At 69.8% G+C, this 111,545-nt stretch carries 114 protein-coding genes, 3 tRNA genes, 1 pseudogene and 1 riboswitch (2 of these 119 only partly in view); of the genes and pseudogenes, 53 read left to right on the top strand and 65 right to left on the bottom strand.

From position 1 onward, the window contains the following. On the top strand, positions 1–280 hold the final stretch of the coding sequence (gene nagB, locus FS532_RS09215; RefSeq protein WP_144753081.1) for a glucosamine-6-phosphate deaminase. Its footprint begins 506 nt before the window's first position; only the last 280 of its 786 coding nucleotides appear in the window; the start codon falls outside the window, past its left edge; it ends in the stop codon at positions 278–280. A gap of 19 nt (positions 281–299) precedes the next feature. On the opposite strand, the gene FS532_RS09210 is transcribed toward nagB, so the two are convergent. From FS532_RS09210 to clpS, 10 genes are all read right to left on the bottom strand, one after another. After that, positions 300–1,487: a MalY/PatB family protein gene (locus FS532_RS09210; RefSeq protein ID WP_144753078.1), complete on the bottom strand. Its 1,188-nt coding sequence runs from the start codon at positions 1,485–1,487 to the stop codon at positions 300–302. 55 nt (positions 1,488–1,542) lie between these two features. After that, positions 1,543–2,451, bottom strand: a complete 909-nt coding sequence (locus tag FS532_RS09205) for an alpha/beta hydrolase family protein (RefSeq protein ID WP_144753075.1) — start codon at positions 2,449–2,451, stop codon at positions 1,543–1,545. Continuing rightward, the gene (locus tag FS532_RS09200) at positions 2,448–2,666 is read right to left on the bottom strand and encodes a hypothetical protein (RefSeq protein WP_144753072.1); all 219 of its coding nucleotides are present in this window, start codon (positions 2,664–2,666) and stop codon (positions 2,448–2,450) included. The genes FS532_RS09205 and FS532_RS09200 overlap by 4 nt, the downstream gene beginning before the upstream one ends. A 53-nt stretch (positions 2,667–2,719) precedes the next feature. After that, complete coding sequence (gene nagA, locus FS532_RS09195; RefSeq protein WP_144753069.1) at positions 2,720–3,901, bottom strand: N-acetylglucosamine-6-phosphate deacetylase; 1,182 nt, start codon at positions 3,899–3,901, stop codon at positions 2,720–2,722. Next, a complete protein-coding gene (locus FS532_RS09190) occupies positions 3,898–4,296 on the bottom strand; it encodes a YrdB family protein (protein ID WP_144753066.1) in 399 nt (132 codons plus the stop codon). The genes nagA and FS532_RS09190 overlap by 4 nt, the downstream gene beginning before the upstream one ends. An 8-nt stretch (positions 4,297–4,304) precedes the next feature. Beyond that, a complete protein-coding gene (gene purU / locus FS532_RS09185) occupies positions 4,305–5,183 on the bottom strand; it encodes a formyltetrahydrofolate deformylase (protein WP_144753063.1) in 879 nt (292 codons plus the stop codon). 72 nt (positions 5,184–5,255) lie between these two features. Next, entirely contained in the window at positions 5,256–6,569 is a 1,314-nt protein-coding gene (locus FS532_RS09180) for an MFS transporter (RefSeq protein WP_260852658.1), read from the bottom strand. A gap of 112 nt (positions 6,570–6,681) precedes the next feature. Beyond that, positions 6,682–7,107, bottom strand: coding sequence for a MarR family winged helix-turn-helix transcriptional regulator (locus tag FS532_RS09175; RefSeq protein WP_144753057.1), 426 nt, complete (start codon positions 7,105–7,107; stop codon positions 6,682–6,684). Between the two features lie 109 nt (positions 7,108–7,216). After that, the gene (locus tag FS532_RS09170) at positions 7,217–7,687 is read right to left on the bottom strand and encodes a DUF2017 family protein (RefSeq protein ID WP_144753054.1); all 471 of its coding nucleotides are present in this window, start codon (positions 7,685–7,687) and stop codon (positions 7,217–7,219) included. Then, positions 7,684–7,983, bottom strand: coding sequence for an ATP-dependent Clp protease adapter ClpS (gene clpS, locus FS532_RS09165; RefSeq protein WP_144753051.1), 300 nt, complete (start codon positions 7,981–7,983; stop codon positions 7,684–7,686). The genes FS532_RS09170 and clpS overlap by 4 nt, the downstream gene beginning before the upstream one ends. 37 nt (positions 7,984–8,020) lie before the next feature. Next, positions 8,021–8,106: riboswitch (ZMP/ZTP riboswitch) on the top strand. A gap of 56 nt (positions 8,107–8,162) precedes the next feature. Here clpS and glyA point away from each other — a divergent pair. The 4 genes from glyA (at position 8,163) to FS532_RS09145 (ending at position 11,549) form a co-directional block, all read left to right on the top strand. Next, a complete protein-coding gene (glyA, locus tag FS532_RS09160; protein WP_313957238.1) occupies positions 8,163–9,446 on the top strand; it encodes a serine hydroxymethyltransferase in 1,284 nt (427 codons plus the stop codon). A gap of 17 nt (positions 9,447–9,463) precedes the next feature. Next, positions 9,464–10,375: a tetrahydrofolate dehydrogenase/cyclohydrolase catalytic domain-containing protein gene (locus FS532_RS09155; protein WP_144754238.1), complete on the top strand. Its 912-nt coding sequence runs from the start codon at positions 9,464–9,466 to the stop codon at positions 10,373–10,375. A 242-nt stretch (positions 10,376–10,617) separates the two neighbouring features. Next, a complete protein-coding gene (locus FS532_RS09150) occupies positions 10,618–11,070 on the top strand; it encodes a hypothetical protein (RefSeq protein ID WP_144753048.1) in 453 nt (150 codons plus the stop codon). After that, positions 11,067–11,549 (top strand): hypothetical protein, encoded by a 483-nt coding sequence (locus FS532_RS09145; RefSeq protein ID WP_144753045.1) that lies wholly within the window; start codon positions 11,067–11,069, stop codon positions 11,547–11,549. The genes FS532_RS09150 and FS532_RS09145 overlap by 4 nt, the downstream gene beginning before the upstream one ends. Positions 11,550–11,560: 11 nt before the next feature. Here the strand turns inward: FS532_RS09145 and galK are convergent, their stop codons facing one another. Both galK and galT read right to left on the bottom strand, forming a co-directional pair. Further along, positions 11,561–12,700, bottom strand: a complete 1,140-nt coding sequence (gene galK, locus FS532_RS09140; protein WP_144753042.1) for a galactokinase — start codon at positions 12,698–12,700, stop codon at positions 11,561–11,563. Continuing rightward, positions 12,697–13,794 (bottom strand): galactose-1-phosphate uridylyltransferase, encoded by a 1,098-nt coding sequence (gene galT / locus FS532_RS09135; RefSeq protein WP_144753039.1) that lies wholly within the window; start codon positions 13,792–13,794, stop codon positions 12,697–12,699. The genes galK and galT overlap by 4 nt, the downstream gene beginning before the upstream one ends. 64 nt (positions 13,795–13,858) lie before the next feature. Between galT and FS532_RS09130 the strand changes: the two genes are divergently transcribed. After that, a complete protein-coding gene (locus FS532_RS09130; RefSeq protein ID WP_144753036.1) occupies positions 13,859–14,728 on the top strand; it encodes a DeoR/GlpR family DNA-binding transcription regulator in 870 nt (289 codons plus the stop codon). Beyond that, positions 14,725–15,657, top strand: coding sequence for an aldose 1-epimerase family protein (locus FS532_RS09125; RefSeq protein ID WP_144753033.1), 933 nt, complete (start codon positions 14,725–14,727; stop codon positions 15,655–15,657). The genes FS532_RS09130 and FS532_RS09125 overlap by 4 nt, the downstream gene beginning before the upstream one ends. A 236-nt stretch (positions 15,658–15,893) precedes the next feature. Here the strand turns inward: FS532_RS09125 and FS532_RS09120 are convergent, their stop codons facing one another. The 4 genes from FS532_RS09120 to FS532_RS09105 form a co-directional block, all read right to left on the bottom strand. Continuing rightward, a complete protein-coding gene (locus tag FS532_RS09120) occupies positions 15,894–16,214 on the bottom strand; it encodes a hypothetical protein (RefSeq protein ID WP_144753031.1) in 321 nt (106 codons plus the stop codon). 164 nt (positions 16,215–16,378) lie between these two features. Continuing rightward, positions 16,379–17,191 carry an SGNH/GDSL hydrolase family protein gene (locus tag FS532_RS09115; protein ID WP_144753029.1) on the bottom strand — a complete coding sequence of 271 codons (813 nt, stop codon included), beginning with the start codon at positions 17,189–17,191 and terminating at the stop codon, positions 16,379–16,381. A 66-nt stretch (positions 17,192–17,257) separates the two neighbouring features. After that, a tRNA-Lys gene (locus FS532_RS09110) sits at positions 17,258–17,330 on the bottom strand. A gap of 54 nt (positions 17,331–17,384) precedes the next feature. Next, positions 17,385–17,546 (bottom strand): DUF2207 domain-containing protein, encoded by a 162-nt coding sequence (locus tag FS532_RS09105; RefSeq protein ID WP_144753026.1) that lies wholly within the window; start codon positions 17,544–17,546, stop codon positions 17,385–17,387. Positions 17,547–17,672: 126 nt separating this feature from the next. Here FS532_RS09105 and FS532_RS09100 point away from each other — a divergent pair, with 126 nt between their 5' ends. From FS532_RS09100 to FS532_RS09090, 3 genes are all read left to right on the top strand, one after another. Next, positions 17,673–18,302: a DNA-directed RNA polymerase subunit beta gene (locus FS532_RS09100; protein WP_144753022.1), complete on the top strand. Its 630-nt coding sequence runs from the start codon at positions 17,673–17,675 to the stop codon at positions 18,300–18,302. Between the two features lie 475 nt (positions 18,303–18,777). Further along, positions 18,778–19,377 (top strand): ECF RNA polymerase sigma factor SigK, encoded by a 600-nt coding sequence (sigK, locus tag FS532_RS09095; RefSeq protein WP_144753019.1) that lies wholly within the window; start codon positions 18,778–18,780, stop codon positions 19,375–19,377. Further along, complete coding sequence (locus FS532_RS09090) at positions 19,374–20,285, top strand: anti-sigma factor (RefSeq protein WP_144753016.1); 912 nt, start codon at positions 19,374–19,376, stop codon at positions 20,283–20,285. The genes sigK and FS532_RS09090 overlap by 4 nt, the downstream gene beginning before the upstream one ends. A 305-nt stretch (positions 20,286–20,590) precedes the next feature. Here FS532_RS09090 and pstB read toward each other — a convergent pair whose 3' ends face one another. The 8 genes from pstB to FS532_RS09050 form a co-directional block, all read right to left on the bottom strand. Continuing rightward, on the bottom strand, positions 20,591–21,370 hold the full coding sequence (gene pstB, locus FS532_RS09085; RefSeq protein ID WP_144753013.1) for a phosphate ABC transporter ATP-binding protein PstB: 780 nt from the start codon (positions 21,368–21,370) through the stop codon (positions 20,591–20,593). Positions 21,371–21,416: 46 nt separating this feature from the next. Beyond that, positions 21,417–22,502, bottom strand: a complete 1,086-nt coding sequence (pstA, locus tag FS532_RS09080) for a phosphate ABC transporter permease PstA (RefSeq protein WP_144753009.1) — start codon at positions 22,500–22,502, stop codon at positions 21,417–21,419. A 13-nt stretch (positions 22,503–22,515) separates the two neighbouring features. Continuing rightward, on the bottom strand, positions 22,516–23,463 hold the full coding sequence (gene pstC, locus FS532_RS09075; protein WP_079237267.1) for a phosphate ABC transporter permease subunit PstC: 948 nt from the start codon (positions 23,461–23,463) through the stop codon (positions 22,516–22,518). A 143-nt stretch (positions 23,464–23,606) separates the two neighbouring features. Beyond that, the gene (locus FS532_RS09070) at positions 23,607–24,716 is read right to left on the bottom strand and encodes a phosphate ABC transporter substrate-binding protein PstS (RefSeq protein ID WP_144753006.1); all 1,110 of its coding nucleotides are present in this window, start codon (positions 24,714–24,716) and stop codon (positions 23,607–23,609) included. 265 nt (positions 24,717–24,981) lie between these two features. Continuing rightward, positions 24,982–25,929, bottom strand: a complete 948-nt coding sequence (locus FS532_RS09065; protein WP_144753003.1) for an NUDIX hydrolase — start codon at positions 25,927–25,929, stop codon at positions 24,982–24,984. Next, the gene (locus tag FS532_RS09060; RefSeq protein WP_079237264.1) at positions 25,926–28,091 is read right to left on the bottom strand and encodes an RNA degradosome polyphosphate kinase; all 2,166 of its coding nucleotides are present in this window, start codon (positions 28,089–28,091) and stop codon (positions 25,926–25,928) included. The genes FS532_RS09065 and FS532_RS09060 overlap by 4 nt, the downstream gene beginning before the upstream one ends. Before the next feature lie 95 nt (positions 28,092–28,186). Further along, positions 28,187–29,008: a mycothiol synthase gene (gene mshD, locus FS532_RS09055; RefSeq protein ID WP_144753000.1), complete on the bottom strand. Its 822-nt coding sequence runs from the start codon at positions 29,006–29,008 to the stop codon at positions 28,187–28,189. Beyond that, complete coding sequence (locus FS532_RS09050; RefSeq protein ID WP_079237260.1) at positions 29,008–29,691, bottom strand: response regulator transcription factor; 684 nt, start codon at positions 29,689–29,691, stop codon at positions 29,008–29,010. Before FS532_RS09050 ends, mshD begins: the two co-directional genes overlap by 1 nt. Positions 29,692–29,854: 163 nt before the next feature. Here FS532_RS09050 and FS532_RS09045 point away from each other — a divergent pair, with 163 nt between their 5' ends. The 3 genes from FS532_RS09045 (at position 29,855) to ygfZ (ending at position 32,023) form a co-directional block, all read left to right on the top strand. After that, positions 29,855–30,136 (top strand): hypothetical protein, encoded by a 282-nt coding sequence (locus tag FS532_RS09045; RefSeq protein WP_144752996.1) that lies wholly within the window; start codon positions 29,855–29,857, stop codon positions 30,134–30,136. Between the two features lie 217 nt (positions 30,137–30,353). Continuing rightward, positions 30,354–30,956 carry an FABP family protein gene (locus FS532_RS09040; protein ID WP_079237258.1) on the top strand — a complete coding sequence of 201 codons (603 nt, stop codon included), beginning with the start codon at positions 30,354–30,356 and terminating at the stop codon, positions 30,954–30,956. Then, entirely contained in the window at positions 30,956–32,023 is a 1,068-nt protein-coding gene (gene ygfZ, locus FS532_RS09035; RefSeq protein WP_144752994.1) for a CAF17-like 4Fe-4S cluster assembly/insertion protein YgfZ, read from the top strand. The genes FS532_RS09040 and ygfZ overlap by 1 nt, the downstream gene beginning before the upstream one ends. A 163-nt stretch (positions 32,024–32,186) precedes the next feature. On the opposite strand, the gene FS532_RS09030 is transcribed toward ygfZ, so the two are convergent. Further along, a complete protein-coding gene (locus tag FS532_RS09030; RefSeq protein ID WP_144752990.1) occupies positions 32,187–32,960 on the bottom strand; it encodes a class I SAM-dependent methyltransferase in 774 nt (257 codons plus the stop codon). A gap of 56 nt (positions 32,961–33,016) precedes the next feature. Between FS532_RS09030 and FS532_RS09025 the strand changes: the two genes are divergently transcribed. After that, entirely contained in the window at positions 33,017–33,763 is a 747-nt protein-coding gene (locus tag FS532_RS09025; RefSeq protein ID WP_144752987.1) for a phosphoglyceromutase, read from the top strand. Between the two features lie 186 nt (positions 33,764–33,949). Here FS532_RS09025 and FS532_RS09020 read toward each other — a convergent pair whose 3' ends face one another. Next, on the bottom strand, positions 33,950–34,498 hold the full coding sequence (locus FS532_RS09020; RefSeq protein ID WP_144752984.1) for an AAA family ATPase: 549 nt from the start codon (positions 34,496–34,498) through the stop codon (positions 33,950–33,952). A 46-nt stretch (positions 34,499–34,544) separates the two neighbouring features. Then, positions 34,545–35,213 carry a phosphate signaling complex protein PhoU gene (gene phoU / locus FS532_RS09015; protein WP_097181155.1) on the bottom strand — a complete coding sequence of 223 codons (669 nt, stop codon included), beginning with the start codon at positions 35,211–35,213 and terminating at the stop codon, positions 34,545–34,547. Between the two features lie 156 nt (positions 35,214–35,369). Between phoU and FS532_RS09010 the strand changes: the two genes are divergently transcribed. Next, positions 35,370–36,536, top strand: a complete 1,167-nt coding sequence (locus tag FS532_RS09010; protein ID WP_144752981.1) for a sensor histidine kinase — start codon at positions 35,370–35,372, stop codon at positions 36,534–36,536. Beyond that, positions 36,533–37,213: a response regulator transcription factor gene (locus tag FS532_RS09005; RefSeq protein WP_022906624.1), complete on the top strand. Its 681-nt coding sequence runs from the start codon at positions 36,533–36,535 to the stop codon at positions 37,211–37,213. The genes FS532_RS09010 and FS532_RS09005 overlap by 4 nt, the downstream gene beginning before the upstream one ends. A gap of 129 nt (positions 37,214–37,342) precedes the next feature. On the opposite strand, the gene FS532_RS09000 is transcribed toward FS532_RS09005, so the two are convergent. Next, on the bottom strand, positions 37,343–37,852 hold the full coding sequence (locus tag FS532_RS09000) for a DNA modification methylase (protein ID WP_144752978.1): 510 nt from the start codon (positions 37,850–37,852) through the stop codon (positions 37,343–37,345). A gap of 158 nt (positions 37,853–38,010) precedes the next feature. On the opposite strand from FS532_RS09000, the gene FS532_RS08995 reads away from it, so the two are divergent. From FS532_RS08995 to rlmB, 4 genes are read left to right on the top strand one after another with little or no spacing between them, the layout of a single operon-like run. Next, positions 38,011–38,493 carry a CarD family transcriptional regulator gene (locus FS532_RS08995; protein WP_017888066.1) on the top strand — a complete coding sequence of 161 codons (483 nt, stop codon included), beginning with the start codon at positions 38,011–38,013 and terminating at the stop codon, positions 38,491–38,493. Positions 38,494–38,542: 49 nt separating this feature from the next. Next, entirely contained in the window at positions 38,543–39,724 is a 1,182-nt protein-coding gene (gene ispF / locus FS532_RS08990; RefSeq protein WP_144752975.1) for a 2-C-methyl-D-erythritol 2,4-cyclodiphosphate synthase, read from the top strand. A gap of 17 nt (positions 39,725–39,741) precedes the next feature. Continuing rightward, a complete protein-coding gene (cysS, locus tag FS532_RS08985; protein WP_144752972.1) occupies positions 39,742–41,151 on the top strand; it encodes a cysteine--tRNA ligase in 1,410 nt (469 codons plus the stop codon). 28 nt (positions 41,152–41,179) lie between these two features. Then, positions 41,180–42,190, top strand: a complete 1,011-nt coding sequence (rlmB, locus tag FS532_RS08980) for a 23S rRNA (guanosine(2251)-2'-O)-methyltransferase RlmB (RefSeq protein ID WP_144752969.1) — start codon at positions 41,180–41,182, stop codon at positions 42,188–42,190. 309 nt (positions 42,191–42,499) lie between these two features. Here rlmB and FS532_RS08975 read toward each other — a convergent pair whose 3' ends face one another. Together FS532_RS08975 and FS532_RS08970 are read right to left on the bottom strand one after the other, a co-directional pair. After that, on the bottom strand, positions 42,500–43,807 hold the full coding sequence (locus FS532_RS08975) for a DUF4032 domain-containing protein (protein ID WP_144752966.1): 1,308 nt from the start codon (positions 43,805–43,807) through the stop codon (positions 42,500–42,502). Positions 43,808–43,898: 91 nt separating this feature from the next. After that, positions 43,899–44,999: an ABC transporter ATP-binding protein gene (locus tag FS532_RS08970; protein ID WP_097181149.1), complete on the bottom strand. Its 1,101-nt coding sequence runs from the start codon at positions 44,997–44,999 to the stop codon at positions 43,899–43,901. 240 nt (positions 45,000–45,239) lie between these two features. Between FS532_RS08970 and FS532_RS08965 the strand changes: the two genes are divergently transcribed. Beyond that, on the top strand, positions 45,240–46,172 hold the full coding sequence (locus tag FS532_RS08965) for a DsbA family protein (RefSeq protein ID WP_144752963.1): 933 nt from the start codon (positions 45,240–45,242) through the stop codon (positions 46,170–46,172). Between the two features lie 9 nt (positions 46,173–46,181). Here the strand turns inward: FS532_RS08965 and ypfJ are convergent, their stop codons facing one another. Next, positions 46,182–47,084: a KPN_02809 family neutral zinc metallopeptidase gene (ypfJ, locus tag FS532_RS08960; protein WP_144752960.1), complete on the bottom strand. Its 903-nt coding sequence runs from the start codon at positions 47,082–47,084 to the stop codon at positions 46,182–46,184. Between the two features lie 91 nt (positions 47,085–47,175). Between ypfJ and FS532_RS08955 the strand changes: the two genes are divergently transcribed. After that, complete coding sequence (locus tag FS532_RS08955; RefSeq protein WP_144752957.1) at positions 47,176–48,318, top strand: glycerol dehydrogenase; 1,143 nt, start codon at positions 47,176–47,178, stop codon at positions 48,316–48,318. Positions 48,319–48,329: 11 nt separating this feature from the next. Here FS532_RS08955 and FS532_RS08950 read toward each other — a convergent pair whose 3' ends face one another. After that, entirely contained in the window at positions 48,330–49,037 is a 708-nt protein-coding gene (locus FS532_RS08950; RefSeq protein ID WP_144752954.1) for an NAD(P)H-hydrate epimerase, read from the bottom strand. A 33-nt stretch (positions 49,038–49,070) separates the two neighbouring features. Here FS532_RS08950 and FS532_RS08945 point away from each other — a divergent pair, with 33 nt between their 5' ends. Together FS532_RS08945 and FS532_RS08940 are read left to right on the top strand one after the other, a co-directional pair. Beyond that, entirely contained in the window at positions 49,071–49,850 is a 780-nt protein-coding gene (locus FS532_RS08945; RefSeq protein WP_144752951.1) for an alpha/beta fold hydrolase, read from the top strand. Positions 49,851–49,939: 89 nt separating this feature from the next. Beyond that, entirely contained in the window at positions 49,940–50,971 is a 1,032-nt protein-coding gene (locus tag FS532_RS08940; protein WP_144752947.1) for an aldo/keto reductase, read from the top strand. Between the two features lie 204 nt (positions 50,972–51,175). On the opposite strand, the gene FS532_RS08935 is transcribed toward FS532_RS08940, so the two are convergent. Both FS532_RS08935 and msrB read right to left on the bottom strand, forming a co-directional pair. Continuing rightward, a tRNA-Thr gene (locus FS532_RS08935) sits at positions 51,176–51,248 on the bottom strand. A gap of 37 nt (positions 51,249–51,285) precedes the next feature. Further along, positions 51,286–51,696 carry a peptide-methionine (R)-S-oxide reductase MsrB gene (gene msrB / locus FS532_RS08930; RefSeq protein WP_144752944.1) on the bottom strand — a complete coding sequence of 137 codons (411 nt, stop codon included), beginning with the start codon at positions 51,694–51,696 and terminating at the stop codon, positions 51,286–51,288. Positions 51,697–51,762: 66 nt separating this feature from the next. Here msrB and FS532_RS08925 point away from each other — a divergent pair, with 66 nt between their 5' ends. The 7 genes from FS532_RS08925 to FS532_RS08895 all read left to right on the top strand — a co-directional run bounded on the left by FS532_RS08925 (position 51,763) and on the right by FS532_RS08895 (position 57,700). Continuing rightward, complete coding sequence (locus FS532_RS08925) at positions 51,763–52,236, top strand: GNAT family N-acetyltransferase (RefSeq protein ID WP_144752941.1); 474 nt, start codon at positions 51,763–51,765, stop codon at positions 52,234–52,236. Further along, positions 52,236–53,231 (top strand): DUF2332 family protein, encoded by a 996-nt coding sequence (locus FS532_RS08920; RefSeq protein WP_144752938.1) that lies wholly within the window; start codon positions 52,236–52,238, stop codon positions 53,229–53,231. The genes FS532_RS08925 and FS532_RS08920 overlap by 1 nt, the downstream gene beginning before the upstream one ends. A 96-nt stretch (positions 53,232–53,327) precedes the next feature. Beyond that, on the top strand, positions 53,328–53,624 hold the full coding sequence (locus tag FS532_RS08915; RefSeq protein ID WP_260852626.1) for a DUF3263 domain-containing protein: 297 nt from the start codon (positions 53,328–53,330) through the stop codon (positions 53,622–53,624). Next, positions 53,621–54,196 (top strand): LytR C-terminal domain-containing protein, encoded by a 576-nt coding sequence (locus FS532_RS08910; protein ID WP_144752935.1) that lies wholly within the window; start codon positions 53,621–53,623, stop codon positions 54,194–54,196. The genes FS532_RS08915 and FS532_RS08910 overlap by 4 nt, the downstream gene beginning before the upstream one ends. A gap of 158 nt (positions 54,197–54,354) precedes the next feature. Continuing rightward, on the top strand, positions 54,355–54,558 hold the full coding sequence (locus tag FS532_RS08905; RefSeq protein WP_022903461.1) for a cold-shock protein: 204 nt from the start codon (positions 54,355–54,357) through the stop codon (positions 54,556–54,558). Positions 54,559–54,774: 216 nt separating this feature from the next. Continuing rightward, the gene (gene groL, locus FS532_RS08900) at positions 54,775–56,394 is read left to right on the top strand and encodes a chaperonin GroEL (RefSeq protein ID WP_144752932.1); all 1,620 of its coding nucleotides are present in this window, start codon (positions 54,775–54,777) and stop codon (positions 56,392–56,394) included. A 643-nt stretch (positions 56,395–57,037) separates the two neighbouring features. Further along, entirely contained in the window at positions 57,038–57,700 is a 663-nt protein-coding gene (locus FS532_RS08895; protein ID WP_144752929.1) for a hypothetical protein, read from the top strand. On the opposite strand, the gene FS532_RS08890 is transcribed toward FS532_RS08895, so the two are convergent. The 5 genes from FS532_RS08890 to FS532_RS08870 form a co-directional block, all read right to left on the bottom strand. Continuing rightward, positions 57,676–59,373: a sensor histidine kinase gene (locus FS532_RS08890; protein WP_144752926.1), complete on the bottom strand. Its 1,698-nt coding sequence runs from the start codon at positions 59,371–59,373 to the stop codon at positions 57,676–57,678. The two genes, FS532_RS08895 and FS532_RS08890, sit on opposite strands and share 25 nt — an antisense overlap. A 78-nt stretch (positions 59,374–59,451) precedes the next feature. Further along, positions 59,452–60,147 (bottom strand): response regulator transcription factor, encoded by a 696-nt coding sequence (locus tag FS532_RS08885; protein ID WP_017888045.1) that lies wholly within the window; start codon positions 60,145–60,147, stop codon positions 59,452–59,454. 51 nt (positions 60,148–60,198) lie between these two features. Beyond that, the gene (locus tag FS532_RS08880) at positions 60,199–61,896 is read right to left on the bottom strand and encodes a DNA repair helicase XPB (protein ID WP_144752923.1); all 1,698 of its coding nucleotides are present in this window, start codon (positions 61,894–61,896) and stop codon (positions 60,199–60,201) included. 57 nt (positions 61,897–61,953) lie between these two features. Then, complete coding sequence (locus tag FS532_RS08875) at positions 61,954–63,714, bottom strand: helicase-associated domain-containing protein (RefSeq protein WP_144752920.1); 1,761 nt, start codon at positions 63,712–63,714, stop codon at positions 61,954–61,956. Positions 63,715–63,742: 28 nt separating this feature from the next. Further along, positions 63,743–64,042, bottom strand: coding sequence for a hypothetical protein (locus tag FS532_RS08870; RefSeq protein ID WP_079237227.1), 300 nt, complete (start codon positions 64,040–64,042; stop codon positions 63,743–63,745). Positions 64,043–64,098: 56 nt separating this feature from the next. On the opposite strand from FS532_RS08870, the gene FS532_RS08865 reads away from it, so the two are divergent. Continuing rightward, positions 64,099–64,476 (top strand): cold-shock protein, encoded by a 378-nt coding sequence (locus FS532_RS08865; RefSeq protein WP_079237226.1) that lies wholly within the window; start codon positions 64,099–64,101, stop codon positions 64,474–64,476. After that, on the top strand, positions 64,476–65,183 hold the full coding sequence (locus FS532_RS08860) for a DUF3027 domain-containing protein (protein ID WP_144752917.1): 708 nt from the start codon (positions 64,476–64,478) through the stop codon (positions 65,181–65,183). The genes FS532_RS08865 and FS532_RS08860 overlap by 1 nt, the downstream gene beginning before the upstream one ends. Before the next feature lie 79 nt (positions 65,184–65,262). Here the strand turns inward: FS532_RS08860 and serC are convergent, their stop codons facing one another. After that, entirely contained in the window at positions 65,263–66,378 is a 1,116-nt protein-coding gene (gene serC, locus FS532_RS08855) for a phosphoserine transaminase (RefSeq protein ID WP_144752915.1), read from the bottom strand. A gap of 186 nt (positions 66,379–66,564) precedes the next feature. On the opposite strand from serC, the gene FS532_RS08850 reads away from it, so the two are divergent. The 3 genes from FS532_RS08850 to FS532_RS08840 all read left to right on the top strand — a co-directional run bounded on the left by FS532_RS08850 (position 66,565) and on the right by FS532_RS08840 (position 69,326). Continuing rightward, complete coding sequence (locus FS532_RS08850) at positions 66,565–67,260, top strand: metal-dependent transcriptional regulator (RefSeq protein ID WP_144752912.1); 696 nt, start codon at positions 66,565–66,567, stop codon at positions 67,258–67,260. 272 nt (positions 67,261–67,532) lie between these two features. Next, positions 67,533–68,474: a C40 family peptidase gene (locus FS532_RS19130; RefSeq protein WP_144752909.1), complete on the top strand. Its 942-nt coding sequence runs from the start codon at positions 67,533–67,535 to the stop codon at positions 68,472–68,474. A gap of 357 nt (positions 68,475–68,831) precedes the next feature. Further along, entirely contained in the window at positions 68,832–69,326 is a 495-nt protein-coding gene (locus tag FS532_RS08840; protein ID WP_144752906.1) for an HNH endonuclease, read from the top strand. A gap of 177 nt (positions 69,327–69,503) precedes the next feature. Here the strand turns inward: FS532_RS08840 and FS532_RS08835 are convergent, their stop codons facing one another. Then, complete coding sequence (locus tag FS532_RS08835) at positions 69,504–70,388, bottom strand: CPBP family intramembrane glutamic endopeptidase (RefSeq protein WP_144752903.1); 885 nt, start codon at positions 70,386–70,388, stop codon at positions 69,504–69,506. A 68-nt stretch (positions 70,389–70,456) separates the two neighbouring features. Here FS532_RS08835 and FS532_RS08830 point away from each other — a divergent pair, with 68 nt between their 5' ends. Both FS532_RS08830 and FS532_RS08825 read left to right on the top strand, forming a co-directional pair. Then, the gene (locus FS532_RS08830) at positions 70,457–71,560 is read left to right on the top strand and encodes an epoxide hydrolase family protein (protein ID WP_144752900.1); all 1,104 of its coding nucleotides are present in this window, start codon (positions 70,457–70,459) and stop codon (positions 71,558–71,560) included. 13 nt (positions 71,561–71,573) lie between these two features. Further along, positions 71,574–71,648, top strand: a tRNA-Arg gene (locus FS532_RS08825). Between the two features lie 619 nt (positions 71,649–72,267). On the opposite strand, the pseudogene FS532_RS19180 reads toward FS532_RS08825, so the two are convergent. From FS532_RS19180 to FS532_RS08775, 11 genes and pseudogenes are all read right to left on the bottom strand, one after another. Then, positions 72,268–72,720, bottom strand: a pseudogene (locus tag FS532_RS19180) (recombinase family protein); the annotation flags it as partial. Between the two features lie 621 nt (positions 72,721–73,341). Next, positions 73,342–74,850 (bottom strand): GntR family transcriptional regulator, encoded by a 1,509-nt coding sequence (locus tag FS532_RS08815; protein ID WP_144752897.1) that lies wholly within the window; start codon positions 74,848–74,850, stop codon positions 73,342–73,344. Beyond that, a complete protein-coding gene (locus FS532_RS08810) occupies positions 74,843–76,921 on the bottom strand; it encodes an ATP-binding cassette domain-containing protein (protein ID WP_144752894.1) in 2,079 nt (692 codons plus the stop codon). The genes FS532_RS08815 and FS532_RS08810 overlap by 8 nt, the downstream gene beginning before the upstream one ends. Further along, a complete protein-coding gene (locus tag FS532_RS08805) occupies positions 76,918–78,093 on the bottom strand; it encodes a glycosyltransferase (RefSeq protein ID WP_144752891.1) in 1,176 nt (391 codons plus the stop codon). The genes FS532_RS08810 and FS532_RS08805 overlap by 4 nt, the downstream gene beginning before the upstream one ends. A gap of 65 nt (positions 78,094–78,158) precedes the next feature. After that, complete coding sequence (locus tag FS532_RS08800; protein WP_144752888.1) at positions 78,159–78,404, bottom strand: hypothetical protein; 246 nt, start codon at positions 78,402–78,404, stop codon at positions 78,159–78,161. A gap of 283 nt (positions 78,405–78,687) precedes the next feature. Continuing rightward, positions 78,688–78,825 carry a helix-turn-helix domain-containing protein gene (locus FS532_RS19175; protein ID WP_222121969.1) on the bottom strand — a complete coding sequence of 46 codons (138 nt, stop codon included), beginning with the start codon at positions 78,823–78,825 and terminating at the stop codon, positions 78,688–78,690. A 151-nt stretch (positions 78,826–78,976) separates the two neighbouring features. After that, complete coding sequence (locus tag FS532_RS08795; RefSeq protein WP_055960810.1) at positions 78,977–79,789, bottom strand: AAA family ATPase; 813 nt, start codon at positions 79,787–79,789, stop codon at positions 78,977–78,979. Next, positions 79,786–81,189 carry a Mu transposase C-terminal domain-containing protein gene (locus FS532_RS08790; RefSeq protein ID WP_071301383.1) on the bottom strand — a complete coding sequence of 468 codons (1,404 nt, stop codon included), beginning with the start codon at positions 81,187–81,189 and terminating at the stop codon, positions 79,786–79,788. The genes FS532_RS08795 and FS532_RS08790 overlap by 4 nt, the downstream gene beginning before the upstream one ends. A 6-nt stretch (positions 81,190–81,195) precedes the next feature. Next, positions 81,196–81,798: a recombinase family protein gene (locus tag FS532_RS08785; protein ID WP_055960814.1), complete on the bottom strand. Its 603-nt coding sequence runs from the start codon at positions 81,796–81,798 to the stop codon at positions 81,196–81,198. Between the two features lie 140 nt (positions 81,799–81,938). After that, entirely contained in the window at positions 81,939–82,367 is a 429-nt protein-coding gene (locus tag FS532_RS08780) for a uracil-DNA glycosylase (protein ID WP_228506156.1), read from the bottom strand. Positions 82,368–82,507: 140 nt separating this feature from the next. Next, positions 82,508–83,572: a TDT family transporter gene (locus FS532_RS08775; protein WP_240614499.1), complete on the bottom strand. Its 1,065-nt coding sequence runs from the start codon at positions 83,570–83,572 to the stop codon at positions 82,508–82,510. 171 nt (positions 83,573–83,743) lie between these two features. Here FS532_RS08775 and FS532_RS08770 point away from each other — a divergent pair, with 171 nt between their 5' ends. Next, the gene (locus FS532_RS08770; protein WP_055960820.1) at positions 83,744–84,670 is read left to right on the top strand and encodes a LysR family transcriptional regulator; all 927 of its coding nucleotides are present in this window, start codon (positions 83,744–83,746) and stop codon (positions 84,668–84,670) included. Here the strand turns inward: FS532_RS08770 and eno are convergent. The 6 genes from eno to FS532_RS08740 form a co-directional block, all read right to left on the bottom strand. Continuing rightward, positions 84,655–85,989, bottom strand: coding sequence for a phosphopyruvate hydratase (gene eno, locus FS532_RS08765; RefSeq protein ID WP_083393829.1), 1,335 nt, complete (start codon positions 85,987–85,989; stop codon positions 84,655–84,657). The two genes, FS532_RS08770 and eno, sit on opposite strands and share 16 nt — an antisense overlap. Positions 85,990–86,134: 145 nt before the next feature. Beyond that, positions 86,135–86,620 (bottom strand): inorganic diphosphatase, encoded by a 486-nt coding sequence (locus tag FS532_RS08760; RefSeq protein ID WP_055960822.1) that lies wholly within the window; start codon positions 86,618–86,620, stop codon positions 86,135–86,137. Between the two features lie 26 nt (positions 86,621–86,646). Further along, complete coding sequence (locus tag FS532_RS08755) at positions 86,647–87,018, bottom strand: fluoride efflux transporter FluC (protein WP_055960823.1); 372 nt, start codon at positions 87,016–87,018, stop codon at positions 86,647–86,649. Continuing rightward, positions 87,015–87,425, bottom strand: a complete 411-nt coding sequence (locus FS532_RS08750; RefSeq protein ID WP_055962328.1) for a CrcB family protein — start codon at positions 87,423–87,425, stop codon at positions 87,015–87,017. Before FS532_RS08750 ends, FS532_RS08755 begins: the two co-directional genes overlap by 4 nt. An 89-nt stretch (positions 87,426–87,514) precedes the next feature. Further along, positions 87,515–88,258, bottom strand: a complete 744-nt coding sequence (locus tag FS532_RS08745) for a 2,3-bisphosphoglycerate-dependent phosphoglycerate mutase (RefSeq protein ID WP_055960826.1) — start codon at positions 88,256–88,258, stop codon at positions 87,515–87,517. Further along, on the bottom strand, positions 88,255–88,845 hold the full coding sequence (locus FS532_RS08740; protein WP_228506158.1) for a universal stress protein: 591 nt from the start codon (positions 88,843–88,845) through the stop codon (positions 88,255–88,257). Before FS532_RS08740 ends, FS532_RS08745 begins: the two co-directional genes overlap by 4 nt. Positions 88,846–89,216: 371 nt before the next feature. Here FS532_RS08740 and argG point away from each other — a divergent pair, with 371 nt between their 5' ends. Then, positions 89,217–90,659 (top strand): argininosuccinate synthase, encoded by a 1,443-nt coding sequence (gene argG, locus FS532_RS08735; RefSeq protein ID WP_144752885.1) that lies wholly within the window; start codon positions 89,217–89,219, stop codon positions 90,657–90,659. A 195-nt stretch (positions 90,660–90,854) separates the two neighbouring features. Here argG and FS532_RS08730 read toward each other — a convergent pair whose 3' ends face one another. Then, entirely contained in the window at positions 90,855–91,997 is a 1,143-nt protein-coding gene (locus tag FS532_RS08730) for an AI-2E family transporter (RefSeq protein ID WP_144752882.1), read from the bottom strand. Positions 91,998–92,327: 330 nt separating this feature from the next. Between FS532_RS08730 and FS532_RS18665 the strand changes: the two genes are divergently transcribed. After that, positions 92,328–92,495 carry a hypothetical protein gene (locus tag FS532_RS18665; RefSeq protein WP_186321972.1) on the top strand — a complete coding sequence of 56 codons (168 nt, stop codon included), beginning with the start codon at positions 92,328–92,330 and terminating at the stop codon, positions 92,493–92,495. A gap of 150 nt (positions 92,496–92,645) precedes the next feature. Here FS532_RS18665 and FS532_RS08725 read toward each other — a convergent pair whose 3' ends face one another. Both FS532_RS08725 and FS532_RS08720 read right to left on the bottom strand, forming a co-directional pair. Beyond that, the gene (locus FS532_RS08725; protein ID WP_144752879.1) at positions 92,646–94,091 is read right to left on the bottom strand and encodes an MATE family efflux transporter; all 1,446 of its coding nucleotides are present in this window, start codon (positions 94,089–94,091) and stop codon (positions 92,646–92,648) included. A gap of 102 nt (positions 94,092–94,193) precedes the next feature. Beyond that, complete coding sequence (locus FS532_RS08720; RefSeq protein ID WP_222121968.1) at positions 94,194–94,637, bottom strand: MarR family winged helix-turn-helix transcriptional regulator; 444 nt, start codon at positions 94,635–94,637, stop codon at positions 94,194–94,196. Between the two features lie 423 nt (positions 94,638–95,060). On the opposite strand from FS532_RS08720, the gene FS532_RS08715 reads away from it, so the two are divergent. The 3 genes from FS532_RS08715 (at position 95,061) to nadE (ending at position 98,343) form a co-directional block, all read left to right on the top strand. Next, positions 95,061–97,127: a choice-of-anchor G family protein gene (locus tag FS532_RS08715; RefSeq protein WP_144752875.1), complete on the top strand. Its 2,067-nt coding sequence runs from the start codon at positions 95,061–95,063 to the stop codon at positions 97,125–97,127. A gap of 169 nt (positions 97,128–97,296) precedes the next feature. Continuing rightward, positions 97,297–97,476 (top strand): hypothetical protein, encoded by a 180-nt coding sequence (locus tag FS532_RS08710; protein ID WP_144752871.1) that lies wholly within the window; start codon positions 97,297–97,299, stop codon positions 97,474–97,476. A 39-nt stretch (positions 97,477–97,515) separates the two neighbouring features. Continuing rightward, positions 97,516–98,343 carry an ammonia-dependent NAD(+) synthetase gene (gene nadE / locus FS532_RS08705; protein ID WP_144752868.1) on the top strand — a complete coding sequence of 276 codons (828 nt, stop codon included), beginning with the start codon at positions 97,516–97,518 and terminating at the stop codon, positions 98,341–98,343. 71 nt (positions 98,344–98,414) lie between these two features. Here the strand turns inward: nadE and FS532_RS08700 are convergent, their stop codons facing one another. Both FS532_RS08700 and FS532_RS08695 read right to left on the bottom strand, forming a co-directional pair. Next, the gene (locus FS532_RS08700) at positions 98,415–99,674 is read right to left on the bottom strand and encodes a type II toxin-antitoxin system HipA family toxin (RefSeq protein WP_144752866.1); all 1,260 of its coding nucleotides are present in this window, start codon (positions 99,672–99,674) and stop codon (positions 98,415–98,417) included. After that, complete coding sequence (locus FS532_RS08695; protein ID WP_144752863.1) at positions 99,671–99,967, bottom strand: helix-turn-helix domain-containing protein; 297 nt, start codon at positions 99,965–99,967, stop codon at positions 99,671–99,673. The genes FS532_RS08700 and FS532_RS08695 overlap by 4 nt, the downstream gene beginning before the upstream one ends. A gap of 165 nt (positions 99,968–100,132) precedes the next feature. Between FS532_RS08695 and FS532_RS08690 the strand changes: the two genes are divergently transcribed. Further along, positions 100,133–101,584 carry an SPFH domain-containing protein gene (locus FS532_RS08690; RefSeq protein WP_144752860.1) on the top strand — a complete coding sequence of 484 codons (1,452 nt, stop codon included), beginning with the start codon at positions 100,133–100,135 and terminating at the stop codon, positions 101,582–101,584. Between the two features lie 28 nt (positions 101,585–101,612). On the opposite strand, the gene FS532_RS08685 is transcribed toward FS532_RS08690, so the two are convergent. Both FS532_RS08685 and FS532_RS08680 read right to left on the bottom strand, forming a co-directional pair. Next, complete coding sequence (locus FS532_RS08685; RefSeq protein WP_144752857.1) at positions 101,613–102,047, bottom strand: hypothetical protein; 435 nt, start codon at positions 102,045–102,047, stop codon at positions 101,613–101,615. A 39-nt stretch (positions 102,048–102,086) separates the two neighbouring features. Next, positions 102,087–103,040, bottom strand: coding sequence for an aminoglycoside phosphotransferase family protein (locus FS532_RS08680; RefSeq protein ID WP_144752853.1), 954 nt, complete (start codon positions 103,038–103,040; stop codon positions 102,087–102,089). Positions 103,041–103,226: 186 nt separating this feature from the next. On the opposite strand from FS532_RS08680, the gene FS532_RS08675 reads away from it, so the two are divergent. The 8 genes from FS532_RS08675 to FS532_RS08645 form a co-directional block, all read left to right on the top strand. Beyond that, positions 103,227–105,287: an MDR family MFS transporter gene (locus FS532_RS08675; RefSeq protein WP_144752850.1), complete on the top strand. Its 2,061-nt coding sequence runs from the start codon at positions 103,227–103,229 to the stop codon at positions 105,285–105,287. Between the two features lie 59 nt (positions 105,288–105,346). Beyond that, entirely contained in the window at positions 105,347–105,949 is a 603-nt protein-coding gene (locus tag FS532_RS08670; RefSeq protein WP_144752847.1) for a TetR family transcriptional regulator, read from the top strand. 389 nt (positions 105,950–106,338) lie between these two features. Continuing rightward, complete coding sequence (locus FS532_RS08665; RefSeq protein WP_144752844.1) at positions 106,339–107,673, top strand: enolase C-terminal domain-like protein; 1,335 nt, start codon at positions 106,339–106,341, stop codon at positions 107,671–107,673. 50 nt (positions 107,674–107,723) lie between these two features. Beyond that, complete coding sequence (locus tag FS532_RS19025) at positions 107,724–108,176, top strand: extracellular solute-binding protein (protein ID WP_260852624.1); 453 nt, start codon at positions 107,724–107,726, stop codon at positions 108,174–108,176. Next, a complete protein-coding gene (locus FS532_RS08660) occupies positions 108,173–108,961 on the top strand; it encodes an extracellular solute-binding protein (protein ID WP_260852623.1) in 789 nt (262 codons plus the stop codon). Before FS532_RS19025 ends, FS532_RS08660 begins: the two co-directional genes overlap by 4 nt. 107 nt (positions 108,962–109,068) lie before the next feature. Next, positions 109,069–110,046: a carbohydrate ABC transporter permease gene (locus FS532_RS08655; RefSeq protein ID WP_144752841.1), complete on the top strand. Its 978-nt coding sequence runs from the start codon at positions 109,069–109,071 to the stop codon at positions 110,044–110,046. After that, entirely contained in the window at positions 110,039–110,956 is a 918-nt protein-coding gene (locus FS532_RS08650; RefSeq protein WP_144752838.1) for a carbohydrate ABC transporter permease, read from the top strand. Before FS532_RS08655 ends, FS532_RS08650 begins: the two co-directional genes overlap by 8 nt. A gap of 32 nt (positions 110,957–110,988) precedes the next feature. Further along, positions 110,989–111,545: the 5' portion of an alpha-L-fucosidase gene (locus tag FS532_RS08645; protein ID WP_144752835.1), read on the top strand. 769 nt of this gene lie beyond the right edge of the window; the window shows 557 of its 1,326 coding nt (coding positions 1–557); it begins with the start codon at positions 110,989–110,991; its stop codon lies beyond the right edge, outside the window.

The following is a 111,545-nucleotide window of genomic DNA, read 5'->3' as shown; positions in this document are numbered from 1 at the left end:
CGACAACCTCGACCAGGTCCCGACGCACTGCATGACGCAGGGGCTCGGCACCATCCTCGACGCCCGTGAGCTCGTCCTCGTGGCGCAGGGTTCGCCGAAGGCCGACGCGGTGGCCGCCGCCGTCGAGGGGCCGTTGTCGTCGTTCGTCCCCGGGTCCGCGCTGCAGCTGCACGAGCACGCGACCGTCGTCGTCGACGAGGAAGCCGCCGCCGGTCTCAAGCTCGCCGACTACTACACGTACACGTACGCGAACAAGCCGGCCTGGCAGCTGTTCGAGTAGTCCGTCCGCGCTCGACCGATCAGCCGTCTGCCCGCCGTGACCACGCGGTGTGCAGGCGGCTGAGTCCTTCGTCGAGGGTCTCCGCCGAGCACCCGAAGTTCAGCCGGGCGAAGCCGACCCCCTGGCGCCCGAAGTCCGGTCCGCTGCCGAGCGCGACCTTCGCCTCGTCGACGAGCAGGGCTGCGGGGTCGTCGCCCCACGGGAGCGCCCGCAGGTCGAGCCACGCGAGGTACGACGCCTGCGGCTGCCGGTACCCGGTGCCGGGCAGCACGTCGCCGAGTCGTTCGGCGAGGGTGCGCCGGTTCGCCGCGAGTTCGGTGAGCAGCGACGCGAGCCACGGGCCACCCTCGCTGAACGCCGCCACGCTCGCGGTGTAGCCGAGGATCCCGGTGCGCTCGACGACCTCGGTGGGCATCCCGTCGAACCACGCCCGCGCTCGGTCCGAGGCCCCGACCATCAGCGCGCACTTCGTCCCGGCGAGGTTCCACGCCTTGCTCGCGCTCGTCAGCGCCACGCCGAGAGCGGCGGCCTCGGGGCACGAGTCGAGGAAGGGCGTGAACGTCGTGTCGGCGTGCACGAGCGGGGCGTGGATCTCGTCGGAGACCACCACGGCGCCCCACTCCGCGGCGAGGCGGGCGAGCGCGGCGAGGTCGTCCCGGGAGTGCACCAGGCCGAGGGGGTTGTGCGGGTTGCAGAGCAGGACCGTGCGGGCGCCGTCCGCGAAGGCGCGGGCGATCCCGTCGAGGTCCATCCGCCAGCCGGCCGTCGTGTCGAACGGGTCGGCGGGGCCGTCCGGCGTGACGAGGGGCACCTCCGTCGCGGAGCCACCGGCCTCCGCGACGTACTCCCAGAACGGCGGGTACACGGGCGGCATGATGACGACCTGGTCGCCCGGCTCGATCACTCGGCGGAGCGTCTCCACCGCCGCGACCGAGACGTCCGTGGTGGTACGGACGAGGTCGGGGTCGACACGCCAGCCCCACCGGGCCTCCGCGAAGTCCGCGAAGGCCTCGGGCAGAGCACGGCCGTGCCCGACGTACCCGGTGTCGCCGTTGGTGACCGCGGCCACGAGGGCCTCCCGCACGGGCTCGGCGAGCATGCTGTCCATCTCGGCGACGAACATCGGCAGCACCTCCGGCGGGTAGGCCGTGTACTTCTCGCTGGTGCGGGTGCGGTTCGCATCGAACAGGGAGACCATGACGCTCATGGGGCCATCCTCGCAGTGTCGCCACTCGAACGCAGTGTGTTCTCGCGTCGGTCGTTCAGGCGGGCACGAGGCGCCGGACGGCCGCCGCGGTGACGTGCGGTGGCATCGTGTGCCCGCCGGGGAACAGCTCGGCCGTCACGACGTCCGGACGGAAGGCATCGAGGACGTGGTGCACGCCGTCGAGCGGGAACAACGCGTCGTCCGTCCCCGAGGCCACGAGGAGCGGTCGGTCGACCGCGGCGGCGATCAGGGCGACGTCACCGGCCGCGGCGAGGCCCGGGACGAACCACGCAGGGTTGTGACGGATGCGAGCGGCCTCGAACGACGCCAGCGTGCCGAGCCCGCAGCTCACGACGCCCGACGACAACCGGGAGTCGACGGCGAGCGCGAACAGTGCGACCTGCCCGCCGAGGGAGTGCCCGATGATGCCGGGTCCGGCCCCGGTCGGGTTCGTCTCGGTCATCCAGGAGGTCACCGTGGCGATGTCGGACGTGTGCTTCGCCTGGAGGCTGCTCCCGTTCGCGACGCGGAACAGCGCGTCGAGTCGTTCGTCGGCAGCCGGGTCGTCGGCCCACGCACGTCGGCGGTCCTCGAACCCGAGCAGGTCGGGCATGATCACGCGGGCCCCGGCGGCCGCGAGCGTCGCACCGTAGGCGAGAGTCGGGTCTCCCGCTCGTCCGGCGGGTTCGCTCTTGCCGGTGACGAAGTCGCCCGCGTGCTGGTGGACGGCGATCACGTCGGCACGATGGCGACCGTGCGGCGTGAGGAGCAGACACGGGACGGTGTCACCGTCTGCGGTGTCGAGCTCGACACGCGACGACTCCACGGCCTCGTCGCTTCCGAGGGGTTCGACGCGGACCGCGGTCGGACGGAGCGAGTCGAGGGACGGCAACCCGAGGAGCTCGAGGACGCGTGCCCGGGCCGGGTCGACCCTCGACGCCGCACCCGGCAGCCGTGCGGTCACGAGTCGCGGCCCTGAGCCCGCGCACGGCGCACCACGACGAGACCGATCGTCGCTGCGGTCGCCGGGATGGCGAACGAGAGGAAGGCGCCCGTCGCGATGACGTTTCCCCGCGCCGTCCGCTCCGGATCCTCGCCGGGGAGTCGCCCGATGAGCACCAGGACGGTCGTCGCGAGGACGATGGCGACGGTCCACAGCGTGATGGTGAGCACGGTCATCCCGATCACCAACCGTCGTCGTCGCCGGTCCCGCTGGGCTTCGTCCACGCCGATCAGCCGAGCTGTCGCCCGGCACCCCAGACACGCTGCACCTCGAGCGACGGCGACAGCGCCACGAGGTCCGCCGCGAACCCCGGCGCGATCCGCCCCAGCCGGTCGCCGAGCCCCAGCGCCGCAGCCGGCACGCTCGTCAACGCCGCCACGGCCTCGGGCAACGGCAGTCCCGCGCGCGTGACCGCGTTCCGCAGCGCGACGTCCTGCGTCAGCGTCGAGCCGGCGATCGTGTCCGTCCCGGCGACGTGCGCGACGCCGTCCGTCACGGTCACGGCGAGGGACCCGAGCGTGTAGGAACCGTCGGCGGCGCCGGCAGCGCCCATGGCGTCGGTGATGAGGGCGACGCGGCCCGGAGCTGCACGGAGCAGCATCGATGCCACGGACGGGTGCACGTGCACACCGTCGAGGATGAGTTCGAGCGTCACGCGGTCGTCGGCCACGGCGGCGGCGATCGGCCCCGGGGCGCGGTGGTGGATGCCCGGCATGGCGTTGAACGCGTGCGTGAGCAGGGTCGCACCGGCGTCGAACGCGGCACGCGCCTGGTCGTACGTGCCGACCGTGTGGCCCACGGCGACGGCCACGTCGGCCGCGACGAACTGCTCCGTCGCGGACAGGGCGCCGGGGAGTTCCGGGGCGATGGTGACCTGGCGGATGACGCCGTCGCCGGCCTCCAGCAGCGCGGAGACGGCGGACGGCGACGGGTCGATCAGGAACGACTCGTTGTGCGCGCCCTTGTTGTGCGGAGAGAGGAACGGCCCCTCGAGGTGGACGCCGAGCACGAGCGGGTCGTCCGCCATCACGGCACGCACCCGGTCGAGCGACGACGTGAGCGTCGGGACCGGGTTCGCGACGAGGGACAGCACCGAGCGGGTCGTGCCGTGCGCCCGGTGCACCGCGAGGGCGTCCGCGAAGGACTCGTCCTCGTACGCGGCGCCCGCACCGCCGTGCCCGTGCAGGTCGATGAAGCCGGGGGTCAGGACGGCGTCGCCGAGGTCGACGACCTCGTCGACCGAGGTCGCCGCAGGCGCCTCGGGACCAGCCCCGACTGCGTGGATCGTGTCACCGACGACGAGGACCCAGCCGTCCGCGGTGGAGCCGGCCGCGTCGACGACGTGGGCCGACCGGACCAGGGTGCGCCGCGCCTCCAGGCCGACCGACGGAACCGACGCACCGACGCTCATCGCGTCTCCTTCCGGAACTGCACCACGCCCGACAGGGCGGCGACCACGATGAAGACCAACCCGACCACCGGGTACCCGATCGAGATCCAGCAGCCGCCAGCGGCGACGATCAGCGCCACCTCGACGATCGTCTTGCCGACCACGTCCGTCTCGATCGGCGACGCCGACGAGCGGAAGAAGTACCAGACCACGGCCGCGAACACGGGCGCACCGATCATGAACAGGATCGCGGGCATCGGGAACGGCCACGCGAAGTAGCCCCACGTCGCCAGTGAGAGCAGCCCGAAGGCGCAGACCACGATGCGGAGCACACCCCAGGCATCGACCCGGCGGCGACGGATCGCGTGCGGGTCCGGGGTGTCTCCCCAGTCGACGGGGGACTGCGGTGCTGACATGCGTGGACCTACTTGAAGATGATCGTGCGGGCGCCGTCGAGCAGGACTCGGTCCTCCGCGATCCAGCGCACCGCCTGGGTGAGGGTGCGGGACTCCTCGTCCTGCCCGATCGACACGAGCTCGGTGGGGTCCTTCGTGTGGTCGACCCGCACGACGTTCTGCTCGATGATCGGGCCCTCGTCGAGGTCGCTCGTCACGAAGTGCGCCGTCGCACCGATGAGCTTCACACCGCGGGCGTGCGCCTGTCGGTAGGGGTTCGCGCCCTTGAATCCCGGGAGGAACGAGTGGTGGATGTTCACCGCACGGCCCTCGAGCGCCGCGCACAGCTCCGGCGACAGGATCTGCATGTAGCGCGCGAGGACGACGAGTTCGATGTCGTGCTCCTCGACGGCCTGCAGGATCCGTCGCTCCATCTCCGTCTTGCTCGCGGCGTCCGTCACCGGCCGGTGCTCGAACGGCACGGAGTAGAACGACGCCAGCTCGGCGAGGTCCCCGTGGTTCGACAGCACGAGGGGGACCTCGATCGGCAGCTGCCCGCCGCGCTGCCGGTAGAGCAGGTCGTTGAGGCAGTGGCCCGCCTTCGACACGAGGACGAGCGTGCGCATCGGCCGGCCGACGACGTCGAGCTGGACGCGGGCGTCGTAGCGCTCGGCGACGGGGGCGAGTGCTGCCTCGAACGTGGCGCGGTCGACCGGCGCCATGACCTGCAGCCGCATGAAGAACGTGTTCGTGTCGACGCTCGAGAACTGCTGCGACTCGGTGATGTTGCCGTTCGCCGCGACGACCGCTCCAGAGACGGCGTGCACGATCCCGGGCTGGTCGTCGCAGACCAGGGTGAGGGTCCAGTGCGTGGGGCTCGCGGTGCTCGCGGCGGTCGGGTCGGTCACCGGATCAGGGTACCGGGATCGGGGGCTCCGCCCGGCCTGGAGGCACGGTGCGGCCCCGCCGATCGGGTCGCGTCAGCGGGGGAGCGGCTTGGCAAGTGCGCGGTCGGCGATCGTCAGGACGCTGACGAGCACCGCGACGCCGACGATCACCCACGCGAGCACGTGCAGGTCCGGCGTGGTCGGGGCCTGGCCGAACACCCCGCCGATGAGCGAGGACGCCGCGATCGCGCCGATGTAGACGCTCGTGCGGGAGAGGCCGGCGGCCGTGCCGATGTACTCCGCCGGCACGACCCGGTACAGGGCGGCCTGGTTCGACACGGACGCAAGGGCCTGCGGGACGCCGAACAGTGCCGGCGCGAGCACGAGCAGCCACCAGGGCGACCCGACGCCGAGGAACAGCAGGAGTGCGCCGCCCACGATCGGCACGACCGCGGCCACGATCAGCGGCCCGCGCACGGCGGTCTTCCGCGCAACGAGGAACGACGCCACCCCGGCCACGACCGCTGCGGGGAGCTGCATGTACCCGGCGACGTCGCTCGGGTAACCGGCGACGTCCTGCACCCACTGCGAGAAACCGTACGTCATCGTGTAGGCCATCAGGTACGTCAGGAACAGCCGGACGTAGGTGCGCGACAGTGCGCCGTTGCGGACGAGCAGCCGGACGTCCACGAAGGGCTTCACCGCGCGCAGCTCCCACAGCACGAGCGCCACGAGCAGGACGATCGCGACGCCCAGCAGCCACCAGAGGCCGGCCGAGACGTCGAGCAGGAACACCAGCAGCGCCGAGACGAACCCGGTCATGAGGAGCATGCCGAACGGGTCGAGCGCCGTGAGGACGGGCAGGTCCTCGTCGCTCCGCGGGCGGAGCCGGTCGGACGGCAGCCAGAGCGCCGACACGATGATGCCGAACACGGCGAGGGGCACGTTGACGAGGAAGATCGCGTGCCAGCCGAAGGCCGCGATGAGCGCGCCACCGAGCGGCGGACCGGCAGCGGCGGACACGAGCGACGTGATCGACAGCGCACCGAGCACGAGCGACGGGGTCGGCTTCCCGATCCGGGTGGAGTGCTGGCGCAGCGTGGTGAGCGCCGCGGGGTACGCCGCTGACGTCCCGATGCCGATGAGCACGCGGGCGAACACCGCGCCGCCGAAGCCGGTCAGGACCTCGGGCACGACGCCGGCGACGCCGACGATGACGAGGCCCGTCAGGAACACCTTCTTCGGCCCGAACCGGTCGGCGAGCTTCCCCATCGTCGGCTGCGCGATCGCACTGGCCAGGTAGAGCGCGGCGACGAGCCAGATCGCCTGCGCGGAACCGATCCCGAGGTCACGGGAGATCGGGGCGAGGGCGACCGACACCATCGTGGTGTTGATCGGGTTGAGCAGCGGCCCGACGAGGACGGGGACGAGGAGCTTCGGACCGAAGCCGCTGCCCTTCGGGTCGGTCGCGGGGGTGACGGGTGTGGAGGCGGTTGCGGTGGACGTGGCGGTCAGTCCTTCAGGGTTCGACGACGGGGCCGAGGACGGCGATCGAGCGCGCGACGGTGGCGCGGTCGTCGGGGTCGAGTGCTGCCAGCCGTTCGGCGAGCAGGCGGGTGCGGGAGCGGTGCGAGTCCTCGCGGGCGGCGCGGCCGGCGTCGGTCGCGCTGACGATGGTGCGGCGGCCGTCCTCGGGATCGGGGTCGCGGGTCGCCAGGCCGAGATCGACGAGGGACTGCACGGTCGCCCCCATCGACTGCGGGCGGACGCCCTCGGCGCGGGCGAGCTCGGCGGTCGTCGTCGCGCCGTCGCGGATCAGGCGGCCGAGCGCTGCCGACTGCGAGGCGGTGACGTCGTCGACCTTGCCGACGAGGGTCGTGCGTCGGATCTTGCCGTAGAGCGTGAGCAGCTCACCGGCGAGTTCGTCCGACGCGCGTGATTCCATACCGCCACGGTACTACTTCGGCAGGTGAACTTGCAAGGCAACCTGTCGATAATCGTGGCCGACGGAACGGAGGCGAGCCGTGCCTCCAGTCCGACGGTCCGTCAGCGCGTCAGCGCGTCAGCGTCTCGACCAGGTGCTCCTGCACGTACCCGAGCCAGTCGTAGACGTCCCGCAGGCCGACGCCCGCGTCGGCCGTGTACGACTGCTCCTCCGAGGCGGAGTCGACGATCCCGAGCCGGTCCGCGATCGTCAGCCGCAGATCCGTCAGGCAGCGCAGCCAGGCCTGCTCGTCCGCCGGCTCGAACGCGCCCTCGCGCGCTCCGGTCGACCACGCGTGCACCGTCGAGGCGTTCGTCGTCTTCTGCGCGACCAGGTCCGCCTCGGTCCAGCGTCGGAACTCCGCACTCGCGTCGACGTCGTCCGGGTAGGCGTCCGGGAACATCCGCGCCGCGACCGGGTCCGACGACAGGTCCCCGCCGAGCACCTGCTGCAGCTGCTCCGTCAGCGACGTGAGGACGGAGCGCTCGCCGGAGGACATGCCGAGGTGCACGCCGTCAGCCCGGCGGACGAACGGGATCACGGGGTGGGGGCCTTGTCCACCGACGCCTGCAGGCCGTAGCCGTGCATCGCCTCGACGTGGGCCTCCATCGCCTCGCGTGGGCCGGTCGCCACGACGGCCCGGCCCTCGTCGTTCACCTGCCGCATCAACCGCTCGGCCTTCGCCCGTGGGAACCCGAAGTACTGCTGGAAGACGTAGGTCACGTACGACATCAGGTTCACCGGGTCGTCCCACACGACGGCGACCCACGGGGAGTCCGGGCGCACGCTCGTGCGGGCGTCGGTGCGCTCGTCGACGTCGGGCGTCAGCAGGGTCATGCACCCAGGGTGACACGAACCGGCTCGCTCGGTACGATCGTCAGGTCGCGACTGGCGTTGGATGGGTCACCATCGGGAAGCGACACCTGACACGGTGCGCGGCCGTACGCCTGGGCCGCGCCCCACCGTCCACCTCGTCGCGCACGCGCGGCGGAACGACAACGAGGAGTCCCGTGTCCATCACCGATCTGCCCCCCGCAGCCACCAACACCGCCTTCAACGCCCCGCTGAGCGAGGTCGACCCCGAGATCGCACGCGTCCTCGAGCAGGAGCTCGGCCGCCAGCGCGACACCCTCGAGATGATCGCATCCGAGAACTTCGTGCCGCGGGCCGTCCTCGAGTCGCAGGGCTCCGTGCTCACCAACAAGTACGCCGAGGGCTACCCGGGCAAGCGCTACTACGGCGGTTGCGAGTACGTCGACGTCGCCGAGCAGCTCGCCATCGACCGTGCGAAGGCGCTCTTCGGTGCTTCCTACGCCAATGTGCAGCCGCACTCCGGCGCCAGCGCGAACGCCGCCGTCCTACACGCGATCGCCTCGGCCGGCGACACCATCCTCGGCCTCGAGCTCGCCCACGGTGGTCACCTGACCCACGGCATGAAGCTCAACTTCTCGGGCCGCATCTACAACGCCGTCGCGTACGGCGTCGACCCGGAGACCTTCGAGGTCGACTACGACGACATCCGCGCGAAGGCCATCGAACACCAGCCCAAGGTCCTCATCGCCGGCTGGTCCGCCTACCCCCGCCAGCTCGACTTCGCGAAGTTCCGTGAGATCGCCGACGAGGTCGGTGCGACGCTCTGGGTGGACATGGCGCACTTCGCCGGTCTCGTCGCCGCCGGCCTGCACCCGTCGCCCCTCCCGCACGCCCACGTCGTGTCGTCGACGGTGCACAAGACCCTCGCCGGTCCGCGCTCCGGCATCATCCTGTCCAACGACGAGTCGCTCTTCAAGAAGCTCAACTCGGCCGTGTTCCCGGGGCAGCAGGGCGGCCCACTCATGCACGTGATCGCCGCCAAGGCCACCGCGTTCCTGCTCGCCGCGACCCCGGAGTTCAAGGACCGGCAGGAGCGCACGCTCCGCGGCGCCCGCATCCTCGCGGAGCGCCTCACGCAGCCCGATGCGCGCGCGGCCGGTATCGACGTGCTCACCGGCGGCACCGACGTGCACCTGGTGCTCGTCGACCTCCGCGAGTCCGAGGTCGACGGCAAGCAGGCCGAAGACCTGCTGCACGAGGTCGGCATCACCGTGAACCGCAACAGCGTGCCGTTCGACCCGCGCCCGCCGATGGTCACCTCGGGTGTCCGCATCGGTACCCCGGCGCTCGCGACGCGCGGCTTCGGGGACGCCGAGTTCACCGAGGTCGCCGACATCATCGCGCTGACGCTCATGCCGAACCCGGACACCGACGCGCTCTCGGCACGGGTGAAGGCCCTGACCGACGCGTTCCCGCTGTACGCGTGAGCGGCGCCGTGGCTGACCTGCCGCGGGCGCTCTGGGCAGGTGAGGGCTCTGCCGTCCGCATCGACGGCACCGCCCTCGCCGCCCGCACGCTCGACGACCTCAAGGTCCGCATCGACCGCCTGCACGACCACGGGTTCCGCCCGGGGCTCGGCACGATCATGGTCGGCGAGAACGCCGGGTCGGTGTCCTACGTCGCGGGCAAGCACCGTGACTCCGCGCAGATCGGGCTCGACTCGGTCCGCATCGACCTGCCGTCGTCCGCGAGTGCAGCGGACATCCGGGCCGCGATCCTGCAGATGAACGACGATCCCCGGGTCACAGCGTTCATCGTGCAGCTCCCGCTGCCGCAGGGGATCGACCCGATCCCGATGCTCGAGCTGATGAACCCGGCGAAGGACGCCGACGGCCTGCACCCGACCAACCTCGGTGAGCTCGTGCTCGCCGTCCCCGGTGGTGCAGGCACGATCGACGCACCCCTGCCGTGCACGCCGCGCGGCATCGTCGCGATGCTCGAGGCGTACGGCGTCCCGATCCGGGGCCAGCACGTCACGATCATCGGCCAGGGCCTGACGGTCGGGCGCCCGCTCGGTCTGCTCCTCACCCGGCTCGAGGCGACGGCGACCCTCACCCACTCCCTGACCGAGGACGTCGCAGCCGAGTGCCGCCGAGCGGACATCATCGTCGCCGCGGCCGGTGTCGCCGGACTCGTGCAGCCGGACTGGGTGAAGCCCGGCGCCGCGGTCATCGACGTCGGCATCAGTCGGGTGGTGTCCGAGGAGACCGGCAAGGCTCGCCTGCGGGGCGACGTCGACCCCGCCGTGGCATCGGTCGCGGGCTTCCTGTCGCCGACGCCCGGCGGCGTCGGCCCGATGACCCGCGCGATGCTGATGAAGAACGTGGTCGAGGCCGCGGAGCGCCACCTGAAGTAGCGCGCGTGCGCGTGCGCGTGCGCGTGCGGCGTGCGCGTGCGGCGTGCGTGCGTGCCGCAACCGTTCGAGTGAGCAGAAATCGTCGGGTTCCGTTGCAGGACCCGACGATTTCTGCTCACTCGACGCGGCCTGGAGGCACGGCTCGGCCCCGCCCCGTCGGTCCGGCCGCGCACGTGGCCGGTTCGGGGCCGCCCCTCGGACGGGCGCTTCTGCTGCGGTCGACGCCGCGCTACGGTTCGAGCATGACCACGACCGCCGCGGAGCCCACGGCACGGGAGTCGCTCTTCACGAGGGACGCCCGAAAGCTCGTCTGGATCACGCTGTTGTGCCTGTTCCTGCAGGTCCTCGCGCAGAACTGGTCCGCCGCCCCGCCGCTGCCCGGCAGCACCGACGTCCGCCAGCTCGGCTTCGTGCAGTTCGAGGCGCGGCCGTGGATCGGGTGGGTGCTCCTGACGATCGGTTTCGCAGTAGCTGGCTTCGTCGTCGGGGTCGCACGTCGCGGTGCTGCGCGGTGGGACCAGGACCGGGTGCTCGCGCTCGGTCTCGCCGGGGTCATCGGCGTGACCGTCCTGGTGTGGATCGTGTACTTCGTGCAGTGGCTGTGGGTGTTCTGGGCCGTGGCGCACGGCAACCTGCACCCGATCACGATCGGCGACGTCTCGTGGTCGATCGAGCGGCTCGGGGACGCGCCGTGAGCGTGATGGCGCCGACCGGCCGGAAGCTCCGGCCGCGCGCCTGGGGCCTCGCGCTCATCGGCATCGTCGCGATCGTGCTCGCCCCGACGTTCACCACGTGGAGCGCGTCGGCCGACTACGGCGGGGTCGATGCAGACGGTCACTGGATCGACAACGCCGGCAACCCGGTGACGAGCGCACCGCCGACCGTGCAGGTCGAGGGGCACCTGGCACCCGTGATGCTCGTGGTGCTGCTCGTCGTGGTCGTCGTCGGGGTGTTCCTGCCTCCGACGCTCGAACGGTACGGCCAGCGGACCCTCGGTGACATCGTCCGGTACTCCGCGTACCTGGCCGTCCCGGTCGTCGTCGTGGTCGGCGTGCTCGTCTACACCGTGTGGCAGGGCCACGTCGTGATGGCGCAGATCGACCACCAGGTCCTGCACCCGCACGGCTTCCCGGGCGGCGGCGTCACCGTCACCACGGGCCACATGACCCGCTGACGCGCAGGGCCTCAGTCGCGTCGGGCGCCCTGCGCGGCGTGCACGGTGAAGACGTTCGGCTCGCGGTACCCGGCCGCGGCGAAGGCGGCGGTGACGGCGTCCGCGATCGCGCCACGTGCCTCCCGGTCGACCAGCGCGATCGCTGCACCACCGAACCCGCCACCGGTCATCCGTGCACCCACCGCACCGTGCTCCATCGCGGTGGCGACCGCGAGGTCGAGCTCCGGCACGGAGATCTCGAAGTCGTCGCGCATCGACTCGTGCGAGGCGACGAGCAGCGACCCGATGGCCCGCGGCCCGTGCTCGCGCAGGGTGCGGACGGTGTCGAGGACGCGCTGGTCCTCGGTCACGACGTGGCGGACACGACGGAAGGTCTCGTCGTCGAGGAGCTCCTGCGCGCGGGGCAGGTCGTCGACCGACAGGTCGCGCAACGCCTCGACGCCCATCGCCGCAGCGCCCCGCTCGCACGAGTCGCGCCGGGCCTTGTACCCGCCGGTCGCGTGGGCGTGCTCGACGCGGGTGTCCACGACGAGGACCTCGAGACCGTTCGCCTCGAGCGCGAGGTCGACGACGGCGGTGTCGAGCGTGCGGCAGTCGAGGAACACGACCGCGTCCTGCTCGCCGAGGAGCGATGCGGACTGGTCCATGATCCCGGTGGGAGCGCCGACGGCGTGGTTCTCGGAGTACTGGCCGACACGGGCGAGGGCCTTCCGGCTGAGCCCGAGGTCCCACAGGTCGTTGAACGCGAGCGCGACGCCGCACTCGATCGCGGCGCTGGAGGACAGTCCGGCGCCGACGGGCACGTCGGACTCGATGAACACGTCGAAGCCGGTCTTGTCGGACAGGTCCGCCCCGGCGTGCTCGCGGAGTGCCCACGCGATGCCGAGGACGTAGGCGGACCAGCCGTCCATCCGGTCGGGCGCCAGCTCGTCGAGCGAGAGCGACACGGGCGGGTTGTCGGTGTCGAAGGCCGAAGCGACACGGAGCACCCGGTCCTCGCGCGGGGCGATCGACGCCGTGGTGCGGCGGTCGATGGCGAAGGGCAGCACGTACCCGTCGTTGTAGTCGGTGTGCTCGCCGATCAGGTTGACGCGACCGGGCGCGGAGTACCGCACGGCGGGCTCGTACCCGTAGACCTGCTGGAACGTCATGCGCGCTCGATCCCTCCTCGGATGAACTCGGCCGCCTTCTCGGGCACGAGGTCCCCGATCCAGGCGCCCATGGCGGCTTCGCTGCCGGCCAGGAACTTCAACTTGTCCGCCGCACGACGCGGCGACGTGATCTGCAGCATGAGCCGCACGGTGTCGCGGCCGGTGTGCACCGGTGCCTGGTGCCACGCGGCGATGTACGGCGTCGGGTCGCCGTAGAGCTCGTCGATGCCGCGGGTGAGCCGCAGGTGCATGTGCGCGAGCTCGTCCTTCTCGGCGTCGGTGAGGCCTGCGAAGTCCGGCACGTGCCGGTGCGGCAGCATGTGGATCTCGATGGGCCACCGTGCGGCGAACGGCACGAAGGCGGTGAAGTGCTCGCCGGCGAGGACGACCCGCTCCGACGCGCGTTCGTTCGCGAGGTGCTGCTCGAACAGGTCCGGCCCGAAGCGGTCGATGCTCGCGAGCAGTCGCTGGGTGCGCGGCGTGACGTACGGGTACGAGTAGATCTGCCCGTGCGGGTGGTGCAGCGTGACGCCGATCGCCTCGCCCCGGTTCTCGAACGGGAACACCTGCTGGATGCCGGGCATCGCGGAGAGCGCGGCGGTGCGGTCCGCCCAGGCCTCGACCACGGTGCGGGCCCGCGACTCGGAGATCGACGCGAACGAGCCGGAGGTCTCGGGGGAGAAGCACACGACCTCACACCGGCCGACGGAGCGGAACTCGCGGTTCAGGCCCACGTCGGACAGCGACTCGAGCGACGCCGGGGCGTCCTCGGCCTCGAGCAGGGGCCCGAACGACGGCGAGCGGTTCTCGAACACGGCGACGTCGTACCGGCTCGGGATCTCGGAGGGGTTCTCGGCGGTCTGCGGCGCGAGCGGGTCCTGGTCGGCCGGCGGCAGGAACACCCGGTTCTGCCGGCTCGCGGCGATGGAGACCCATTCGCCCGTCAGGACGTCCTGCCGCATGCGGGCCGTCTCCGGCCGCGGGTCGAGCACACGCTGGTCGATGCTGCGCTCGGCGGGCAGCGTCGAGTCAGCGTCGTCGAAGTAGATGAGGTCGCGTCCGTCCGCGAGCTTCGTCACGCGCTTGGTGATCACCGCTCCACACTAGCGCTCATCCGAAGCATTGCGAAAGTGTCCGTAAGTACGTGAAACTGGTTCAGTGACGGACGACGACCTCTCCTTCCTCGCCGGCGCGCTCCCCGCGCCGCTGCGCCAGGACCGCATCGTCTCGATCGTCGAGGGCGCGCCCGGCATGGTCCGCACGGCGGCCCTGGCAGCGGCCCTCGGAACCAGCGAGGTGACCGTCCGGCAGGACCTCGCCTCCCTCGACCTGGAGGCGCGGCTCAGGCGGGTGCACGGCGGTGCCGTCCGCCTCGGGGCCGGTTCCGGCGAGCGTCCGTTCGAGGAGACCGCCGTCGAGCACCAGGTCGCGAAGGCCGCGATCGGCCGTGCAGCCGCCGCACTCGTGCGTTCCGGGCAGTGCGTCCTGCTCGACGTCGGCACGACCCCCGCGGCCGTGGCGTCGGCGCTGGTCGCCCGAGAGGACCTGGTCGACGTCACCGTGGTCACGAACTCGTTGACGACCGCCCTCGCGCTCGAGGCAGCGGTGCCGCGCTTCACCGTCGTGGTCACCGGCGGGACTCTGCGACCGCTCCAGCACTCCCTCGTCGCGCCGTTCAACAACACGCTGCTGCCGATGCTCGCCGCCGACGTCGTCTTCCTGAGCGGGACCGGACTCGACGTCGCGCACGGCCTGACGAACGTGAACCTCCCCGAGACCGAGGCGAAGCGCATGCTCGCGGCCGCGGCCCGGCGTACCGTCGTCGTCGCGGACGGGTCGAAGTTCGGCCGGGCCCACATCGGGGTCGTCCGCGCGCTCGAGGACATCGACGTCGTCGTCACCGCCGAGACCACGTCCGACGCCGTCGCCCCGATCCGGGCGGCCGGGGTCGAGGTCATCGTCGCGGACGGCAGCGACGACACCGCCGGGGTCGACCCGGCACCGAACGGAAGGAACGAGACCGCATGACCGCAGCACCCACCGGGGGCCAGTACCACCTCCGCCACGCCGGACCCGACGGGGTCGTCGAGGCGGTCGTCACCGAGGTCGCCGCCGGCATCCGGGAGCTCCGTGTCGCCGGCTTCGACCTCACCGAGCCGTTCCCCGTGTCGGAGCAGCCGCCCGGGGCGAACGGCATCGTCCTCGCACCGTGGCCGAACCGCGTCGCCGGCGGGGTCTGGGAACTGGACGGCAAGCGCCAGCAGCTCGACGTCTCCGAGCCGAAGTACGGCAACGCCTCGCACGGGCTGCTCCGCTTCTCGCCGTACCGGGTGGTGTCCCAGACGGAGTCGTCGGTGCTGCAGGAGGCCACGATCCACCCGCAGCACGGGTGGCCGTTCACCCTCGAGACCCGCGTGCACCACGAACTCGTCGACGACGGCATCCGCATCACGCACGAGGTCGTGAACCGCTCCGGCGTCCGTGCCCCGTTCGCGATCGGTGCGCACCCGTACCTGCGTGCCGGCGACACCCCCGCCGAGGACCTCGTCGTGACGCTCGACGCCGGGACCGCCTTCACCGTCGACGAGCGGAAGGTGCCGAACGGCTCGGTACCGGTGTCGGGGACGCCCTTCGATCTCCGCGCCGGCCGACGTGCTGGAGACTCGGACCTCGACACCGCCTACACGGACATCACCCCGGATGCTGAAGGGATCCGGCGGACGACGATGCACGGTCCGGAGGGCGACGGTGTCGAACTCTGGCAGGACTCGTCGTTCCCGTACGTGCAGGTCTTCACCTCCCGCGAGTTCCCCCGTGGCGACGGCACCGGGCTGGCCGTGGCGGTCGAACCGATGACCGCGCCGGCGAACGCCCTCAACTCGGGCGAGGGCCTGCGCTGGCTCGAGCCCGACGAGTCCTGGACGGGTACCTGGGGCATCCGCCGCGTCTGGTCCTGACGACAGAGCGCCGAGCGCCCACGTCGCGCGTCGAAGTCGCGCGATCTGCCGTTCGGCTCGCCCCGAAGCGGCCGAACGTGCGACCTCAAAGGATGACCGACGGCGCGTCGTGCGATCTCGAGAGTGACGCCGTGCGGGACGCGGCCTCGCGTGGCACCGGCTCGGCCTGCCGAAGGGCCAGCATGCAGAAGGCCCCGCCGGTGTGTCCAGCAGGGCCTTCGTGGTCGTCCGTGTCGTCAGGCGCGGCGCATGCGCAGCGCCTCGACCGCGAGGGACTCGCTGGCGTAGCGGCCGACCTCCTGCGCCCATGCCGGGTCGTCCCCGCGGAGGGCGATGAAGTCCTTGCGCTGGCGGCACACGTACCCGAGCACCGCGGTGCCGGTCGCGACCTCGACGAAGTCCTTGCGGATGTGCCGGGTCGTGACCTGCGCGTTGCGGCGGAGCGTGTCGAGCAGGAGCTCGTTGCTCATCGTCGTGTTGGTCGCTGCTGCGAGCTCGACGATGCGGCGCGCGTCCCCGGTGCTGCTGGTCTGCGTGGCTTCGATTGGCTCGATCACGGTGTACCCCGTTCGTTCCTGGTGATGCGGTTCTGCGGGATCCGTCGATCGGATCCGGGAACGACACTATCGGCGTCAGGCCAACAGTCTGCTGAACGCGGACTGAACTGTGGACTGGAATCGTCATGAGTCCGCTGTGGAGGGCTTGTACCCCGATCAGACGCTCAGAGGCACTGTGGTTCGTCGGACGGCGCGGCGAGGTCATCCAGGGCGTCCGCGACCTTGTCCGCCAGGTACTGGTACCCGACGTCGTTGAGGTGCTGACCGTCCGACGCCGCGAACCCCGGGCTGTTCATGGTCGTGAACCACTGCCGCTCGAGCGGGTCGATGTAGGTCACGCCCGCGGCCTTCGCCCCGGCTGCGACCGCCGAGGAGATCCCCCCGGTGGCCTCGGCGCGCGGCTGCGGGGCCGACGGGCCGATGGCGACGATGACGGCATCCGGCCACTGGCGCTCGGCTTCGCGCAGCGTCGACTCGACGGTCGTCCGGAGCTGGTCGGTGCCGACGAGCCAGTCGTTCTGGCTGCCCTGCACGAGCACGAGCTCGGGGTCGAGGTCGCGATGCGCCGCGATCCGCGCGGAGAACGTCACGCGGGACGAGCCGTAGGTGCCGGTGTTGACGTACCCGGTGCCGCCGAGGCCGTCGACGGTGGCGTCCCAGCCGAGGTCCGTGACGATGTCCTGCGCCCAACCGTGTTCGCTCCGGGTCGACCCGCTGCCCTTCGTGTACGAGTCGCCGACGATGAGGACGTCCGATCCCGGAGCGATTGCGTCCCGCACGCGATCGGCGGGGACCAGGGCGGTGTCCGGTGCCACCTGGCAGGCGTTCGACACGGCGGGCAGCATCACGAGGAGACCGGCGGTGCCGACGGCCATCGCACCGAGCGCCACCATGGGGAGGGTGCGTCGGTTGCGGAAGCGTCTGGTGGGGAAGGACCGAGGAACGTCGGGCCGTCCGCCGTCGGTTCGTCGAGCCACGCCTGGATTGTACGGCAGTACATCGGAGTGGCCTGTCAGTGAGTGCGCGACGCGAGCGGGGTGAGGTGGGCCCCGTGGGGCTCGAACCCACGACCCTCGGATTAAAAGTCCGGTGCTCTACCAACTGAGCTAGAGGCCCTCACCCGCAAGGCTAGCGGGTGAGGGCCTCCAGTACGTCCGGTACGGGACGAGGTCAGCTGCGACGACCCGTCAGGGTCCGCAGCAGCCACACGATCACCGCGATGACGAGCAGCACGATCCCGACCCACAGCAGGAACTTCAGGCTCGCGGTGAAACCACCGACGAACAGCAGGATGACCGCGATCACGGCCAGGATGATGAGCAGGGCGTTCATGGAGTGTCCTCTTCTTCACGTCCGGGAGGGGTGCCTCCCTGGCGGAGCACGGTACCCGTTCCGAGCCGGTTGCGTTCTCGGCGAACGGGGGACGGGAGTGTCATCGGACGCGCCTACACTGTCGCGGTGCCTCGCGATCACCACCGTCCAGTCCACTTCACCGACCAGGAGTTCGCCGCGATCCAGGGCGGCGAGGACCCCGCGCTCGTGAACCGTGTCGCGCACGAGACCGCGAACGCCCTGCTGCACCGTGTGCGCGAGGACCCGGACCCGGCGGTCGTCGAGCGCCTGGTGACCTACACGGACGTGCACGGCATCGACGCGATCGCAGAGCTGTGGGCCCGCGTGGGGGCGCACACGCTGCCGGGTGCCCTGTGGCGGATCTACCTCGTCCGGGTCGTGATCCGGCAGAACCCGGAGGAGATCGCGTACTTCTTCGAGCGCGGCACGGAGCGCATCGGCACGATCGACGAGGCCGTCGCGGGTGCCGAGCAGCCGACGGGGCCGGCGGAGATCCTCACCCTCGCGGATCGCATCCTGCACGGCCTGTACACGGGCGACCTGGCGGTGGCGCTCGATCGCGGAGCGGCGTTCTGCCGGCTGACCGCGGCCGGCGCGACGGCGGTGGCGGACGAGTCCGACCTCACGGCGGACGACCGCGCCGCTGAGCTGACGACGCGTGCCCTGCGCCTGACGGAACTGGCGGCCGACCTGACCGAAGCGGCGGCGCTGTGGCGTCGCGACAGCCTGGACTGAGCGACCGGCGGGGCGGACCCGCACCGTGCCTCCAGGCCGACACGACAGGCCGAACACACGACAGGCCGAACAGGCCGAAACCGGGCACAGAAAAACCGGGCCGCAGAAGCGCCTCTCGGCGCGAGGCCGCTCGAAGCGGCGAATTTTGGAGCCCGGGGCTTGCTGCGGCCCGGCGACACCGAGTCTACGAGACGTCTGCCGTGCGCACGACCGTGTTCACTCTCGGTGGACAGACCAGGTCCCGGGCGTGTGACCCGAACAGGGATGAGAACCGCTCCAATCCGACGGGGCGAGGGTGCCGAATCATCACCGTGACGGGCGAACCGCTCGTCACGAAGCGAGGGTCCCGCGCGACCCGGTCCGCTCCCTGGCGGTCAATTCCCTGCGGGTCACGCGGGCCCTCGTCCTGCTCCGACACGGGTGAACCGAACCTGTGCGTCAGGCCACAACGCAACCGAGAGGAGGGAAACCTGCAATGCTTGCCATCGTGGAACGCGACACCGAGGCCTGGAGCTCGACCGAGCCCGCTCCGGCGTCGCCTGATGACCTCCTCGCCCGGGTGGCGACCGGCGACCAGGCGGCCTTCTCCGATCTGTACGACGTCCTGTCCGGCCGGGTGCTCGGCCTCGTGACGCGCCTCCTGCGGGATCGAGCGCAGTCGGAAGAGGTCGCACAAGAGGTCTTCCTCGAGGTCTGGCAACAGGCCGCACGGTTCGACCGGCAGCGCGGGACCGCTTCCAGCTGGGTCCTCACCATGGCCCACCGCCGAGCGGTCGACCGGGTGCGGGCATCGCAGTCCTCGCACGACCGGGACACGAAGATCGGCATCCGCGACTTCGAGGCGGGCGTCGACGACGTCTCCGAGTCCGTCGAGATCCGGATCGAACACGAACGTGTCAGCCGCGCCCTCGCGAAACTCACCGAGTTCCAGCGACAGGCCGTGCAGCTCGCCTACTACGGCGGCTACTCGCACAGCGAGATGGCCGCACACCTCGGTGTCCCGATCGGCACCGTCAAGACCCGTCTGCGTGACGGGATGATCAGACTCCGCGACGAGATGGGGGTGACGTCATGACCGAGCGTCACGACGACCCTGCCCTGCTCACCGGGTCCTACGCTCTCGATGCCCTGTCGGACGACGAGCGCGAGCTGCTCGAGGCCACCTTCTCCGACTCTCCCGAGCTCCGGGCCGAGGCGGACTCGCTGCGGGAGACCGCTCTGCAGCTGGCCTACGCGGTGGACCCGATCGAGCCTCCTGCTTCGATGAAGGCGTCGCTCATGGCGCAGATCGCGTCGACGCCGCAGGCGGCGCCGCTGGCTGCTTCGGGTTCCGCTCCTGCTGCTTCCGTTCCTGCTGCTTCCGTTCCTTCGGCTTCCGTTCCTTCGGCTTCCGTTCCGGACGCCGACGGTGATGCCGGCCAGGAGGCACGGTTCGCCCCCGCCACGCGCCGCACCCGTGCAGGTGGCAGCGCCACTGCCGCCGCCCAGCGTCGGTGGTTCCAGCGTCCGGCAGCCGTCCTGTCCACCGCAGCCGCGGTCGCCGTGGTGTTCCTCGGTGTCGGGCTCGGCGTGGGCACGGCGTTCACGCCCTCGAACCAGCCGGGTCCGGGCACGACGCAGGCGAGCAGTGGACTCGACCGGATCTACGCTGCGTCGGACTTCAAGCGGAGCACCGCGAAGGTCTCCGGTGGCGGGACGGCCACCGTCGTGTGGTCGAACTCGCTCGGCAAGTCCGCCGTGATCCTCGACGGTGTCGCAGCAGCACCGAAGGGCAAGACGTACGAACTCTGGTACATCGGCTCGGAGGGCACGGGCGGCAAGATCAGCTCGGCAGGCCTGATGGACGGTGTCGCGGACGGCGTGCACTCGGCGGTGCTCACGGGCACGCGGTCGCACGGTGTGACGATCGGCATGACCGTGGAGCCCGAGGGCGGTTCGGAGCAGCCGACGACGACGCCGATCATGGCGGTCCCCACCGCCTGACGCGGTTCACGTCTCCCCGCTCGCGTGGCACGGTCCGCGGGCGGGGGTTCGTCGTGCGGGGGCGGTTCTGCGTGGGTGGGCGGTCGTGCGGCGGTCGTGCGTGGGCGATCCTTCCCATCGCGGGCGCCATAGGAAGCCGAATTGCGCGTAGGAGGCAGGTTCTTCCGGCCACCTACGAGCGATTCGGCTTCCTACGCGCGGTTCTGCCTCCTTCGCGCGGATCGGCACCACGGGCGAAACGACACGACCGACGTCGTACGACGTCGGTCTTGTCGTTCCGGGTCAGCGGACGGAGCGTGCGTCGATCACCCGAAGCGGCCCGAGACGTAGTCCTCGGTGGCCTGCACCGACGGGTTCGAGAACATCGTCGCCGTGTCGTCGTACTCGATGAGCTTGCCCGGAGCACCGGTGCCCGCGATGTTGAAGAACGCCGTCTTGTCACTCACCCGCGAGGCCTGCTGCATGTTGTGGGTCACGATCACGATCGTGAACTCCTTCTTGAGCTCCTCGATGAGGTCCTCGATGGCGAGGGTCGAGATCGGGTCGAGGGCCGAGCAGGGCTCGTCCATCAGCAGCACGTCCGGCTGCACCGCGATCGCACGGGCGATGCAGAGACGCTGCTGCTGGCCACCGGACAGGCCCATGCCGGGCTTGTCGAGGCGGTCCTTGACCTCGTTCCAGAGGTTCGCACCCTGCAGGGAGCGCTCGACGATGTCGTCGGCCTCGGAGCGGGACACGCGCTTGTTGTTGAGCTTCACACCGGCCAGCACGTTGTCCTTGATGGACATCGTCGGGAACGGGTTCGGCCGCTGGAAGACCATGCCGACCTGGCGGCGGACGATGACCGGGTCGACGCCGGCGCCGTACAGGTCGTCGCCGTCGATCTTGACCGAGCCCTCGACGTAGGCGCCGGGGATGACCTCGTGCATGCGGTTCAGCGTGCGGAGGAAGGTCGACTTGCCGCAGCCGGATGGGCCGATGAACGCGGTGACGGTGCGGGGCTCGATCGTCATGTCGACGCCCTCGACCGCCTTGAACTTCGAGTAGTAGACGTTGAGGCCGTCGACCTCGATGCGCTTGGACACTGTGTTCCTTCGGGGTGGGTGGTGACGCTGGTCGCGGGTGGCGGCGCTAGCGGCTGAGCTTGGGGGCGAAGAGGCGGGTGATGAACCGGGCGAGCAGGTTGAGCAGCATCACGATGAGGATGAGCAACAGTGCCGCGGTCCAGGCCCGGTCGACGAAGGGCACCGGGTTGGCGCCCTGCTGCGAGTACTGCGTGTACGCGAACACCGGCAGCGTCATCATCGGGTTCTTGAACAGGTCGTAGTTCATGCTCGCGGTGAACCCGGCCGTGACGAGCAGCGGTGCGGTCTCGCCGATGACGCGGGCGATGGAGAGCATCACGCCGGTGGTGATGCCGGCGAGGCTCGTCGGCAGGACGACCTTGAGGATGGTGAGGTACTTCGGCACGCCGAGGGCGTACGAGGCCTCGCGGAGCTCCATCGGGACGATCTTCAGGACCTCCTCGGTGGAGCGGACGACGATCGGGATCATCAGGACGCTCAGCGCGACCGAGCCGACGAGACCGAAGCGGGCACCCGGGCCGAGGAACAGCGCGAACAGCGAGTAGGCGAAGAGACCGGCGACGATCGACGGGATGCCCGTCATGACGTCCACGAAGAACGTGATGCCCTTCGCGAGCGCGCCCTTGCCGTACTCGACGAGGTAGATGGACGTCAGCAGCCCGATCGGCACCGAGATGAGCGCCGCGAACAGCGTGATCTCGAGCGTGCCGATCAGGGCGTGCAGTGCGCCACCGCCCTCGGAGATGACCCCGCGCATCGAGTACGAGAAGAACTCGGCGTCGAAGCGGGCCAGGCCGTCGGCGAGGACCGTGTACAGCAGCGAGACGAGCGGTAGGACGGCGATGACGAACGCGGTGATCACCAGGGAGGTGATGAGGCGGTCGACGGCCTTGCGGCCACCCTCGACGATGCGGGAGATCACGACGATGAGGACGTCGAACAGGACCGTGCCGAGGAAGAGCGCGGCGACGACGTTGAAGTCCTTGACCGCGCCGCCGGCGTTGAGCAGGGCGAAGACCAGGATCAGCGCGACCCAGGAGCCGACGAGGAGCAGCCACGGCACGGACTTGTGCAGCTTGCCGTTGGCGTAGACGTTGCCGGCGACGCCGGACTGACGGAGGGCGAGGGACATCGGGTCGTACCTCTCAGCTCACTCGCTTGCGGACGATGTACCGCGCGAGCATGTTGATGACCAGGGTGATGACGAAGAGGATCAGACCCGACGCGATCAGCGCGTTCAGGGCGGTGCCGGACGCCTCGGCGAACTGCAGGGCGATGTTCGCCGCGATCGTCGAGGGGTTCAGCGAGGTGAGCATCTGGAAGGTGACGTTCGTCGACACCGACAGCACCAGCGCGATCGCCATCGTCTCGCCGAGCGCGCGACCGAGGCCGAGCATGATCGCCGACACGATGCCGGACTTCGCGAACGGCAGGACCGACAGCCGGATCATCTCCCAGCGGGTCGCGCCGAGGGCCAGGGCGGCTTCCTCGTTGAGGCGTGGCGCCTGCAGGAAGATCTCGCGCATGACCGCGGTCATGATCGGGATCGCCATCACGGCGAGGACGATCGACGCGGTCAGGATCGTGCGGCCCGTGCCGGAGACCTGTCCGGAGAACAGCGGGAACCAACCGAGGTAGGTGTTGAGGAAGACGTAGAACGGCTTCACGAACGGTGCCAGCACGACGATGCCCCAGAGGCCGTAGACGACCGACGGCACCGCTGCCAGCAGGTCGATGACGTAGCCGAGGAGCGGGGCGATCCGCCGCGGCGCGTAGTGCGAGATGAAGAGCGCGATGCCGAGCGACAGCGGCACGGCGATCACGAGCGCGATGAGCGCGGACCAGACGGTGCCGAAGACGAGGGGGCCGACGTAGTCCCAGAAGTTCGCGGCCTGGTTCGGCAGGTCACCGACCTTCGCGCTGAACGCCGGGATGCTCTGCCAGACCAGGAAGGCCGCGACGAGCACGAGCACGAAGAGGATGAGCCCGCCGGCGATGACGGAGGCGGCGGAGAAGACCCGGTCGCCGATCCGGACGACGGGCTTCGGCTTGGGGGCGACGGGGGCCACTGGCTGGGCCGGTGCGGTCGTCATGGGACTCCTGTCGGAGGAACGCCGGGGGAGGCGTCGGGTGGGGGTGGTGCGTCACGTGTCCTGCAGGTGCGTGCCTGCAGGACGGGCGAGGGCCCGGACGCCGGTCGATTGGGTGGGACCGGCGTCCGGGCGCTCAGGGTGCCTTACTTGATGGAGGCGACGGCCTTCGCGGCCTTCTCGGCGAGGTCGGTCGAGAGGGCGGCCGACTTGGCCTCCTTCGCGGCGGCGTCCTGCGCGTCCTTCGAGACGACGTAGTCGAGGTAGCCCTTCACGAGCTCACCCTTGTCGGCGTCCTTGTACTCCTGGCACGCGATGGCGTAGGAGACGAGCACGAGCGGCCATGCGCCGTCGGCGGTGTCCTCGCGGTTGATGTCGATCGCGAGGTCGTTGTCCTCACGGCCGGAGACCGTCTCGGAGTCCGCGACGACCTTGGCAGCGCCCTCGGCGGAGATCTCGGTGGCCTTGTCGCCGACCATGAGCTTCGCCTTGTCGAGGTCACCGGCGCCGGAGTCGTCGATGTAGGTGATCGCGTTCGAGGCGCTGGCCATGGCCGAGGCCACGCCCGAGGTGCCCTTGGCGCTGTCGCCGACCTGGTACGGGAAGGTCTGGCTGGGGGCCTCGGTCCAGACGTCCTTGGCGTTCGCCGAGACGTACTCCGAGAAGTTCTGCGTGGTGCCCGAGTCGTCCGAGCGGTGCACGACCGTGATGTTCGAGTCCGGCAGGGTCGCGTCCTTGTTCAGGTCGGCGATCTGCGAGTCGTTCCACTTGGTGATCTTGCCGGAGAAGATGCCCGCGATGGTCTTCGCGTCGAGCGTGAGGTCCTTGACGCCGTCGACCTTGTAGGCGATCGCGATCGGGGAGATGTAGACCGGGATGTCGATGGCCTTGGAGTCCGCGGCGCACAGGCCGAAGGTGCCCGAGAGCTCCTCGTCCGACAGCGCTGCGTCGGAGCCGGCGAAGTCCGCGGCACCCGAGATGAAGTTCTTGCGGCCGGCGCCCGAACCGTCGGGCGAGTAGTTGACCGTCACGCCGGAGGCGACGTTCTGGAAGCCGGCGGCCCAGGTGGCCTCGGCGGTCTGCTGGGCGGACGAACCCGAACCGGTGAGCGTGCCGGAGAGCTTCGAGTAGTCGGTGCCCGAGCTGGAGGAGGAGGTCGCGGTGCTGCCCGCGTCCTCGTTCGCCGCGCACGAGGAGAGCACGACTGCGCCGGCGATCGCGATTGCCGCGACCGTGCCGATTCGCTTGATGTTCACAGGGGTCCCTTCGGGAATGTCAGTGCAGGTGGGACCGCTGCTGGTCCCGTGGGTCGGTGCCGACCCGGGAGCGACTGTAGGGACGCGAAGTGACGGGGATCACGCTCATCGGTGAACGGGAGGTGAACGAGGGGTTGTGTCCGACGGGGCGCCGTGCGCGGGCGCGCGGACGGGAGCAGGATCGGGAACGTCGTGCGCTGCGCAGACGCATGCATGCGCATGCGTTCACCCGGCCTGGAGGCGCGGCTCGCCCCCGGCGGTCGGCCTACGCCGAGACGGTGTTGCGGTGCGTCTCCACGGCGACGAGTCGACCGTCGGCGATGTGCATCACGGCGAAGTCCCCGACCGAGAGCATCGCGGCACGGCGGAGGTCGAACCGCCCGCGGTCGTCGGCCGTCGCGGTGGCGATCCGGGCGATGATGTCCGGCAGCACGGGGCCGTGCGAGCACAGCACGGTCGACTTCGCCTTCTCGAGGCGCTTCTGCACGACGCCCTTGACGTTGGCGGCACCGCGGTCGTGGGCGTCCTGGCTGATGTCCGGGGTGCTGGAGACCCCGAGGTGCGTGCGGTCGGACAGCGGCTCGACGGTCGCGAGGCACCGAGCCGCCGTGCTGCTGATGATCTTCTTCGGGCCGAAGGCGGCGACGGGCGACGCGACGGCCTTGGCCTGCGTACGGCCGACCGGCAGGAGTGGACGGGTGGCATCCGGGCCGTTCCAGTCCGAACCGGGCACCGTCTTGGCGTGCCGCAGCGCGATGAGGGCGAACGTGCGGTGCTCCCCGGCGGCGACGCGTTCGGCGAACCGGTCGAGGATCGCGACGTCGCGGTCGTACGTCAGCCGGTGTCGGGCGTCGTCGAGGGTGACCCACTCGACCGAGGCGACTTCGTCGTTGGGCCGGAACTTGCCCGCACGCTCGTACTCCTTCGAGGGCACCCGGGCAGACCAGTAGTGCACGACCTTGTCGCGGCCGCTCGGCAGGACGTACTCCGCGGTGCCGAGCGGGGCGCCGAGGTGCACGCGGTAGCCGGTCTCCTCGTCGATTTCCCGTACGGCTGCCGTCGGGACGCCCTCGCCCGGGTCGACCTTGCCCTTCGGGAACGAGACGTCCTTGTGGTGGTCGCGGTGGATCAGCAGCACGAGCGGCACGCCGTCCCGTTCACGCCAGACGACGGCACCTGCTGCGACGACGGGTCCTGAGGAGCCGCCGCTCACCGAGTGGAGCGCTTCCGAGCCGAGATCTTCCGCATGAGGACATTCTGCACGTCGTCGAGGGGTCGTCCGTCGTCATCGGTCGAACGACGCGTCCACTCGCCGTCCGACTCGAGGTGCCACGAGCTCGTCGTGTCGGCCATCGCGAGGTCGAACATGTCCTGGACCTCGTTCACGTGGGCCGGGTCGGACAGCCGCACGAGCGCCTCGACGCGGCGGTCGAGGTTGCGGTGCATCATGTCCGCCGAGCCGATGAACACGGCCGGGTCGCCGTCGTTGTGGAACGCGAACGCACGCGAGTGCTCGAGGTACCGGCCGACGACGCTGCGCACGCGGATGGTGTCGCTGACGCCTTCCATGCCGGGCTTGAGGGAGCAGATGCCGCGCACCCAGACGTCCACCGGCACGCCGGCCTGGCTCGCCAGGTAGAGCGCGTCGATGATCTGCTCGTCCACCATCGAGTTGACCTTGATGCGGATGCCGGAGGGCTTGCCCGCACGGGCGTTGTCGGCCTCGGTCTGGATCCGCTTGAGCAGGCCCTTCCGCAGGTGCAGGGGCGCCACGAGCAGTCGCTTGAACTTCTTCTCGATGGCGTACCCGGACAGCTCGTTGAACAGCCGCGTGAGGTCCTTGCCCACGGTGTCGTCCGACGTGAACAGGCCCATGTCCTCGTAGATGCGCGAGGTCTTCGGGTTGTAGTTGCCCGTGCCGATGTGGCTGTAGTGCTTGAGGGTGCCGCCCTCCTGCCGGATCACGAGCACCAGCTTGGAGTGCGTCTTCAGGCCCACCAGGCCGTAGACCACGTGCACGCCGGCCTTCTCGAGCTTGCGGGCCCACGTGATGTTGTTCTGCTCGTCGAAGCGCGCCTTGATCTCCACGAGCGCCAGGACCTGCTTGCCGGCGGCCGCGGCGTCGATCAGGGCCTCGACGATGGGGCTGTCACCGGAGGTGCGGTACAGCGTCTGCTTGATCGCGAGGACGTTCGGGTCGGCCGCGGCCTGCTCGAGGAACGCCTGGACGCTCGTCGCGAAGGACTCGTACGGGTGGTGCACGAGGACGTCCTTCGACGCGATCGCGCGGAAGAGGTCGGGCTTCGTGTTCGGCTCGCCCGGCTGGAACTGCACGGGCGTCGTCGGCACGTGCTTCGGGTAGTGCAGGTCGGGGCGGTTGATCTTCGCGATCTCGAACAGGCCGCCGAGGTCGAGTGGCGACGGCAGGCGGAAGACCTCCTGCTCGGTGATGTCGAGTTCGCGCACGAGCAGGTCGAGCGTCACCGGGTCCATGTCCTCGGTGATCTCGAGGCGGATCGGCGGACCGAACCGACGACGGAGCAGCTCGCGCTCGAGGGCCTGGATGAGGTTCTCGGCCTCGTCCTCCTCGATCTCGACGTCCTCGTTGCGGGTGACCCGGAACACGTGGTGCTCGAGGACCTCCATCCCCGGGAACAGGTCGTCGAGGTGGTTCGCGATGAGGTCTTCGAGCGGGATGAACCGCAGGCGCCCGGAGTTGTCGTCCGGCAGCTTGATGAACCGCGAGAAGTTCTGCGGCACCTTGAGGCGTGCGAACTCCTGCCGCTGCGACTTCGGGTTCCGGACACGCACCGCGAGGTTGAGCGACAGCCCGGAGATGTACGGGAACGGGTGCGCCGGGTCCACCGCGAGCGGCATGAGCACCGGGAAGATCTGCTCGTTGAAGTACTCACGCATCCGGAGCCGGTCGGCTTCGTCCAGGTCGGACCAGTGCTCGACGTGGATGCCGGCGGCGTCGAGGTCGGGCTTGAGCGACTCGATGAAGGCCTGCGCGTGGCGGTCCTGCAGCTCGTGCGCCTTCTTCGCGATGTCCCGCAGCACGTCGAGCGGCGCGCGGCCGACGTTCGTGGGGACGGCGATCCCGGTGTCGATGCGACGCTTCAGCCCGGCGACCCGGACCATGAAGAACTCGTCGAGGTTGGACGCGAAGATCGCCAGGAAGTTCGCACGCTCGAGCAGGGGCTGCGTGCGGTCCTCACCGAGTTCGAGGACGCGCTGGTTGAACCGGAGCCAGCTGAGCTCACGGTCGAAGTAACGGTCGGTGGGCAGCGACTCGTGCTCGATCTCGACGACCTCGTCGAAGTCGTCCAGGTCCGGTGCGACGGATTCGCCGTCGAGCTGCGGTTCGGTGTCCATCCCCACATCCTGCCACCCGGTCCCTGCGCCCGGAGGGCCCCACGTGGACGCTGTGGAAACGAGCGGTGAACGACCTCCTGTGGAAGAGCTGTCGCTCAGGGCGCGGCGTACTGCACGTCGATCGCGTGCTGCTCGAACCCGGACCGCCGGTACAGCGCCAGCGCGGGCTCGTTGTCGCCCTCGACGTACAGTGCCGCGGCGGTGAGCCCGCGGCCGGTCAGCCGTGCCGTCCCCGCACGCATGAGCACGCCGCCGATCCGTTGCCCCTGCAGGTCCGGGCGCACGGCCACGGCGTAGAACTCGCCGATCCCGTCCTCGACCTTGAGCCAGCACGACCCCGCGAGCTGCCCGTCGGGGTCGCGCAGCAGGAGGAGGTCGTCGCCGGAGAACCAGTCGTCGGCCTCGCGGGCGCGGAGGTCCTCGAGGGTCATCCGGCCCTGCTCCGGGTGGTGCGCGAACGCCGCCGCGTTGAGGGCGAGCCAGTCGGCCTCGTCCCCGGGGTCACCGGCACGGAACGCCGACAGGGAGTACCCGTCCGGCACCGCCGGGTCCGGGGCGGCAGCGGCGATCGGTGCGCGGAGCTGCAGGAGCGTGCGGACGGCCGTCCAGCCGAACCGTGCCGCGAGCGCCCGCGCCGCGGGGTGGTCCCCGTGCGCCCACGCGAGTCGAGGAGCCGGGCCGGCCACGGGGGCGGCCCCGCCGCCCGTGCCGAGCACCTGCGTGGCGAGGGCCGTGCCGAGGCCGCGGCCCCGTTCCTCCAGGCCGACCGCGAGTTCGACCTCACCGTCGCGCACCACGGCGACCCCGCGCTCGTCCCCGACGACGGTGGCGCGCCCAGCGCGCACGTCGACCAGCGTCTGGTCCGAGAACGGCGGCGCCTCGCCGGGAACGGCGAAGCGCGTCAGGTCGACGGCCACTACTGCGCCGAGAGCCGGTCGGCCTCGTCGTCGTAGACGTTGAAGCGGTACCCGACGTTGCGGACGGTGCCGATGAGGGACTCGAGGTCACCGAGCTTGGCGCGCAGGCGTCGCACGTGCACGTCGACCGTGCGGGTGCCGCCGAAGTAGTCGTAGCCCCAGACCTCGCTGAGGAGCTGCTCGCGGGTGAAGACCCGCGACGGGTGCGTGGCGAAGAAGCGGAGGAGCTCGAACTCCTTGAAGGTGAGGTCGAGCGGCCGGCCGCGGACCTTCGCCGAGTAGCTCGCCTCGTCGATGACCACACCGGACGCCTGGATCTTCGACCCGGTCTGGTTCTTCACCGCGCGTCCGGCGGTCAGGCGGATGCGGGCATCGACCTCGGCGGGGCCGGCGGTCTCGAGCACGACGTCCTCGACGTTCCACTCGCTGTTCACCGCGGTGAGCCCGCCCTCGGTGACGACCAGGATGATCGGCGTCGTCGACCCGCTCGTCGCGAGGATCTTGCAGAGGGCCTTGGCGCTCGCGAGGTCCGTGCGGGCGTCCACGAACATCAGGTCGCTCTGCGGTGCGTTGACCAGCTGTGCGGCCTCGGCGGGCACGTGGCGGATCCGGTGGCTCAGCAGTCCGAGGCTCGGCAGGACGTCGCCGGGCGCGGCTGAGGTGAGTACCAGGAGCTGGGCCACAGGACCTCCAGTGGTGGGGGAGTCGTGCACACATCCTAGTGATGCTCGGGAAGTGTCCCTCCCGACCGGACGGTCGGGATGACGACCGCCGCACGGTCGGGACCGAGCCCGCCGGACGGTCGGGGCCACGCCCGCGCTGGACCGCTCTGTCATGATGGGGCGCGTGACCGAGCCCGTGCCGCCCACCGATCAACGTCGCCTCCGACTGACGTCCGTGCTGCCGGTGTGGCTGCTCGCGATCGTCGGTGCCGTGCTCGTCCTCACCCTGACGGAGAAGGACTCGTACGCCTGGCTCCTGCTCGTCTTCGTGCTCTGCGTGCTCGTCAGCTTCGTGCTGCAGCTCATCACGGCGACGAAGGACGGACTCGTCGAGCGGATCAGCATCGCGTCGTCCGGGGCGTTCGTCGTCGTGCTCGTCACCGCGGTCGTGCTCCTGGCGCGGTGACGCGCCGCCACTCGCCTGGCGCGGTGACGCGCCGCCACTCGCCTGGCGCGGTGACGCGCCGCCACTCGCCTGGCGCCGTCAGGCGTGCCGCGTAGACTCGCACCATGGATTCGCTGCTTGCGCTCGAGCTCTTCTACGTCGGCCTCCTCGGCCTGGCGTCGCTCGCGATCGCGTTCGTCTCGGTGACCGTCGTCGTGAAGCTGTTCAAGGGTCAGCGTTGATCGAACTGCCCGAGGGCCTCGCCCCCGAACTCGTCCCCCTGTCCTGGCTCGTCGGCGTCTGGGAGGGCACCGGCGTGGTCGAGTACCCCGTGGGCGACGAAGAGGAACCCCGGAACTACGAGTTCGGCCAGCGCGTGAGCTTCAGTCACGACGGCCTGCCCTACCTGAACTACTCGTCCACGACGTGGCTGCTCGACGACGAGCACACCCCGCTCGCGGCCGAGATGGGGTACTGGCGGATCGATCGTCCTTCCGAGCCCGGTGACCGCGGTCCGGCGATGCTCCTCGGCGAGGGGCCGACACCGTTCAGCACGGTCGAGAGCGTCGAGGCGCTGCGCAACACCACGGACGGCTTCGACGTCGAAGCGGCGATCATCCACCCGACGGGCGTCAACGAGCTCTACGTGGGTCGGGTCCGCAAGGGCCGGATCGACCTCGCGACGGACGCCGTGATGCGCTCGCCGAACGCGAAGGACTACTCCGCGGCGACCCGGCTGTACGGCTTGGTCGAGGGCAAGCTCTTCTGGGCGTGGGACATCGCAGCGCTCGGCAAGGAGCTCACCTCGCACGCCTCGGGGCAGCTCGCGAAGGTCGACTGATGTCGGCGTTCGCCGGCCGTGACGGCTTCGTCGGGACCGATGCCGGTCCCGCCGCCCACTTCGGGAACCCGCTCGGCGAACAGCGCCTGCTCGCACGCGGCCGCGCCGTCGTCGAGCTCGGCCTGGGCGTCGTCACGGTGTCGGGGCCGGACCGCCTGTCGTGGCTGAACTCGATCACGTCGCAGCTGCTGCTCGGCCTCGGCACGGGTGTGAGCACCGAGACGCTCGTGCTCGACCAGTCGGGTCGCGTCGAGCACGCCGCCCGCGTCGTCGACGACGGTTCGGTCGCGTGGCTCCTGACCGAGCCCGCTGACGCGGCACCGCTCGCGGCCTGGCTCGATTCGATGCGCTTCATGCTGCGGGTCGAGGTCGCCGACCGGTCGGCGGACTTCGCGACGATCGGTCGCTTCGGCTCGGCGGTACTCGCCGACGACACGGTCGTCGAGTGGGTCGACCCGTGGGCGTCCGTCACGCCCGGCGGATGGGGCTACGCCGACCTGGAGGCCCACCCCGGCTCCGACTGGACCCTCCGCATCGCCGTGGTCACCCCCGGCACCGCGGCCGAGATCGCCGCGTCGGACGTGCCCGCCGCGGGACTCCTCGCCTACGAGGCACTGCGCATCGCCGCCTGGCGTCCGTCGCTCTCCGACGTCGACGAGCGCACGATCCCGCACGAACTCGACTGGCTCCGCTCCGCCGTGCACCTGACCAAGGGCTGCTACCGGGGGCAGGAGACGGTCGCCAAGGTCCACAACCTCGGGCACCCGCCGCGCCGTGTCGTGCTGCTGCACCTGGACGGGTCGGACGGTGTGCTCCCGGCACCGGGGACGCCCGTCGTGCTCGACGACAAGGAAGTGGGGCGGCTCTCGGCGTCGGGGCTGCACCACGAGCTCGGGCCGATCGGCCTCGCGGTCGTGAAGCGCTCCCTCGACCCGACGGCCACGCTGACCCTGACCGCCGACGACGTGGTCGTGGCCGCGACGCAGGAGGTCATCGTGCCGCCCGGCGCCGGGGCGACCGCGAACGTGCCGCGCCTGCCACGGCTCGGGGCCGTCCGCCGCTCGTAGCGCAGCCGCGGCCCACCGCCGCCGACCCGCCGGTCGATCGCGCCCCGCAACGGACATTGCGCCCCGTTGCAGCGGGGCGCAATGTCCGTCAGAGGGCGCGATGCGTCATGCGCCGGCCCGCCTCAACGGGCGCCGCGTGCTCGTGAGCCGCGAGGCGCGCCGGTCAGGCCGGGGCGACCGCGGCCCACGGGACGCTGAGCTCGCCGAGGCGCCACCGTGTCACCCCGTGCAGCACCGGCCAGCCCCGGTCGCGCATGCCCCGGACCGCCGCGATCCACCGCTGCCGCGGCCCGTACGTGCCGAGCGGCGCCGCGACCGCCCACGCCAGGTCGAGGTCGCGCAGGAACGCGTGCACCCGCTCGCCGGGGACGTTCCGGTGGATGAGGGCCTTGGGCAGTCGTTCCGCGACGATCGACGGCAGGTCGAGCCCGGCGAGCCGCAGCGACACCGTGAAGGTCTGCGGCGCCTGGTCGTCGAGCGTCACCCAGGACGCCACCCGCCCGACCTCGTTGCAGGTCCCCTCGACGAGCGCACCGCCGGGCTGCAGTCGGTCCTGCATGATCCGCCAGGCGCCCTCGACCTCGGACTCGTCGTACTGCCGCAGCACGTTGAACGCCCGGATGACGGCGGGTCGGCGGTTCCCGGGCGTCGGGGTCTCGAAGCCGCCGAGCCGGAACGTCACACCGTCGCGGGTGCCGGCGTTCGCGAGCGCCACCCGGGCCGGTTCGATCTCGATCCCGGTGACCTCGACGTCCGGTCGCACCCCCGCCAGCCGGTCCCGGAGCTCGAGCGTCGTGGTCGGGGAGGCCCCGTAGCCGACGTCGGCCACGAGTGGGTCGTCGGTCCGTCGGAGCACGGGGAGCGTGGCGATCCACCGGTCGACACGACGGAGCCGGTTGTACCCGGTCGTCCCGCGCGTCACGTTCCCGATGGGCATGACGACAAGGCTACGGGGCCAGGGACGCACCGGACGGCGCTCGGTAGACTCGGGGCATGACCTCCACGCTCGTCCTGCTCCGTCACGGCAACAGTGACTGGAACCAGAAGAACCTGTTCACCGGTTGGGTCGACGTCCGACTCAGCGAGTTGGGCGAGAAGGAGGCGAAGCGCGCCGGCGAGCTCATCAGCGAGTCGGGCATCGTTCCGGACGTCCTGTACACGTCGCTGCTCACCCGCGCGATCCAGACGGCGGACATCGCCCTGCTCGAGGCGGACCTCGCCTGGCTGCCGGTGAAGCGCGACTGGCGTCTCAACGAGCGCCACTACGGCGACCTGCAGGGCAAGGACAAGGCCCAGACGCTCGAGCAGTACGGCGAGCAGCAGTTCATGGAGTGGCGCCGTTCGTTCGACGTGCCGCCGCCCCCGATCGCCGACGACGCCGAGTGGTCGCAGTTCGGGGACCGCCGCTACGCCGACCTCGGCGACGAGCTGCCCCGCACGGAGTCGCTCAAGCTCGTGATCGACCGTCTGCTGCCGTACTGGGAGTCGGACATCACGAAGGACCTCGGCGCGGGCAAGACCGTCCTCGTCACGGCGCACGGCAACTCGCTGCGGGCGCTCGTGAAGCACCTCGACGGGATCTCCGACGACGACATCGCCGGCCTGAACATCCCGACGGGCATCCCGCTGGTGTACGAGCTCGACGACGAGTTCCGCCCGACGAAGCCCTCGTACTACCTCGACCCCGAAGCTGCCGCTGCCGGTGCCGCCGCCGTGGCCGCGCAGGGCGCCAAGAAGTAGGCCCGAACCGACGAACGCCCCGCCTGGTCACCAGGCGGGGCGTTCGTGCGTCGGGCCCGGGTTCGCGAAGGCGACAGTCTGCCGCGAGCGTTCCGCCGACTCCTGTCGCTCTGCCGGGAGGAACGGATCACCGCATCGACGAAGTGTCGCTTCGGCGGGGTGGTCGGCTTCTCGAGCCGCGGTGCGTCACACGAAGTGCGAAGCGATCTCCTGCACCAGGGCGCCGACGTCGTAGGGCTTCGTGGTGTCCACCCGCACGACCGCGGTCCCGGGCAGGCCGATCGGTTCCGCGGTCGCCCCGTGCTCGTCCCAGAACGCCAGGATGTCGGGGAGGTCCCCGTGGACCTCGTGTCGCACCGGCAGCGTGCCCGGCTCGTACCGATCGCGCAGCCGCTCCTCGGCGGTGGCCCGGTCGACGTGGCACCACACCTCGACGACGCGCGGCGACCCTGCGGAGGCGAGCCCTGCCTCCAGGAGGTCACGGTCGCGCGACGGCAGCCAGACGGCGTCGAGGACGACCCCGTTCTCCACGGCCCGCGCCATCGACCACATCGTCTCCATCGCGATGCCGCCGAGCGGACGCGAGGCGATCATCGGTCCGACGATGTCGGCGAGGGGCTCCTTGATCCGGTCCTTCGACAGGAACGGGCAGCCGAGCACCTCGGCGAGGGCCGCACCGATCGTGCTCTTGCCGGAACCGGGCATGCCGTTGACGATGATCGCGACCTGAGCCATGCCACGATCCTCCCAGACGGGAACGGACCGAGCGGCCCGAGCCGGGTCAGACCGCCGCGGTCGTGGTGGACGCGCCCGTCCAGTCGCCCGTCGCCAGGTACTCGACCTTCTTGGCGATCGACACCGCGTGGTCCGCGAAGCGCTCGTGGTACCGGGAGGCCAGGGTCGCGTCGACGGTGTCGATCGGGTTGCCCTTCCACGTCTCGCCGAGCACGAAGTCGAAGACGCTGGCGTGCAGCTCGTCGACGGCGTCGTCCTCGTCGCGGATCTCGGCCGAGAGCGTGATGTCCTCGGTGGCGAGCAGGCGGGTGAGCTTCTGCGCCATCGCGACGTCGTGCGCACCCATCTTCTTGAAGGTGCCGCGCAGACCCTTCGGCACGACCTTCTCGGGGAAGCGCTGGCGGGCGAGCTGCGCGATGTGCTCGGCCATGTCGCCCATGCGCTCGAGCGAGGAGCTGACACGGAGTGCGGTGACGACGACGCGGAGGTCGCGGGCAACCGGCGCCTGGCGGGCCAGGATGTCGATGGCGATCTCGTCGAGGCTGTTCGCCGCCTCGTCGATCTTGGCGTCGTCGGCGATCACCTCCTCGGCGAGGGCGACGTCGGAGTCGCTGAAGGCCTGCGTGGCCCGGGTGATGGCGGACTCGACGAGCCCGGCGATCTCGGTCAGTCGCTCCTGGACGTCCTGGAGTTCCTGCTGGAAGACTTCGCGCATGGGGGAGTACCTCTCTCTGCGTACCGGTCGAGTGTTGTCAGGTCAGGTGAACGAACGGTGACGTGCGGTTGAACGCTTCGCGATCCTCCGGCGGGATCGCCCCGGACGGGGGTGAACGGGGTCCGAACCCCGCGTGACCATCCCTACACTGACGGCATGGACAACGCGTGGCTCGTGCCACTGTCGATGCTCCTCGGCGGGGTCTTCGGCGCGGGCGTCGTGGTGCTGATCATCACCGCCGAGCGCACGGCTCGTGCAGCAGACGTCGCCGAGCGCACCCTGCCGGACGGCGTCGCCGCGGTCATCGCCACGATGCACAACCCGGCCGTGGTGGTCGACCCGTCGAACACCGTCGTGGCCGCGTCCCCGCAGGCGCTGACGGTGGGGCTCGTGGTGCGGCGGAAGCTCGTGCACCGGGAGCTCGCCGACCTCGTCGACCGGGTGCGCAAGAGCGGCGAGATGGGGGCTGAGGACCTCGAGCTGCCCCGCGGGCGGGGCAGTGACCAGATCGGTTACCTGAGCTTCCGGGCCGCGCAGCTCGGCAACCGGTACGTCCTCGTCACCGCGGACGACCTCACCGAGAGCAAGCGCATCGACGAGGTCCGACGGGACTTCGTCGCGAACATCTCGCACGAGCTGAAGACCCCGATCGGCGCCATCGGCCTGTTGTCCGAGACCCTCGTCGCCGCGGCGGACGAACCCCAGCACGTGCGGAAGTTCGCGGCGCAGCTCGTCACCGAGTCCGAGCGGCTGGCGGCGCTGACGAAGGACATCATCGAGCTCTCCCGCCTGCAGTCCGTCGACGCGCTCGAGAACAGCGAGGAGACGTCGATCGACCGCATCGTGCAGGCCGCGGTCGACGCGAACGAGATCGTCGCCCGGGCACGGGACATCGAGCTGGTGCGGGCGAAGAAGTCGAAGCTCCGCGTGATGGGTGACCCCGGGCTGCTGCAGATCGCGGTGTCGAACCTCATCGCGAACGCGGTGAAGTACTCCCCGGACGGCACCCGCGTCGGCGTGGGCGTCCGGTCCGCCAAGGGCTTCGTCGAGATCGCCGTCACCGACCAGGGCGTCGGCATCCCCGAGGCCGACCTCGACCGGGTGTTCGAACGCTTCTACCGCGTCGACCCCGCCCGCTCCCGTGCCACCGGCGGCACCGGGCTGGGCCTCGCGATCGTCAAGCACGTGGTGGGCAACCACGGCGGCGACGTCCGCGTGTGGTCGCAACCCGGCAAGGGCTCGACCTTCACCATCCGTCTCCCCGAGGCGGACACCGAACTGACCACAGCACTCGAAGAGCAACTGGAAGAGCAGCAATCGTGACCAAGATCCTCATCGTCGACGACGAGCCGGCCCTGAGCGAGCCCCTGGAGTTCCTGCTGCAGCGCGAGGGGTACGACACCTCCGTCGCTGCGGACGGCGTGACCGCGCTGTCGAAGTTCGACGCGGAGAACCCCGACCTGGTGCTGCTCGACCTGATGCTGCCGGGGCTGTCCGGCACGGAGGTCTGCCGGCAGATCCGGACCCGCTCGAACATCCCGATCATCATGCTGACGGCGAAGGACTCCGAGGTGGACATCGTCGTCGGGCTGGAGCTCGGCGCCGACGACTACGTGACGAAGCCGTACTCGACCCGCGAGCTCCTGGCGCGCATCCGTGCCGTGCTCCGTCGTCGGACCGAGGACGACCCGGCGGACAGCGGGATCCTGCAGGTGGGCGGCATCCGGATGGACGTCGAGCGGCACACGGTCGCGGTGGACGGCTCCGAGACGCCGATGCCACTCAAGGAGTTCGAGCTCCTCGAGCTGCTCCTCCGGAACGCCGGGCGCGTGCTCACCCGCGGGCAGCTCATCGACCGGGTCTGGGGGTCGGACTACTTCGGTGACACGAAGACGCTCGACGTGCACATCAAGCGCATCCGGTCGAAGATCGAGCGCGTCCCGAGCGCTCCGGAGATCCTCGTGACCGTCCGGGGGCTCGGCTACCGCATCGAGGGCTGACGCGCCGGGCCGCAGCCTGCGGGTCGCGCCGTGCACACGCGTCGCGCCCCGCGCGCAGCGCAACCGACTGGAGGCCCGGTGCGAGTCCATGGGACTCGCACCGGGCCTCCAGTCTGAAGCGGCTGGTACCTACGGGTTGATCGGGACGTCCGTCGGCGACTCGGCCGGGAGGGTGACCTCCGACGTCGGCGTCGCGGTGGGCGCGAGCGTCGCGTACTCCTCCTGCGAGCTGGTGAGCACCGGCACGCTGGCGGAGACGCCCTCGGCGCCCGAGTAGGAGAAGTAGACCTTGACGAGCGCGCCGGGCTTGGCGTCTGCACCGTCGAAGTCGAGCGTGTCGTGCTTGGCGTCGTTGGCGAGGTCGACGTGGCCGCTGGCCGGGACCTCGACGGTCTCGGTGTCGCCGCCGATCTCGACGGACACGGTGATGTCGTCCGACTCGTCGTTGTTCACGAGCGTGCCGATGAAGCGGGCGCCCTCGCCGTCGTCGGAGATGAGCAGCGCGTTGCGGACGTCGATCTTGCCCGTCGACACGTTCACACCGTCGGTGATCTGCTTGATCTCCGTGGTCTGTGCGGGCGACATGAACTCGCAGCCGGTGGCGCCGAGCGCGATGGTTGCCGCAACGGCGACGGACACGAGTACCCGAGCTCGCAAGAGATTCCTCCGGAAGATCACGATGTGGACCGGACGGTCCGACGACCATCCTACCGATCGGCGGGGGTGCCAGGTGTTAGGTGCCCCTTACCCGAAAACTGCTTGTGGTAAACTGGGTGTCTCGGAACGGAGCCTGATACATGCAATTCGAGGTCGGCGAGACCGTGGTCTACCCCCATCACGGGGCGGCAACCATCTCTGAAGTGAAGACGCGCGTCATCAAGGGCGAGGAAAAGGTCTACCTGAAGCTGCGGGTCACCCAGGGTGACCTGACGATCGAGGTGCCGGCGGACAACGTCGACCTGGTCGGTGTCCGCGACGTGATCGGCAAGGAGGGACTCGACAAGGTGTTCGAGGTCCTGCGTGCTCCGTTCACCGAGGAGCCCACGAACTGGTCCCGGCGGTACAAGGCGAACCTCGAGAAGCTCGCGTCGGGTGACGTCATCAAGGTGTCCGAGGTCGTCCGCGACCTCTGGCGTCGCGACCAGGACCGCGGGCTCTCCGCGGGGGAGAAGCGGATGCTCGCCAAGGCGCGGCAGATCCTCATCTCCGAGCTGGCGCTGGCCGAGAAGACCGACGAGGACAAGGCATCGACCGTCCTCGACGAGGTCCTCGCCTCCTGAGCGCACCGAACCACTGAACACGACCTCGACCGTTCTGTTCCCCGAAGGGGTGGACAGGGCGGTCGTCGTCGTTGCGGCCGGGTCCGGCACACGACTGGGCATCGGCACGGCGAAGGCGTTCGTCCCCGTGGCCGGCACGCTCATGCTCGCGCGGGCGCTCGAGCCGCTGTTCGCCCTGGCGTCGCCGACGCTCGTCGTCGTGGTCGCGCCCGCTGCGTTGCTCGACGACTGTCGACAGGTGGTCGCCTCGGTCGCCGGGGCTGCGGTCGCGTACACGGCGGTGGTGCCGGGAGGCACGGATCGCCACGGCTCGGTCGAGGCCGGCCTGGCAGCCCTGCCGGACTCCGTCACCTCGGTCCTGGTGCACGACGCCGCTCGGTGCCTGACGCCGACGGTGCAGTTCGACCGGGTCTTCGATGCGGTCGCCGAGTCGCTCGCCGACGGGTCGCCTGCCGGGTTCGTCCCGGCGCTGCCCGTCACGGACACCGTCAAACGCGTCGACGGTGACGTCGTCGTCGAGACCGTCGACCGTGCGGCACTCGTCGGGGTGCAGACGCCTCAGGGTTTCCCGCTCGCCGCGCTCCGGCAGGCGTACGCGGTGTCGTCGCAGTCCGAGACCGACGATGCGGGGGTGTTCCAGGCGGCGGGCGGCACGGTGCGCTCCGTCCCGGGCGACGCCGACGCCTTCAAGATCACCACCCCGTGGGACCTCGGACGGGCGGAGTCGATCGTCCGCGCGCGGTCCGGATCCCCCGCTCCGGCGGACACCCGGGTCGGCCTCGGCGTCGACGTGCACGCCTTCGACGAGGCCGCTCCGTGCCGGGTCGGGCTGCTCGACTTCCCGGGCGAGGCCGGTCTCTCCGGCCACAGCGACGGGGACGCCGTCGCGCACGCGGTGTGCGACGCCCTGCTCTCGGCGGGCGGCCTCGGCGACATCGGCGGGACGTTCGGTACGTCGGACCCCGCGTACGCCGGTGCGGCTGGCGACGTCTTCGTCCGGGGCGCGGTCGGTCTCCTCGCTGAAGCGGGCATGGTCCCGGTGTCCGTCACCGTGCAGGTGATCGGCAACCGCCCGCGGATCGGTGCCCGCCGGACCGAGATGCAGGACGCCCTCGCGGCCGTCGTCGGGGCTCCGGTCGCCGTCTCCGGCACGACGACCGACGGCCTCGGCTTCACCGGCCGCGGTGAAGGGCTCGCCGCGATCGCAACAGCCGTCGTCCGGGCGTCCTGACGTCCTAGGCTTGGGGCGTGACCGTTCGCCTCTACGACTCCCGCGCCGCTGCCGTCGTCGACCTCGTCCCGCTGGTCGACGGACACGTGAGCATGTACGTCTGCGGGCCGACGGTGCAGTCGTCGCCGCACATCGGTCACCTCCGCTCCGCGCTCGTCTACGACGTCTGGCGCCGCTGGCTGAGCCACCGCGGGTACCGGGTCACGCTCGTGCGGAACGTCACCGACATCGACGACAAGGTGCTCGACCTGGCCGCCGGCACCGACGAGGAGTGGTTCGCGCGCGCGTACCGCGTCGAGCTCGAGTTCACCGCGGCGTACACCGCGCTCGGCATCCTGCCCCCGACCTACGAGCCGCGCGCGACCGCCAGCGTGCCGCAGATGCACGACATCATCGAGCGGCTGATCGAGCGCGGCCACGCCTACGCGGCGGCCGACGGCTCCGGCGACGTCTACTTCGACACCGGCAGCTGGGACTCGTACGGCGCGTTGACCCACCAGCGGCGTGAGGACATGGTCGAGGCCGCCGACGCCGACCCCCGCGGCAAGCGCGATCCTCGCGACTTCGCGCTCTGGAAGGGCGCCAAGCCCGGTGAGCCGTCGACCGCGAACTGGGACTCGCCCTGGGGCCCCGGCCGTCCGGGCTGGCACATCGAGTGCTCGGCGATGTCCCGGCGCTACCTCGGACCGGCGTTCGACATCCACGGCGGTGGACTCGACCTCCGCTTCCCCCACCACGAGAACGAACTCGCGCAGTCGACCGCCGCGGGGGACCCGTTCGCTTCGTACTGGCTGCACAACGGCCTGGTCTCGGTCGACGGGCAGAAGATGTCGAAGTCGCTCGGCAACTCGGTCTTCGCCGCGGACATGCTCGGCTCCGCCCGGCCCATCGTCGTCCGGTACGCCCTCGGCGCCGCCCACTACCGCTCCACGATCGACCACCACGACGGCTCCCTCGCCGAGGCCGAGGCGGCGCTCGACCGGATCGCCGGCTTCCTCGCACGTGCCCAGACCCGGCTCGAGGGGGTCTCACTGACCGACGCTCCGGGGGTGCCCGACGCCTTCGCGGGAGCCATGGACGACGACCTCTCGGTGCCCCAGGCGCTCGCCGTGCTGCACGAGACCGTCCGCGCGGGGAACGCCGCCCTGGACACCGACGATGCGGAAGCGGTCGGAACCGCGTACCATCAGGTGGCCGCGATGGTCGAGGTGCTCGGCATCGACCCGCGGGCCGACCACTGGTCCGGCGGCGGCCACGACGCATCGGCCGCACCACTCGCAGCCCTCGTCGAACGCCTCGTGCAGGAGCGTTCCGACGCCAGGGCGGCACGCGACTTCGCCACGGCCGACCGTGTGCGCGACGATCTCGCATCCGCGGGCATCACCATCGAAGACACCGCAGCTGGTACACGCTGGAGCATCGCCTGACAACGGCAGTGCCGGACAGGAGAGAGCAATGAAGAACGTCTCGGGGAGCAAGAAGGGCCGGCCCGGCGCCGTCCGCTCCGGCCGCAAGGGCAACAAGCAGGTCGGCTCCGGCGGTCAGGGCGCCCAGGCGCTCGAGGGTCGCAAGCCGACCCCGAAGGCCGAGGACCGCCCGTACCACCCGGCAGGCAAGCGCAAGGCCGCCAAGGAGCGCTACGAGAACGCTCGTGGCCGTCACGGTGCGTCGAGCTCGCCGCAGCAGCGCACCGGCCGTCCGCCGCAGCGGAAGACGGACGACTCCGAGCTGGTCACCGGCCGCAACTCGGTGCTCGAGGCCCTGCGCACGAAGACCCCCTCCACGACGCTGTACGTCGCCGCCCGCATCGAGGTCGACGACCGCGTCAAGGAGATCCTGGCGCTCGCCAACCACCGCGGCGTGCCGATCATGGAGATCATGCGTCCGGAGCTCGACCGCATCACGGGGCACGACAGCGTGCACCAGGGTGTCGCGCTCAAGGTGCCGGCGTACGAGTACGCCGTGGCCGAGGACCTCGTCGAGCGCGCCTTCGCCAAGGACGAGGTGCCGCTGGTCGTCGCACTCGACGGCATCACCGACCCGCGCAACCTCGGTGCGATCATCCGCTCCACGGCGGCCTTCGGCGGGCACGGCGTCATCGTCCCGCAGCGTCGCTCCGTCGGCGTGACGGCGTCCGCGTGGAAGACCAGTGCCGGTGCCGCTGCGCGCACCCCAGTCGCGATGGCCCCGAACCTGACCCAGACCCTGAAGTCCCTCAAGTCGATGGGGCTGTTCGTGCTCGGCCTCGACGGTGACGGCGACGTGGAGCTCGACGGCCTCGAGCTCGCCGACCGTCCGATCGTGATCGTCGTCGGTTCGGAGGGCAAGGGCCTGTCGCGCCTCGTCACCGAGACCTGCGACGCGATCGTGTCGATCCCGATCTCGAGCGCGACGGAGTCCCTCAACGCGGGCATCGCCGCGAGCGTCACCCTGTGGGAGGTCGCCCGGCGCCGTCGCGCCGAGTAGCCCGCACACTCCGCCTGGTCGAATCGGGCGTGCCTGGTCGTTCGTTCCGACCAGGTACGCCCGTTTCCTCGTTCCATCGCGGTCGTTCTGGGAAGGAACGGACTCGGCGCGGGGGAGTCACGGGGTAGGCCTGCGCTGGCGACCCGACCCGCGCCTCCAGGCCGGCGACGCTCACCGCGACCGCCTGCCGGAACCGGGCGTGCCTGGTCGAATCGGGCGTACCCGGTCGTTCGTTCCGACCAGGTACGCCCGTTTCCACGTTCCATCGCGGTCGTTCTGGGAAGGAACGGACGCGATCGAGAGCGCGCGTCAGACGGTGGCGCGCCAGTCCTCGACGTCGTCGGGTGACGCCGGCGCAGCGTCGTCGACGACGGGGATCGGCAGCGTCATGGACGACGTCGGCGGGTTGATCAGCAGCCGCTCGTCGCGACGGTGCCGCAGCACGTCGTTGATGTACGCCGTCGTGGCCTCGGGGAGCGACACCGAGCGCTCTTCCTCCTGGGACATGAACCAGCGGTGCTCGAGCAGCTCGTGGAAGACCTCGGCGGGTTCGAGCCGGCCCCGGAGGTCCCGCGGGATCGACCGGATGACCGGTTCGAACACGCGTGAGACCCACTCGTGCGCCACCATCTCCTCGTCGAGCTGGTCGCGGCCGTTGCGCGCTCGGTACGAGTCGAGGTCGTTGAGCAGACGCCGCGCCTGGTTCTCGCCGGCGTCGAGGCCGGTCAGCCGCAGCAGACGGCGCTGGTGGTGGCCGGCGTCGACGACCTTCGGCTGGATCCGCACCTGCGAGCCACCCTCGGTCGTGTGGATCGAGAGCTCCTCGATGTCGAAGCCGAGCGCGTTGAGTCGTTCGACGCGGTCGTTGATCCGCCAGCGCTCCTTGATGTCGAACTGCTCGGTGCCCGTCAGTTCCTTCCAGAGCGTCCGGTACTGCGCGACGATCCGGTTCGAGACGTCCACGGCGTCGGCGTTCTCGTCGAGTCGCCCGCCGGCCTCGAGGTCGAGGAGCTCCCCGGCGATGTTCACGCGGGCGACCTCGAGGTCGTTCTCCCGCTGCCCGTTCGAGAGACCGCCCGGGTAGAGCTTGCCGGTCTCCGCGTCGACGAGGTACGCCGCGAACGAGCCCGCGTCGCGCCGGAACAGGGTGTTCGACAGCGAGACGTCACCCCAGTAGAAGCCGATCACGTGCAGACGGACCAGCAGCAGTGCGAGGGCGTCGACGAGGCGCGTCGCGGTCTCCGGACGGAGCGTCTGCGAGTACAGCGCACGGTACGGCAGCGAGAACCGCAGGTGCCGCGTGACGAGGACGGGGTGCAGCGGCTCGCCGTCCGCACTGACCCGGCCGGTGATGACGGCGACGGGGTCGACGCACGGCACGTCCATGCGCTGCAGCGTGCGGAGCATCTCGTACTCGGACCGAGCGATCTCCTCGCCAGTCTCCTTCACGGCGGCGACGTAGCCGCTGAGGTGCACGAACCGGACGAGGTGCCGCGAGATGCCCTTCGGCAGCGCGACGATCGTGTCGTCCGGCCAGTCGGCGAGCGGCAGGTCCCACGGGAGGTCGAGGAGGCCGGGATCGACCGAGGCTGCGGTGATGGACATCGAGTCGGTCACGATGGGTTCCTCTGGGTGCGTGCGAACGGTGGGACGGACGGGAGGCGCGGTGCCAGCTGGCACCGCGCCTCCTGTTGGTGGTCTTCCAGCGTTACGCGCTGACCACGGCCTTGTCGTCGAGGCGTTCGCCCGACTCGGTGTCGAAGGCGTGCACGTGACCCTGCTTCGGCGTCACCACGATGGTGTCGCCGATCGAGGGGTGCGAGCGACCGTCGACGCGGGCGACGATGTCGACGCGCGAGCCCTTGACGTCGGCGTGACCGTAGAGGTAGCCGTCGGCGCCGAGTTCCTCGACCACGTCGACCGTGACCGGCAGGCCCTCGCCCGACTGCGCCACGACGACGTCCTCGGGGCGGATGCCGACCGTGATGTTCCCGGAGCGCGCGTTGGAGAGCGTGTCGCGGTCGATCGGGTGGTTCAGCGAGCCGAACTTGATGCCGCCCTCGACCACGTCGGCCGGGAGCAGGTTCATCGCCGGCGAGCCGATGAAGCCCGCGACGAAGACGTTGTTCGGCTTCTCGTACAGGTCACGCGGCGAGCCGACCTGCTGCAGGATGCCGTCCTTGAGCACCGCGATGCGGTCACCCATGGTCAGCGCCTCGGTCTGGTCGTGCGTGACGTAGACCGTGGTGACGCCGAGACGACGCTGCAGCGAGGCGATCTGGGTGCGGGTCTGGACGCGGAGCTTGGCGTCGAGGTTCGACAGCGGCTCGTCCATGAGGAACACCTGCGGCTGACGGACGATCGCACGGCCCATCGCGACGCGCTGACGCTGACCACCCGAGAGGGCCTTCGGCTTGCGGCCGAGGTACTGCTCGAGGTCGAGGAGCTTCGCTGCCTCCTGCACGCGGGTGGCGCGCTCTTCCTTGCCGACGCCGGCGATCTTGAGCGCGAAGCCCATGTTCTCGGCGACGGTCATGTGCGGGTACAGCGCGTAGTTCTGGAACACCATCGCGATGTCGCGGTCCTTCGGCGGGACGTCGGTGACGTCGCGGTCGCCGATGCGGATGGCGCCGGAGTTGACCTCTTCGAGGCCGGCCAGCATGCGCAGCGAGGTGGACTTGCCGCAGCCCGACGGGCCGACGAGGACGAGGAACTCGCCGTCGGCGACGTCCAGGTCGAGGGAGTCGACCGCGGGACGGTTGCCTCCGGGGTAGAGACGGGTTGCCTTGTCATAGGTGACGGACGCCATGAGCGTTCGGTCCTTCCTTCACCGGCAGGTACGTGCCGGACGATCCGAGTGAAGCGGTTGCCCGTGCGGGCCCCGGATGGTCGCCGTCGACCATCGAGGTTCATACAACACGATCTCCGCCGGGTGCGCCAGTGTTCCCACCTGGTTGGGTGGTTCCCATCGGGCCCCGCTACGATCGGCGGGTCCGTCCGCCGAGCGGGGAAGGCCGTGCGGACGACGACCAAGTGAGGACCAGGACGCATGACCAACCGCCCCGAGGGTGACTCCCGCGCCGAGCGGAACGAACGACGCGAAGCAGCGCGGCAGCGTGCCCAGCGAGCCCGCACCCAGCAGAAGCGACGCCAGCGTGGCTTCCGGCTCGGCCTGCAGATCGGCCTCGGCGTCGTGCTGCTGGCCGCCGCGACGATCGTGACGCTCGTCCTCGTCGACTCCGTGAAGCCCGCCGGACCGGGCCCGTCGAACATGTCCCAGGGCGGGATCACGATCGGGCAGGACCTCAAGGCCGTCACCGCGTCGTCCCAGTCGCCGGCACCGACCGCCACCGACGGCTCGGGTGCGGTCCGCATCACCATGTACATCGACTACCTCTGCCCGACGTGCGGCCAGTTCGAGAAGGCCAACGGCGACTACATCGAGAGCCTCGTCGACTCCGGTGCGGCCACGGTGGACATCCACCCCGTCGCGACGCTGTCGAACCGCTCGCAGGGCACGAAGTACTCGCTCCGGGCGGCGAACGCCGCCGCCTGCGTCGCCGACCACTCGCCGAACCAGTTCTTCGCGGTGAACGCCGCCCTGTTCGCGAAGCAGCCCGAGCAGGGCACGGCGGGGCTGACGGATGCCCAGCTCACCCGGGTCGTCACCGGTGTCGACGGCCTGCAGCAGCGTTCGGCGATCACGAAGTGCATCGAGGACCAGACGTTCAGCAAGTGGGTCGACGAGCGCACGACTTCGGTCGTCGGTGGCGACGTGCCGGGTTCGTCGTCGGGGGAGTTCCCGGGTGTGCCGCTCGTGCTCGTGAACGGGCAGCGCTACGAGCTCACGTCACCGATCACGAACGACGACTTCCGCACCTTCGTGGTGACGGCGGCGGGGGCGACCGAGTCCACCCCGACGCCGACCCCGAGCGCCACGCCGACCGGGACCCCGACCCCGAGCGCGACGCCTTCCAGCTGATCGGGGTGGCTAGAGGGACGACCCCGGGACGCTGAACGTGTCGCACGAGGTCGCACCCCGCTGGTAGCCGCGCATGAACCAGTTCTGCCGCTGCTCGCTCGACCCGTGCGTGAACGAGTCCGGGTCGACCCGGCCGCTCGACTTCTGCTGGATGCTGTCGTCGCCGACCGCACTCGCGGCGGACAGTGCGTCGTTGATCTCCGAGCGGGTGATCGGCTCGAAGAACGTCTCCCCGTTCGCGTCCTTCGTGTTCGCGGCGTCGCCGACCCAGGCGCCCGCGTAGCAGTCCGCCTGCAGCTCCACGCGGACGCTGCCCGACGATGCGCCGGTGCCCGAGCGGTCCGTGCTGGCGAAGGCACCCTGCAGCTGCTGGACGTGGTGGCCCCACTCGTGCGCCACGACGTACATCTGGGCGAGCGGACCCCCGGAGGACCCGTACTTCGACTGCAGGTCGTCGTAGAACGCGGTGTCGAGGTAGATCGCGCGGTCCGGCGGGCAGTAGAACGGCCCGGTCGCCGCCGAGGCCTGTCCGCACCCGGTGTCGGTCGACCCGCTGAAGAGCACGAACCCGGGCGAGGTGTAGGAGATCCCGAGCTTGCCGGCCTCGGACGTCCAGTACCCGTCGAGCGACTCGGCGGCGCCCTCCATCCGGCACTCCACCTTGAGGTTGGCGTCCCGGCCGGTCCGGCACTCGCTCGCCGCGTCGACGGTCTCGCCCTGCTGCTGGATCTGCGTCGTCCCGGCACCGTCGCCGAGGAGGGCGCCGAGATCGAGGTCGCCGCCCGTGAAGACGTTGAGGAGCAGTACGACGATCGCGCCGACACCGACGACACCGCCGCCCGCGACCGCGGCGGTGCGACCGCGCCGCTTGACCTTCCCGCCCTTGAGCTGCGAGTCCTCGTTGAACGTCATGCCCCGAATGTACGGCTCGGAGGGGTCCCGCGTACCGTCGGGAACGTCGGTGATCCCGACACATGTCGTACAACCCGGAAGGAACCACACCATGGCCACCCCCATCAGCACCGTGATGAGCCCCGCCCGTTACGTCCAGGGCAAGGACGCGATCACCCGCGTCGGCGAGTTCGTCGCACCGATCGGGAAGCGCCCGCTCATCGTCGCCGACGACGTCGTCTGGGGGATCGTCGAGTCGGCCGTCCGGACGAGCTTCGACGCGGCCGGGCTGCCGGTCGAGCGGGTCGGGTTCGGACGGTTCGCGACGCCGCAGGCCATCGACGACCTCGTGACGAAGATCGGCGAGACCGAGGCGGACGTGATCGTCGGCCTCGGCGGTGGTTCGGCCATCGACGCGGCGAAGGCCTCGGGCCACCTGGCGGGCATCCGGTGGGCGAGCGTCCCGACGGCGGCGAGCACCGACGCCCCGACCTCGGCGCTCGCGGTCGTCTACTCCGAGGAGGGCGAGTTCATCGAGTACCGCTTCTTCCCGCACAACCCGGACCTCGTCCTCATCGACACGAAGCTCGTCGCGAACGCCCCCGTGCAGTTCCTCGTCGCGGGCATCGGCGACGCGCTCGCCACCTGGGTCGAGGCTCGTGCCGCCAAGCGCGCGCACGCGGACACCATGGCCGGCGGACTGCAGACCGAGACCGGTGTCGCGCTCGCCGAGCTGTCCTGGAAGCTGCTGCACGAGAACGCCCTGCAGGCCATCGAGGCGGTCAAGGCGAAGGTCGTCACCCCCGCGCTCGAGAAGGTCGTCGAGGCGAACACGCTGCTCTCCGGCCTCGGGTTCGAGTCGGGTGGCCTCGCCGCCGCGCACGCCATCCACAACGGGCTGACCGCGGCACCGCAGGCGCACGGCCTCGCCCACGGGCAGAAGGTCAACGTCGGGACGATCGCGCAGCTCGTGCTCGAGGGTGCACCGGCCGAGGAGATCGAGGACTTCGTCGTCTTCACCACCAAGGTCGGCCTGCCGAACACCCTGACCGAGATCGGCCTGACCGTCGATGACACGAAGGAACTGCGCGCCGTGGCCGAGGCCGCGACCGTCGAGGGCGAGACCATCCACAACATGCCCTTCCCGGTCACGCCGGAGCTCGTCGTGGACGCGCTCGTCGCGATCGAGGGCATCTCCCGGAGCATCCGCGCCGAGCACGGTCTGCCCGAGCCGGTGCTCTACCAGCACCACTGATCGGATCGGGGTCAGGTGCGGACGAGCGGCTCCGCCCGCGCCAGGTCCTCGCCGATCCCGACGTCCACCAGCTCGATCCGTCCGGCGAGGGTGGCGGCCGGCCCCATCAGGAGGCCGGCCTTCACCCCGCCGAAGGTGACCGTGACGTCGGCGTGCAGGACGTGGTCGTCGGCGATGCCGCCGGTGTCCACGTCGATGCCGCTCGGGACGTCCACCGCGACGACGAACGGCGCGCGCTGGTCACGAGCGAGTTCGCGGATCGCGTCGACGACCTCGCGTGCGGGGGAGCGGAGGGCCGCGGGCCCGTGCACGCCGATCCCGAGGATCCCGTCGAGGACGAGGTCCGCCTCGAGCGCGGCGGCGGTCGTGACGGCCGCCGGCCCGGCAGGGCCGGTGGGGTCGTCCAGGAGGCGCGCCCCGGCGTCCAGCGCCGCTGCCAGGCCCGCCTCGTGGATGCGTGAGCCGACCCGCAGGACCGCCACGTGCCTCCCGGCCGATGCGAGGCGAGCACCCGCGAACAGGGCGTCCCCGCCGTTGTCGCCGCTGCCCACCAGCAGGAGGACCGACCCCGGTCCGTCACCCGGCCGCACGGCCGGGTCGTCGAGCAGGCCGCCGACGATCCGCGCCAGTCCGTCGGCCGCGCGCTGCATGAGGGGTTCGCCCGCGTCGAGGTGCGGCCGTTCCGCCGCCCGGATCTGATCGCCGCCGTAGCCGTCCATGGGACCACAGTGCCCCGGTAGCCTGGAGGGGACATGTCACTCGTCCCCGAAGCGCCCCGTCCCCGTTCCGTGATGTCCCCGGACGGCATGAAGATCGCCACCTACGACTTCGGCGACCCGGAGGCCCCGGCCGTCGTCGCAGTGCACGGGTTCGCCTCCGGTGCGCTGCTCAACTGGCACGCCTCGGGCTGGACCCGTGACCTCGTCCGCGCCGGCTACCGGGTCGTCGCCCTCGACCAGCGGGGGCACGGCGCGAGCTCGAAGCCGCGCGACCCCGGCGCGTACTCGATGGACCTGCTGGTCGCCGACGTGACCGCCGTCATCGACACCTACCTGCTCGACGACGTCGCCTACCTCGGGTACTCGCTCGGCGCCCGCGTCGGGTGGCACACCGCGGAGCGGATCCCGGACCGGATCACCCGGGCGGTGTTCGGCGGCATCCCGGACGCCGACCCGATGCGCCGCGTGCGGGTGGACCAGGCGAAGGCGTTCCTCGCCGACGGCACACCGATCGAGGACCGCGTGACGAACGGCTACCTGACGATGGCCGGGAACGTCGAGGGGAACGACCTCGCTGCCCTGGTCGCGATGGTCGAGGGCATGCGGGACAGCATCGAGCCGACGCCGTCGAACGCGCCCGCGCAGCCCGTGCTGATGGCCGCGGGCAGCGAGGACGGCATCAAGGACAGCGCCGTGCGGCTCGCGGCGGCGGCGCCGGACGCCTCGTTCTTCGAGATCCCGGGGCGGAACCACTTCAACGCGCCGACGTCGCGGGCGTTCCGCGAGGCAGCGATCGCGTTCCTGCAGGGCTGATGTCCGACCAGCGCTGACGTATCCGACCAGCGCTGAGGGGTACTCGTGGGTCCCCTCGGCGGGACCGTCCCGCGCGTACCGTCCCGGCCATGGACTACAGACTCCTCGGCAACAGCGGGACATCGGTGTCGACGCTGACCCTCGGCACCATGACGTTCGGCAGCGAAGCCGACGAACCCACCTCCCACACCATCATCGACACGTTCGTCGCCGCCGGTGGCACCCTGATCGACACGGCCGACGTGTACTCCGGCAACGAGTCGGAGCGGATCATCGGCCGCTGGCTCGCTGCGCACCCGACCGAGGCGCAGCAGGTCGTCCTCGCGACGAAGGGGCGCTTCCCCCAGGGCGACGGCCCGAACGACGTGGGGCTGTCCCGTCGGCACCTCCGCGTGGCACTGGACGCGTCCCTCGAGCGCCTCGGCGTCGAGCACATCGACCTGTACCAGATGCACGCGTGGGACGCGCTGACGCCGATCGAGGAGACCCTCCGCTTCCTCGACGACGCCGTGTCCGCCGGGAAGATCGGCTCGTACGGGTTCTCGAACTACCTCGGCCACCAGATCACCAAGGCGGTCTACGAGGCCAAGGCGCACGGTTGGGCGCCGCCGGTCACCCTGCAGCCGCAGTACAACCTGCTCGTCCGCGACATCGAGCACGAGATCGTCCCCGCGAGCCTCGACGCCGGGATCGGCCTGCTGCCCTGGTCGCCCCTGGCCGGCGGCTGGCTCTCCGGCAAGTACCAGCGCGACGAGGCCCCGACCGGGAACACCCGCCTCGGCGAGAACCCGCAGCGAGGCATGGAGGCGTGGGAGGCCCGCAACGGCGACGAGCGCACCTGGGCCGTCCTCGACGCGGTGTCCGCGATCGCCGACGCGCACGGGGCCTCGCGGTCGCAGGTCGCCCTCGCGTGGCTGCTCGCCCGGCCCGCGGTGACGAGCGTCATCCTCGGCGCGCGCACGGTGTCGCAGCTCGAGGACAACCTCGGCGCCGCGGACCTCGTGCTCGACCAGGCCGAGCTCGACACCCTCACCGAGGTGAGTGCGCCGCGGATCGACGACTACCCGTACGGCACGGCGGGCGTCGCGCAGCGCGAGCGGAAGATCACCGGCGGCCGCTGAGCGTCGGCTGTCCGGGTTCTGCGGCTTTCCGCGAGCTTCGACCCCGGTGTGGACACCGCGTTCAGTGCGGTGTCACCATCACTGCACGGCCGGCTGGTTACCGCGTCGAGCGCTCGGAACGCCCCCTGATCCGTGTTCCACGCGCCGAAGGCCCCGGGTGTTCCCACCCGGGGCCTTCGCATGCAGTGCGCCCGCACTGCGCAGGGCCGGCAGCGGGACTTGAACCCGCAACCCCCGTATTACAAGTACGGTGCGCTACCAATTGCGCCATGCCGGCTGACGCGCCCCATCCTAGCGGCGGGCGCGCCGGGGGTTCACTCGCCCGCGGGCTTCTCGGAGAAGTTCAGCGAGATCGAGTTCATGCAGTAGCGGTCACCCGTGGGGGTCCCGAAGCCGTCCGGGAACACGTGCCCGAGGTGCGACCCGCAGTTCGCGCAGCGGACCTCGGTGCGTGCCATGCCGAGGGAGTTGTCCTCGATCAGCTGCACGGCGTCCGGGTTCACCGACTCGTAGAACGACGGCCAGCCGCAGCCGGAGTCGAACTTCGTGCCGCTCTTGAACAGTTCCGCGCCGCAGGCCGCACACGTGTAGACGCCGGCGCGCTCCTCGTCGAGGAGTTCACCGGTCCAGGGGCGTTCGGTACCGGCCTGACGGAGGACGGCGTACTGGTCCGGGGAGAGTTCCTCGCGCCACTGGGCGTCGGACTTGTCGACGTTGTACGTCATTGTTTCCTCCTGCTTCCGGCCGGGCTCTTCCGGGGTGTTCCCGACCACTTCGGTAAACTCGCCACGATGTCCGAACATTCCGTGCACCACGCCCGTTGGGACCGTCTGACGACGGACGAACTGTACGGCATCGTGGTGCTGCGGAACCGCGTGTTCGCACTCGAACAACGCGTCACCGCCGAGGACTTCGACGGCCGTGACCGTGAACCGGACACCGAGCACTGGTGGTTCGGCACGGACGCCGATGCGGTTGGGTACCTCCGGCTGATCCGCCCGGCTCCCGACGAGGTCCACCCCGAGGGTGCGGAGCCGCCCGCGTGGCTGATCGGTCGGGTCGCCACCGATCCGCGGCACCGGGGTGAGGGGATCGCGGGTCGGCTGGTCGCCGCGGTGCTCGAGACGCACGGGCACGAGGCGTTCGTGCTGCACGCCCAGGAGTACGTCGCGGGCCTCTACGAGCGGCACGGCTTCACACGGTTCGGGACCCCGTACGACGAGGCCGGCATCCGCCACGTCGGCATGCACCGTCCCGGTCGCTGATGAACACGCGCGTCCGGTACGCCGCGTACGCGGAGCGCATCGCGGACGCCTCGCCGTCCTACGCGGCGTGGGCCAGATCGCTCGACGACGCCCTGGTGACGCTCCTGGACGAGGTCCCGGAGTCGAAGCGGCAGCCCGAGTTGGTCTTCGCGGTCGCGCGGCGGCTGGGTGCGGATCCGTCGGACCCCGGTGCGCTGCGCGCGCTCGGCCTGGAGGCACGACTCGCCCTGGTCACGGCCCTCGCCTCCGCCACGGTGCAGGCCAACGACCCACGGCGGCTCGCCCCGGTCGTCCCGTTGTTCGCGGCGCTCGCCGCGCGGGTGGGTCGGCCGCTCGGCCTGGTCGACGCGGGTGCTGCTGCGGGGCTCTGCTCGATCCCGGACCGGGTGACGCTCGACCACCGGAGCGGGGAGGAAGTCGTCCGGATCCGTACGGCGCCGAGCGGGCCGTCGGTGCACCTCACCGTGGACGTCTCCGGCGTCACCGTCCCGCCGACGACCACGCCGATCGACATCGCGGCGCGGATCGCCCTCGACCCGAACCCGATCGACCTCACCGAGCCGCACGCGTTCGACCGGCTGGTCGAGGCCGTCCCGCCCGAGGCGACGGACCGCACCGCCCTGATGCGCGAGGCGGCGCGCGCGACGCTCGCCGCGCCTCCAGTCCGTCTCCGGGGCACGCTGCCCGGCGACCTCGACCGCGCACTGGAGGCCCTGCCGGACGACGCCGTCCCGGTCGTCCTGACGACCGGGACGCTGGTCTACGTGCCCGGGGCGGACCGCCAGCGGTTCGTCGACCGGGTGCGCGACCGCGGTGCGCACTGGATCGCGCTCGAGCGGACGGGCATCCTCAGCGGCGTCGCGGCGACCCTGCCGGACGACGTCGACTCCGCCGATCCGGACGCGTTCGCGACCGCCTCGCTCGACGGGACGGCGATGGCCGTCTCCGACCCGTTCGGCGTCCGGGTGCGGTGGCTCCGCGATCCGAACCTGTGACCGGTCTTCGCGACAGTCCAGCGGCGTGCCAGGGTCCGGATGATCTCCACCCCTACGATGTGCGAGACCCGTTACCTCACCGTGATCGGAACCGCAGTGACCGCCACCCCTGTCGAGCTCGACGAGCTCGCCAAGCACGTGCTCGCCTTCGAGCACGACCGGGCACGGCACGACCGCACGAAGGAAGCGGAGATCCGGGTCGAGTTCGACATGTCGCCGGCGCGGTACTACCAGGTGCTGAACCGTGTGATCGACTCGCCCGCGGCGCTCGCGTACGACCCGCAGCTGGTCTCCCGGCTGCAGCGGCTCCGGCACGCGCGCACCAGTGCCCGGGCGGCGCGCAGCTTCGTCGCCCTCGGCGCAGCCCCCGAAGGACGTGAAGAGGAACGATGACGACGAGATACCCCCGAGACCGGTTCGACGACGTCGCCGACGGCCCGCGGGTCGGAGCGCACCGGGGTGCACAGCGCCGGGGCCGCGGCTGGATCGCGTTCGCCTGGGCTGCACTCGCCACGGGTGTCATCGTCGGGATCAGCGTCCTCGGGCTCGCGCTGCTGAACGGCAGCTACTCCTTCACCGGCTCGACCTCACCGTCGGCGTCGTCGTCGGCGTCCGCCACGTCGGAGCCCTCGTCGTCGCCGACCTCGTCCGCACCGGAGGCCCCCGCGGCCGGGACGCCCGCCGACCAGGGCACGACCAGCGTCGTCGTCCTGAACGGCACCACGACGACCGGGCTCGCGGCGAAGGCCAGCGCCACGCTGACCTCGGCCGGGTGGAAGGTCACGTCGACCGGGGACGCCGGCACCACGGGCACGACCGCGACGATCGTGTACTACCAGCAGACGGCGCAGGCCTCGGTCGCGCAGGGGATCGCGAAGTCCCTCGGCGTCACCGCGGTGCAGCAGTCGGCGGCGTTCCCGAATGCCGACATCTCTGTCGTGCTCGGCGCCGACTACGCCGGTTGATGCATTTGTGACGAGCGTGTTTCGGGCACGTTGATTCTTGTCGGAATCATCGTGAAAGAACGTCACACCCCTTGCCCTGTCGGCATTGTTCGGTAAGAGTCGTGCCAAGACGGCGACTGCGCCGTCCGGAACAGCACCACCGCAGGGAGCAAGAGATCATGGCCAACGGAACCGTGAAGTGGTTCAACGCCGAGAAGGGCTTCGGCTTCATCACCGTCGATGGAGGGGGCCAGGACGTGTTCGTGCACTACTCGGCAATCGACATGTCGGGCTACAAGGTCCTCGAGGAGGGCCAGGCAGTGACGTTCGACGTCGGCACCGGGTCGAAGGGGCCGCAGGCCGAATCGGTCCGTCCCGCCTGACCCGGCAACCACCTCGCGAACGCGCCGTCCCTTCCGGGGCGGCGCGTTCGTCCGTGTCGGCACGGCGGTCCCGGTGCGTGTCCTGGGAAGTCGACCCTTGCCTCCCGTCGGTGTTGCACTCGACCCCTGCGAGTGCCAGAATCGGCGTTGGCACTCGCTCACGCTGAGTGCCAGCACGACCCCCATGACGACGTCCGGGAGGGACGAGAAACTCACATGGCAAAGATCATTGCTTTCGACGAAGAGGCCCGTCGCGGCCTCGAGCGCGGCCTCAACATCCTGGCCGACGCCGTGAAGGTGACGCTCGGCCCGCGCGGCCGCAACGTCGTCCTCGAGAAGAAGTGGGGCGCCCCCACGATCACGAACGACGGTGTCTCCATCGCCAAGGAGATCGAGCTCGACGACCCGTACGAGAAGATCGGTGCGGAGCTCGTCAAGGAGGTCGCCAAGAAGACCGACGACGTCGCCGGTGACGGTACGACCACCGCGACCGTCCTCGCCCAGGCACTCGTCCGCGAGGGTCTCCGCAACGTCGCCGCCGGTGCCGACCCCGTGTCGCTCAAGCGCGGCATCGAGAAGGCCGTCGCCGCCGTCTCCGACCAGCTCCTCGTCAACGCCAAGGACATCGAGACCAAGGACCAGATCGCCGCCACCGCGTCGATCTCCGCCGCGGACCCGACGATCGGCGCGCTCATCGCCGAGGCCATCGACAAGGTCGGCAAGGAAGGCGTCGTCACCGTCGAGGAGTCGAACACCTTCGGCACCGAGCTCGAGCTCACCGAGGGCATGCGCTTCGACAAGGGCTACCTGTCGCAGTACTTCGTCACCGACCCCGAGCGTCAGGAAGCCGTCTTCGAGGACGCCTACATCCTGATCGTCAACTCGAAGATCTCGAACATCAAGGACCTCCTGCCGGTCGTCGACAAGGTGATCCAGGCGGGCAAGCAGCTCCTGATCATCGCCGAGGACGTCGACGGCGAGGCCCTGGCCACGCTCGTCGTGAACAAGATCCGCGGCATCTTCAAGTCCGTCGCCGTCAAGGCCCCGGGCTTCGGCGACCGTCGCAAGGCCATGCTGCAGGACATCGCGATCCTCACCGGCGGCCAGGTCATCTCGGAAGAGGTCGGCCTCAAGCTCGAGAACGCCACGCTCGACCTGCTCGGCAAGGCACGCAAGGTCATCATCACCAAGGACGAGACGACCATCGTCGAGGGTGCTGGCGACGAGGAGCAGATCGCGGGCCGCGTCCGCCAGATCCGCTCCGAGATCGAGGCGACCGACTCCGACTACGACCGCGAGAAGCTCCAGGAGCGCCTCGCGAAGCTCGCCGGTGGCGTGGCCGTCATCAAGGCCGGTGCCGCGACCGAGGTCGAGCTCAAGGAGCGCAAGCACCGCATCGAGGACGCCGTCCGCAACGCGAAGGCTGCTGTCGAAGAGGGCATCGTCGCCGGTGGTGGCGTGGCGCTCATCCAGGCGTCCATCGTGCTCGACTCCCTCGAGCTCGAGGGCGACGAGGCGACCGGCGCGAACATCGTCCGCGTCGCGATCGACGCGCCGCTCAAGCAGATCGCGCTGAACGCCGGTCTCGAGCCGGGCGTCGTCGCCGCCAAGGTCCGCGAGCTCGAGTCGGGTCACGGCCTCAACGCCGCGACCGGTGAGTACGTCGACCTGGTCGCCGCGGGCATCATCGACCCGGCCAAGGTCACGCGCTCGGCGCTGCAGAACGCTGCGTCGATCGCCGGCCTGTTCCTCACGACCGAGGCCGTCGTCGCCGACAAGCCGGAGCGCACCCCTGCTGCTCCGGCCGGCGACCCGACGGGTGGCATGGACTTCTAAGCAGTCCTGACGGAAGGGCCTCGCACGCTGCGCGTGCGGGGCCCTTCCGCGTGCGTGGGGTGGGGTGTGGGTGGAGTGGTCGCGTGGCGAGTCGGGTGGGCCGAGGTCGCGCGAACTGCCGCCCGCTGGCGCGGCGGGCGGCACTTCGTGCGACCCCGCCGTGCGGCTGACGGCGTGTTGTGCGACCACCGAAGAACGCACAGGAGGCGCGGGTCGCCTCGTTCTCCACAGTTCGGCTTCCGAAGCGGTCGCGTTGGGCACCGCGCCGCCACACTCTCGCCATGCCACGGCCCAGCACGCTCCCCGACGCACTCGATCCGAACGGCTTCCTGGTCCGTGAAGCGCTCGCGAACGGTGTCGACCCGGTCGACTCCGACGGAAGGACCTCTCGCGCCCGGTCCACGGCGTTCGGACCACGGACACGTCGATGTCCCTCGTCACCGCCGTTGCGCTCGTGATGCGCCATGACCAGTACTTCAGTCACACGACCGCCGTCGAGCGGTGGGGTGCTCCGCTGCCCCGCGCACACGAGGGCGCTGTTCATGTCACGACCGTCGGTGCCGGGCCACTGATGCGCCGGCCCGGGGTCGTCGGGCATCGACGTCGGGCCGGAGCTGTCGTCGTCGCTCTCGACGACGTACGGGTGAGCGGACCCGAGCGGGCGTGGCGCGATTGTGCGGGGTTGCTCACGGTCCAACAGCTCGTGGCGGTCGGTGACTTCCTCGTGGGCCATCGTGGTCCGACGACCGTCGATGCGCTTGCCGCGACGATCCTGCCCGGCGAGCGGTTCGTCGCCGTCGCGCGTGCTGCCATCGAACTGATCCGAGTCGGGGCGGAGTCGGCCATGGAGACGTGGTTGCGTCTCGCCGTGGTCGGCGCGGGGTTTCCCGAGCCGGAGCTGCAGGTCGAGGTGTTCGATGGCGCAGGGCGATTCCTCGCGCGCGTCGACATGGGCTGGCCGAACCTGCGGATCGCGCTCGAGTACGACGGGGACCACCACCGCGAGCGGGCGACGTACGAGCACGATCAGCGACGAGACAACTCGATGGTCGTGAACGGTTGGCTGGTGCTCCACGCGAACCGTGCCGACGCCGGCCGGCGGTGCTGTTCGAGCGGCTCCGTCAGGCGTTCGTCGCGCGGTCGGCGATGGACACCCGCGCGTGAGGTCGTCGAGATCGCTCAACACGCCGCGGGAGTTCCGGCGAGGTCTCACGAACTGCCGCCGAGCGCGTTCTTGAGCGGCAATTCGTGCGACCTCGGCGGCGCCGGGCACCGGCGGCGTCAGGCGCCGGCGGGGGCGGCGTAGTCGCGGGGGAGCAGGGGGAGCCAGACGCGGAAGGTGGCGCCGCCGCCCTCGGTGTCGAAGACCTCGACCGAGCCGTGGTGCGCCGCGACGATGCCCGAGACGATGGCGAGCCCGAGGCCCGAACCGCCGGTGTCCCGTGCGCGCGAGGTGTCGGCACGCCAGAAGCGCTGGAAGATCTTGTCGCGGAGCTGCGGCGGGATGCCCTCACCGTGGTCGATCACGTCGATGTGCGCCATGCCGCGCTCGTCGTCCACGCCGATGCCGATCTCGATCGGGTCGTCGTGCTCCGTGAAGCGCATGGCGTTGCCCATGAGGTTCGTCACGATCTGGCGGATCTTGTTCTCCTCCGCCAGGACGATCGGCGGGCGCTTCGGCAGCACGACCGTGGGCAGCGGGGTCGTCTCGTCGCTCGGGGCGAGTTCGCCGTCGACGCCCATCGCGCGGGTGCGACGGGCACGCAGGCGCGCGATCGTCTGGCGCGAGAACGCGATCGGCCCGGTGGTGTTCGCCGACGTGGGCGAGACCGGCGGGGAGTCGCTCGAGTCGGAGCCGGGTGCCGCGGCCGGACGGACGGCGTGCGGGACGCTCTCGCCCGTCACCGAGTCCTCGACGAGCACCTGGATCTCGCGGTCCGGGTTCGACGCCATGGTGTCGAGCGCAGAGTCGCGCGCGATGGCGACGAGGTCGACCGGCCCGAGTTCGAGCGGCTTCGACTCGTCGATCCGGGCGAGCTGCAGGAGGTCCTGCACCAGGAGCCCCATGCGCTTCGCTTCCTTCTCGATGCGCTCCATCGCCTGCGCGACGTCTTCCTCCTTGCGGAGGGCACCCATCCGGTACAGCTCGGCGTAGCCGCGCAGAGAAACGAGCGGCGTGCGGAGCTCGTGGGAGGCGTCCCCGACGAAGCGGCGCATCTGGTCGATGGTGCGCTGGCGGTCCTCGAACGCGGTGTCGATCCGCTCGAGCATCGAGTTCAGGGAGCGGTTCAGGCGTCCGACCTCGGTGTTCGGGGTGTCCGACTCGAGTCGCTGGTTGAAGTCACCGGCGGCGAAGCGCGCAGCGGTGTCCTCGACGTCGCGCAACGGGTCGAAGGTCGCGGTCACGAGGAGTCTGGTGAGCATGGCGCCGAGCAGGATGACCGAGATGCCGAACCCGAGGAAGATGACCGTGAAGCGGGCGATCGTCTGGTCGGTGTCGGCGCTGGAGACCGCGACGAGCACGTAGCCCGTCTCGGTGGCGCCGTTCGACTGGTCCTGCAACGAGGCCGGGATCACCTGGGCACGCCACTCGTGGTTGTGCTGGCTGTCGTAGAGCGAGAAGCGGACGCCGCTCTGGGCGGCGGCAGCGAAGTCGAGCTGCCGGATGTCGGGGCGGCTGGACGCCTTCGTCTGGCAGATCCGGTCGCTGTCCGAGTTGTACGCGGCGACGTAGGCGCTCTGCGACAGGACGACGGACAGCTTGCAGTACTGCTCACCGTCGCTGATGTTCTGACCCTCGAGCTGCTCGGTCGTGTTCTTCACGCTGGTGTCGAGCTGCGACATGAGGTAGGTCGAGAGCACGGTCATGGTGCCGAGACCGGCGACGAGCAGCCCGAGCGCCACCAACAGGACCGTGATCCCGGTGATCTTGGTGCGCAGGGAGATCCCGTCCCACCAGCGGCTCATTCGCGTGTGCATGCTTCCCCAACGATAGACGGCGGCCGCGGGTCGAAACCCGACGGCCGCCGTGAAGACGGACCCAGAAGTCCGAGAGACCTACGAGGCCTTCGACGCCTTGAGCATGTAGCCGAAGCCGCGCTTCGTCTGGATGATCGGCTCGGCCGAGTACTGGTCGAGCTTCCGACGCAGGTACGAGATGTACGACTCGACGATGCCGGCGTCGCCGTTGAAGTCGTACTCCCACACGTGGTCGAGGATCTGCGCCTTGGACAGCACGCGGTTCGGGTTGAGCATGAGGTAGCGGAGCAGCTTGAACTCGGTGGGGGAGAGCTCGATCTGCGCGTCGCCGATGGTGACCTCGTGCGTGTCCTGGTCCATCGTGAGCTCACCGGCGCGGATGATCGCGTCCTCTTCGTCGTTCATGGTGCGACGGAGGATGGCCTTGATGCGGGCGACGATCTCGTCGAGCGAGAACGGCTTCGTGACGTAGTCGTCGCCACCGACGGTGAGGCCGGTGATCTTGTCCTCGGTGTCGTCCTTCGCGGTGAGGAACAGGATCGGCGAGGTGTAGCCCGACGAGCGGAGGCGCTTCGTGACGCCGAACCCGTTCATGTCGGGGAGCATCACGTCGAGGATGATCAGGTCCGGCTCTTCTTCCAGCACGGCGGAGATCGCCTGAGCGCCGTTGCCCACTGCGCGCACGGCGAAGCCGGCGAAGCGCAGCGAGGTCGTCAGGAGGTCGCGGATGTTCGGCTCGTCGTCGACGATCAGGATCTTGGGGCCATCGCTCATGGTCCTATCTTCTGACCGTTCCCTAATGGTTTCCTGAGAGCGGTGCGTGCGTCAGCCCACGGGCGCCTGGACCTGGTCGGCGTCGAGGATCGTGTACGAGTACCCCTGCTCGGCCAGGAAGCGCTGACGGTTCTGCGCGAAGTCCTGGTCGACGGTGTCGCGGGTCACGAGCGTGTAGAACGACGCGGGGAGTCCGTCCTTGTTCGGGCGCAGGAGTCGGCCGAGTCGCTGGGCCTCTTCCTGCCGCGAGCCGAACGACCCGGAGACCTGGATCGCGACGGTCGCGTCCGGCAGGTCGACGGAGAAGTTCGCGACCTTCGAGACGACGAGGACGTCGATGGTGCCGTCGCGGAACGCCTGGTACAGCCGCTCCCGCTCGTCGACGGGTGTCGAGCCGGTGATCTCCGCAGCGTCCAGGGACTCGGCAAGCGAGTCGAGCTGGTCGATGTACTGCCCGATCACGAGGATCTGCTCTCCGCGGTGCTTCTCGATGAGCTCCCGGACCACCGGGGTCTTCGCGGGTGAGGTCGCCGCCAGCCGGTACCGTTCGTCGTCGCTCGACGCCGCGTACTCGAGCCGGTCTTGGTGCGGGAGGTCGATGCGGACCTCGAAGCACTCGGCGGGGGAGATGTAGCCCTGCGCCTCGATCTCCTTCCACGGGGCGTCGTAGCGCTTCGGCCCGATGAGGGAGAACACGTCGCCCTCGCGCCCGTCCTCGCGCACGAGGGTCGCGGTCAGGCCGAGTCGACGGCGGGCCTGCAGGTCGGCGGTCAGCTTGAACACCGGCGCGGGCAGGAGGTGCACCTCGTCGTACACGATGAGGCCCCAGTCGAGGGCGTCGAGCAGCGACAGGTGCGTGTACTCGCCCTTCCGACGGGCGGTGAGGATCTGGTAGGTCGCGATGGTGACCGGCCGGATCTCCTTGACGCTGCCGGAGTACTCGCCGATCTCGTCCTCGGTCAGGGTGGTCCGACGCAGCAGCTCGGACCGCCACTGCCGGGCGGAGACGGTGTTCGTGACGAGGATGAGCGTCGTCGCCTTCACGGTCGCCATCGCGCCGGCGCCGACGAGCGTCTTGCCCGCACCACACGGCAGCACGACGACGCCCGATCCCTGCGCGAAGAAGGTGTCGACGGCCTGCTCCTGGTACGGGCGGAGACTCCACTCTGACGTGTCGAGGTCGATCGGGTGGGGCTGTCCAGGGGTGTAGCCGGCGAGGTCCTCGGCCGGCCAGCCGAGCTTCACGAGCTCCTGCTTGATCTGCCCGCGGGCCCACGGGAGCAGCTCGACCTCCTCCGGGGAGCGCATGTTGCCGAGCAGTGGCTTGATGCGCTTCGACCGGATGACCTCGGCCAGCACCGACGGCTCCGTCGCGGTGAGCAGCAGGACCGGTTGGAGCTCGAGTTCCTCGGACGGGGAGTTCGCGATCACCGGGGCGTCCGGGCGCTCTTCGCGTCGGATGACGAGCCGGCCGTAGCGCGCCACGGTGTCCCGGATGTCGACGGTCACGCTCTGCGGCACGGGGAACTTCGCGAAGCGTTCGAGCGTCCCGATCATCGATTCGGCATCGTGCCCGGCCGCGCGCGCGTTCCACAGCCCGAGCCGCGTGATGCGGTACGTGTGCACGTGCTCGGGGGCGCGTTCGAGCTCGGCGAAGACCGCGAGGTCGTGGCGTGCGTCCTCGGCGTCGGGGTGTGCGACCTCGAGGAGCACGGTGCGGTCGCTCTGCACGATCAGCGGTCCGTTCATGACGGATCAGCCTAGGCCGCTTGCCTGCGAACCGGCGCGGTCCGGCTCACCTGTGGATCACGCGTCGCTCTCCACAGCCACCACGAGGGAGAGCGGCAGGGTGCGTTCGACGTCGACGGCGGTGTCACGCCCCCGGACGCGTCCGGCGGCCACCGAGGTCGGGATGATCGAGAACGGTCGCTCCGTGCCGTCCGGCATCCGCACCGTCAGCCGGATCGGGGTGCGTCCGCGGACCGCGAGGTCGATCTGCCGCCCGAGCCACTCCTGCTCCGGTTCGGCGTCACCCCGTTCGGTGGTGACGCGGAGTCGTTCCACGAGTGCGTGCGCCGCCTGCTCCGGGTTGCGTCCGCCTCCGCGTCGTCGGCCTGGAGGCACGGATCCCGTCGCGGGGCGGGCTGCGGCCGTCAGGACGGCCGGGTAGCGCTGGTCCTCCAGCGCCGTGTGGACGACGTGCGGCGGGTAGCGGGTCAGCAGGGTCGTGAGGTCGTCGCGCTCCCACGCCAGCTGGCGCAGCTCGGCGTCGACCCCGATGAGGTCGAGCTGGTCGGCGGTGCCGTGCACGCGGGTCCCGATGCCGTCCGCGCCGAGGTCGACGACGATGCTGCCGTCGCGGGAGGCCACCTGGTCGACCAGGTACGCGAGCGGCTGCGGGAGGCCGGTCGAGGACAGCCGCTCGAGGAGCGCCACGACCTCGTCGCGGGTGAGCCCGGCCCGGAACGCCCGGCGGAGCGAGTCCTCGGAGATCCGGTACCGGGCCGCGAGTCCCGGGGCCTCGAGCACGGCGACGCTCCGGAGCGCGGCGTCGTCGACGGGGGCGAGCGGGCCCGGCGCGATCACCGTGAGGTCGTGCTGGAGGTACACGCCGTCGACCGTGCGCGGGAGGTCCTCGGCTGCCGGAGCCGCATCGCCGTCGAGGAGCGCTCGGCCGGTGCTCGTGACGAGGCCGTCCACGGTGAGGCCGAGGGCGTTCGCGGTCCCGGCGACCTCGAGCAGGACGGCGTCGAGCCACCGGGCACCCGCCGGGTACGCCCAGCGGCCGACGGAGACGAGGTCGCGGAGGTCGTCCCCGGCGGTGTCGAGTACGTCGTGGAGTGCGGGGTCGAGGGAGTTGCGCCACGCCGACACGAGCGTCGACCAGCGGTCCGGCCAGCTCGCCACGAGCCAGGTGTCGCCGGCGTCGGTCGTCGTCCACGTGCCGTCGCCCGGGGCGGCGAAGCCGGTCCGTTCGAGCAGCGCCAGACGGTCCGGCACGACCTGGGCATCGGCGCCGGCGCGCTCGCCGAGCGTCTTCGCGAGCGGGGTCCCGATGCCGCCCTTCACGAGTTCGCGGACGGCTCCGTCGGACACGGCGCGCAGGAGCTCGGCGAGCACCGTCATCGTCGCGAAGGCGTGCTCCGCGCCGGTCGTCCGGGCGCGTGCCTCGTCGACCGTCTCGGGCGGCGGACCGGCGTGATCGGGGTGATCCGTGCCTCCAGACAGACCGGCGATGTCCGGGTGCGCGGCCAGACGGGCCGCGACCGCGTCGTCGACGCCGCCGTCCTCGTCGGCGAGGCCGAGCGTGACCGCCGGGGCGAGGTCGTCGGCGGACCCGGTCCGGTCACGGAGCGCGAGGAGCGTCGCACGGGGAAGGTGCTCGATGGCGGCGTCGACCGCGTCGTCGGTGCGGAGTGCCTCGGCGAGGTCGAAGAAGTCCGAGATGCGCAGCGGACCTGCCTCGGCGAGGACCGCCGCGGGGAGCCGCCGGGCCACGACGAGTCGTTCGAGGGCGTCGTCGGGCATCGCCCGGAGCCGGGCGGCGAGGTCTGCGGTGGTCGTCATCGTCCGCCGCGATCGTCCCGCGCGGGCCTCAGCGCGCCGTCCGGTTCGCTCGCGCCCTGCGCGTCCAGGTGATGGCGAGGAGCGTGAAGACCAGCACCATGCCGATCGGGAACCCGATGAGCGGGATCGCCATGATCACGGGCCACGGCATCGATCCCTGCGCGCTCGGGGCGGTCAGCCACATGACGATCATCGCCGCCATGCAGAGGAACGCCGCGATGAAGATCCCACCGACCATGAACGCGAGGGCGCGTTCGGTACGATTGAACGTCACCGGGGGTTCCGCGGAGTCCTGCGTGTTCCCGGTGGACCGGGTCGGGTTGGCCATCGACCCAGGATATCCGACGCACCACGGCCGTTCCACGACCTCGAGGAGTCCCACCAATGCCCACCGGCAAGGTCAAGTTCTACGACGACCAGAAGGGGTTCGGGTTCATCACCGGCGACGACGGCGAACCCGTCTTCCTGCACGCGTCCTCGCTGCCCGACGGCGTCACGTCGGTGAAGGCCGGATCGCGGCTCGAGTACGGCGTCGTCCAGGGGAAGAAGGGGTCGCAGGCGTTGTCCGTGCGGTTCCTCGACCCGCAGCCGTCCCTGGCGAAGATGTCACGGCGATCGGCGGACGACATGGCCGTGATCGTCGAGGACCTCGTGAAGGAGCTCGACCGCATCAGCGGGGACTTCCGGCACGGCCGGTACCCGAAGAACGGCACCCGTATCGCCGCGATCCTGCGGCACGTCGCTGACCAGTTGGACGCGTGATGACCGAGACCTCCCCCACCGCCCCTGCTCCTTCCGAGGACCTCACCGCCCTCGCGCGGAAGGCCCTGCTCGAGGTGACGCCCGAATCCACCGTCGGCGCGCCCGCGGGCACCGTCGACGAGGGGGACGGCGTCGTGTCGGTGCTCTTCGCGAACCGCATGCCCGGGTACCCCGGGTGGCGGTGGACCGTCTCCATCGCGCAGGTCGAGGGTGACGAGCCCACCGTGCTCGAGGTCGAGCTCATGCCGGGCGACGGTTCGCTCGTCGCGCCGGACTGGGTGCCGTGGTCCGAGCGGCTCGCCGAGTACCGCGCGGGGCAGCACGAGGACGAGCACGACGACGAGGACGACGAGGACGAAGACGACGAGGACGCCGAGGACGCGGACTACGACGACGCGGACGACGACGAGTCCGATGACGACGAGTCCGACGACGAGGACGACTTCGACACCGACGAGGACGACCTCGACGAGTCGGACGACGACGACATCGAGGGCGTGGACGTCGACGAGCTCGACGAGGCGGACGACGACGAGTCCGACGGTGACGAGTCGGACGACGACGATGACGAGGCCGACGTGACCCCGCCACCGTCCCGCGGAGCACGTCGCCGCTCCAGCCGGGTCCGCCCGGTCGACCCCGACGAGGACCTCGAGACGGACCGGCTCGACGCCGGCGAGGTCGACCCGGGACGCCACGGCGCCTGACCCGAACCGCACCGACGAGAACGGCCGCAGCCCCACGGATCCCGTGGGGCTGCGGCCGTTCGGCGTGGTGGGTGCCCGGTCAGCGCAGGGCGCTCACCGTGAAGTCGATCGCCTGCACGAGCTTCGCGACGTCGTCCGGGTCGATCGCCGTGAACGTCGCGATGCGCAGCTGGTTGCGTCCGAGCTTCCGGTACGGCTCGGTGTCGACGATGCCGTTCTGGCGGAGGGTGGCGGCGACGGCCTTCGCGTCGATGGAGTCGTCGAGGTCGATCGTGGCGACGACCTGCGAGCGGGCAGCGGCATCGGTCACGAACGGCGTCGCGTAGTCGACCGACTCGGCCCAGTCGTACAGGGTCGACGACGACGTCTTCGTGCGGGTGTCCGCCCACGCGATCCCGCCGGACTCGTTGATCCACCGCACCTGGTCGTCGAGCAGGATCAGGGTCGCGAGCGCCGGGGTGTTCAGGGTCTGGTTCAGGCGCGAGTTGTCGACGGCGTTCTTCAGGGACAGGAACTCCGGGATGTACCGGCCGCTCGCCGCGATCCGCTCGACGCGCTCGATCGCGGCGGGGGAGAACAGCGCGAGCCAGAGGCCGCCGTCCGACGCGAAGTTCTTCTGCGGCGCGAAGTAGTAGACGTCGGTGGCGCTGACGTCGAACGCGGCACCACCGGCGGCGCTCGTGGCGTCGACGACGGTGAGGGCGCCGGGGTCACCCGCGGCGCGGACGACCGGAGCCATGACGCCCGTCGAGGTCTCGTTGTGCGGGTAGGCGTAGACGTCCACGCCCTCGACGACCTCGAGTGCGGCGAGCGATCCACCGGGTGCCTCGACGACGTGCGGCGCTTCGAGCCACGGCGCACCGGCGGCCTTGGCGAACTTGGACCCGAACTCGCCGAAGGACAGGTTCTCGGCCCGGCGCTCGATCAGGCCGAACGCGGCGGCGTCCCAGAAGGCGGTCGAGCCACCGTTGCCGAGGACGACCTCGTAGCCCTCGGGGACGTCGAACAGGTCGGCGATGCCCTGCCGGACGCTGCCGACCAGGTCCTTCACGGGCTTCTGACGGTGGGAGGTGCCGAGGATCGTCGCCCCGCGGGTCACGAGGGACTCGAGCTGCGCGCCACGGATCTTGGACGGTCCGCAGCCGAAGCGGCCGTCGGTCGGGAGGAGTTCGGCGGGGATGACGATGTCTGCCATGCACCGATCCTAGCGAGCGGTATCCCAACGCTCGTGACCGTGTACCGGCCGGACGGGGCGGACCTGCACCGTGCCTCCAGGCCGTGTCCGCCACGGACTTTCTTGCACCTTGCAAGTGTTGGTCATTGCATGTCGCCTCGAACAAGTAGGGTGGGGCGCGCTGGGCCCAGACATGAGAGGCGGACCGTGACCGATCTCGTCGACACCACGGAGATGTACCTTCGCACCATCCTCGACTTGGAGGAAGAGGCGATCGTGCCGCTGCGCGCCCGCATCTCGGAGCGTCTCGGCCACTCGGGCCCCACGGTCTCGCAGACCATCGCCCGCATGGAGCGCGACGGACTCGTCGTCGTCTCCGGCGACCGGCACCTCGAACTCACCGACGAGGGGCGCTCCCGTGCCACCCACGTCATGCGCAAGCACCGCCTCGCGGAGCGCCTGCTGTCCGACGTGATCGGGCTCGACTGGGCGTTCGTCCACGACGAGGCATGCCGCTGGGAGCACGTCATGAGCGAGCAGGTCGAGGTCCGTCTGCTCGAGATGCTCGGCAACCCGACCGAGTCGCCGTACGGCAACCCGATCCCGGGCCTCGCCGAGATCGGCGGCCCCGCGGCACCCGGGTTCCTCGACGGCGTGCAGAACATCGTCGCCGCGACCGAGGGCACCGACGCCGTCGCGACCGGTGTGATCCGCCGCCTCGGTGAACCCGTGCAGTTCGAACCGGAGCTCCTCCACCAGCTGCGGTCGGCGGGTGTGATGCCCGGACGGCTGGCGAGCGTGCAGCGCGCAGGGGCCTACGTCGCCGTCCGCGTCGACGGCGAGGACGCTGGGATCGAGCTGCCCAGCGAGGTCGCGCAGCACGTCTACATCGAGCGAGCCTGACGCGCTGTCCCCGGAACTGGGGCGGAGTGGTTTTCTGCCCTCTGATCAGGGATTCTTAACCGTTCCGTTACAAACCGGCGTTTTCATCTCGACAAGGTAACGGCGTCCACGTACACTCGTCGAGTCCGCCGGCCACCCACGAGGCCCAGGACCCGTGACAGGACGTCTCGAACCCGTCTCCTGTCTCGATCGGAAACGATGACGAACGGATGGGGTTGCACGGCCGGCGATCACCCCCGCTGGCAGTGATGACGAGACGCCGGAGACATCCCTTGACGCAGACCGGTTCCGCCGCGGACGACCAGACGCCCGCGAACCCGACGAACACCGTGAACGCCACCGACGCGCCGCTCTCCCGCCGGGCCGCTCGCACCGCGGAACCCACCCGCCGCGTGACCCCGGTCCGCGACGCGCCGCTCCCCGGCGGTCGCCGCGCAGCGCAGGCCGCCCGCACCGCCGCCACGGCGAAGGCGAGCTCCTCCGCCCGCAAGCGCCGTTTCCTCGCGCCGGTCGTGCTGACCGTCGCCGCGGGCATGTTCGGCACCGTGGCCGTCGCCCCGGCGTTCGCCGCGACGCAGCAGTCCACCGGCTCGGACGCCGCCGCCGCGCAGCGCCAGATCCGCACGACCGAGGCTCAGAACTTCTCCGTGTCCGACGCGGTCGCCCTCGCCGGCACGAGCCGCGACGGCTACGGCGCCACCGCGCAGTCCACGCTCGACGCCGAGGCCGCGCAGAAGGCCGCTGCCGCAGCCGCCAAGCAGGCCGCCGCCACGCAGGCCGCCCGCGCGCAGACCGCCTCGCAGTACGCCTCGTACACGGGCCCGAGCGCGTCGGACTACGTCGCGACCGCCTCCGCCGCGAACACCCCGTTCTCGCTGCCGGCCGTGGTCGCCACCGCCAAGCAGTACATCGGCACCCCGTACGTCTTCGGCGGCGCCGACCCGTCCGGCTTCGACTGCTCGGGCTACGTCATGTTCGTGTACGCCCAGTACGGCATCAACCTCGCGCACTCGGTGCCGCTGCAGGACCAGGCCGGCACCACGATCCCCGAGTCCGACGCGCAGCCCGGTGACGTCGTCATCTTCAACAACGAGGCGCACGACGGCTTCTACATGGGCAACGGCATGATCATGGACGCCCCGAAGCCCGGTGGCTCCGTCTCGATCCGCCCGATCTGGACCAGCGACTACCACATCGTCCGCTTCGGCATCTGATCCGACCGCGGGACGTCGATCCCGTGAACATCGCCGGAACCGGCCTGCGCACCCTCGTGCCGGGCCGGTTTCTGACGTACCCTGACGCTGCACCGGTCCGAACGGCCCCGAGCAGGGAGACCCCATGTCAGCGTTCCGCACGACCCGCACCATGGGTCGGCGCGCGCACGTCGACATATGGTCGACCACCGCCTGCGTGCACGAGCACGCCCCTGCATGACGAGAGCACTGCCCAGCCGGGTGGTGCTCTTCGTGGTTCAGGGGACGTGTGCGCGAGCGACGGTCACTTGCGCGCGAGTCCCGGTCCGACGCACCCGCAGCGCCTGGAAGCCGTCCAGGCACGTCGGAAGGGAAACCATGCGCACTCTCGTCCTCAACGCCGGCTACGAGCCCCTCGCGGTGATCTCGTTCCGACGGGCCCTCGTGCTCGTCATGAACCAGAAGGCGGCCATCGTCGCCGCAGACCTCGAGCACCCGGTCACGGGCTCGACGTCCACCTACGACCGTCCGTCCGTCATCATCCTCACCCGGTACGTCCGCATCCCGCACTCGCGGCTCGTGCCGGTCTCCCGTCGCGGTGTGCTCCGCCGGGACGCCAGTCGGTGCGCCTACTGCGACCGGCACGCGACGACCATCGACCACGTGCAGCCGCGTTCGCGCGGGGGCGAGGACTCGTGGGAGAACCTCGTCGCCTGCTGCCTGGCGTGCAACAACACCAAGGGTGACCGCACCCCGCAGGAGATGGGGTGGCGGCTCCGGTTCCGCCCGAAGGCGCCGCACGGTGCGTCGTGGGTGGTGCGGGGCATCGAGCGTCCGCAGTCCGAGTGGGACGAGTACCTCGTGGCCGCGTAGCGGCCTGTGCGCGTTCGCGCGCCGTTCAGTGAGCAGCAATGGTCGGGTCTGGGCAACGGACCCGACCATTGCTGCTCACTGGATGCGCGGCTGTCGCCGCATCGGACTGGAGGCACGGTGCCAGCTGACACCGTGCCTCCAGTCCGTCTCCTGGTCGCGTGTCGAGCGCCGCGCGCGTCAGGCGGTGGGGACCGTCGTGTGCAGCTCGGGTTCGCCGGCCGCTGCGCGGCCGTTCGCGTTCCCGCGGATGACGATCATCGCGATGAGCGCGAAGATCAGGAACACGAACGTGGACAGTCCCGCGAAGGCCAGCAGTGGACTCTGGTTGCTCCCGGCGACGTCGATCCCGCCCGTGGCGAGGATGGTCGAGGGATCGGTCAGGGCGTGCAGGATGATCGGCCAGACGAGGTTCCCGGTCACGCGCAGCGTCAGGTACATCATCATCCCGAACCCGAAGGCGAACCCGACGGTGGCCATGACGGTGAGGAACGGCTGACCCGAGAGCAGGTTCGTGGTGTGCAGCAGGGCGAAGACGAGCGAGGACAGCACGGCGACGGCCCACTCGCGGTAACCGTGCCGGCGGAGCAGGGTGACGACGATGCCGCGGGTGAGCACCTCCTCCGCGATGCCGACGAAGAGGCCTGCGAGGAACGTCGTCGCGATGACCCCTCCGGTGTACGAAGCCCAGTCGATGCCGAACAGGCGGAGGACGAACGTGATCACCACGAGCACGGGTGCGATCCACATCCACCACCGGCCCGTGACCGGCTGGCGTCCGAACAACGGACGGGGGAGCCAGCGGACGGACGCCGCGAAGGCGAACAGGACGATCGAGCCGATGATCAGCGGCAGCGCGACCGCGAGGAATACGCTCAGCGGGTCCCCGAAGACGTCGTCGAAGTCGATGGCGTCGCCGGCTGCCTTGTCGATGACCCAGCCGACGCCGAGGTAGATCGCGAGGTACACGACCGCGAACGCGATCGCCTTCCACCACCCACCCCGGTCCCAGAAGCCGGCCCAACCCGTGCGGTTCCCACGGTTCCCTGATGCGTTCCCTGACATGAGGAAAACCCTAGAGGTCCTGGTGTCCCCGCGGTCGGCCTGTCGGTCGGTGCGCGTAGCGTGCGGCCATGGCCCAGACCCCGGAGATCGACGACGCGACCATCGCGGAACTGCGGACGCGACTGCACGCCACACGCTGGCCGGACGTGCCCGCCGGCACGGGCTGGTCGCTCGGGGTCGACGTCGACGAGCTCCGATCCCTCGTCGAGTACTGGGCCGACGGGTTCGACTTCGACGCGCACCGGGCGGCGCTCGCCGCGCTGCCGTCACGTCGGGTCGTGGTGGACGGCATCGGGATCCACGTGCTGCACGCCCGTGCCGGCACGGCAGACGCGCTGCCGGTCCTGCTCGCCCACGGCTGGCCGGACTCCGGGTGGCGGTACCGCAAGGTGCTGCCGATGCTCGTCGCCGCCGGGTTCGACGTCGTCGTGCCGGACATGCCCGGCTACGGCTTCTCGGACGCGCCGCCGCAGCCGATCGACGCGCGCGCGGTCGCCGGGATGTGGGCGACGCTGATGACCGACCTCGGGTACGAGCGGTTCGCGGTGTCCGGCGGGGACATCGGCACCCACGTCGCCCGGTACCTCGCGCTCGACCACCCCGACCGGGTCGTCGCCGTGCACCGGATCGACGGTGGACTCGCCTGGCCCGGGCTCGATCCGTCGACGCTGTCGGACGCCGAGCGTGCGTTCGTCGCCGAGACCGAACAGTGGCGCACCGCCGAGGGCGCCTACGCGATGATGCACCGGACCAAGCCGCAGACCGCCGCGGTCGGACTGAACGACTCCCCGGCGGGCCTCGCGGCGTGGATCGTCGAGAAGCTGCGGTCGTGGAGCGACTGCGACGGGGACCTCTGGTCGGTGTACACGCGGGACGAGGTACTGGCGCTCCTCACCGAGTACTGGGCGACGGCGACGATCGGCTCGGCGATGCGGATGTACCACGCGAACGCGGCGGTCCCGGCGGAGCAGATGGCCCGACGGGTCGAGGTGCCGTCCGGCTTCTCGATCTTCCCGGGCGACCTCGTGCGGGCGCCGCGGGAGTGGCTCGAGTGGACCACGAACCTCGTGTACCACCACGAACTCGACCGCGGTGGGCACTTCGCGCCGTTCGAGCAGCCGGACCTGTTCGTCGGGGAGCTCCGGGCCTTCCTGGAGCCGTTCCGCCGCTAGAGTGGGAACGCCAGCCTCTGTAGCTCAATGGAAGAGCAGTTCCGTCCTAAGGAAACGGTTGGGGGTTCGAGTCCCTCCAGGGGCACCATACGAACATGATGCGAACCCTCGCCAGACGAAAGATCTGGCGAGGGTTTTTCGGTTCCGCCTTCGGTGCCAGAGGTGACGAGTGACCAATCGGAGGTACCGCCTTCGAGCAGGGCGTGGAACGGTTCGGCGAGATGGCCCTCCACCTCGGCGTCTTCATCGATGTAGAGCCGGACGAAAAAGGCCTGGTTGAACTGCCGGCGAACGACGTCGCTAGCGCGGCGGTAGGCCTCGTAGCAGTGCTCGGCCAGGAAGAGAGCCGCCTCCAGGTTGGCTGCGACATCCTCGGACGACGCGTCGGCAGCACCGACGCGGTCTTTCAGGGAAGCGTTAAGGACCGTGATGCGCCCCTGCTCCTCGGCGTACAGCTCGGCCGGAATGACTCCGGAAAGGTGACCTTCGAGCAGCTTCCTAGCGCGGTCGTTGAGGCGGGCCAGCTCCTTCAGGTACCCCGCCCGCGCAGCAGTGGACTCCGCGCTGACGGCTGCTGTCTCTTCGCGCAGGACCTTGGCGGTCTGCGCAGCCATCTCAGGAGTAAGGACGATTCGGCGGTAGTACAGCGCAACTTTCTCTTCGATCAGCGCGATCCGCATCGCCGACCTGGTACACGAGGTGCGCTTGGAATGCCGACCGGAGCAAACGAAGTACTCGTAGAGCGTGCCGTGCCTGTTGCGGGCCAGCTGGACGATGAGCCAGCTTTTGCAGCTGCCGCAGAACACCGAGCTTCTCAAGTAGCGGGGGTAGTCCCGGCTCTTCTCCCCGACCGCGCGGGACGAGAGGATGTCCTGAACCCGTTGCCAAACGGGTTCTGGGACCAGGGGATCGTGGCGGCCGGGAGCTTCAGCTCCTCGCCAGCGAACGATGCCCTTGTAGTAGGGATTGGTGAGCACCTTGTGCAGCTGCGTGCCATCAATGGTTCTAGATGGTCTTGACGGGGTGGGAGCCGAGGCGAGTCCGCGCGCGGCGAGCTCGGCGGCAAGATTACAGCTCGCTGAACCGCTTGCCCTCGGCGACGACTTCCGGCGGCGCGACGCGGCTGCTCCGGCGTTGCGGGCAGGCGCCGGCAGGCTCACAACCGCCTTCGCGTCCGGGGACCGCGCGGTAGGCCGGTTCCTCGGCGCCGTGTGAGCGACAGCCGACCCACGTGGGCTGGATCCGACCGAATCGCAACTGGGGCTTGTCGTCGGCTTCGATCTCGGCACCCATTGGCACTCGGCCGCGGTCGAGCTTGAGGATCGTAATCGTCTGGCGTACTCTCGTGGTCGTCATCACGAGCGGTTTGCACGGACGGAAAATGAGCCCTTGGACACCGGTTTTCTTTATTATTCATGCGCCGTCGCTCGAAACGCGTTGCTCTCGTCGGGCGCTCACGATGGCATCATCGAGGGGGCCGCAGATCTGATCGCCAAAGCCAGCGCGGCAGACGGCTCTGTTTCTCCGCTCCAGGTGCAGAGGCTGATCGAATATGCGCCGCGGCCGCTGTCGTATTCGCCCGGTACGGCCCAGCTCGTGTCCCTCCTCAGCTCTCGCTCCGCCCCGCCAACGGGTTCCAGCAGAGGATTCGCTGCCGGCTGGTCCAAGGGGCAGAAGCTCGTCATCGACGCAATCGCTGCCGACGACGGACCTCCTGCGCCGGGTTGGGTTTCAGTGCTTCGGTCGACGGTGGGCCGGTTCTTGTCGAGCTGGCCCTGACTTTACGAACCTTTGGCGTTGAAATAGCCGGTGCCCGGCACCGCTCGAATGACCTTGTCGGCAGCAAGTTGTTTCAGCGCCTGTCGGACCGTGGGACGGCTTACGCCTAGCTCCGATGCCAACTGCCGTTCCGATGGGACACGGGAGTCGGGGGCTGAGAGGCGACCTGAAGTGAGTTCGCGTCGCAAAGAGTCCGCGATCTGCTCGTGGAGCGGCGCGGCTCGTTGTCGGGACGGTCTTTCGAAGCCGATCTCCTGTTCCGGAGGGTTCCCGATTGCTGATTCCGACAAAGTGCTCGCAATGAGGCGCATCCGGGCCGGCTCGGCGTTGCCCAGCACGCCGAAGAGCACCGCCCGAGCCGTGTCGTAGTCGCCGATGAGGAGGGACAGAACCCCGACATCGTCCAGCAGGGCTCCCTCATCGCGCGGTTCATCGGCCAGCGCCGCCGCCGCCCGCGAGCGCAAACGCAGCGCGACGCGGGTCAGATCCTCGTGCTCGAGCGCCAGGCGCAGCGCATTGAGATCGCTTGCCGGCAGATCCGCCGACAGCTGCCTCAACAGATCGCGGGCAGAGTCGAGCTCTCCTGCTTCGATCGTCCGCTGAATCAGTCGCATAGCCGCAGCCTTCGACGGGGATCCTTGAAAGGGAATGCTGTCCGAAGGAAGACCCGCCGCCGTGAAGAGATCCGTCTTGGTATCCTCACTGGTGCGGAGAGATTCGCCGTCCCGGCCCCGGTAGAAGTACTCCTTCGCTCCCGCTTCGCCGGATTTCACGAGCCTGTCCAAGATTCGCAAGTTCCGCCGGGCTCGATCCGAACCTCCGGGACCGTCGTAGCCGTCATGAAGCACGTCGCAATCGAGGTCCACTTCGATCACGCTGCCGTCACGAGCGTGCATCTCTTCGTGAACCGCGCCGCGATAGGTGATGACTCCATCCGACCTGAGAGCCCGGCCGATCCGCGCGCTCGAACCTCTCTGGCCGTCCCATACCCGGAGCGACACCCCGATGCGTTCGTGCAGAGGGTGGAGGGCGAATTGCCCAAGAGCCAGTTCGAGCAGCTCGCAGGAACCCGGGAGGAAGGCTTCGTCTGCGTCGATGAAGACGACCCACCCCGGTTCCGCCCGCCGAATCGCGGCGTTGCGTGCGGCGGCAAAGTCGTCCGTCCAAGCGAACGGAATCGGGGCTACCTGCAGGTCGGAGCGGGCTGTCACCGATGGGTCGACGGCGGTGCTCCTGCCGAGGATCAGCACGCGCGCGCCAGCAGGCAAGGATGACAAGGTTCGTTTGAGTCCCAGGTCGTCGCCCTGCCAGAGGACGCAGTAGCTGACCGTCCGCGCGGGCGTTCCGGTCGTTCGGGTTCGGTATTGAGAAGACGTCTGGGATAGAACATCCGGGCGGTTGATCTTCGTTAGTACGGCGAGCCGATTTCTCAACGCGACTCGCTCTTCCGGGGACTTAGAAGCCTCGAGCGCTGCATGCGCGCCCGCTAGGTCCCAGACGGCCTCAATCATCAGGGGCGCCAATCTCTACGATTCGTGTGGTGAGTGCGTCAAGAGACTCGCTGTGCGACACGAGGATCACCGCGGAGCAGAGGCCCTCGTGGAGTATGTCGCGGACCAGCGTCCGCTGGGTGGCGACGTCGAGCATCCGCGTCGCCTCGTCGAGGATGAGCAACGCGGGGCGGTCGGCTAAGGCTCGCGCAATGCCGACGCGCTGCGCTTCGCCGCCGGATAGCCGAACGTGCGGCGGTCCGATAGGGGTTGCGAAGCCCAGCGGCAGACGAGCCGCAAGCGCGTCCAGTCCCACCGTTTCGCAGATCCGCTCGATTCCGTCGACCTCCCGTCCGAACGTGACGTTGTTCAGCAGCGTGTCCGCCACGACGGAGACTGAGTCGGGTACGTAGCGGACCGCCTCCTGGCTTGACTCGCGGATAGGCGAACCGTTCACAAGGATCGAACCCGACCAGTCGTCCTCAAGCCCCGCGAGGACCCGGCAGATAGTCGATTTTCCGGCGCCGTTCGGCCCCCGGAGCCCCACGATCTCGCCCGTTGCCACAGACAAGCGGGGCAGCTCCGCAAGGCATTGGCCTCCGGCGACGACACGCAGCCCTTCCACCTCAAGGAGCATGGTCTGACGCGCGTCCCTGCGTCCGGCTGTGCTCGGCTGCCGTGCCGCTCGGGCGTACTTGATCTCCTCGATTCTTTCCGCGCTGACCGTGGCTCTCTGGACGTCCTGCTGAAGGCCGGCGAGAGCGAAAGCTGCGCCTGACATCATCGGCAGCAAGACTGCGAGTGAAGCGAGCGATCCCAACGAGAGCGATCCCGCCTGAACCTGCGCCGCCATCATCACCATGGTCGCGACGAGGACGACGCTGCCAGCGAATCCGGTCGCGAACTCCAGGGCAGAAGAGGTGAGGAACACGCGGCGCGTTTGCGAGATGAGGCCGTCGAACGCGCCTCTGAGGCGCGGCTTTTGGTACGAACTCCATACCGGTCCGCGGTTCGTCGGCGAACCTTCGACGACCTCGACCATCGCTTGAGTCAGGATGCTCTCCGCCGCGGCTGACCGGCGCTGCATGGCTTCGATGCCTCTGCCCTTGGACCATCGAACGGTCGCTATGAGGGCCACGCCGGTGACGCACGCGACCGCCGCGGCCGGACTCTGCAGGCCCAAGACCGCCGTTGCTCCGAGGAGCGTCGCAATGCTCAGTATTCCAGAGAGCAGCGAGTCGTGAACGAAGGAGCGCATCTCCGAAAGGTCGGAAAAGCGGGCCATGAGGTCGCCCGGGGTGTACGTCCGAAAGGCGGTTCCGCCGAGAGACAGGATGACGTCGCCGTATTCGAGGGCGAGTTCTCGTTCCATTGAAACGGAACTGGCGAAGGCCTTTCGGGTAGAAAGCCAGCCGAAAAATGCTCCGAAGGCAGCGATCCCGAGAGTGATCAGCGCGATGGTGATCAGCCCCGCGGTAGACATGGCGGCCGAGCTCGCAAGATCCACAAGCACCCTGACGAACTGCGAGACCGCCAGGCCGGAAGCCGTGGCCGCCAACGAAAGCAGGGCGACGACGAAAAGGCGGCTCCGAGCGGTCCAGAGCAGCTCTCGAAGAATCGCAGCGCCGCTTTTGTCTGACGCGGCTTGTGCTTTGCCAGACTGCGGCCGCACAGTCATCAGGTACCCTGATACCTCCAACGAGTCCTTCTTCACCCATCGCTGGTCGCCGGCTGGGTCCGATATCCGGATCCGGCTTCCGCGAAGACGATCCGCCGCTACGAAGTGCCCGCCCTCGCGGTCTAAATGCAAGACCGCGGGCAGATATCGGCTTCCGACTTCGTCGAGGTCTTCAAACTTGTAGCACGTCGCGTCGAAGCCGTTTGCATCGGCCACGCTCTGGAGATCGAGGAGGGACATTGCTGTGTTGGAACGGCCGTACAGCTGCCACATCCGTCCCACGCTCCGCCGAACACCGAAACAGCCCATTGTCGAGCTCAAAGCGGCTACGCCGCAATCCGAGTCGAGCCGCTGCTGCACATGTGGCGCGCGTCGCCGGGGCGCCTGCGCCACGGCCCCGCCGGGGCTGGTCATCGGGCTTGCCCCGTCGGCTCGGCGCCGTACAAGCGCTTCAAGGCGGTCGCGTCCTCGCCCATCCGCTCGGTGAGTTCTACGAGCATGCCGAAGGCCCTCCTATCAATGTCGCTTTCAGGATCGTCTCCAGCGCCTGCCTGTAAGTGCTTGGAGATTGACTTCCTGACGGCCGGAAATTCCGTGTCGACGTACAGAAGGAATGAGCGCGCCCTGAGGAGAGTGAGCTCGAGGCTTCCGGGCTCCGCGACCTCGAGATCGAAATCGAACGCCGGAGATTGTTCGACGGCGGTCAGGACGGCGAATGGCCCCCGCTCCAAGAGGAGGCCTACCATCAGCGAAAGCTGTGCGCTCAGTTTTTCTTTGTTGGTTAGATCGCCGGAAGCCAGCGCGGACGTCAGCGCCTCCATACGTGCATCTGCACTCGCCTGCGACGACAGCTCCTGGGCGCGCGCCAGGTGCATCCGGCCAGAGCTCTCGCCATCCGTTGCCCACTCGTCGATGATCGACGCGTTCCGCTGAGATCGCTCTTCGTGTCCGCTCTCGTATCCGTCGTGGGCTATGGTCGCGTCGAGAGCGATGTCGATGGCTGGTGCGTCGTGTGTCCCGACCAGGATTTCATGGATCGGACCCTTCCACCTCAAAGCGCCCCCGACTCTCAGGAGGCGCGGAAGAAATGGCGTCACTCCGGCAGTCCGATCGACGACCGCGACGCCCCCGACTAGCTGATCCCTCTGCGGATGGCGCTCGAGGATTCGCGTCGCCTCGACTAGCCGGTCAGCATGGCCGGGCAGAAGAAACTCGTCGTCGTCGACGTACATCACCCAGCCGCCACTGAGCTGTTCGCGAGCGAAATTTCTCGCTTCCGCGAAGTTGCCAGTCCACGAGCGCCTGACTGACCGTACCTGCCTGCCGAGCTCCGTGCCCTCGAGGCTCTCCGCGTCACCGCTGTCGATCACCAGCACAGAGCAGCTGGCCGGGATGCTGCGCAGGCATCGTCGGAGCTGATTGGAATCTCCCCGTGTCAGCACGACGAAGCAGAGAGATTCATCCTCTGCGTGCAATTCATCAAACTGTGCCGAACTAAAGACATCGGACGCGAGAGTTTGCGCGCGAATCGAGCCGAGCGATTTGGTGACTTCATTTACTGAAGCGAACACGTCGAAAGCGTTCATCAATTCTCCTCGCGCAGAACGCCACCGGCCGCGTCGGCGCAGCCGGTGGCGTTTCTCTTATCGGACTAGTGGCAGATGCAAGTACCGCAGTTGCCGCTGCTGGGCGGCGCCGGCTTGTTGTGCAGGATCGCGTAGGCGGCCATCTTGCCAACCCAGGACGGCGAGCCGATCCCGATGAGGCCGACGGAACCGCACTTCGGCCCGTACTTGTAGTACCAGGATCGCAGCTTGTCGATCCAGGCACCTCCCCGAACTTCACTCAGCTCGTCCTGATCGACGATCTGCTGGAGCAGCATTTCGCGTGCTGTCATGAACCTTCCCCTTCCTTGCATGTCGGCGGGGGAGCCTCCCCCGAGACGAGTCGATTCAAGCGGAATGAACTGCGGGGCGCAACCTGACCGGCGAGTCTTGCCAGAGTTTGGTATGACTGGAGACGCGCCTTGCGAGTCCGTTCCCGCGGAGCCTGCTGAGTTGCTTGCCGAGTCGCCGATCGAGCGCCAGCGAGCAGCTGACTGATCAAGGTTGCGCCATGAACGGCAGCGTCCCGTAGGCCGCCGAGGCTTTCTGGGGCCTTCTCTTTGCCTGTGATGGCGCTCAGGTCGCTTTTGGTGGATCCGGCAGCACGGATCTCTTTACGGTCTTCGGGTCGCGTCCGATCATCCGTCCGATAGCGTTTAGCGAATTTCCTCGTGAATGCAGCTCCCTTGCCCTTCGGATATCGGCGGCAGTCATTGGAAGTCGGCCGAGCTGGAGCCCCCGCGAGCGTAGGTGCTCGGCGACCGTCTTCGGGTCGACGCCGTACTTTTCGGCGAGAGCTCTGGTCGAGACCTTGCTGTGAGCAGCCTCGCTCTGTGTCGTCGTTTTCGCTGCGATCGGTGTCGGGTCAGGTGGTGCCGATGACGAGGGTGCTGCGGGCGGCCTCGACGACGTCGTTGGTGATGACGTCGAGCTCGTTGATCTTCAGGACGCGTTGGATCTGAGGGAGGAGGCGCTCAAGGAGCCGGAAGTTGCCGCGGGTGATGCGTTCGACGGCGGCGATGGCTTGCGCGTCGGTGAAGTCGTCGGGGTCGAGCGTCTTGCCGAGCTTGCGCCATTGACGTTCGAGGACGAAGAGCAGCTCGTCGTGGCCGAGCGGACGGTACTGGTGGGCGAAACCGAGGCGGCTGTAGAGCTGCGGGTAGTGGCTGAACTGCTTCTCGATGCCGGGCATGCCGATGAGGATCATCGCTATGCCGGTGCGGTCGTACTGGTCGCGGAGCCACTCGATCGCGTTGCCGGTGAGGCGTTCGGACTCGTCGATGATGATCAGCTCGAGCAGGGACGGGTTGGGGCCGTGTGCGTGGTCGAAGTGGCGACCCTGGAGCAGGAGGTGTTCCTCGATGCAGCGTTCGGTGCGGAGCATGTCGTGCCGGAGGTCGTCCTGCAGGGCGCGCATCGTGGCGGAGACCTCGGGCGTGTAGAAGACGGTGCGGGCTCGGTGGGCGGCGGCGTAGATCTTCGTGTCGTCTTCGCTGCGTGCGGCCCATCTGGCGATGAACGGGCCGATGCTGTCCCAGTGGGCGTAGCGGCGTGCGGAGAGGGTCTTGCCGACGCCAGCGGGGCCGAAGCAGACGCCGATGGTGTTCTGCTTCCGGACGGCGTCGGCGAACTCCGCGAACCGACGGTGTTCCTTCGTGATGATGAACTGGCTCGTCATGACCGGTCCTCCTCGTAGGTCATCAGTCGCGGTTGATCCGGTGCCGGTGCGGGTGCTGGTGGGGTGTGATCATCGGGTGTGGGGCGGACGATCGCGATGCGTTCGCGGATCTGCCCGCGCAGGGCTCTTCGTTGCGCGTTCCGGGCGGCCTGGATCTGCTTGAGACTGATGGTCTCGGTCTGATGCGCGGTACTGATCGCGGTGCACAGGAACGCGTCGCGGTGAAAGACACGGATCTCGGTGACGTCGCGGGGGTCGTACCGGACGCTGACGGTGCTGCCCACGAAGGGTGCGAGAGTGGTTGCGGTGTAGCGGAGCCCTTCGAAGTGGATGCCGTCTCGTTGCACGACACGCGTGGTCGGGACGGTGAGCAGGAACCCGTCGAGCTGCTCGAGGGAGTCCGGCATTCGTGGCAGCCACCCGTCTGCGATCCACGCTTCCAGTGGGCTCTTCCGGAGCTCGCGGTGGATGCGGGCGTTGTAGCGGCGGATGAACGTGTTGATGGCACTGTCGACACCGGCGAGATCCAGCGCCGGCGTCGGCGCCGGCGCCGAGGATCCGGGTGCGAGGTGGCCGGGGAGCGTTGGGAGCAGCTCGGTGTTGATGGTGCCGAAGAACCGCTCGATCTTCCCGCGGCCCTGGGGGCGAGCGACCTGCGAGTGGATGATGCGGAGGTGCAGCACGGCGGCGGTGTCGCCGATTCGGTGGCTGGTGAAGTCGGACCCGTGGTCTGTGTAGAGCACGTCTGGGATCCCGCAGACAGGCCAGTCCGGTTCCGGCTTGTGCCAGATCGCTTGCCGGAGCGCGAGCGCGGTGTTCGCGGCGGATGGGGCGCCGAGGAACACCATGTACCCGCAGACCGCGCGGGAGTAGTCGTCGAGGATCACCGTCAACCACGGCCGTTCGGGCTTGCCGTCGGGTCCGACGATGAGCAGATCGAGCATCGTGTGGTCCGCCTGCCAGATCGCGTTGGGGCGATCCGCACGACGTCGGAGCAGCAGTTCGTGCTTGTCCCGATATGACGCGGGCCCCTCAAGCGCGAGCGTCACCATCCCGGGATCAAGCCCGTTCACGATCGACCGCACAACGGAGTACGACGGCGCTGAGAGACCTCGTTTGGTGCAGTAATTGTCGACCTGGCGGTGAATCGTGGCGATCGAAGGTCGTGGCTTGGTGAGTGCGAGCCCCTCAATCAGGCGCACCAGTTCCGGTGCCGTCCGTCGGGCGCCGTGATCGGTGCGGGTGCCGTCGGCGAGAGCCGGGTATCCGCCGGTTCGGTAGCGGGCCAACCAGCGTTGCAGGGTGCGCTCAGCGACGCCCGTGGTGCGGGCCAGGGTGGCGAGCGGGATGGCGTCCTCGACGTGCAGTCGAAGGATGCCCCACCGCTCGCTCGCGTCCATAGCCAGCTACATCGTTGGGGAAGGCTTGGTTCGTCGCGCCGCGACGGGCTCGGCGTGCTTCGCGAGTGCACGGTAGATGGTGGTGCGGCTAACGCCGAGCACGTCGCCGATCTGCGCGACGGTCATGTCCTGCTGTTCGTAGAGCCGGCGTGCGGTGCGCACCTGGTCCGCGGAGAGCCGAGATGGTCGGCCGCCGGTGCGGCCGCGGGCTCGAGCGGCGGCGAGGCCGGCGTTGGTGCGTTCCTTGATGAGGTCCCGTTCGAACTCCGCCAACGCGGCGAAGACGTGGAACACGAGCCGGCCGCCGGGCGAGGTGGTGTCGATGGTCTCCTGCAGGGACCGGAACCCGATGCCGCGCTCGGCGAGAGCGTGCAGCTGATCGATGAGGTGCCGGATGGACCGGCCGAGCCGGTCGAGTCGCCAGACGACGAGAGTGTCGCCGGGGCGGAGCTGGTCGAGGAGCTTGTCGAGCTCGGGCCGGTGTTGGAGCGACCCGGACATGGTGTCGACGAACACGCGGTAGCAGCCAGCGGCGTTGAGCGCGTCGATCTGCAGCGACGCGTCCTGGTCTGTGGTGGACACGCGCGCATACCCGAGAAGGTGACCCATGAAGAGAACGTAGCGAAACTCGACCAGGAGGGGTAGTGGCGGCACGTAGATTCTGGGACTGCGTTCCGCTACAAGACACGGCGCCTCGCACCCGGACTGAGCGCCGGTACGGATAGTTGTAGCGGAATCGTTCGTATTTGTTACGTCTGCCGCGCTCGCGCGGCGAGCCGGAGTGCTTGCACGGAACGGAGGTGTTGTTCCGATCGGTGGCGGCCGTTGGCGGGAGACGGATGTGGTGCTGCGATGACCGGAAGGAGTCGGGGGTGCTCGTCCAGGGTGAAGTGTCGCATGACGCCGTCGAGGGCAACGGCCCCGTACGTGACGATCGCAGTGAGAGCGGGGAGGGCCGCGAGCAGTGTGGCGAGGGCATGCCGCCCCTCGTCGATGTCCTCGAGTCGCACGCGGTCGGGCAGTTCCCATGGGACAAGGTTCCAGCGGACGTACTCGCCGCGTGCGAGTCCGGACTCGATACGGGCTGCTCGGAACGCGGCCGCGGTCGGGCCCGGGTTGTCCTCGCTGCAGATCGCTGCGTGCGCTGCGGCGATGGTCTGGGGGCCAGGCGACTGCATCAGGACCAGGACACGGCTGAATCTGCCGCCGGATCGTGGGTCGAAGCTCGGGACGAACCGTCGGCTGCCGTCGGGCGCGGTCCGCCACGTCTCCGCGAGACCGTTCAGCGATCGAACGTCAGCGAGTTCCTCGGGGGTACTCATGCCGGCTGTGGCGGTGCCAGCAGGGTGCCACGGATGACGGATCCGTGAAAGGTGCGAAGGGCAACGGTGATCCATGCGGCGACGAGGCCGGCGTAGTAGATGACGGCGAGGACGGCAACGACGGTCAGGCCTGAGTGCAGGGCGAGCCCGTTCAGGCCGGTGACGCAGGTCCCGACGGGGAACGTGAAGGACCACCAAGTCAGGCTGAACGGCAAGTGTTCGCGGGCAGTGCGGATGGTGATCGCGAGGGCGATGACGGTCCACAGCAGCGCGAAGCCGAGCATCGCGAACCCGTACACCAGCGCCACGACCAGCAGGGCATGCGCGGTACTCGCATCGACAACGGTGGGGGCGTTCGATGCGAGGAGGTTCACCGCGGTGATCGACTGTCCGACCGGCCCGAGGACGATCCACAGAGTCGGGACCATGCCGGCGGCCCCGACCTTGTGCTGCGCGAGACGGTTCCAGATCAGCGTGATCACGACCAGCGACGTGATGAGGCTGAGGCCGAAGAAGCCGTAGCAGGACCACAGCAGCGTCTCCCGCGCCTGCCCGGCGGGGGCGTACGGCAGCAGGAGCGCACCGGTGGAGGCGGACACCATCGGCGGGACGATCGGCATCAGCCAGCCGCCGAACGCGGAGTCGGGCTTGTTCTCGTGGCGGGTGAACGCCAGGTACGGCACGAGCACTGCCGTGAGCAGTCCTCCGATGGTGCCGATGGTCCACAGGACCCAGTCGATGGTGACGGCGGCGGGCAGGCCGACCCAGTCCTTGCCGAGCAGGAGTGTCCCGGCGCCGACGGTGAGGAACGCCATCGGTGGTGCGCCGTAGAAGTGCGAGATCACCGGGTTGAGCTGGTGCCCGGCTGCAGTGCTCCGGTAGCGGATCCAGTGCAGCACCGTCGCGGTCGTGAGGGCGACGAGGAGCACCGCGGCGATCGCCCACACGACCGTCGCCGCGAGGCGCAGCCCGGGGAACTGCAGCGGCAGTGACGCAGCTGCGACAGCGACGATCCCCGTGCCCATGATCGACGCGAACCAGTTCGGTGTGAGATTCGACACGATCAGGCCTGGCCGCTCCAGGTCACGGAACAACGCCGTCTGCGGCCGTTGGGGCAGCTGGCTACCGTTCGCGGGTGCAGGGTCCGTGCGGAGCGTTGTCATGGGCCAAGCCTGCGCGAATCCTGCCTCTGGCGGTACCCGGAACCTCTTGGCAGGGCACAATCAATGATTGTGGCACTACGGCGACTCACGGACCGAACCCTCGACCTCGACACACTCGACGTGCTCGCACGCGTCGCCGAGACCGGCTCCCTCTCCGCTGCCGCTGGAGCGCTCGGCGTCACGCAACAGGCAGTGTCTGCTCGGATCCGGGTCGCCGAGCGCATGGTCGGTCACTTGTTGGTGCACCGCTCGACCACGGGGTCGGTGCTGACCGAGACCGGCAGGCTCGTCGTCGGGCTGGCCGGACCGGTCCTCGACGCGTCTCGCCACCTCGAAGCAGGAGTGGCTGCGCTGCGGACTCCCACGGGTTCGCTCGTCGTCGCAGCGTCACAGACGATCGCGGAGCTGCTGCTGCCGGGCTGGCTGCTCGAATTCCGCCGCCGCGAACCCGACGTGCGGGTGCGCCTGATCGCGGGCAACTCCGCCGCGGTGACGGACCTCGTGCAGTCGGGTGGCGCGAACCTCGGGTTCACGGAGACCCCGGTGACGGCGGCAGGTGTGTCCGCGCAGGTGATCGCGGACGATGAGCTCGCGGTCGTCGTTGCGCCGGAACATCCCTGGGCTCGGTCGACCGGGATCACTGCGGAGGTCCTGGCGGCGACGGCTCTGCTCCTGCGGGAAGAAGGTTCCGGAACTCGCGCGACCCTCGCCGCATGGCTCAGGGAGGCCGGTTTGAGCATGTCGGTTCCGGCCGCGGTGCTGGAGACCACGAGCATCATCCGGGCGAACGCGCAGGCTGGAATTGCACCGGCGGTGATGAGCCTTCGCACGGTCGCCGCCGACATCAACGACGGGTCGCTGGTGCGGGTCCCGCTCGCTGGGCCGCCACTTGCCCGGCCGTTGCGGGCGATCTGGTCGGGAGAGCCTCAGCCAGCTGGTTCTGCTTTCCTGCGCGTCGCCCACGAGGTGACCGGTCGGGGTCAGCGCAGCCCGTAGGGCAGCTCCGGATTGTTCTCCGCGATCTCGGTGAGCCGGTTGTACTTGGCGACGCGTTCTCCGCGGGCGGGTGCGCCGGACTTGATCTGTCCGGTTCCGGTGCCGACGACGAGGTCCGCGATGAACGTGTCGGTGGTCTCGCCGGACCGGTGCGACACCATGCTCCGCATCCCGAGCGAGCGTGCGACGCCGATCGCGTCGAGGGTCTGGGAGACGGTGCCGATCTGGTTCGGCTTGATGAGCGCCGCGTTCGAGAGCCCGTCCTTCCCACCGTCGCGGATGCGCTGCGGATCGGTGACGTAGAGATCATCGCCGACGATCTGGAGCATGTCGCCGAGCGCGAACGACATCGCCTTCCAGCCGCCGTGGTCATCTTCGGAGAAGCCGTCTTCGATGCTCCGGATCGGATACCGGCTGATGAGGTCGCGGTAGTAGTCGACCATGCCTGCGCGGTCGAGCCGGCGGTCCACGACCCGGTAGCTACCGTCACCGAGCGCGAACTCGTTCGCCGCCGGGTCGAGTGCGATCGCGACGGTGTCCACGCCGGGCTCGTAACCGGCGGCACTGATCGCGGCGACGAGGAGGTCGAGGGCCTCCTCGGGCGCGGCGATCGACGGGGCGAAGCCGCCTTCGTCCCCGAGACCGAGACTGCCGAACCGTTCCCGGACCAGTGCCGCCAGCGCGTGGTAGACGTCCGATCCGATCCGAACCGCGTCGGTCATGGTCTCGGCGTTCACCGGGGCGATCATGAACTCCTGGAAGTCGAGCGCGTTCGCTGCGTGCGCTCCGCCGTTGAGCACGTTGAAGTGCGGGACGGGCAGGCGGGGCGTGCTGCCGGTGACGTCTGCGATCCAACGCCAGAGCGGCAGCTCCGCTGCGGCGGCGAGAGCGCGTGCCATCGCGATCGAGGTCGCGACGACACTGTTCGCGCCGAGCCGGCGGTGGTTCGGGGTGCCGTCGAGGGCAGCGAGGGCGGCGTCGGCCTGCCCGATCGAGGTCCACGACTGGCCGGTGATCATCGGTGCGACGTCCGTCGTGATGAGGTGCAGTGCCTGGCTCACGTCGCGGCCGCCGTAGCTGCTGCCGCCGTCGCGAAGCTCGACAGCCTCATGCGCGCCAGTGGATGCGCCTGCGGGGGCGTCACCGGTGACGACGGTGCCGTCCTCGAGCTCGAGACGCACCTGGATCGTCGGGTAGCCGCGGGAGTCGAGGATCCGGGAGCCGTGCAGGCTGCTGATGGTGACGGGGCGGCTGGTGTGGGTCACGTACTCGCCCTGATGGTGGGTGGTGTGGTGGACGTTGCTGATGTAGTCGTTCACGGCGGTTGTCGCCTTTCGGGTTGGTCGTGCGGGTGTGGGCCGCGGGGAGGCGGAGGGACGACCTCCTGGCGATCACTGGGCGCCAGTTGCCTCCCCACGGCGGTTCAGGGCGCGCACTGGATGGTGTCGGGTGCGCGGGTGCCGGTCAGGGGTGCGGGGTGAACCGTTCCTGTGCGGCGCGGATGATGGCTTCGGCGTCGACACGGTTCGCCCACCCGTTGGTGGTGACGTGCTTGCCGTGCTCGATCTCCTTGTAGTGGGCGAAGAAGTGCTCGATCTCCGCCAGGACCGGCTCGGCGACGTCGGAGATGTCCTGGACGTGGTCGAAGCGGACGTCTCCGGCGGGGACGGTGAGGATCTTGTCATCGCCGCCGTTCTCGTCGACCATGCGGAGCATCCCGACCGGGCGGACGTCGATGACGACGCCGGGGAACGTGGGCCGGGGCAGCAGCACGAGCGCGTCGAGGGGGTCGCCGTCATCGCCGAGAGTGTCGTCGATCGAGCCGTAGTCCTGCGGGAACACCATGCTGGTGAACACCGCCCGGTCCAGGCGGATCCGTCCGGTGGCGTGGTCGACCTCGTACTTGTTGCCGCTGCCGCGGGGGATCTCGATCGTGATGTCGAAGTGCATGAGCTGTTCGTCTCCCAGTCGGATGGTCAAGTGAGGGTGCCGAGGGTGACGCCCCCGGCGGCTGCGGCGACGGAGACGACGAGCATCCCGAGCCCGTTCACGGCAGCCGCGGTGGTGCGGCCAGTGCGTGCGAGGCGGACGGTCTCGAAGCTGGCGGTGCTGAACGTGGTGTAGCCACCCATGAGCCCTGTTCCGAGCACCGCGACGGGGGTGGCGCCGAGGTGACCGGCGGCGCCGGTGATCAAGCCCAGCAGGAACGAGCCGGTGATGTTGATCGTCAGCGTCCCGACCGGGAGCCGGAACTGCCGACCCCGGTTGATCGCACCATCCACGAAGAACCGTGCGGCCGCGCCGACACCGCCAGCGACCGCGACGCTGAGGAAGGCCAGGGCGCTCATGATGTGGCCCCGTTCGGTCGGACCAAACCCGCGATCGCGAGGCCGCTACCGGTGGCGATCGCGCCGGCGAGGACCGTCAGGAGCGCGTACCCGGTGCCGGCCAACCCGCGGCCAGCGAGGAACAACACCGCGGTGCTGGTCGCGAGGGTGCTGTAGGTGGTGAACCCGCCGAGGACACCGGTTCCCAGAAGCAGGCGCAGTGTCCGGCGGCGACCCTCGTCAGGTCCGCGATGCGCGAGGTGTTCCAGCAGCACACCCAGTAGGAGCGCGCCGGCGATGTTGATCCAGAAGATCGCCCAGGACACCTCCTGCTGAGCGGGGAACGCGGTGCTGAGTCCGTCGCGTGCGGCGGTACCGATGGCGCCGCCGAGTGCGACGACACCGAGGTACCGCCACCGCAGATGCACTGGCCGGTCGATACGTTCCGGGTCGTTGGCGTCGATGTCTGGGTCGGGCGGGAGCTGCCCATCGGGCAGCTGCGTGTCCGTTCGGGAGGTCATGTTCCACCTTCCGCAGCGACCGCTGCCGCTGCTGCTCGTGCTGCCGGATGCAGGTACTCCCCACCCCGCGGACAGAACCCACCGTCGCCGTCGAACCGGTAGATCAGGGGTTCGCCCGTGGGGAGGTTCAGGTCCGCGAGCTCACCGTCAGTTAGGCCGTCCATGCAGGCACACAGTGCCCGCAGTGAGTTGCCGTGCGCGACGACGAGCACTGTCTGCCCGTCGCGGAGTGCCGGGGTGATGCTGTGCGACAGGACGGGTTGGACCCGGCGGATGACGTCGGAGAGTGTTTCGGTTCGACGAAGTGCCGCCCACGGCAGTCCACGAAGCGCCGGCGTCCGCCGGAGCGCCAGCCACGCGCGGATCGACATGCGTGGTGGCCGTCCCGTGCGGGTCCGACGAACAGCGAAGAACTGCTCCGCCCCCAACGCCGCTTGCGCATTCTGCTTGGACATGCCGGTGAGGGCGCCGTAGTTCCGCTCGTTCAACCGCCACGTCGACTCGATCGGCGCATCACGTCCGAGGACGTCGGTGACGAGCTCCGCCGTGTGGAGCGCCCGCTCGAGCGTCGACGTGAGCACGAGGTCCGGTCGGATGCCGGCATGCAGAAGTAGCAACCCAGCCCGATTCGCTTCGGCGCTGCCCTGTTCGGTCAGCGCGACGTCTCGCAAGCCGGTGAAGGTACCGGCAGCGTTCGCAGTGCTCTGTCCGTGGCGGAGCAGAACAAGCTGGCCGGTCACGGGGTGTCCCACGGCAGTGGGGCATCGAACCCGACCGGATCAACGGGCACTACGAGCACTGAACGGTGCTGCTGATGGGTCAGCCGTACCGCGACCGACCCCGTGAAGAACTCCGCGATTCGACCCGCTCCCGTCCTGGCCCCGACGACCAGCATCGCCGCGTCGCGGTCTTCGGCCACCTGCGACAGTGCCCGGCTCGGATCCCCGACACCCGGGACGAACGTGACGTCGACGCCGTAGGTCGTTGCGGCAGCACGTACTGCCGCCTTGTCACTGTCCGACAAGCCCTGCGGTGTCGTGTCAGCGGTGTCAGGGTCGATCGGTTCCACCATCACCGACCCGTCCGAGCGCGTACCGGCATCGAAGAGCGATGCATCCACGCTGACGCACACCAGCGTCGTACCGAAGCGCCGCGCGATAGACGACGCAACCTCGATGACCCCCGGAGCGAGGCCGGGCAGGACGCCGACGACGACCGGTCCGGAACCGATTGGTGCTGTCATGACACTCCCTACCTCAGGCGCGCAGAAGCGCGACCAGCTGAGATAGGGACTGTTGTCGACAACTGTCGAGGTTGGGTCCGGCAAGCCCCACTACCGGGTCCGAAGACACCACCATTATGCACCCGAACCCCAAGTCAAGCGGGCCGTCTCGCGCACCCGCGACGTCCCGACACCGAAGGAAGCGATTCCGACGACACGGAGCGAAGCTGCCCACAACCTTGCCGACGTACTCGCTTGCCATCCGGTCAACGTCTTCGGGTTCCAGTCTGCGCTGCGGAAGGGATGACGCAGATCCCTGACGGGGCGCGGAACCAAGTAACATCCGAATATCACCGCGCCGAACGGACGCGAGGATCTTCTTTACAGGCGCTGCTGGGTTCGCAAGCATCTCCCTTAGGCGCACGCTGTGTTCGCGGGTTCGATGTACCGGCTGGACTCCCCGTACGATTGAGGCCGTGTCCAAGGTCCTGAGCAGTCTCCCCGTCGGCGAACGAGTCGGCATCGCGTTCTCCGGAGGTCTCGACACCTCCTGCGCCGTTGCCTGGATGCGCGAGAAGGGAGCGGTGCCCTGCACGTACACGGCCGACATCGGCCAGTACGACGAGCCGGACATCGACGCCGTCCCGAGCCGCGCCCACGAGTACGGCGCGGAGATCGCCCGACTCGTCGACGCGAAAAGCGCCCTGGTCGAAGAGGGCCTCGTCGCCCTGCAGACCGGCGCCTTCCACATCCGCTCCGGCGGAAAGACGTACTTCAACACGACGCCCCTCGGCCGTGCGGTGACGGGCACGATGCTCGTCCGCGCGATGAAGGAGGACGGCGTCGACATCTGGGGCGACGGCTCCACCTACAAGGGCAACGACATCGAGCGGTTCTACCGCTACGGCCTGATGGCCAACCCGCGTCTTCGCGTCTACAAGCCGTGGCTCGACTCCGAGTTCGTCGAGGAGCTCGGCGGACGCAAGGAGATGAGCGAGTGGCTCGTCGCCCGCGGCTTCCCGTACCGCGACTCCACCGAGAAGGCGTACTCGACCGACGCGAACATCTGGGGTGCCACGCACGAGGCGAAGAGCCTCGAGGAACTCTCGAGCGGCCTGGACATCGTCGAGCCGATCATGGGCGTCGCCGCCTGGCGTGACGACGTCGAGGTCGCGACCGAGGTCGTCAGCGTCCGCTTCGAGGCCGGCCGCCCGGTCGCGATCAACGGCGTCGAGTACGCCGACGCGGTCGCCCTCGTCTACGAGGCGAACGCCATCGGTGGCCGCCACGGCCTCGGCGCGTCCGACCAGATCGAGAACCGCATCATCGAGGCGAAGAGCCGCGGCATCTACGAGGCGCCGGGCATGGCGCTGCTGCACATCGCCTACGAGCGACTGCTCAACGCGATCCACAACGAGGACACCGTCGCGTCGTACCACAACGAGGGCCGTCGCCTCGGTCGCCTCATGTACGAGGGCCGTTGGCTCGACCCGCAGTCGCTCATGCTCCGCGAGTCGCTGCAGCGTTGGGTCGCCTCGGCCGTCACGGGCGAGGTCACGCTGCGGCTGCGTCGCGGTGACGACTACACGATCCTCGACACGACGGGTCCGGCGCTGTCGTACCACCCGGACAAGCTCTCGATGGAGCGCGTCGGCGACTCGGCGTTCGGCCCGGACGACCGCATCGGTCAGCTCACCATGCGGAACCTCGACATCGCGGACTCGCGGTCCCGCCTCGAGCAGTACGCCGCCGCCGGTCTCATCGGTGGGGCGACGGGTGACCTCGTCGGCCGGCTCGAGTCGGGCGAGGCCGAGGAGATCCTCGGTGGCGCCGTCGTGACGTCGGACGCCGACGACGCACTCGGCCGTGCGACGGACGCCGCGTCCGAGGGCGCCGCGTTCGACTCCGGCACCGACTGACCTCGGTCGCGCTGGCTCGCGAAAGCGACAGTTCTCCGCGGAACATCCGCGGAGAACTGTCGCTTTCGCGGTTCGGACGGCAGGTCGCGGCGGGATCTGTCGCTCCCGCGGCAAGGAACGTACCCACAAGCGGACGGGAGGCGCGGTGCGAGCTGGCACCGCGCCTCCCGTCCGCTTGTGGTGGCGTCGAGAGCCTCAGCGCGCCTCGGCGCTCTCCACGCGCTTCTGCCGCCACGGCCGCGCCGGCTGGTCCGGCCCGTCCCACACCTGGATCGCTCCCCAGGCGGCGGCGAGCAGCGGCACCGAGATGATCGCCCCGGTGATGCCTGCGAGCACCGTGCCGGCGGTCAGGCCGATGAGGATGACCAGGCCGTGCAGCTTGAGCGTCTTGCCCATCAGGACCGGCTGGAGCAGGTTGCCCTCGAGCTGGTTGACCAGCACGACGATGCCGACCACGATCAGCGCCTGGACGGGCCCGAGCGCGACGAGGGCGACCAGCGCCGCGAGGATGCCGGCCGCGGTCGCACCGACGATCGGGATGAACGCGGTGATGAACACGACGACGGCCAGGGGGAGGGCGAGGGGCACCCCGACGATCGCGATGCCGACACCGATGCCGACGGCGTCCACCGCAGCGACCGTCGCCGTACCGCGGACGTAGCCGCCGAGCGTCTGGACGACCCGGTCGCCCACGCGACGGGCGCGGTCGTACCGGGCACCGGTGAAGGGGCGGAGCAGGAACTCCCAGATGCGGGGGCCGTCCTTGAGGAAGAAGAACAGCACGACGATCATCAGCACGAGGCCGGTGAGGAAGTTCGCGGTGGCCGAGGCGCCGGCGAGGGCTCCGGAGCCGAACTGCGAGCTGGTGACGAAGTCCTGGATGCCCTTGACCGCCTCGTCGATCTGCGACTGGTCGATCGAGATCGGCAGCGTCGACGCGAAGTCCTGCAGCTGGTCGAAGCCGCGCAACGCGGACTTCTGCAGGTCCGGCCACTGCGAGATCACGGCGACGACGATGAGCCAGCCCACGAGCCCGAGCACGACGAGCACGCCGATCAGGACGGCGAGGGTCGCCAGGATCGACGGGACCTTGTGTCGGCGGAGCCACGAGACGACGGGGTGCATGGCCGACGCGATGATGAGCGCGAGCAGCACCGGGATCGTGACGACGCTGAGCGTGGCCGCGGCGTAGACGATGCCGATCGCGACGACGAGCACGACGATGAGCTGGAGGCACCGTGTCGCGAGGCCGCCGAACGAGTCGGACCACTTCTTCGTCACGTCGGACGGCGCCGCGGTGGTGGTCGTGGGGTTGGCTGGACTGCCGAACAGGGGCATGGGGCTCCTCGGGGGTACGGGTGTGCCCGCCCACCGTACCGGGGCGGGCGAGTGCGGGTACCGGACGGTCCTCGTGCGGAGCGACGGACGACAGTACGCTGAGCAGACCGGGCCGACTCAGGGTTCCGTGGTCTTGATGCTCCTCGCGGTCGCGGGGTCTGGCGCAGCGGGACGGCCCGGTCGGATCCGGAGTGCGCATCACTCCGACGAAGGGCTGGTCGACGTGACCGCCACTGTCCACACGTTCCCGCACCCCGTCGAACTCTTCGCCGGATCACCGCGCACGCCGCTCGGCCCGTGGTTCGCCTCCGTCGTCGAGCTGGTGCTCGCGTGACGCCCCGCCGCCAGGAGGACTGGCACCGACACGGACTCCGCTCGCCCGAGGACATCGCGTGGCTCGTCGCCTCGCGGCTCGGTGGGCCGGACGGCACGGCCGCCTTCGGCGGCTCGCTGCTCCGCGAACCGACGTACGCCGACTTCCTCGGCGCGCAGCGCTGATCGGGGTACCTGGCTGACGGGACGACGGACTGGAGGTGGGCTCCACCAGCCGGTACCGGCGCACCGCGCCAGCGGGGTGACGGCCGAGACTGGAGGGACGGTGCCAGCTGGCACCGCGCCTCCAGTCCGTCGTGGCGCGCGTCCAGAGCGTCAGACGGCCGCTTCCTCCAGCGCCGCGTCCGCGCGCTCCGGCGAACCCTCCGCGAGGCCGCGGGCGATCCGCCCCCGGGACGCTGCCCAGAGCACCAGGGCGGCGACGAACACGAGCACCTCGGTGACCGTCAGCGCCCAGATGATCCCGGCGAGCCCGAACCACAGGTTCCCGACGATGACGATCGGGATGAACAGCACGCCCTGTGCCATCGAGAGCACCATCGCGGGCAGCACCATCCCGGTCGCCTGGAACAGCGAGGTGAGCAGTCCGGTGAACCCGTTCACGATCGTCGCGACGAGCTGCGCCGTCAGGATGGTCAGGCCGATCGCCAGCACCGAGTGGTCGCCGGAGAAGATCGTGAAGACCTGCTCGCGGAAGACGAACACCGTGCCGGAGAACACCAGGACGATCGTCCCGACGGTGAACGCGGCACCGCGGAGTGCGGCACGGAGCCGGACCGCGTCCCCCTTGCCGAAGGCGTAGGCGAGCAGCGGCAGCACGCCGATGGTCACGCCCATGACGAGGAACTCCGGGACCTGGGCGATGCGCACGGCGACACCCATCGCGGCGAGCGGGTCGTCACCGTAGGCGGCGGCGAGGTTGTTGAGCACGAGGGTCGTGACGATGAGGAACGAGGCCTGCAGGAGTTCGCTCGAGCCGATGCCGAACACGCCCTTGAGGATGTCCGGACGGAGCGTGAACCACTTCGGCGCGAAGCTGACGTTCTCACTGTTCCGCTGGAGCCAGACGACCCAGTAGCCGATCGCGACGACGTTGCCCAGGCCGATGGCGAGCGCGGCGCCGGCGACGCCCCAGTGCAGCACGAGGATGAAGAGCACGTCGAACACGAGGTTGCCGACGGTCGACAGGACGAGGCCGATCATCGCCTGCCGTGCGGCTCCCTCGGACCGGACGACCTGCTCGAGGGCGAACGACGCGGCGAGCACCGGGACGAACGCGAGCATGACGGACACGTACGCGCTCGTGGCGGGCACCGCGGCCGCGTCGGCACCGAGCACGGCGACGAGTGGCTGCAGGAAGACCAGACCGACGACGGCGAGGACCGCGCCGGTGACGACGGCGCCCCACAGCGCGAACGAGGCGACGCGCTTGATGTCCTGCGCCTTGGCCGGATCGTGCTCCGAGGCGCCGAGCATGCGTGACATGAGCGCGCTGCCGCCGACGCCGAACACGCCGCCGACGGCCATGATGATGCCGAGGAGCGGGGTTCCGAAGGTGATCGCGGCGAGCAGCGAGGTGTCGTGCTGCGAGCCGATGAACCCGGCGTTGATGACGTTGTAGACGGCGCTGACGACCATCGCGGCGGCCATCGGCACGCAGAGGTGCACGAGCGCGCGGGTGATCGGGGCGGCGGACAGGTACCAGCGGTTCTTCCCCGCGGCGGTGTTCTCGGGGGTCGTGGTGGTGGCTGTGGTGCTCATGGCTGCCTCCTTCTGGGCAGGGCCCCGCTGCCCCGGCGGTGGGTCAGGGCATGACGGGGCGCGCGAGCGGCGGGTGCCGTCGCGTGGGTTGGTGGGGTGGCGCTACCGGGTGGGTTCGGGCAGCTCGGCGGTCACCTTCTGCAGGAGTGCCTGCAGGGTGGCCCGCTCGTCTGCATCGAGGGGCGCGAGCAGGACGTCGTCGAGGGCGACCATCGCGTCCTCGAACCCGGCGATGAGGGCGATCCCCTCGTCGGTGGCGTGCACGCGCTTCGTCCGGGCGTTCTCGGCGTCCGCGCGTCGTTCGATCAGCCCGCGACGCTCGAGTCCCTGCAGGAGGCTCGAGACGCTGGCTGCACTGGTCCGGGTGATGTCGGCGATGTCCCGCTGGATCGCCCCGGGCGTGTGCTGCAGGTACCCCAGCACGAAGGACTGCTCCTGGGTGAGGTCGCGTTCGCGGACCCACTCCTCGGCCGCCTTGCGCTGTGCCCACCCGATCCAGCGCATCTGCTGGAGGGGCGAGTCGAACCGGGGTGCCTGCTGCGTCATGATCAGAACACTAACCGTTCGAGTTCTAACTGTCAACGATCGAACTGATTGGTTTCGCTCCCATGCCCCGCACCCCGAACGGGGGTATCGCCAGGGTGGGGCGTGCCCCTTGTAGATTGCACAGGAACGCGGTCTCACCAACCGCCCATCCTCAGTTCGGTGACGACGCCGAGCCCACCCGAGGGGATCAGGACATGGCACGAGGACGAACGATGCGCGCACGATCGATGCGCCCGTCCGTCGCGGCCCGGCCCGTTCTCTGTCGCACCGGGGGTGATCACCCCGGATAGCCGCGCCCGCGCGGAGCACGACGCGCACACGTGACTCCGGGCCCGCCTCACCAGCGAGCCCGTCGGATCCCCCGCACCACCAGCGGGGGATGGATCAGCGGCGGAGCACTCCTCCGTCGGAGAAAGAGGCACCATGCCACGCACTGCAACACGCTTCGCGCTCCGCGCAGGCGCCACGGCCACCGTCGCGGCCGTGATCATCGGCGGAGCCGCGCTCCCCGCACACGCCGCCGCGTCCGACGCGACGCAGGCCGAAGGTCGGCTCCTCGCCGGCAGCGGCACCATCGACCTCGACGACGTCGCGGCGCTCGCCGGGTCCTTCGGGGCCACGGCTCCGGGAGGCACCGCCGGCGGTCAGTCCGACCCGCTCGACCTCTCGGTGCTCAACAGCATCGGGATCAACGTCCCGGGTGGCATCCAGCTGCTCGGCCAGAACGGCCTGGTGAACGTCGGCGTCGCCGGGCAGGTCGCCGCCACCGACACCACCTCGGCGGTCGCCGCCGCTGGTGCGGTCGGCGCGGACGGTGCGATCCAGGTCGGTCCGGGCACGCCCGGCGCCGGTGCCACCGTGAACCTCACGCCGCTCCTCGGCGACCTCGACGTCGACGGGGTCGTCAGCGAACTCTCCGTCGGACTCGGCGCACTGTCAGCCCGGGCCGAGGCCGACCGCACCTTCGACGGCGCGGACGTCACCACCGACTACCAGGTCGCCGGCGCGCAGGTCCGGCTCGTCAGCCCGGCCGTGCAGCAGCTCGTCCAGACGCTGGACACCTCGCTGGGCACGACCGACGACACCGTGAACGCGGCCCTCGGCGCGGACGGGCTCACCACCGACCTCACCGCGTCGCTGCTCGGCCCGGTCACCTCGGCCGTCAACACCCTCGGGCTCGGGGTGCTCTCGCTCGACGACACCACGGCACAGCTCACGGCCGACGTCGACCTGCAGGGTGCGCTGTCCACCGTCACCCAGCAGTCCCTGACGGACGGCCCGGTCACCATCGACCTGTCCTCCGGTGTGGTCTCGATCGACCTCGGACAGCTCTACACGCTGAACGACCTGCCCGCGAACACGACCCTGCTCGCGAGCGACACGATCAACGCGCAGATCACCGGCGCGATCTCGGACATCCTCACCGAGCAGCTCCCGGCGCTCCTCACGACGACGCTGACGAACGCGCTCGACGTCGCCGACGTGCAGCTCGTCGTCGACACCGGCGTCGACTTGCTCGGCGCGAACGTGGCCGGCCTGACGCTCACGGTCGACACCACCGTCGGCGACCTGCTCGGCACCGGTGACGGCGCCACGCTCACCGTCGCCGGTACCGGGATCCTCGGTCCGGTGCTCGGCACGCTGGACCCGCTCCTGCAGCCGCTGCTCGGTTCGACGATCGTGCCGGCGCTCACCGGCATCGTCGGTGACGTGCTCGGCGGGGACTTCGTCGCGGACACCGTGCAGGCCCTGCTCACCACGGTCACGGGCACCGTCACGGCGCTCGACCCGCTGCTCGACATCGTGAACCAGCTCGTCTCGATCACGATCAACTCGCAGACCGCGCCGGCGTTCACCGAGCCGACCGCCGACTCCACCGGAGCCACCACGGTCCGGGCGGTCCGCGTGCAGCTCCTGCCGGCCGCCGACCTGGCGACCGTCGACCTGGCGACCGCGACCGTGCAGGCGGACCCGTTCGCCGGCATCGCGATCACCACGCCGGAGGACGGGACGGACTACGCGGTACCGTCCGACGACGACACCACCGACGTCCCGGTCACGGGCACCGCGGAGCCGGACGCCGACGTCGACGTGACGCTCGACGGTGACGACGAGGGCGTCCAGTCGACGGTCGCGGACGAGGACGGCACCTGGACGGTCACGTTCCCGGACGTCGCGGTCGGCGACCACGAGGCCGTCGCCGTCGAGACCATCGGCACGCTCGTCAGCGACCCGGACTCGGTGACCTTCGCGGTCGCCGCAGCCCCGGTCGACCCGACCGATCCCGGAACGCCGGGTGGCCCGGGTGCGGGCGGCAACGGGGGTGCGGGCGGTGTCGGAGGTGCCGGCAACGGAGGTGCCGGCAACGGCTCCGGGACGGGCAGCCTCGCCTACACCGGCACCGAGGTCCTCCCGCTGCTGCTCCTCGCCGGCCTGCTCCTCGCGGCCGGTGGCGGCACCCTCGTCGCGCGACGCCTGCGCCGCGCCTGACCCGGACGGGCGTCGGCGGGTACCCGGCGCCCGTCTCACGGGGTCCGCGGCGCGTTCGGGTCGCCGCGGGCCCGCCGGTGCGGTGGTGGTTCGGGCCACCACCGCACCGGCACGTCCCGCTTCTGTCCCCGTCCCCGTCAGTTCTCGATCCCTGTCCTCGATCCGCGAAGTGAGGCCCACCGTGCACGACCACGACACCCACCCGCTCGACCGCCACGTCGGACCGCCGCACGTCGAACGGTTCGTGCTCACGAAGGCGCAGGAGACCATCGCCGTGGTCTGCACGTGCGCGATCGGCGCCGACCACGACAACACGATCCGCCCGGTCGGAGCGGAACCCGCGCGCTGAACCCTGTGCACCGGGCGGATGCAGCGGGATACTGGGGTGGTGCGTGAACTCCAAGCCGCCATCGCAGCGGACCTCAACGTCCAGCCGACCATCGACCCGGAGCAGGAGGTCGCCCGTCGCGTCGGGTTCCTCCGTGACTACCTGCTCACCACCGGCGCCAAGGGCTACCTGCTCGCGATCAGCGGCGGCCAGGACTCCACGCTCGCCGGCCGTCTGACCCAGCTCGCCGTCGAGTCCCTCCGGGCCGAGGGGCACCCCGCCGAGTTCACGACCGTCCGCATGCCGTACCGCGTGCAGGCCGACGAGGACGACGCCCAGCTCGCCCTGCGGTTCATCGCGGCCGACCCGGGCATCACCGTGAACATCGAGCACGGCGTGGACGGGGTCGTGCAGGACACCGCCGACTCCGGCGTCGAGCTCAGCGACTTCGTGAAGGGCAACGTCAAGGCCCGGATGCGCATGGTGGCCCAGTACGCCGTCGCCGGGCAGCGCGGGCTCCTCGTCGTCGGCACCGACCACGCGGCCGAGGCCGTGACCGGCTTCTTCACGAAGTACGGCGACGGCGGCGTGGACCTCACGCCCCTCACCGGCCTGTCGAAGAGCCAGGGTCGGCAGCTGCTCGAGCACCTCGGTGCCCCTGCTCGTCTCTACGAGAAGGCTCCGACGGCGGACCTGCTCGACGAGACGCCCGGCCAGACCGACGAGGCGAACCTCGGGCTGTCCTACGCCGAGATCGACGCGTACCTCCAGGGGCACGACGTGCCGCTCGAGGTCGCCGAGGCGATCGAGTCGCGCTACCGCGCGACCGAGCACAAGCGCCAGGTCCCGGCGACGCCCTTCGACGACTGGTGGCGTGCGGGCGCGTAGGCGCTCACGCAACACCGTCCTGGAGGCGCGGTGCGGGTCGGACCCGCACCGCGCCTCCTGTCCGTTCCGGGCTACAGGCCGAGCGCCCAGTCGAGCTGCGCGGAACCGAACGCGACCCGCATCGCCTCGCGTTCGTCCGCGGGGATGCCGAGGCCGCTCGCGACCCGGTCCCAACCGGCGACTGCGCCGGCCACGCGCTGCAGGTCGCCTTCCGCGTCTGCGCGGCGCAGCCGGAACGCGTCCGCGATGTCGAGCAGGTTCCGCAGGTCCCGGGACCTCGGGTCGTCGGCCGGTGAGATCGCCCGCGAGTCGATCACTCCGCGCTGCCGACTCGGGTTGACGTCGAACATCGGTGAGAGCCGCCAGCCTGCAGGCGTGTGGAGGAACGCGTGGTTCCGCCAGTGGTCGTCGACGTTGTTGACGAGGACGGAGAGCGCGATCCGGCCGAACATCTCGCGCAGGTCGTCCGCGGGTGCTGCGCTCCAGTGGTCGATGACGTCCGAGAGGTCCTCGTAGGTCAGCCGCGTGCCGTCGTCGTGCGCGCCGAGCTCCAGGGCGGTCCGAGCGGACATGTAGCCGAGGCGGTTCCCGTCTGCGTCCCGGTCGAAGCGCTCGGAGAGCAGCACCGCTCGCCCCGCACCCGGCGGGACGAGCGACCACCGCGGGACACGGAGTCCGGCGTCGGACGCGAGCGTGAGTGCAACGGCCTCCCACCGTTCGACGTCGAACCGGCCGTCCTTCGAGTGCGGGAGCTTCGCGATCGCGAGGGTACCGGCGGCCGTGACGACGTTCGCCTTCGGACGGGCACCACCGGGCGAGGTCGCGACGTCGCCGAGGTAGGCGATGTCCTCGTCGGTCGCTTCGTCGTCCTCGTACCGCGCAGCCGCCGCGAGGATGCGATCGAGGTCATGGAGGTTCGCGACGCCGGACTCCGATGACGACCACGAGTCGCCCGTCCGGAACCGGAGTGCTCCGATCCGGGTGTGGTCCGCCACGCCGAGCAGGTAGTCGAACTCGCCGAGCCGAGCGGGGAGCGAGGCGTCCCGCTGCCGACGGAGTGCGTGGTCCGCCCGGATCAGCTTCTGGCCCCAGTCGTCCGGCGCCGCATCACTGAAGGCACCAGGCAGGGTCTGGTTGTCGGCCGTGTACGTCCGACCCGGGCGGAGCGGGAGGTCGGGTGAGACCTGCCAACCGTCGCGGAGGAAGTCCGAGTCGTACTCGAACGACGACGAGGCGAGGGTCCGGAGCCCTTGGAACGACGGGCGGAGGGTGCCGACACGGCGCGGGCCGGGTGCCTCGCCGCTCCAGACCTCGACCGGTTCCTCGCTCACAGTGACCCGCCGCTGCTGAGGATGTCGTCGATCCGGGCACGCGCGGTCTCGCTCCGGAACGGGTCGATCGCGTCGATCGCGGTGTCCGCGATCCCGAGCGCTCCGAGGACGGCGAAGAGCGAGTCGACACGGCCGCCGGTGCCGGACTCGATCGCGCGCAGTGTGTCGCGGGTCACGGCCGCCCGGTCGGCGAGCTCCGCAGCTGACATGCCGTTGACGGATCGCCATCGCCGGATGTTCTCGCCGAAGGCGGCGAGTTGCTGACGCCGACGCGGTGACGAACGCTGGACCATGACGACCTCCTGACAGGAAAGTCTGCCACAAATCGGCGATTCTGGCAGGAAATCACGTCATAGACTCCGAAAATCTGTTGTTGGCCGCGCTCGGTGCTCGTAGGATGGACGCATCGGAACAACAGATGCGGAATCCAGGCTGCGGCCTGGTCCGGAGGGGGAGTCATGGAAGTCCTGTTCGCGCTCGGAGCCATCCCGCTGATCATCGTGGGGATCATCGTCCTCGCGGTCATCGCGCTGATCTACGCCAAGCTCGTCTACCGCAACGCCGGCGCCGACGAAGCGCTCATCATCACGGGCAAGCGGTCCCGCAAGGTGAAGAACTCCGACGGCACCGAGACCGTCGAGTCCGGGATCAAGGTCGTCCTCGGCGCCGGTGTGCTCGTCCGGCCGTTCTTCGAGAAGGTCGCGAAGCTGTCGCTCAGCTCCCGGGCGATCGACATCAACGTCAACGCGCAGGACTCCCGCGGCGTGACGATCGACGTCGAGGCGGTGGCGCTCGTCAAGGTGGGCGAGGCCGACGCCTCCATCCGGGCGGCGGCGCAGCGCTTCCTCGGGCAGGAGAAGAAGATCGACGACTTCGCTCGAGAGGTCCTGTCGGGTTCGCTCCGCGCCTCGATCGGTGCGACGGACGTGTCGACCATCATCCGGAACCGCGACCAGCTGACCGTCGCCGTGCTCGACGTCGCGAAGGACGCCCTGCACAGCCAGGGGCTCGACGTCGACTCCTTCGAGATCAAGGGCATCTCGGACCGCAACGAGTACATCAGCGACCTCGGCCGTGCCGAGCGTGCCCGTGTCCGGCTCGAGGCCGAGAACGCCGAGGCCCAGGCCGACCGCGAAGCGCGCGAGGCCCGTGCCACCGCGGACCAGGCCATCGCCGAGGCGGAGAACACCCTCGCGATCCGGCGTGCGGCCCTGCAGCTCGACGCCGACCGCGCGTCGGCCGAAGCGGCTGCGGCCGGCCCGCTCGCCCAGGCCCGTGCGGCGCAGGGCGTCGTGGAGCAGGAGCAGCTCACCGCGCAGAAGCGTGCCGAACTCCGTCGTGCCGAGCTCGAGTCCGAGGTGTCCGCCGTCGCCGAGGCGCAGGCGCGCAAGACCCGGGTCGAGGCCGAAGCGGCCGCTGCCGCCCAGGTCGAGACGGCTCGTGCACAGGCCGAGGCCCGCCGCATCTCGGCCGAGGCGATCGCCGCCGAGGCCAAGGCAGAAGCCGAGGCGCGCAAGCTCGCCGCCGACGCCTCCCGCGCCGAGGGCGAGGCCGCTGCCGACGCGATCCGCGCCAAGGGTCAGGCCGAGGCCGATGCCACGAAGGCCCAGGCCGACGCTCTCGCGCAGCACTCCGAGGCCGTCCTGCGGGTCAAGGCGATCGAGACGCTGCCGAGCATCGCCCGCGAGCTCGCGGCGCCGATGGGCAACATCGACAAGCTCACGGTCGTATCGTCCGACGGCGCCGGTGCGCTGTCGAAGAGCGTCGTGAGCCAGTTCAGCGAGGTCGATGCCCTGCTCGGTACCACCGCAGGCTTCACCCTGAGCGACATCGTGAAGAGCACGACGACCGGTCAGGCGGCGGCCCGTGCGGTGGTGCGCGAACAGGCGCAGGAGTCAGTGACCGAGTAGTCGGTCGCCGGCGCGGGCGCGGCGGGGCTCAGTCCTCGTCGCGCCCGTCGTCGTTCCGGTGCTCACGCTGCTGCCCGCCGGCGTCCTCGCGCTGACCGTGGCCGGCGCTGTGGTCGTCACCGTGCTCGGCGTCGCGTTGGTCCGCCAGTCGTTGCTGCCAGACGACGCTGCGGGCGGCGCCCTCCAGGATGTCGTCGACGCTCCGGCCCGTCTGGGCGGCGAGGGCGCCGCTGAGACCCGCGGTGAGCGTGCCCCCGGCCGACGCCAACCGTTCGACCACCTGCTCCTGCCGCTCGGTGAGTGGTTCGTCGATCATCTCGTCGATGGTGTCGCGGATGTTCTGTTCGCTCGCGTCCAGAGCCGCCTCGTCGCCGGAGTGCAGCGCTGCTGCCTCTCCGACGACGACGAGTCCGAGCCGCGCAGCATCGTCTTCCGGACGCTGGCCTTCGTGCTCGTCAGTCATGAGCGGGACCGTACGCTCCGCGGTGCCGCGCTTCCTGGATCAACGGGGTACTGCGCGGCCTCGGCCCCACCGCTGGAGCAGCCATTCCGCTGCTGCCAGTCCCTCGGCGCGCTGGAACGCGCGGAGCGTCGGCATGTTCGGGACGGCGGGCCGCGACGCCTTCTCGAAGAAGGTCCCCGCGAGTCCGGCGAGCACGGCGTCGACGGTCGTCCCCGGCAGTCCGGCGAACACCCGGTGCGTCGCGAGGTGGTGTTCGACGTCGGTGTCCTCGCCGCGGACGAGCATGTCGAGCAGGTACGTCAGCGGGTCGAACCAGTGGACGCCGACCGCTGCCCACGGCCAGTCGACGACCCAGACCCGACCATCGGCAGTGACGAGCAGGTTGTCCGCGCGGCAGTCCACGTGTGCCAGGTACCCGCCGTCGAGGAGTCCGGCGGCCGGCAGGGCCGCGTGTCCGAAGTCAGCTGCGGCCGAAGCGACGTGCTCCGGGACGACCTCGGGCATCCCGCTGGCGAGCATCCGGTCCCACGCCCCGAGTTCGTCGGCGAGCTCGTCGGTGAGCCGCGGCAGTGCCGCCAGGGGTCCGGTCGCGGGCGGCAGGGTGTCGAGCGCATCGAGGACCGCGGTCACGTCCGAGCCGTCGAGCGCTCGACCCGGGTGCTGTCCGTCGACGTCCTCGAGCACCAGCGCGATCCACTCGTCACGGTCCACCGTCTCGTGCAGCGTGTCGATCAGGCGAGGTGCCTGCACGGACGCCGGCAGGTGCGCCATGACCCGGGCCTCCTGTTCGTGCAGCCGGAAGCCGTCGTCGTTCCGGGAGCGTGCGAGCGTCTTCACGAAGGCCGCACGACCGTTCGCGGTGACCACGCGATCGGCACCGCCGGGGGAGTACCCGCCCACCTGGGACACCGCATCGACGACCGGTCCGCCGAGGGTCGCCTCGATCCGTGCGCGCAGTGTCCCCGGTACGTCGTCCCACCTCGTCCGCCCCATAACGGAGCACGGTACCTGAGAGGCCGTTCACCGAACGTGCGCAATGGGAAAGTTTGCGTTGGCGGCAAACCTGCTCTTGGTGTAAAGTTGCAGCGTCTGCAAGGTTGACCCGCCGTCATCGGCCCGCCACAACGCTCCGGCGTCCCTCGCGACCACGACCACCACACGCACCCCTGAAGGACCCCCATGTCTACTGCCACCGCACCCGTCGAGGTGCAGCGCGGACGACAGAGCTCCCCGGCTGACCAGCCCGGGAAGCCGATCATGTCGCACCGTCAGATCCTCCTCGTCATCTACGGCCTCATGGCCGGCATGTTCCTGTCGTCGCTCGACCAGACGATCGTCGGCACGGCCATCCGCACCATCGGCGACGACCTGCACGGCCTCGACCAGCAGGCCTGGGTGACGACCGCGTACCTGATCGCGAGCACCATCACGACGCCGATCTACGGCAAGCTCTCCGACGTCTTCGGCCGTCGTCCGCTCTACATCTTCGGCATCGCGGTCTTCATCCTCGGCTCGCTGCTCTCGACGATGTCGACCTCGATGATCATGCTCGCCGCGTTCCGTGCCTTCCAGGGCATCGGTGCCGGTGCGCTGATGTCGCTGCCGCTCGCGATCATGGGTGACATCCTCGCCCCCCGTGAGCGTGCGAAGTACCAGGGGTACTTCCTCGCGGTGTTCGGCATCTCGTCCGTGATCGGTCCGCTCATCGGCGGTCTGTTCGCCGGCGCGAGCACGATCCTCGGTGTCACCGGTTGGCGCTGGGTCTTCCTGATCAACGTCCCGATCGGCGTGGCCGCGCTCCTCATGGTCATCGCGTTCCTGCACCTTCCGAAGTTCGGCGACGCCAAGGCCAAGCCGCGCATCGACTGGTGGGGCGCCACCTCGGTCATCGTGACCCTCGTCCCCCTCCTCCTCGTCGCCGAACAGGGCCGCACCTGGGGCTGGGGTTCGGCCGGCGCGATCGCCTGCTACGTGATCGGTGCGCTCGGTCTCGTCGCGTTCCTCGTCATCGAGACGCTCATGAAGGACGACGCGATCATCCCGCTGAAGCTGTTCCGCTCGGGCGTCTTCTCGATGGCCACGATCCTCGGCTTCCTCGTGGGCTTCGCGATGTTCGGCGCCATGCTGACCATCCCGCTGTACCTGCAGATCGTCACCGGGCTGACCCCGACCGAGTCGGGCTTCGCGACCCTGCCGATGATCGGTGGACTGATGATCGCCTCGATCGCCTCCGGCCAGATCGTCGCCCGCACCGGCAAGTACCGGATCTTCCCGGTGATCGGCACCGCGCTCGTCTCGATCGGCTACGTCGTCCTGACGTTCATGACGATCGACAAGCCGCTCTGGTTCCTGATGATCGGCATGTTCCTGATCGGCCTCGGCCTCGGCCAGCTCATGCAGAGCATCACCCTCGCCTCGCAGAACTCGGTGCAGCCGCGTGACATGGGTGTGGCGACCAGCTCGGCGACGTTCTTCCGCCAGATCGGTGGAACGCTCGGCACCGCGGTGCTCCTGAGCGTCCTGTTCTCGATCATGCCGGCGAACATCCTGCACGCCACGGCCGACCAGAAGAACCTGACCGGCGCACTCGACGCCGCGCTCAACCCGACGGTCGCCAGCGCCAAGGCGAACCAGGGCGTCATGGACCAGATCTGGAACCCGATCGTCACGCCGATCAAGCAGCAGGTGCAGTCCGGCCTCGACGCCGCGACCGCGCAGGTGACGCAGGCCACGGCTGGTGCTCCCGAGGCGGTCCAGCAGCAGGCCCTCAACGCCGCCGCCGACAAGGCGCACGCCAGCGTGCAGGACGGCAAGCTCGTCGTCGACTGGTCCGACTCGGCCCAGCGCACGTACTGGGTGGAGGACCTCGCACCGACCCTGTCGAAGCAGATCGACAAGGGCGCCGGCGACAAGGGCTCCTCGAGCAGCGAGACGAGCGACACGTCCTACCTCAACGGTGCGGACTCGGCGCTGACGCGGCCGTTCATGACCGGCTTCAACACGTCGGCCGTCACGGTCTACTGGGTCGGCTTCGCGGTCATCCTGCTGGCGTTCGTCCTCAGCTGGTTCTTCAAGGCGCCGCCGCTCCGCAAGAGCTCGGCACTGCAGGAGCAGGCGGACAGCGACCGCACGGCGGACGACCTCGAGGTCCAGGCGGTCAAGGCCGCGGACACCATGGGCTCGCCCACGGCGCCCGTCACCGGTTCGATCGCCGTCCAGCGCGGTTCGTCGGACGACTAGGCCGCTCGGGGCCTCCCACCGCACAGGTGGGAGGCCCCGATCCGCACCAGGAGCAGCACGTGACCACCACCGAAGCACCACGCAGCGCCGACGCACGCAGCGCCGCTGACAGCGGCCTGCGGGAGCGCAAGAAGCAGCAGACCCGGGCGGCGATCCACCACGCGGCGATCGACCTCGTCACGGACCGTGGACTCGCCGGCGTCACGGTCGAGGAGATCTGCGCCGCCGCCGGGGTCTCGCCGCGGACGTTCTTCAACTACTTCCCGTCGAAGGGCCACGCCGCGCTCGGGCTCCCGACGACGACGATCCCCGCCGCGGCTCGCGAGGCCTTCCTCGCGACGTCGGGCCCGCTCGTGTCCGACCTCTGCGAGCTCGTCGCGCAGACGGTGAACCTCCCCGAGGACCGTCGCCGCATGAAGGCTCTCGTGCAGGCACGGCCGGAGATGGTGCCGACGATGCTGCAGTGGATGGCCGAGGCGCGGCTCGCCGTCGTCGAGGTCGCCGCCGAACGCACCGACGCCGACTCGGCACGGACCGCCGTCACGCTCGTGATGGCCGCCGTCATCGAGGCGGCGCACCGGTTCACGGTCGCGTCACGCGACGAGCTGGCCGACCGCCTCCGTGAGGTGGTCGCCGAGATGGGGCGGCTCGCCGCCGCCTGACCAACGCGACGCGCGGGGACGCCCCCGGCGCACCGCGAGCACGGCCTGGAGGCGCGGTGCGGGTCCGACCCGCACCGTGCCTCCAGGCCGTTGGTGCGTTCCGACCAATCGCGGCCGACCTGGAAAGCGGAATCGCGCGTAGGGGGCAGGGCTTTCCTGCCTCCCATGCGCGGAACAGCCTCGTACGCGCGGAACAGCCTCGTACGCGCGGAACAGCCTCCTACGCGCGGAACGGTACCAACCCGAACTGGGACACGAGGCCCGCAGTCATCGGGTCACTCAGGGCCGCTTGTGACCAGAACGCGACAAAATTCGCTCTTGACAGCAGATACATCGGATGTTTCGATTGCCTCGTTCGGTCGACGAAGACCGGACGGGCAGGAGACACGATGAGCCGCATCACCGGTCTGCGCGTGCGCGACGTCCGGTTCCCGACCTCGCGGGAACACGACGGGTCCGACGCGATGAACCCGGCACCCGACTACTCCGCCGCCTACGTCGAGATCACCACCGACGCCCTCGACGGCCACGTCGGCGCAGCGTTCGTCTTCACCATCGGCCGCGGCAACGAGGTGCAGGAAGCGGCGATCGCAGCCCTCCGCGAGCACGTCGTGGGTGCCGACGCCGAAGCGGTCCTCGCCGACATGGGCGGCACGTGGCGCACCCTCGTGCACGACTCGCAGCTCCGCTGGCTCGGCCCGGAGAAGGGCGTCATGCACATGGCGATCGGCGCCGTGGTGAACGCCCTCTGGGACCTCAGGGCGAAGCGCGCCGGGCAGCCGCTGTGGGCACTCCTCTCGGACCTGAGCCCCGAGGAGCTCGTCGACCTGGTGGACTTCCGGTACCTCTCCGACGCCATCACCCCGGCCGAGGCGCTCGAGCTGTTCCGCGCGGCCGAACCCCGCCGCGCCGAACGCCGTCGGCGGTTGGAGCAGACCGGGTACCCGGCGTACACGACCACTCCGGGGTGGCTCGGCTACGACGACGAGAAGCTCGCCCGCCTCTGCCGCGAGGCCGTCGACGAGGGCTTCGCCCAGATCAAGCTCAAGGTCGGCGGCGACGTCGACGAGGACGTCCGACGGATGGCGATCGCCCGCGCCACGGTCGGCCCGGACATCCGGATCGCGATCGACGCCAACCAGCGGTGGGACGTCGACGAAGCAGTGGCCTGGATCGAGCGGCTCGAGCAGTTCGACGTCGCCTGGGTCGAGGAACCGACGAGTCCCGACGACGTCCTCGCGCACGCCGAGATCGCCCGCCGCATCGCCCCGATCCCGGTGGCGACCGGGGAGCACATGGCGAACCGGGTGATCGCGAAGCAGCTCATCCAGGCCCACTCGATGTCGGTCCTGCAGATCGACGCGACCCGGGTCGCCGGCGTGAACGAGAACCTCGCGATCCTGCTCCTCGCGGCGAAGCACGGCGTCCGGGTCTGCCCGCACGCCGGCGGGGTCGGCCTGTGCGAGGCCGTCCAGCACCTGTCGATGTTCGACGCGGTCGCCCTCACCGGCGACCTCGACACCCGCTGCATCGAGTACGTCGACCACCTGCACGAGCACTTCGTGACCCCGGTCGACGTGCACGACGGGCACTACTGGCCCCCGACCGCCCCCGGCGCCGGGACCGAGATGCTCGCCGACTCCCTCGCCACGTACTCGTACCCGGACGGCCCGGTCTGGGCCGGTTCGACCGAGTCGATCCCCGACGCGGTCCGCGTCGCCTGACCAACACACCCCCACCCTCACCCGATCACCACGACGAAGTGGAGACTCCGATGCAACGACGACGGATGTTCGCCGGGCTCGCGGCGGCAGCTGCCGCGGCCCTCGTGCTCACCGGCTGTTCCTCCGGCAGCAGTGCCGGCGGGAGCCAGTCGAAGGACGCCCTGACCTGGTCCATGTGGATCGCCGGGAAGGAGGACAAGGCAGCCTGGCAGAAGGTCGCCGACACCGTGAAGAGCGAGGACGGCATCACCCTGACGATCCAGGGCGCGCCGTTCGAGAACTACTTCACGAAGCTCAGCACGCAGTTGAGTGCCGGCGGTGCCCAGTGCGTCGTGAGCATGCAGTCCCTCCGCGCCGCGAACTACACGTCGTCGCTGTTGCCGCTCGACGACCTCGCAGAGAAGGACGGCACCGACCTGTCCGCGTTCGACAGCACCGCGCTCGACGGCATGAAGTCGACGGGAAGCTCTACGGACTGCCCTACGACACCGGGCCCATCATGATGTTCTACAACAAGGACGTCTTCGAGAAGGCAGGCGTGGCCGAGCCGAAGCCCGGCTGGACCGTCGACGACTTCGAGGCTGCCGGGGCCGCGCTGAAGGCCAAGGGCATCACGATGTTCGGCTCGACCGTCGGAGACCTCAACCTCGAGTCGCTGGTCTACGGCTACAACGGTGGCCGGGTGATCACCTCCAGCGGCAAGCTCGACGCGACGAACGCGAAGTTCGCGGACGGCCTCGACTGGCTCGCCTCGCTCGTCGAGAAGGGGTACGCCACGCAGGCGTCGTCGGACTCGTCGACCCCCGGCAACGACTTCGCCGCCGGCAAGGTCGCGATGTACACCGACGGTCCGTGGTCGCTCATCAGCCAGAAGGCCAAGGTGCAGTTCGACCTCGGCGTCACGACGCTCCCCGCCGGGACGTCCGGTCCGTCGACCTTCGCGGCCGGCTCGGGCTTCGGCATCTCGAAGCAGTGCAAGTACCCGGAGCAGGCGTTCAAGGCCGTCCAGACGATGACCAGCGAGAAGGTCCTGACGTCGCTCGCCGAAGCGGGACGTGCCTTCCCCGGCCGCACCGCCGCCCAGTCGGCGTGGTACTCGAGCGCCGGCATCGACGGCGCCGAGGCCGCGCTCAAGGCAGGACTGGCGAAGTCGTCGCCGCTCCTCGGGAACAAGCAGAGCGACCAGCTCTCGCAGCTGTTCACGCAGTACGCGCTGCAGGCGGTGAACGGGCAGACCTCCGGCAAGGAGTCCATGTCCTCCATCGCGGGCCAGCTCGGCACGCAGTGACCAGCTGAACCAGTGAGCGGACTGGAGGCCCGTTGCGGCCCCGCCACGGGCCTCCAGTCCGATCCATCCCCTGTTCAGGACCGCGCGAACGACGAGGAGGTCGTCGCATGACCACCATCCAGGACCCACCGGCCGAAGCGGCCGTCCCCGCGGTCGCGACCGCGGTCGCGGTCGGGACCGCCACCCCACGGCGGAAGGGCGGCGAGGACACGAGCGCGCTCGGACGGCGCTCCTGGTGGGGCGCCGCCTTCGCCGCGCCGCACTCGATCGGCCTCGTCGTCTTCACCGCGTTCCCGATCGTCGCGTCCCTCGTCGTGAGCTTCATGAACTGGCCGATGCTCGGCGAACGCAGCTGGGCTGGCATCGAGAACTACGCCCGGCTCTTCGCCGACCCGGTGTTCCGGACCGTGGCGCTCAACACGGCGCTGTTCGTGGTGCTGTACGTGCCCCTCAACCTCGTCGTGTCGCTCGGGCTCGCCGCCTGGCTGACGCCGCGGATCGCCGGCCGGCACGTCTTCCGCGTCCTGTTCTTCATCCCGACCATCACGCCGATCGTCGCGAACGTCGTGGTGTGGCGGATGCTCTACCAGCCCGGTGGCGCGATCGACGCATCCCTGCAGTCCACCGTCGGCGTGCACGCGCCGAACTTCCTCGCCGACGAGCACTGGGCGATGCTCGCCATCGTCGCGATGAGCGTGTGGCAGGGCTTCGGCTACAACATGCTGATCTTCTCGGCGGCGCTCGACGCCGTGCCGGAGAACCAGATCGAGGCCTCGCAGCTCGACGGAGCGAACGCCTGGCAGACGTTCTGGGCCATCAAGTTCCCGCTCATCTCGCCGTCGGTCTTCTTCGCGACGATGATGACGCTGATCACCTCGTTCCAGGTGTTCGTCCAACCGTTCGTCCTGACGAAGGGCGGGCCGGGCACCGCGACGGAGACCCTCGTGCAGTACATCTACAACACCGGCTTCCAGAACCAGCAGCTCGGGCTGGCATCGGCCGGCGCCTGGGTGCTGTTCGTGATCATCCTCGGGATCACGGCCATCCAGTTCCTCGGCCAGAAGCGGTGGGTGCACTATGAGTGAAGCAGTCCGCGGTCGCCTCGGCGCCACGACGTCGAACCGGACGGTCAACCCGCGCGCCGTGGCCAGGACGAAGTCCGCACCACGACCCGGACGGGTGCGGCACGCGATCGGGTACGCCCTGCTCTGCCTCGTCGCGCTGCTGTTCGTCTCGCCGCTCATCTACATGGTGGCGACGAGCCTCAAGCCCGCCGACCAGGTGTTCACCACCCCGCCGACGCTCTGGGGCCGCTCGCTCGAGTGGGACAACTACGTGCAGGCGTTCACCTACCTGCCGTTCGCGCGGTTCATCCTCAACGGCGTGTTCGTGGCGGCGGTCGGGACCGCGATCAACGTCGCCGTGGCCGTGCTCTCCGGGTACGCGTTCTCCCGGCTGCGCTGGCGTGGACGGAACACCGTGTTCCTGCTGTTCCTCGTCACGCTGATGATCCCGCAGGACGTCCTCGTCATCCCGATGTACGTGATGATGCAGGGCTTCGGCTGGGTCGACACGTTCCAGGCGCTCATCATCCCGTGGGCGTTCACGGCGCTCGGGGCGTTCCTCATCCGGCAGTTCTTCCTCACCGTGCCGCAGGAGCTCGACGACGCCGCCCGGGTCGACGGAGCCGGAGCGATCCGGACGTTCTTCTCGGTGATGCTCCCGCTCGCCCGCCCCACCATGGCCGTGCTCGCCGTGTTCTCGTTCATCTCCTACTGGAACTCGTTCCTCTGGCCGCTCGTCGTCGTGAACGACGTCGAGGCCCACGGCACCATCCCGCTCGGCCTGCAGCAGTTCTTCGGGCAGCAGGGCTCCGAGTGGAACCTCGTGATGGCAGCGTCGGTGATCTCGATGCTGCCCACCGTCATCCTGCTGATCCTGCTCCAGAAGCACCTCGTCAAGGGCATCGTCACCTCCGGCCTCGGCGGCCGCTGACACCCGTCCCACCTGAAAGGAACACTGGCCCCATGACCATCACCGCACCCGCCTCGCCGCAGGTCGACCCCGACACGAACGGTCTGCCCGCCTGGTTCGCCCACGACCGCTTCGGCATGTTCATCCACTGGGGGCTGTACGCCCTGCCGGCACGGCACGAGTGGGTGAAGAACCGCGAGCGGATCACCGACGCCGACTACCAGAAGTACTTCGACCACTTCGACCCGGACCTGTTCGACGCCGCCGACTGGGCCCGCCGTGCCCGCGAGGCGGGGATGAAGTACGTCGTCCTCACCACGAAGCACCACGAGGGCTTCGCGCTCTGGGACAGCGCACTGACCGACTACAAGTCCACGAACACCCCGTTCGGCCGGGACATCGTCCGCGAGTTCGTCGACGCCGTCCGCGCCGAGGGCCTACGGGTCGGGTTCTACCACTCGCTCATCGACTGGCACCACCCGGACTTCACGATCGACGGCGTGCACCCGCGGCGGGACGACGGCGACGCGGCGATCGCGGCGCTCAACGAAGGTCGCGACATGGCCCGCTACCGTTCCTACCTCCACGGCCAGGTGGAGGAACTGCTGAC

The sequence above is a fragment of the Curtobacterium pusillum genome (genome assembly GCF_007673235.1).
Taxonomy (GTDB): Bacteria; Actinomycetota; Actinomycetes; order Actinomycetales; family Microbacteriaceae; genus Curtobacterium; species Curtobacterium pusillum_C.
Note: the sequence above shows the minus strand (reverse complement) of the source record. Positions and strands in the feature narration are given on the sequence as shown.

Excerpts from the sequence above, each read along its gene's own strand:
- FS532_RS09210 (WP_144753078.1), bottom strand. The coding sequence starts at position 1,487 with ATGAGCGTCATGGTCTCCCTGTTCGATGCGAACCGCACCCGCACCAGC.
- FS532_RS09200 (WP_144753072.1), bottom strand. The coding sequence starts at position 2,666 with ATGACCGTGCTCACCATCACGCTGTGGACCGTCGCCATCGTCCTCGCG.
- nagA (WP_144753069.1), bottom strand. The coding sequence starts at position 3,901 with ATGAGCGTCGGTGCGTCGGTTCCGTCGGTCGGCCTGGAGGCGCGGCGC.
- FS532_RS09190 (WP_144753066.1), bottom strand. The coding sequence starts at position 4,296 with ATGTCAGCACCGCAGTCCCCCGTCGACTGGGGAGACACCCCGGACCCG.
- FS532_RS09175 (WP_144753057.1), bottom strand. The coding sequence starts at position 7,107 with ATGGAATCACGCGCGTCGGACGAACTCGCCGGTGAGCTGCTCACGCTC.
- clpS (WP_144753051.1), bottom strand. The coding sequence starts at position 7,983 with ATGACCCTGCTGACGCCCGACGTCGACGAGCGCACCGACGCCCGCACG.
- FS532_RS09150 (WP_144753048.1), top strand. The coding sequence starts at position 10,618 with ATGACCACGACCGCCGCGGAGCCCACGGCACGGGAGTCGCTCTTCACG.
- galK (WP_144753042.1), bottom strand. The coding sequence starts at position 12,700 with ATGACGTTCCAGCAGGTCTACGGGTACGAGCCCGCCGTGCGGTACTCC.
- FS532_RS09125 (WP_144753033.1), top strand. The coding sequence starts at position 14,725 with ATGACCGCAGCACCCACCGGGGGCCAGTACCACCTCCGCCACGCCGGA.
- FS532_RS09105 (WP_144753026.1), bottom strand. The coding sequence starts at position 17,546 with ATGAACGCCCTGCTCATCATCCTGGCCGTGATCGCGGTCATCCTGCTG.
- sigK (WP_144753019.1), top strand. The coding sequence starts at position 18,778 with ATGCTTGCCATCGTGGAACGCGACACCGAGGCCTGGAGCTCGACCGAG.
- FS532_RS09090 (WP_144753016.1), top strand. The coding sequence starts at position 19,374 with ATGACCGAGCGTCACGACGACCCTGCCCTGCTCACCGGGTCCTACGCT.
- pstA (WP_144753009.1), bottom strand. The coding sequence starts at position 22,502 with ATGTCCCTCGCCCTCCGTCAGTCCGGCGTCGCCGGCAACGTCTACGCC.
- pstC (WP_079237267.1), bottom strand. The coding sequence starts at position 23,463 with ATGACGACCGCACCGGCCCAGCCAGTGGCCCCCGTCGCCCCCAAGCCG.
- FS532_RS09060 (WP_079237264.1), bottom strand. The coding sequence starts at position 28,091 with ATGGACACCGAACCGCAGCTCGACGGCGAATCCGTCGCACCGGACCTG.
- ygfZ (WP_144752994.1), top strand. The coding sequence starts at position 30,956 with ATGTCGGCGTTCGCCGGCCGTGACGGCTTCGTCGGGACCGATGCCGGT.
- FS532_RS09030 (WP_144752990.1), bottom strand. The coding sequence starts at position 32,960 with ATGCCCATCGGGAACGTGACGCGCGGGACGACCGGGTACAACCGGCTC.
- FS532_RS09025 (WP_144752987.1), top strand. The coding sequence starts at position 33,017 with ATGACCTCCACGCTCGTCCTGCTCCGTCACGGCAACAGTGACTGGAAC.
- FS532_RS09020 (WP_144752984.1), bottom strand. The coding sequence starts at position 34,498 with ATGGCTCAGGTCGCGATCATCGTCAACGGCATGCCCGGTTCCGGCAAG.
- phoU (WP_097181155.1), bottom strand. The coding sequence starts at position 35,213 with ATGCGCGAAGTCTTCCAGCAGGAACTCCAGGACGTCCAGGAGCGACTG.
- FS532_RS09010 (WP_144752981.1), top strand. The coding sequence starts at position 35,370 with ATGGACAACGCGTGGCTCGTGCCACTGTCGATGCTCCTCGGCGGGGTC.
- FS532_RS08995 (WP_017888066.1), top strand. The coding sequence starts at position 38,011 with ATGCAATTCGAGGTCGGCGAGACCGTGGTCTACCCCCATCACGGGGCG.
- rlmB (WP_144752969.1), top strand. The coding sequence starts at position 41,180 with ATGAAGAACGTCTCGGGGAGCAAGAAGGGCCGGCCCGGCGCCGTCCGC.
- FS532_RS08970 (WP_097181149.1), bottom strand. The coding sequence starts at position 44,999 with ATGGCGTCCGTCACCTATGACAAGGCAACCCGTCTCTACCCCGGAGGC.
- FS532_RS08965 (WP_144752963.1), top strand. The coding sequence starts at position 45,240 with ATGACCAACCGCCCCGAGGGTGACTCCCGCGCCGAGCGGAACGAACGA.
- ypfJ (WP_144752960.1), bottom strand. The coding sequence starts at position 47,084 with ATGACGTTCAACGAGGACTCGCAGCTCAAGGGCGGGAAGGTCAAGCGG.
- FS532_RS08955 (WP_144752957.1), top strand. The coding sequence starts at position 47,176 with ATGGCCACCCCCATCAGCACCGTGATGAGCCCCGCCCGTTACGTCCAG.
- FS532_RS08950 (WP_144752954.1), bottom strand. The coding sequence starts at position 49,037 with ATGGACGGCTACGGCGGCGATCAGATCCGGGCGGCGGAACGGCCGCAC.
- FS532_RS08945 (WP_144752951.1), top strand. The coding sequence starts at position 49,071 with ATGTCACTCGTCCCCGAAGCGCCCCGTCCCCGTTCCGTGATGTCCCCG.
- FS532_RS08940 (WP_144752947.1), top strand. The coding sequence starts at position 49,940 with ATGGACTACAGACTCCTCGGCAACAGCGGGACATCGGTGTCGACGCTG.
- msrB (WP_144752944.1), bottom strand. The coding sequence starts at position 51,696 with ATGACGTACAACGTCGACAAGTCCGACGCCCAGTGGCGCGAGGAACTC.
- FS532_RS08925 (WP_144752941.1), top strand. The coding sequence starts at position 51,763 with ATGTCCGAACATTCCGTGCACCACGCCCGTTGGGACCGTCTGACGACG.
- FS532_RS08920 (WP_144752938.1), top strand. The coding sequence starts at position 52,236 with ATGAACACGCGCGTCCGGTACGCCGCGTACGCGGAGCGCATCGCGGAC.
- FS532_RS08910 (WP_144752935.1), top strand. The coding sequence starts at position 53,621 with ATGACGACGAGATACCCCCGAGACCGGTTCGACGACGTCGCCGACGGC.
- FS532_RS08905 (WP_022903461.1), top strand. The coding sequence starts at position 54,355 with ATGGCCAACGGAACCGTGAAGTGGTTCAACGCCGAGAAGGGCTTCGGC.
- groL (WP_144752932.1), top strand. The coding sequence starts at position 54,775 with ATGGCAAAGATCATTGCTTTCGACGAAGAGGCCCGTCGCGGCCTCGAG.
- FS532_RS08890 (WP_144752926.1), bottom strand. The coding sequence starts at position 59,373 with ATGCACACGCGAATGAGCCGCTGGTGGGACGGGATCTCCCTGCGCACC.
- FS532_RS08885 (WP_017888045.1), bottom strand. The coding sequence starts at position 60,147 with ATGAGCGATGGCCCCAAGATCCTGATCGTCGACGACGAGCCGAACATC.
- FS532_RS08880 (WP_144752923.1), bottom strand. The coding sequence starts at position 61,896 with ATGAACGGACCGCTGATCGTGCAGAGCGACCGCACCGTGCTCCTCGAG.
- FS532_RS08875 (WP_144752920.1), bottom strand. The coding sequence starts at position 63,714 with ATGACGACCACCGCAGACCTCGCCGCCCGGCTCCGGGCGATGCCCGAC.
- FS532_RS08870 (WP_079237227.1), bottom strand. The coding sequence starts at position 64,042 with ATGGCCAACCCGACCCGGTCCACCGGGAACACGCAGGACTCCGCGGAA.
- FS532_RS08865 (WP_079237226.1), top strand. The coding sequence starts at position 64,099 with ATGCCCACCGGCAAGGTCAAGTTCTACGACGACCAGAAGGGGTTCGGG.
- FS532_RS08860 (WP_144752917.1), top strand. The coding sequence starts at position 64,476 with ATGACCGAGACCTCCCCCACCGCCCCTGCTCCTTCCGAGGACCTCACC.
- serC (WP_144752915.1), bottom strand. The coding sequence starts at position 66,378 with ATGGCAGACATCGTCATCCCCGCCGAACTCCTCCCGACCGACGGCCGC.
- FS532_RS08840 (WP_144752906.1), top strand. The coding sequence starts at position 68,832 with ATGCGCACTCTCGTCCTCAACGCCGGCTACGAGCCCCTCGCGGTGATC.
- FS532_RS08835 (WP_144752903.1), bottom strand. The coding sequence starts at position 70,388 with ATGTCAGGGAACGCATCAGGGAACCGTGGGAACCGCACGGGTTGGGCC.
- FS532_RS08830 (WP_144752900.1), top strand. The coding sequence starts at position 70,457 with ATGGCCCAGACCCCGGAGATCGACGACGCGACCATCGCGGAACTGCGG.
- FS532_RS08815 (WP_144752897.1), bottom strand. The coding sequence starts at position 74,850 with ATGATTGAGGCCGTCTGGGACCTAGCGGGCGCGCATGCAGCGCTCGAG.
- FS532_RS08810 (WP_144752894.1), bottom strand. The coding sequence starts at position 76,921 with ATGACCAGCCCCGGCGGGGCCGTGGCGCAGGCGCCCCGGCGACGCGCG.
- FS532_RS08805 (WP_144752891.1), bottom strand. The coding sequence starts at position 78,093 with ATGAACGCTTTCGACGTGTTCGCTTCAGTAAATGAAGTCACCAAATCG.
- FS532_RS08800 (WP_144752888.1), bottom strand. The coding sequence starts at position 78,404 with ATGACAGCACGCGAAATGCTGCTCCAGCAGATCGTCGATCAGGACGAG.
- FS532_RS19175 (WP_222121969.1), bottom strand. The coding sequence starts at position 78,825 with ATGACTGCCGCCGATATCCGAAGGGCAAGGGAGCTGCATTCACGAGGA.
- FS532_RS08795 (WP_055960810.1), bottom strand. The coding sequence starts at position 79,789 with ATGACGAGCCAGTTCATCATCACGAAGGAACACCGTCGGTTCGCGGAG.
- FS532_RS08790 (WP_071301383.1), bottom strand. The coding sequence starts at position 81,189 with ATGGACGCGAGCGAGCGGTGGGGCATCCTTCGACTGCACGTCGAGGAC.
- FS532_RS08785 (WP_055960814.1), bottom strand. The coding sequence starts at position 81,798 with ATGGGTCACCTTCTCGGGTATGCGCGCGTGTCCACCACAGACCAGGAC.
- FS532_RS08780 (WP_228506156.1), bottom strand. The coding sequence starts at position 82,367 with ATGCAGTCGCCTGGCCCCCAGACCATCGCCGCAGCGCACGCAGCGATC.
- FS532_RS08760 (WP_055960822.1), bottom strand. The coding sequence starts at position 86,620 with ATGCACTTCGACATCACGATCGAGATCCCCCGCGGCAGCGGCAACAAG.
- FS532_RS08755 (WP_055960823.1), bottom strand. The coding sequence starts at position 87,018 with ATGAGCGCCCTGGCCTTCCTCAGCGTCGCGGTCGCTGGCGGTGTCGGC.
- FS532_RS08730 (WP_144752882.1), bottom strand. The coding sequence starts at position 91,997 with ATGCCCCTGTTCGGCAGTCCAGCCAACCCCACGACCACCACCGCGGCG.
- FS532_RS08725 (WP_144752879.1), bottom strand. The coding sequence starts at position 94,091 with ATGAGCACCACAGCCACCACCACGACCCCCGAGAACACCGCCGCGGGG.
- FS532_RS08720 (WP_222121968.1), bottom strand. The coding sequence starts at position 94,637 with ATGACGCAGCAGGCACCCCGGTTCGACTCGCCCCTCCAGCAGATGCGC.
- FS532_RS08715 (WP_144752875.1), top strand. The coding sequence starts at position 95,061 with ATGCCACGCACTGCAACACGCTTCGCGCTCCGCGCAGGCGCCACGGCC.
- FS532_RS08695 (WP_144752863.1), bottom strand. The coding sequence starts at position 99,967 with ATGGTCCAGCGTTCGTCACCGCGTCGGCGTCAGCAACTCGCCGCCTTC.
- FS532_RS08690 (WP_144752860.1), top strand. The coding sequence starts at position 100,133 with ATGGAAGTCCTGTTCGCGCTCGGAGCCATCCCGCTGATCATCGTGGGG.
- FS532_RS08685 (WP_144752857.1), bottom strand. The coding sequence starts at position 102,047 with ATGACTGACGAGCACGAAGGCCAGCGTCCGGAAGACGATGCTGCGCGG.
- FS532_RS08680 (WP_144752853.1), bottom strand. The coding sequence starts at position 103,040 with ATGGGGCGGACGAGGTGGGACGACGTACCGGGGACACTGCGCGCACGG.
- FS532_RS08675 (WP_144752850.1), top strand. The coding sequence starts at position 103,227 with ATGTCTACTGCCACCGCACCCGTCGAGGTGCAGCGCGGACGACAGAGC.
- FS532_RS08665 (WP_144752844.1), top strand. The coding sequence starts at position 106,339 with ATGAGCCGCATCACCGGTCTGCGCGTGCGCGACGTCCGGTTCCCGACC.
- FS532_RS19025 (WP_260852624.1), top strand. The coding sequence starts at position 107,724 with ATGCAACGACGACGGATGTTCGCCGGGCTCGCGGCGGCAGCTGCCGCG.
- FS532_RS08660 (WP_260852623.1), top strand. The coding sequence starts at position 108,173 with ATGATGTTCTACAACAAGGACGTCTTCGAGAAGGCAGGCGTGGCCGAG.
- FS532_RS08655 (WP_144752841.1), top strand. The coding sequence starts at position 109,069 with ATGACCACCATCCAGGACCCACCGGCCGAAGCGGCCGTCCCCGCGGTC.
- FS532_RS08650 (WP_144752838.1), top strand. The coding sequence starts at position 110,039 with ATGAGTGAAGCAGTCCGCGGTCGCCTCGGCGCCACGACGTCGAACCGG.